Annotated in this window: 111 protein-coding genes and 5 tRNA genes (2 of these 116 running past the window's edge); 58 read left to right on the top strand and 58 right to left on the bottom strand. The window is 62.1% G+C overall.

Going from position 1 to position 112992, the window contains the following annotated elements; genetic code table 11:
* From NCT03_RS07515 to NCT03_RS07485, 7 genes are all read left to right on the top strand, one after another.
* Positions 1-297, top strand: the 3' end of a protein-coding gene (locus tag NCT03_RS07515; protein WP_502800357.1) for a protein adenylyltransferase SelO. The gene continues 1314 nt to the left of window position 1, outside the view; the window shows 297 of its 1611 coding nt (coding positions 1315-1611); its start codon lies beyond the left edge, outside the window; its stop codon occupies positions 295-297.
* 62 nt (positions 298-359) lie between these two features.
* Positions 360-791, top strand: a complete 432-nt coding sequence (msrB, locus tag NCT03_RS07510; protein ID WP_250492373.1) for a peptide-methionine (R)-S-oxide reductase MsrB — start codon at positions 360-362, stop codon at positions 789-791.
* A 134-nt stretch (positions 792-925) separates the two neighbouring features.
* Positions 926-1462: a septation protein A gene (locus tag NCT03_RS07505; protein ID WP_244827912.1), complete on the top strand. Its 537-nt coding sequence runs from the start codon at positions 926-928 to the stop codon at positions 1460-1462.
* Positions 1459-1773: a BolA family protein gene (locus NCT03_RS07500; protein ID WP_244827913.1), complete on the top strand. Its 315-nt coding sequence runs from the start codon at positions 1459-1461 to the stop codon at positions 1771-1773. The genes NCT03_RS07505 and NCT03_RS07500 overlap by 4 nt, the downstream gene beginning before the upstream one ends.
* Positions 1774-1911: 138 nt before the next feature.
* Positions 1912-2694, top strand: a complete 783-nt coding sequence (locus tag NCT03_RS07495) for a peptidylprolyl isomerase (protein WP_244827914.1) — start codon at positions 1912-1914, stop codon at positions 2692-2694.
* A gap of 170 nt (positions 2695-2864) precedes the next feature.
* On the top strand, positions 2865-3698 hold the full coding sequence (gene tcmP, locus NCT03_RS07490; protein WP_250492372.1) for a three-Cys-motif partner protein TcmP: 834 nt from the start codon (positions 2865-2867) through the stop codon (positions 3696-3698).
* A 44-nt stretch (positions 3699-3742) separates the two neighbouring features.
* The gene (locus NCT03_RS07485) at positions 3743-4480 is read left to right on the top strand and encodes a DUF5131 family protein (RefSeq protein WP_250492371.1); all 738 of its coding nucleotides are present in this window, start codon (positions 3743-3745) and stop codon (positions 4478-4480) included.
* Positions 4481-4676: 196 nt separating this feature from the next.
* Here NCT03_RS07485 and purL read toward each other — a convergent pair whose 3' ends face one another.
* Both purL and NCT03_RS07475 read right to left on the bottom strand, forming a co-directional pair.
* Positions 4677-8714 carry a phosphoribosylformylglycinamidine synthase gene (purL, locus tag NCT03_RS07480; RefSeq protein ID WP_250492370.1) on the bottom strand — a complete coding sequence of 1346 codons (4038 nt, stop codon included), beginning with the start codon at positions 8712-8714 and terminating at the stop codon, positions 4677-4679.
* A gap of 287 nt (positions 8715-9001) precedes the next feature.
* Positions 9002-9142: a hypothetical protein gene (locus tag NCT03_RS07475; protein WP_244827916.1), complete on the bottom strand. Its 141-nt coding sequence runs from the start codon at positions 9140-9142 to the stop codon at positions 9002-9004.
* On the opposite strand from NCT03_RS07475, the gene NCT03_RS07470 reads away from it, so the two are divergent.
* The 3 genes from NCT03_RS07470 (at position 9141) to pgi (ending at position 14007) form a co-directional block, all read left to right on the top strand.
* Entirely contained in the window at positions 9141-10430 is a 1290-nt protein-coding gene (locus NCT03_RS07470; protein ID WP_250492369.1) for an FAD-dependent oxidoreductase, read from the top strand. The genes NCT03_RS07475 and NCT03_RS07470 overlap by 2 nt on opposite strands.
* A 191-nt stretch (positions 10431-10621) precedes the next feature.
* A complete protein-coding gene (locus NCT03_RS07465; RefSeq protein WP_250492368.1) occupies positions 10622-12190 on the top strand; it encodes an NAD(P)H-hydrate dehydratase in 1569 nt (522 codons plus the stop codon).
* 194 nt (positions 12191-12384) lie between these two features.
* Positions 12385-14007, top strand: coding sequence for a glucose-6-phosphate isomerase (pgi, locus tag NCT03_RS07460; RefSeq protein ID WP_250492367.1), 1623 nt, complete (start codon positions 12385-12387; stop codon positions 14005-14007).
* A 56-nt stretch (positions 14008-14063) separates the two neighbouring features.
* Here the strand turns inward: pgi and NCT03_RS07455 are convergent, their stop codons facing one another.
* Positions 14064-14765: an ABC transporter ATP-binding protein gene (locus NCT03_RS07455; RefSeq protein WP_244827920.1), complete on the bottom strand. Its 702-nt coding sequence runs from the start codon at positions 14763-14765 to the stop codon at positions 14064-14066.
* On the opposite strand from NCT03_RS07455, the gene NCT03_RS07450 reads away from it, so the two are divergent.
* Together NCT03_RS07450 and NCT03_RS07445 are read left to right on the top strand one after the other, a co-directional pair.
* Positions 14764-15423, top strand: coding sequence for an arylesterase (locus tag NCT03_RS07450; protein ID WP_250492366.1), 660 nt, complete (start codon positions 14764-14766; stop codon positions 15421-15423). The genes NCT03_RS07455 and NCT03_RS07450 overlap by 2 nt on opposite strands.
* A gap of 126 nt (positions 15424-15549) precedes the next feature.
* Complete coding sequence (locus NCT03_RS07445) at positions 15550-15891, top strand: hypothetical protein (RefSeq protein WP_244827921.1); 342 nt, start codon at positions 15550-15552, stop codon at positions 15889-15891.
* 94 nt (positions 15892-15985) lie between these two features.
* Here the strand turns inward: NCT03_RS07445 and NCT03_RS07440 are convergent, their stop codons facing one another.
* From NCT03_RS07440 to tig, 8 genes are all read right to left on the bottom strand, one after another.
* The gene (locus NCT03_RS07440; RefSeq protein ID WP_244827922.1) at positions 15986-17911 is read right to left on the bottom strand and encodes a SurA N-terminal domain-containing protein; all 1926 of its coding nucleotides are present in this window, start codon (positions 17909-17911) and stop codon (positions 15986-15988) included.
* 314 nt (positions 17912-18225) lie between these two features.
* Positions 18226-18302: transfer RNA gene (locus NCT03_RS07435), tRNA-Asp, on the bottom strand.
* A 39-nt stretch (positions 18303-18341) separates the two neighbouring features.
* Positions 18342-18417: transfer RNA gene (locus NCT03_RS07430), tRNA-Val, on the bottom strand.
* An 84-nt stretch (positions 18418-18501) separates the two neighbouring features.
* The gene (locus NCT03_RS07425) at positions 18502-18795 is read right to left on the bottom strand and encodes an HU family DNA-binding protein (protein ID WP_502800360.1); all 294 of its coding nucleotides are present in this window, start codon (positions 18793-18795) and stop codon (positions 18502-18504) included.
* A gap of 240 nt (positions 18796-19035) precedes the next feature.
* Entirely contained in the window at positions 19036-21456 is a 2421-nt protein-coding gene (gene lon, locus NCT03_RS07420; RefSeq protein WP_244827924.1) for an endopeptidase La, read from the bottom strand.
* 186 nt (positions 21457-21642) lie between these two features.
* Positions 21643-22914, bottom strand: a complete 1272-nt coding sequence (gene clpX / locus NCT03_RS07415) for an ATP-dependent Clp protease ATP-binding subunit ClpX (protein ID WP_244827925.1) — start codon at positions 22912-22914, stop codon at positions 21643-21645.
* Positions 22915-23094: 180 nt separating this feature from the next.
* Positions 23095-23748 carry an ATP-dependent Clp endopeptidase proteolytic subunit ClpP gene (clpP, locus tag NCT03_RS07410; protein ID WP_244827926.1) on the bottom strand — a complete coding sequence of 218 codons (654 nt, stop codon included), beginning with the start codon at positions 23746-23748 and terminating at the stop codon, positions 23095-23097.
* A gap of 139 nt (positions 23749-23887) precedes the next feature.
* Entirely contained in the window at positions 23888-25234 is a 1347-nt protein-coding gene (gene tig / locus NCT03_RS07405; RefSeq protein ID WP_250492365.1) for a trigger factor, read from the bottom strand.
* A gap of 557 nt (positions 25235-25791) precedes the next feature.
* On the opposite strand from tig, the gene NCT03_RS07400 reads away from it, so the two are divergent.
* On the top strand, positions 25792-26946 hold the full coding sequence (locus tag NCT03_RS07400) for a glycerate kinase (RefSeq protein WP_244827928.1): 1155 nt from the start codon (positions 25792-25794) through the stop codon (positions 26944-26946).
* A 66-nt stretch (positions 26947-27012) separates the two neighbouring features.
* Here the strand turns inward: NCT03_RS07400 and NCT03_RS07395 are convergent.
* Both NCT03_RS07395 and NCT03_RS07390 read right to left on the bottom strand, forming a co-directional pair.
* Positions 27013-27099 (bottom strand) — tRNA-Leu (locus NCT03_RS07395).
* A 379-nt stretch (positions 27100-27478) separates the two neighbouring features.
* Positions 27479-27865: a hypothetical protein gene (locus NCT03_RS07390; RefSeq protein ID WP_250464820.1), complete on the bottom strand. Its 387-nt coding sequence runs from the start codon at positions 27863-27865 to the stop codon at positions 27479-27481.
* 238 nt (positions 27866-28103) lie between these two features.
* Between NCT03_RS07390 and NCT03_RS07385 the strand changes: the two genes are divergently transcribed.
* The gene (locus NCT03_RS07385) at positions 28104-28934 is read left to right on the top strand and encodes a squalene/phytoene synthase family protein (RefSeq protein WP_250492364.1); all 831 of its coding nucleotides are present in this window, start codon (positions 28104-28106) and stop codon (positions 28932-28934) included.
* A gap of 269 nt (positions 28935-29203) precedes the next feature.
* Here the strand turns inward: NCT03_RS07385 and NCT03_RS07380 are convergent, their stop codons facing one another.
* Positions 29204-30193: a DUF1501 domain-containing protein gene (locus NCT03_RS07380; protein ID WP_250492363.1), complete on the bottom strand. Its 990-nt coding sequence runs from the start codon at positions 30191-30193 to the stop codon at positions 29204-29206.
* 12 nt (positions 30194-30205) lie between these two features.
* Positions 30206-30565: a hypothetical protein gene (locus NCT03_RS07375; protein ID WP_250492362.1), complete on the bottom strand. Its 360-nt coding sequence runs from the start codon at positions 30563-30565 to the stop codon at positions 30206-30208.
* Positions 30566-30834: 269 nt separating this feature from the next.
* On the opposite strand from NCT03_RS07375, the gene ompR reads away from it, so the two are divergent.
* From ompR to NCT03_RS07355, 4 genes are all read left to right on the top strand, one after another.
* A complete protein-coding gene (ompR, locus tag NCT03_RS07370) occupies positions 30835-31560 on the top strand; it encodes an osmolarity response regulator transcription factor OmpR (RefSeq protein WP_008349770.1) in 726 nt (241 codons plus the stop codon).
* 66 nt (positions 31561-31626) lie between these two features.
* Positions 31627-32991, top strand: a complete 1365-nt coding sequence (locus tag NCT03_RS07365) for an ATP-binding protein (protein ID WP_244827933.1) — start codon at positions 31627-31629, stop codon at positions 32989-32991.
* 193 nt (positions 32992-33184) lie between these two features.
* Entirely contained in the window at positions 33185-33733 is a 549-nt protein-coding gene (locus NCT03_RS07360) for a peroxiredoxin (protein WP_244827934.1), read from the top strand.
* Positions 33734-33840: 107 nt separating this feature from the next.
* Entirely contained in the window at positions 33841-34365 is a 525-nt protein-coding gene (locus tag NCT03_RS07355) for a carboxymuconolactone decarboxylase family protein (protein WP_250492361.1), read from the top strand.
* Positions 34366-34398: 33 nt separating this feature from the next.
* Here NCT03_RS07355 and ispF read toward each other — a convergent pair whose 3' ends face one another.
* Positions 34399-34890, bottom strand: a complete 492-nt coding sequence (gene ispF / locus NCT03_RS07350; protein ID WP_244827936.1) for a 2-C-methyl-D-erythritol 2,4-cyclodiphosphate synthase — start codon at positions 34888-34890, stop codon at positions 34399-34401.
* Between the two features lie 38 nt (positions 34891-34928).
* On the bottom strand, positions 34929-35588 hold the full coding sequence (gene ispD / locus NCT03_RS07345) for a 2-C-methyl-D-erythritol 4-phosphate cytidylyltransferase (RefSeq protein WP_250492360.1): 660 nt from the start codon (positions 35586-35588) through the stop codon (positions 34929-34931).
* A 238-nt stretch (positions 35589-35826) separates the two neighbouring features.
* On the opposite strand from ispD, the gene mfd reads away from it, so the two are divergent.
* From mfd to NCT03_RS07330, 3 genes are all read left to right on the top strand, one after another.
* Entirely contained in the window at positions 35827-39303 is a 3477-nt protein-coding gene (mfd, locus tag NCT03_RS07340; RefSeq protein ID WP_244827937.1) for a transcription-repair coupling factor, read from the top strand.
* A 201-nt stretch (positions 39304-39504) separates the two neighbouring features.
* Entirely contained in the window at positions 39505-40725 is a 1221-nt protein-coding gene (gene argE / locus NCT03_RS07335; RefSeq protein WP_244827938.1) for an acetylornithine deacetylase, read from the top strand.
* Positions 40726-40754: 29 nt separating this feature from the next.
* Complete coding sequence (locus tag NCT03_RS07330) at positions 40755-41756, top strand: threonine/serine dehydratase family protein (RefSeq protein WP_250492359.1); 1002 nt, start codon at positions 40755-40757, stop codon at positions 41754-41756.
* Positions 41757-41929: 173 nt separating this feature from the next.
* Here the strand turns inward: NCT03_RS07330 and NCT03_RS07325 are convergent, their stop codons facing one another.
* The 4 genes from NCT03_RS07325 to NCT03_RS07310 all read right to left on the bottom strand — a co-directional run bounded on the left by NCT03_RS07325 (position 41930) and on the right by NCT03_RS07310 (position 46093).
* On the bottom strand, positions 41930-42748 hold the full coding sequence (locus NCT03_RS07325; RefSeq protein ID WP_244828036.1) for an ABC transporter permease subunit: 819 nt from the start codon (positions 42746-42748) through the stop codon (positions 41930-41932).
* Entirely contained in the window at positions 42748-43656 is a 909-nt protein-coding gene (locus NCT03_RS07320; RefSeq protein ID WP_250464810.1) for an ABC transporter permease subunit, read from the bottom strand. Before NCT03_RS07320 ends, NCT03_RS07325 begins: the two co-directional genes overlap by 1 nt.
* On the bottom strand, positions 43653-44828 hold the full coding sequence (locus NCT03_RS07315) for an ABC transporter ATP-binding protein (protein WP_244827941.1): 1176 nt from the start codon (positions 44826-44828) through the stop codon (positions 43653-43655). Before NCT03_RS07315 ends, NCT03_RS07320 begins: the two co-directional genes overlap by 4 nt.
* A 131-nt stretch (positions 44829-44959) precedes the next feature.
* Positions 44960-46093: a polyamine ABC transporter substrate-binding protein gene (locus NCT03_RS07310; RefSeq protein WP_250464805.1), complete on the bottom strand. Its 1134-nt coding sequence runs from the start codon at positions 46091-46093 to the stop codon at positions 44960-44962.
* 561 nt (positions 46094-46654) lie between these two features.
* On the opposite strand from NCT03_RS07310, the gene NCT03_RS07305 reads away from it, so the two are divergent.
* From NCT03_RS07305 to NCT03_RS07295, 3 genes are all read left to right on the top strand, one after another.
* The gene (locus tag NCT03_RS07305; RefSeq protein ID WP_250492358.1) at positions 46655-47986 is read left to right on the top strand and encodes an Nramp family divalent metal transporter; all 1332 of its coding nucleotides are present in this window, start codon (positions 46655-46657) and stop codon (positions 47984-47986) included.
* A gap of 166 nt (positions 47987-48152) precedes the next feature.
* Positions 48153-49451, top strand: a complete 1299-nt coding sequence (locus NCT03_RS07300) for a phospholipase A (RefSeq protein ID WP_370652115.1) — start codon at positions 48153-48155, stop codon at positions 49449-49451.
* Between the two features lie 57 nt (positions 49452-49508).
* Entirely contained in the window at positions 49509-49709 is a 201-nt protein-coding gene (locus tag NCT03_RS07295; RefSeq protein WP_244825197.1) for a DUF1289 domain-containing protein, read from the top strand.
* Positions 49710-49899: 190 nt separating this feature from the next.
* On the opposite strand, the gene NCT03_RS07290 is transcribed toward NCT03_RS07295, so the two are convergent.
* The 4 genes from NCT03_RS07290 to NCT03_RS07275 form a co-directional block, all read right to left on the bottom strand.
* Positions 49900-51492, bottom strand: coding sequence for an ABC-F family ATPase (locus NCT03_RS07290; protein WP_250464797.1), 1593 nt, complete (start codon positions 51490-51492; stop codon positions 49900-49902).
* Between the two features lie 189 nt (positions 51493-51681).
* Entirely contained in the window at positions 51682-53127 is a 1446-nt protein-coding gene (thrC, locus tag NCT03_RS07285; RefSeq protein ID WP_244825199.1) for a threonine synthase, read from the bottom strand.
* A 15-nt stretch (positions 53128-53142) separates the two neighbouring features.
* A complete protein-coding gene (locus tag NCT03_RS07280; RefSeq protein ID WP_250492357.1) occupies positions 53143-54459 on the bottom strand; it encodes a homoserine dehydrogenase in 1317 nt (438 codons plus the stop codon).
* 24 nt (positions 54460-54483) lie between these two features.
* On the bottom strand, positions 54484-55722 hold the full coding sequence (locus tag NCT03_RS07275) for a pyridoxal phosphate-dependent aminotransferase (RefSeq protein WP_244825201.1): 1239 nt from the start codon (positions 55720-55722) through the stop codon (positions 54484-54486).
* A gap of 512 nt (positions 55723-56234) precedes the next feature.
* Between NCT03_RS07275 and NCT03_RS07270 the strand changes: the two genes are divergently transcribed.
* The 12 genes from NCT03_RS07270 to NCT03_RS07215 all read left to right on the top strand — a co-directional run bounded on the left by NCT03_RS07270 (position 56235) and on the right by NCT03_RS07215 (position 69884).
* Positions 56235-56609 (top strand): Mth938-like domain-containing protein, encoded by a 375-nt coding sequence (locus NCT03_RS07270; RefSeq protein WP_244825202.1) that lies wholly within the window; start codon positions 56235-56237, stop codon positions 56607-56609.
* Between the two features lie 302 nt (positions 56610-56911).
* On the top strand, positions 56912-58585 hold the full coding sequence (locus NCT03_RS07265; protein ID WP_250492356.1) for a glycosyltransferase family 39 protein: 1674 nt from the start codon (positions 56912-56914) through the stop codon (positions 58583-58585).
* A gap of 178 nt (positions 58586-58763) precedes the next feature.
* The gene (locus NCT03_RS07260) at positions 58764-59135 is read left to right on the top strand and encodes an SMR family transporter (protein WP_244825204.1); all 372 of its coding nucleotides are present in this window, start codon (positions 58764-58766) and stop codon (positions 59133-59135) included.
* 75 nt (positions 59136-59210) lie between these two features.
* Positions 59211-60371, top strand: a complete 1161-nt coding sequence (locus NCT03_RS07255; RefSeq protein ID WP_250492355.1) for a DegT/DnrJ/EryC1/StrS family aminotransferase — start codon at positions 59211-59213, stop codon at positions 60369-60371.
* Between the two features lie 19 nt (positions 60372-60390).
* The gene (locus NCT03_RS07250; protein WP_250492354.1) at positions 60391-61425 is read left to right on the top strand and encodes a glycosyltransferase; all 1035 of its coding nucleotides are present in this window, start codon (positions 60391-60393) and stop codon (positions 61423-61425) included.
* Complete coding sequence (locus NCT03_RS07245; protein ID WP_250492353.1) at positions 61422-62408, top strand: formyltransferase; 987 nt, start codon at positions 61422-61424, stop codon at positions 62406-62408. The genes NCT03_RS07250 and NCT03_RS07245 overlap by 4 nt, the downstream gene beginning before the upstream one ends.
* A complete protein-coding gene (locus NCT03_RS07240) occupies positions 62405-63451 on the top strand; it encodes a bifunctional UDP-4-keto-pentose/UDP-xylose synthase (RefSeq protein ID WP_244825208.1) in 1047 nt (348 codons plus the stop codon). Before NCT03_RS07245 ends, NCT03_RS07240 begins: the two co-directional genes overlap by 4 nt.
* A gap of 10 nt (positions 63452-63461) precedes the next feature.
* Entirely contained in the window at positions 63462-64358 is an 897-nt protein-coding gene (locus tag NCT03_RS07235) for a polysaccharide deacetylase family protein (RefSeq protein ID WP_250492352.1), read from the top strand.
* A gap of 95 nt (positions 64359-64453) precedes the next feature.
* Positions 64454-64915 carry a peroxiredoxin gene (locus NCT03_RS07230; protein ID WP_244825211.1) on the top strand — a complete coding sequence of 154 codons (462 nt, stop codon included), beginning with the start codon at positions 64454-64456 and terminating at the stop codon, positions 64913-64915.
* A gap of 413 nt (positions 64916-65328) precedes the next feature.
* Positions 65329-67212, top strand: a complete 1884-nt coding sequence (locus NCT03_RS07225; protein WP_250492351.1) for a PhoH family protein — start codon at positions 65329-65331, stop codon at positions 67210-67212.
* A gap of 193 nt (positions 67213-67405) precedes the next feature.
* Positions 67406-68770, top strand: a complete 1365-nt coding sequence (locus NCT03_RS07220; RefSeq protein WP_250492350.1) for an NlpC/P60 family protein — start codon at positions 67406-67408, stop codon at positions 68768-68770.
* A 307-nt stretch (positions 68771-69077) separates the two neighbouring features.
* The gene (locus tag NCT03_RS07215) at positions 69078-69884 is read left to right on the top strand and encodes an SDR family oxidoreductase (RefSeq protein ID WP_244825216.1); all 807 of its coding nucleotides are present in this window, start codon (positions 69078-69080) and stop codon (positions 69882-69884) included.
* Between the two features lie 82 nt (positions 69885-69966).
* On the opposite strand, the gene NCT03_RS07210 is transcribed toward NCT03_RS07215, so the two are convergent.
* From NCT03_RS07210 to NCT03_RS07175, 8 genes are all read right to left on the bottom strand, one after another.
* The gene (locus NCT03_RS07210; protein WP_244825217.1) at positions 69967-70977 is read right to left on the bottom strand and encodes an inorganic phosphate transporter; all 1011 of its coding nucleotides are present in this window, start codon (positions 70975-70977) and stop codon (positions 69967-69969) included.
* Positions 70978-71078: 101 nt separating this feature from the next.
* Complete coding sequence (locus NCT03_RS07205) at positions 71079-71705, bottom strand: DUF47 domain-containing protein (protein ID WP_244825219.1); 627 nt, start codon at positions 71703-71705, stop codon at positions 71079-71081.
* A 153-nt stretch (positions 71706-71858) separates the two neighbouring features.
* Entirely contained in the window at positions 71859-73244 is a 1386-nt protein-coding gene (locus tag NCT03_RS07200) for a replicative DNA helicase (protein WP_244825221.1), read from the bottom strand.
* 132 nt (positions 73245-73376) lie between these two features.
* A complete protein-coding gene (gene rplI / locus NCT03_RS07195) occupies positions 73377-73832 on the bottom strand; it encodes a 50S ribosomal protein L9 (protein WP_244825222.1) in 456 nt (151 codons plus the stop codon).
* A gap of 28 nt (positions 73833-73860) precedes the next feature.
* Positions 73861-74136 carry a 30S ribosomal protein S18 gene (gene rpsR / locus NCT03_RS07190; protein ID WP_060857153.1) on the bottom strand — a complete coding sequence of 92 codons (276 nt, stop codon included), beginning with the start codon at positions 74134-74136 and terminating at the stop codon, positions 73861-73863.
* 2 nt (positions 74137-74138) lie between these two features.
* A complete protein-coding gene (gene priB / locus NCT03_RS07185) occupies positions 74139-74438 on the bottom strand; it encodes a primosomal replication protein N (RefSeq protein ID WP_244825224.1) in 300 nt (99 codons plus the stop codon).
* Between the two features lie 32 nt (positions 74439-74470).
* Complete coding sequence (gene rpsF, locus NCT03_RS07180; protein WP_061117413.1) at positions 74471-74842, bottom strand: 30S ribosomal protein S6; 372 nt, start codon at positions 74840-74842, stop codon at positions 74471-74473.
* Between the two features lie 205 nt (positions 74843-75047).
* A complete protein-coding gene (locus tag NCT03_RS07175; RefSeq protein WP_244825225.1) occupies positions 75048-76001 on the bottom strand; it encodes a LysR family transcriptional regulator in 954 nt (317 codons plus the stop codon).
* 162 nt (positions 76002-76163) lie between these two features.
* Here NCT03_RS07175 and gcl point away from each other — a divergent pair, with 162 nt between their 5' ends.
* From gcl to lysM, 4 genes are all read left to right on the top strand, one after another.
* Positions 76164-77945: a glyoxylate carboligase gene (gene gcl, locus NCT03_RS07170; protein ID WP_244825227.1), complete on the top strand. Its 1782-nt coding sequence runs from the start codon at positions 76164-76166 to the stop codon at positions 77943-77945.
* Between the two features lie 36 nt (positions 77946-77981).
* A complete protein-coding gene (gene hyi / locus NCT03_RS07165) occupies positions 77982-78782 on the top strand; it encodes a hydroxypyruvate isomerase (protein WP_244825229.1) in 801 nt (266 codons plus the stop codon).
* Positions 78783-78811: 29 nt separating this feature from the next.
* A complete protein-coding gene (locus NCT03_RS07160; RefSeq protein ID WP_250492349.1) occupies positions 78812-79720 on the top strand; it encodes a 2-hydroxy-3-oxopropionate reductase in 909 nt (302 codons plus the stop codon).
* A gap of 275 nt (positions 79721-79995) precedes the next feature.
* A complete protein-coding gene (gene lysM / locus NCT03_RS07155) occupies positions 79996-80484 on the top strand; it encodes a peptidoglycan-binding protein LysM (RefSeq protein WP_250464772.1) in 489 nt (162 codons plus the stop codon).
* A 45-nt stretch (positions 80485-80529) separates the two neighbouring features.
* On the opposite strand, the gene NCT03_RS07150 is transcribed toward lysM, so the two are convergent.
* The 6 genes from NCT03_RS07150 to NCT03_RS07125 all read right to left on the bottom strand — a co-directional run bounded on the left by NCT03_RS07150 (position 80530) and on the right by NCT03_RS07125 (position 86610).
* Positions 80530-81537, bottom strand: a complete 1008-nt coding sequence (locus NCT03_RS07150; RefSeq protein ID WP_250492348.1) for an asparaginase — start codon at positions 81535-81537, stop codon at positions 80530-80532.
* A 40-nt stretch (positions 81538-81577) separates the two neighbouring features.
* Positions 81578-82504, bottom strand: a complete 927-nt coding sequence (locus tag NCT03_RS07145; protein ID WP_244825235.1) for a CysB family HTH-type transcriptional regulator — start codon at positions 82502-82504, stop codon at positions 81578-81580.
* Between the two features lie 12 nt (positions 82505-82516).
* The gene (locus tag NCT03_RS07140; protein WP_244825237.1) at positions 82517-83611 is read right to left on the bottom strand and encodes a sulfate/molybdate ABC transporter ATP-binding protein; all 1095 of its coding nucleotides are present in this window, start codon (positions 83609-83611) and stop codon (positions 82517-82519) included.
* A gap of 20 nt (positions 83612-83631) precedes the next feature.
* Complete coding sequence (gene cysW, locus NCT03_RS07135; RefSeq protein WP_244825238.1) at positions 83632-84534, bottom strand: sulfate ABC transporter permease subunit CysW; 903 nt, start codon at positions 84532-84534, stop codon at positions 83632-83634.
* Positions 84531-85436, bottom strand: a complete 906-nt coding sequence (cysT, locus tag NCT03_RS07130) for a sulfate ABC transporter permease subunit CysT (protein WP_244825239.1) — start codon at positions 85434-85436, stop codon at positions 84531-84533. Before cysT ends, cysW begins: the two co-directional genes overlap by 4 nt.
* A 139-nt stretch (positions 85437-85575) precedes the next feature.
* Positions 85576-86610: a sulfate ABC transporter substrate-binding protein gene (locus NCT03_RS07125; RefSeq protein ID WP_244825240.1), complete on the bottom strand. Its 1035-nt coding sequence runs from the start codon at positions 86608-86610 to the stop codon at positions 85576-85578.
* Positions 86611-86879: 269 nt separating this feature from the next.
* Here NCT03_RS07125 and lexA point away from each other — a divergent pair, with 269 nt between their 5' ends.
* The 3 genes from lexA to NCT03_RS07110 all read left to right on the top strand — a co-directional run bounded on the left by lexA (position 86880) and on the right by NCT03_RS07110 (position 88820).
* The gene (gene lexA, locus NCT03_RS07120) at positions 86880-87557 is read left to right on the top strand and encodes a transcriptional repressor LexA (protein ID WP_250464764.1); all 678 of its coding nucleotides are present in this window, start codon (positions 86880-86882) and stop codon (positions 87555-87557) included.
* Positions 87558-87717: 160 nt separating this feature from the next.
* Positions 87718-88044 (top strand): hypothetical protein, encoded by a 327-nt coding sequence (locus tag NCT03_RS07115; protein WP_244825242.1) that lies wholly within the window; start codon positions 87718-87720, stop codon positions 88042-88044.
* Between the two features lie 158 nt (positions 88045-88202).
* Positions 88203-88820, top strand: coding sequence for a DUF2939 domain-containing protein (locus tag NCT03_RS07110; RefSeq protein ID WP_250492347.1), 618 nt, complete (start codon positions 88203-88205; stop codon positions 88818-88820).
* 159 nt (positions 88821-88979) lie between these two features.
* On the opposite strand, the gene NCT03_RS07105 is transcribed toward NCT03_RS07110, so the two are convergent.
* Complete coding sequence (locus NCT03_RS07105; protein WP_250464890.1) at positions 88980-89489, bottom strand: universal stress protein; 510 nt, start codon at positions 89487-89489, stop codon at positions 88980-88982.
* A gap of 304 nt (positions 89490-89793) precedes the next feature.
* Here NCT03_RS07105 and nodI point away from each other — a divergent pair, with 304 nt between their 5' ends.
* Positions 89794-90744, top strand: a complete 951-nt coding sequence (gene nodI / locus NCT03_RS07100) for a nodulation factor ABC transporter ATP-binding protein NodI (RefSeq protein ID WP_250492346.1) — start codon at positions 89794-89796, stop codon at positions 90742-90744.
* 85 nt (positions 90745-90829) lie between these two features.
* The gene (locus NCT03_RS07095; RefSeq protein WP_250492402.1) at positions 90830-91606 is read left to right on the top strand and encodes an ABC transporter permease; all 777 of its coding nucleotides are present in this window, start codon (positions 90830-90832) and stop codon (positions 91604-91606) included.
* A 45-nt stretch (positions 91607-91651) separates the two neighbouring features.
* On the opposite strand, the gene gnd is transcribed toward NCT03_RS07095, so the two are convergent.
* The 3 genes from gnd to NCT03_RS07080 form a co-directional block, all read right to left on the bottom strand.
* The gene (gene gnd, locus NCT03_RS07090; RefSeq protein WP_250492401.1) at positions 91652-92716 is read right to left on the bottom strand and encodes a phosphogluconate dehydrogenase (NAD(+)-dependent, decarboxylating); all 1065 of its coding nucleotides are present in this window, start codon (positions 92714-92716) and stop codon (positions 91652-91654) included.
* The gene (gene tkt, locus NCT03_RS07085; RefSeq protein ID WP_250464756.1) at positions 92638-94734 is read right to left on the bottom strand and encodes a transketolase; all 2097 of its coding nucleotides are present in this window, start codon (positions 94732-94734) and stop codon (positions 92638-92640) included. Before tkt ends, gnd begins: the two co-directional genes overlap by 79 nt.
* A 375-nt stretch (positions 94735-95109) precedes the next feature.
* Positions 95110-96162: an NADP(H)-dependent aldo-keto reductase gene (locus NCT03_RS07080; RefSeq protein WP_250492345.1), complete on the bottom strand. Its 1053-nt coding sequence runs from the start codon at positions 96160-96162 to the stop codon at positions 95110-95112.
* A gap of 203 nt (positions 96163-96365) precedes the next feature.
* Between NCT03_RS07080 and NCT03_RS07075 the strand changes: the two genes are divergently transcribed.
* The 5 genes from NCT03_RS07075 (at position 96366) to NCT03_RS07055 (ending at position 99596) form a co-directional block, all read left to right on the top strand.
* Positions 96366-97802: a DHA2 family efflux MFS transporter permease subunit gene (locus NCT03_RS07075; protein ID WP_250492344.1), complete on the top strand. Its 1437-nt coding sequence runs from the start codon at positions 96366-96368 to the stop codon at positions 97800-97802.
* Between the two features lie 124 nt (positions 97803-97926).
* On the top strand, positions 97927-98124 hold the full coding sequence (locus tag NCT03_RS07070) for a hypothetical protein (RefSeq protein WP_244825252.1): 198 nt from the start codon (positions 97927-97929) through the stop codon (positions 98122-98124).
* A gap of 201 nt (positions 98125-98325) precedes the next feature.
* Complete coding sequence (locus tag NCT03_RS07065; protein WP_250492343.1) at positions 98326-98712, top strand: hypothetical protein; 387 nt, start codon at positions 98326-98328, stop codon at positions 98710-98712.
* A gap of 4 nt (positions 98713-98716) precedes the next feature.
* Complete coding sequence (locus NCT03_RS07060) at positions 98717-99052, top strand: hypothetical protein (RefSeq protein WP_250492342.1); 336 nt, start codon at positions 98717-98719, stop codon at positions 99050-99052.
* A gap of 70 nt (positions 99053-99122) precedes the next feature.
* A complete protein-coding gene (locus NCT03_RS07055; protein WP_244825258.1) occupies positions 99123-99596 on the top strand; it encodes a lytic transglycosylase domain-containing protein in 474 nt (157 codons plus the stop codon).
* Positions 99597-99630: 34 nt separating this feature from the next.
* Here NCT03_RS07055 and NCT03_RS07050 read toward each other — a convergent pair whose 3' ends face one another.
* The 5 genes from NCT03_RS07050 to NCT03_RS07030 form a co-directional block, all read right to left on the bottom strand.
* A complete protein-coding gene (locus tag NCT03_RS07050) occupies positions 99631-99990 on the bottom strand; it encodes a hypothetical protein (RefSeq protein ID WP_250492341.1) in 360 nt (119 codons plus the stop codon).
* A gap of 132 nt (positions 99991-100122) precedes the next feature.
* On the bottom strand, positions 100123-100860 hold the full coding sequence (locus tag NCT03_RS07045; protein WP_250492340.1) for an SDR family oxidoreductase: 738 nt from the start codon (positions 100858-100860) through the stop codon (positions 100123-100125).
* 150 nt (positions 100861-101010) lie between these two features.
* Positions 101011-101214, bottom strand: coding sequence for a hypothetical protein (locus tag NCT03_RS07040; RefSeq protein WP_244825263.1), 204 nt, complete (start codon positions 101212-101214; stop codon positions 101011-101013).
* A 53-nt stretch (positions 101215-101267) separates the two neighbouring features.
* A complete protein-coding gene (locus tag NCT03_RS07035) occupies positions 101268-101660 on the bottom strand; it encodes a DUF5594 family protein (RefSeq protein WP_250492339.1) in 393 nt (130 codons plus the stop codon).
* A 39-nt stretch (positions 101661-101699) separates the two neighbouring features.
* Positions 101700-102002, bottom strand: a complete 303-nt coding sequence (locus NCT03_RS07030; RefSeq protein ID WP_250492338.1) for a hypothetical protein — start codon at positions 102000-102002, stop codon at positions 101700-101702.
* Between the two features lie 183 nt (positions 102003-102185).
* Between NCT03_RS07030 and dusA the strand changes: the two genes are divergently transcribed.
* The 4 genes from dusA (at position 102186) to NCT03_RS07010 (ending at position 104307) form a co-directional block, all read left to right on the top strand.
* Complete coding sequence (gene dusA / locus NCT03_RS07025) at positions 102186-103190, top strand: tRNA dihydrouridine(20/20a) synthase DusA (RefSeq protein WP_250492337.1); 1005 nt, start codon at positions 102186-102188, stop codon at positions 103188-103190.
* Positions 103191-103307: 117 nt separating this feature from the next.
* A tRNA-His gene (locus tag NCT03_RS07020) sits at positions 103308-103383 on the top strand.
* A 144-nt stretch (positions 103384-103527) separates the two neighbouring features.
* Positions 103528-103767, top strand: coding sequence for a hypothetical protein (locus tag NCT03_RS07015; protein ID WP_250492336.1), 240 nt, complete (start codon positions 103528-103530; stop codon positions 103765-103767).
* Positions 103768-103881: 114 nt separating this feature from the next.
* On the top strand, positions 103882-104307 hold the full coding sequence (locus tag NCT03_RS07010) for a hypothetical protein (protein WP_250492335.1): 426 nt from the start codon (positions 103882-103884) through the stop codon (positions 104305-104307).
* Between the two features lie 23 nt (positions 104308-104330).
* On the opposite strand, the gene NCT03_RS07005 is transcribed toward NCT03_RS07010, so the two are convergent.
* The 6 genes from NCT03_RS07005 to NCT03_RS06980 all read right to left on the bottom strand — a co-directional run bounded on the left by NCT03_RS07005 (position 104331) and on the right by NCT03_RS06980 (position 107720).
* Positions 104331-105443: an enoyl-CoA hydratase/isomerase family protein gene (locus NCT03_RS07005; protein ID WP_250492334.1), complete on the bottom strand. Its 1113-nt coding sequence runs from the start codon at positions 105441-105443 to the stop codon at positions 104331-104333.
* Positions 105444-105534: 91 nt separating this feature from the next.
* Positions 105535-106179 (bottom strand): TetR/AcrR family transcriptional regulator, encoded by a 645-nt coding sequence (locus NCT03_RS07000; protein ID WP_250492333.1) that lies wholly within the window; start codon positions 106177-106179, stop codon positions 105535-105537.
* A 79-nt stretch (positions 106180-106258) separates the two neighbouring features.
* A complete protein-coding gene (locus NCT03_RS06995) occupies positions 106259-106441 on the bottom strand; it encodes a hypothetical protein (RefSeq protein WP_244825271.1) in 183 nt (60 codons plus the stop codon).
* 175 nt (positions 106442-106616) lie between these two features.
* Positions 106617-106901, bottom strand: a complete 285-nt coding sequence (locus tag NCT03_RS06990) for a DUF1488 family protein (RefSeq protein ID WP_244825272.1) — start codon at positions 106899-106901, stop codon at positions 106617-106619.
* A gap of 175 nt (positions 106902-107076) precedes the next feature.
* Complete coding sequence (locus NCT03_RS06985) at positions 107077-107430, bottom strand: hypothetical protein (RefSeq protein ID WP_244825273.1); 354 nt, start codon at positions 107428-107430, stop codon at positions 107077-107079.
* The gene (locus NCT03_RS06980) at positions 107430-107720 is read right to left on the bottom strand and encodes a hypothetical protein (protein WP_244825274.1); all 291 of its coding nucleotides are present in this window, start codon (positions 107718-107720) and stop codon (positions 107430-107432) included. Before NCT03_RS06980 ends, NCT03_RS06985 begins: the two co-directional genes overlap by 1 nt.
* 270 nt (positions 107721-107990) lie before the next feature.
* Between NCT03_RS06980 and NCT03_RS06975 the strand changes: the two genes are divergently transcribed.
* The gene (locus tag NCT03_RS06975; RefSeq protein ID WP_244825275.1) at positions 107991-108341 is read left to right on the top strand and encodes a hypothetical protein; all 351 of its coding nucleotides are present in this window, start codon (positions 107991-107993) and stop codon (positions 108339-108341) included.
* 15 nt (positions 108342-108356) lie between these two features.
* Here NCT03_RS06975 and NCT03_RS06970 read toward each other — a convergent pair whose 3' ends face one another.
* From NCT03_RS06970 to NCT03_RS06960, 3 genes are all read right to left on the bottom strand, one after another.
* Positions 108357-108695 (bottom strand): DMT family transporter, encoded by a 339-nt coding sequence (locus NCT03_RS06970; protein WP_244825276.1) that lies wholly within the window; start codon positions 108693-108695, stop codon positions 108357-108359.
* A gap of 45 nt (positions 108696-108740) precedes the next feature.
* Positions 108741-109238, bottom strand: coding sequence for a heme-degrading domain-containing protein (locus tag NCT03_RS06965; RefSeq protein WP_250464730.1), 498 nt, complete (start codon positions 109236-109238; stop codon positions 108741-108743).
* A 215-nt stretch (positions 109239-109453) separates the two neighbouring features.
* Positions 109454-109530: transfer RNA gene (locus tag NCT03_RS06960), tRNA-Met, on the bottom strand.
* A 203-nt stretch (positions 109531-109733) separates the two neighbouring features.
* Here NCT03_RS06960 and NCT03_RS06955 point away from each other — a divergent pair.
* The 3 genes from NCT03_RS06955 to NCT03_RS06945 all read left to right on the top strand — a co-directional run bounded on the left by NCT03_RS06955 (position 109734) and on the right by NCT03_RS06945 (position 110997).
* Positions 109734-110105 (top strand): DUF2946 domain-containing protein, encoded by a 372-nt coding sequence (locus NCT03_RS06955; protein WP_250492332.1) that lies wholly within the window; start codon positions 109734-109736, stop codon positions 110103-110105.
* 81 nt (positions 110106-110186) lie between these two features.
* Positions 110187-110549 carry a copper homeostasis periplasmic binding protein CopC gene (gene copC, locus NCT03_RS06950; RefSeq protein WP_244825279.1) on the top strand — a complete coding sequence of 121 codons (363 nt, stop codon included), beginning with the start codon at positions 110187-110189 and terminating at the stop codon, positions 110547-110549.
* A gap of 7 nt (positions 110550-110556) precedes the next feature.
* A complete protein-coding gene (locus tag NCT03_RS06945) occupies positions 110557-110997 on the top strand; it encodes a copper chaperone PCu(A)C (RefSeq protein WP_250492331.1) in 441 nt (146 codons plus the stop codon).
* A gap of 73 nt (positions 110998-111070) precedes the next feature.
* Here NCT03_RS06945 and NCT03_RS06940 read toward each other — a convergent pair whose 3' ends face one another.
* Positions 111071-112992: the 3' portion of a penicillin-binding protein 1A gene (locus tag NCT03_RS06940; protein ID WP_250492330.1), read on the bottom strand. 631 nt of this gene lie beyond the right edge of the window; 1922 of the gene's 2553 nt are visible here — the last part of the coding sequence; the start codon falls outside the window, past its right edge; it ends in the stop codon at positions 111071-111073.

The following is a 112992-nucleotide window of genomic DNA, read 5'->3' as shown; positions in this document are numbered from 1 at the left end:
TTTCTCGACCGCGCCGCTTTCGACGCGTGGGCGGTGCAGTATCGCGAACGTCTCGCGCACGAAACGCGCGACGATACGGATCGCGCGGCCGCGATGAATCGCGTGAATCCGAAGTACGTGCTGCGTAATCACCTGGCCGAACAGGCGATTCGCCAGGCGAGCGAAAAGGATTACACCGAAGTGGCGCGGCTTCTCGACGTGCTGCGCCGTCCCTACGACGAACAACCCGAATACGAAGCCTACGCCGGCCTGCCACCCGACTGGGCGAGCGATCTGGAAGTGAGTTGTTCTTCTTAGGATCGCCCCAAAATAGCTGGCCTGATCCGTTTTTCCGACTTTCGGCCGATAAAAGGAATGATATGAGCAGAGACGACACCACCGACAACACTGGCGCCACGGCGTATCCGCTGCAAAAGGACGATGCGGCGTATCGCAGCGAACTCAACGACATGCAGTATCAGGTCACGCGCCACGCGGCGACCGAGCGCCCGTTCTCCGGCGATTACTGGGACCACTTCGAGCGCGGCGTGTATGACTGCGTGTGTTGCGGCACGCCGCTTTTCGAATCCGCGACCAAGTTCGACGCGGGCTGTGGCTGGCCCAGCTACTTCAAGCCGATCAACGGCGAAGTGATCGAAGAGAAGACCGACCGCTCGCACGGCATGCTGCGCATCGAAGTGCAGTGCAAGAACTGCGGCGCGCACCTCGGCCACGTCTTCGAAGACGGCCCGGCGCCCACCGGTTTGCGGTATTGCATCAACTCGGCTGCGCTACAATTCGAATCCAAGTAAGCGCGGGCGGGTTGTGGCGGGCTAATCAATAAGCCCGTGCATAATTTTCTGCCGCATGGAACGCCCGCTTCTCGAGAGCGGGCGTTCGTTTCGCGCGCCGCAGCCTGCTCGCTGCCCACCTCATCGCCACGCCAATGAAATTTCTGTTCGATCTGTTTCCGATCATCCTGTTTTTTGTCGCATTCAAGATCTGGGGCATCTATACGGCAACTGCCGTGGCCATCGCGGCGACGCTCGTGCAGATTGCGTGGGTGGCGTTCCGCCATCGCAAGGTCGATCCAATGCTGTGGGTGAGTCTCGGCGTGGTCGTGGTGTTCGGCGGCGCGACGCTCGTGCTGCACAACGACACCTTCATCAAATGGAAGCCCACCGCGCTTTACTGGCTCTTCGCCGTGGCGCTGATCGTCGCGCAACTCGGCTTCAAAAAGAATCTCATCGAAGCGATGATGGGCAAGCAGATCGTCCTGCCGCATCGCGTGTGGGGACAATTGAACGTGGCTTGGGCGGTGTTTTTCGCGCTGCTCGGTATCGTCAATCTCGTGGTGGCGTTTCACTTCACCACCGACCAATGGGTCAACTTCAAGCTCTTCGGCGCGACGGGATGTCTCGTGGCGTTTATCGTCGCGCAAAGCTTCTGGCTCGCCAAATACATGAAGGAGGATGGTCAATGAACGCTTCCTTCGATTTTCCGAACGCGAGCGCGGCCGACAAGATCGCGCATCTCGAAGCGCGCCTCGAAGCGGCGCTCGAACCGCAAACCGTGCATATCGAAGACGACAGCGCGGCGCATGCCGGGCATGCCGGCGCAGCTTCGGGCAGTCATTACACGGTCACGGTCATCGCCGAATGCTTCGCGGGCCGCGCGCGCGTGGCGCGGCATCGACTGGTGTATGATGCGCTGGCCGCGGAAATGCAGCATGGCGTGCACGCACTGGCCATCCGGGCTTATACGCCGCAAGAGTTCGCAGAACAATTCGAATAGACTCCGCGCGGGCTTTGGCGCCTGATTGCCGCGCTTTTGCCTCGCCTCTCCCGCGTGTCGAATCACTCAGCTTCTTCCAGATCAACCTCTCAATCAAGCGCCTTTCGAGGTCGCTCGTTGCTCAGTTAGGAACCTCCGATGACTTTGAAAAAAACCCGCGTCTGGGTCTTGCTGGCTGCGTTCGCCGCGGCTCCCGCGTTTGCGCAGAACATCGCCGTCGTCAATGGCACGCCGATTCCCACGTCGCGCGCCGATGCGCTCGTGAAGCAACTCGTCCAGCAGGGTCAGCAGGATTCGCCGCAATTGCAACAGGCGGTGCGCGAGGAACTCATCAACCGCGAAATCCTGATGCAGGAAGCGTCGCGCGAAGGCCTGCCCATGCGTCCCGACGTGAAGGCGCAGATCGCGGTCGCGCAACAGACGGTCGTGCTGCGCGCGATGATCGAAGACTTCGTCAAGAAGAACACGCCGACCGACGCCGAGATCCAGGCGCGCTACGAGCAACTCGTGAAGCAGACGGGCGGTGGCAAGGAACTGCATCTGCATCACATCCTGGTAGAAAGCGAAGCGCAGGCGAAGGACTTGATCGCGAAGATCAAGGGCGGCGCGAGCTTCGAGGATTTGGCGAAGCAATACTCGAAGGATCCGGGATCGGGCAAGAACGGCGGCGATCTGGACTGGTCCGCGCCGCAAGCCTACGTGCCGGAATTCGGCGCCGCCGCCGAGAAGCTCAAGAAGGGTGAAGTAACGCCGCAGCCGGTGAAGACGCAATTCGGCTGGCACATCATCCGTCTGGACGATACCCGCGACGTCGCCCCGCCGCCGCTGGAACAAGTGAAGGCGCAGATCGCGCAGCAGATTCAGCAGGAGAAGCTGCAGGCGTTCGAGGAAGGGTTGCGGAAGAAGGCAGTGGTGAAATAAGCGCGCTGTTGGCTGCAGGGTTTTTCGCGTAGCGCCTCCGATCTTGCGATCGGGGGCGTTTTTGCTTTAAGCGCACCAACAGCCCCCTGATTTAAGAGCTTTCGAGTTCCATTCGAAGCTAAAACTTCACATGATCGATGCCTTATTCGTCAGCGAGAGAGGATCAAATCATGAATGAGAAAGTGAGGGTCGACCCGGCCGATGGTCTGCCGGCGATGGTTGTCGGTAGCTGGGCTCAAGGCAAGCATGAAAAGCTGACTGACTACGTAGGCGCATCGTGGGGCGCGCGGGCGCGTTTTCCGGGGTCGTCATATATCGACCTTTTTTGCGGCCCGGGCCGAGTTGTCGAGCGAGAGCATGGCGCCTTCCGCGACGGCGGTGCGTTGGCAGCATGGAAGACATCGTGCGCTTATGGAAAAGCACCCTTCCACAACATTTTCATAGGCGACTTAAGCGCCGAGTCCGTGAAGGTATGCGAGCAACGCCTAACGAAACTTGGCGGCCAGGTCCGTCCTTACGTGGGTGCAGCCACTAAGACCGTTCACGAGATTGTTTCCGATCTGCCGCGGGGTCTTCATCTGGCTTTTCTCGATCCGTTTAACGCAAAGCATCTCGATTTCGAAATTATTCTGGCGCTCGCCGCACATCCGAACATCGACATACTCGTGCATTTCAGCGTGATGGACATCCAACGCAACATCGATCTTGAAGCTGCGAAAGATGGGACGCGACTTGAATGTATCGCGCCCGGATGGAGAGAAGCGATCGACTTAAGTCGGCTACCTCGTACCGCCTTTGTCGGCGCATTTCTTGACTACTGGCAAAGAATTGTCTTGAACAACACTCGAATGACTGCGGCGAGCACGAAGCCATTACTAGTCAACAGCAAAAACGGCCCACTGTATCGACTAATTCTGCTAAGTCGACATATTCATGCTCAGAAGCTTTGGAACGATGTAGGACGAGAGAATAAAGATCAGAGGGACTTGTTCGGGTCTTTCTAAACTCCTACACTCCGAGGCTAACAATTTTCAGATAGGGCAAGACGATGGCGACGAAAACCGGCATCGAATGGACTGAGATGACCTGGAATCCCGTCACGGGATGCGTGAAGATTAGCCAAGGTTGTAAACATTGCTATGCCGAAAGGATGGCGGCCAGGCTAAAGGCTATGGGTAGCGCACGCTATGAGAACGAGTTCGCCCCTACGTTGCATGAGGACCTTATCGGACTTCCGCTCAAATGGAAAAAACCTCGCACCGTTTTCGTTAATTCGATGAGTGATCTGTTTCAAGAGGCTGTGCCTCTCGACTTCATTCAGCGCGTGTTCGCGACAATGGTTGCCACTCCGCAGCATACCTATCAGGTGCTCACCAAACGCTCCGCGCGCTTGCTTGAGTTAGCGCCATCCCTCCCATGGCCGTCGAACGTCTGGATGGGCGTAAGCGTTGAGGATAACCGAGTTGTCCAGAGGATCACGCATTTGGCCGCAACCCCGGCACAGGTGAAATTCCTCTCATGCGAGCCATTGATTGGACCGCTCGAAGATCTGCCATTGAGAAAGATAGACTGGGTAATTGTCGGCGGTGAGTCGGGCCGTGGAGCAAGACCCATGCAAGAGGACTGGGTTCAATCCATTCGGCGTCAGTGCCGCACCCAGCATACGGCTTTCTTCTTTAAGCAATGGGGCGGAGTTCGAAAGGACATGACCGGAAGGCTTCTTAACGGACGCACCTACGATGCGATGCCCAATCGCAAGGTTGTCCCGATCGCAATCGCCCGTTAGCAGACAAAGTCAAGGCAATCCGCGCGGAGACGGACCCGCGACAAAGGGCAGCCGCGTGAGGGCGTGTGTTTGCCTGCCTTGCACAAACAGTGTGCCTGCACACGTCGGTCACGGTAGCTCGCCTATCTGCAATCGGCAAAGAAACACCCCGAAAAACCACTTCGGGGTGCTCTCATCCCATCGATACAACCCATCCTCACCCCATGAACCGCCGCGCGTTCTGAAACACGCGCAGCCACGGACTGCCGTCAGTGGTCCAGTCATCCGGTGTCCAGCTCATCTGCACATTGCGATGCACGCGCTCCATATGCGGCATCAAAACGGTGAAGCGGCCGTCGGGCGTCGTGACGGACGTGATGCCTTGCGGCGAGCCGTTCGGGTTGAACGGATACTGCTCCGTCGCGCGGCCGTGATGATCGACGAAACGCATGGCGACGAGTGCCTTCGCGGCATCGCCCTGTTGCGAGAAATCGGCGAAACCTTCACCGTGCGCGACCGCCACCGGAATGCGCGAGCCTTCCATGCCGCTAAAGAAGATCGACGGCGAACTCTCCACTTCCACGAGCGAGAAGCGCGCTTCGAACTGCTCAGACTTGTTGCGCGTGAACTTGGGCCACGCCTCGGCGCCGGGGATGATCGACGCCAGGTTCGACATCATCTGGCAGCCGTTGCAGATGCCGAGCGCGAAGGTATCGGCGCGGCTAAAGAAGGCGGCGAACATATCGGAAAGACGCGGGTTGAAGCGAATGGTCTTGGCCCAGCCTTCGCCCGCACCCAGCACGTCGCCATACGAGAAGCCGCCGCACGCCACCGCGCCCGCGAAGTCGGCGAGTGTTGCGCGGCCTTCGAGCAGATCGCTCATATGTACGTCATGCGCATCGAAGCCCGCGCGGTCGAATGCATACGCGGTTTCGAGATGCGAGTTCACGCCCTGCTCACGCAGGATCGCCACGCGCGGACGCGTGTTCGTCGCGATGAACGGCGCGGCGACGTCTTCCGCCGGATCGAAGGTCAACACGGGCGACAAGCCGGGATCGGCGGCATCGAGCAATGCGTCGTATTCGGCGTCGGCACAAGCGGGGTTGTCGCGCAGACGCGCGATGCGCCAGCTCACCTCGCTCCATGCGCGCTGCAACTCGGTACGCGGCGCATCGAAAATCTTCTTCGCGTCGCGATAGATCTCGACCGTGTCGCGCTCGTTCGGCTTGCCGATGACATGCGCGCACGCCGACAAACCATGCCCGCGCAACGCGCCGAGCACGGCATCGCGATCCGCCGCGCGCACTTGCACCACCGCGCCGAGTTCTTCCGTGAACAGCGCGCGGATCGTGCGGTCGTCGCGCCGGCCGCTCGTCTGCTTGGTCCAGTCTTTCGCGTCGCCGTAATCGGATTCGTGGTCGGCATCGAGTGTCAGCATGTCGACGTTGAGCGACACGCCCACGTGCCCCGCGAACGCCATCTCGCAGACCGTCGCCCACAGGCCGCCGTCCGAGCGGTCGTGATAGGCAAGCAGCTTGCCGTCGGCGTTGAGCGCCTGAATGGACGCGAAGAAGCGCTTGAGGTCTTCGGGATCGTTGACGTCGGGCACGGCATCGCCCACTTGCTGCGTCACTTGCGCGAGGATGCTGCCGCCCATGCGATTGCGCCCGCGCCCCAGATCGATGGCGATCAGCACCGTATCGGACTCCGCGACGAGTTGCGGCGTGAGTTGACGGCGCACGTCCTCGACCGGCGCGAACGCCGAGATGATGAGCGACACCGGCGACACCACTTCCCGTGAGCCGCCGCGTGCGTCCTGCCACTTGGTGCGCATCGACAGCGAATCCTTGCCGACCGGAATGCTGATGCCGAGCGCCGGGCACAGTTGCATGCCGATGGCCTTCACCGTGTCGTAGAGCGCCGCGTCTTCGCCCGCGCTGCCGCACGCGGCCATCCAGTTGGCGGAGAGCTTGAGCTTGCTCAACGATTCGATCGGCGCGGCAGCGATATTCGTCACTGCTTCGCCCACTGCCATGCGGCCGGATGCGGGTGCGTCGATGATGGCGAGCGGCGTGCGCTCGGCCATCGTCATGGCTTCGCCGCGATAGCCCGCGTAGTCCATGGTCGTGATGGCGCAATCGGCCACCGGCACTTGCCACGGGCCCACGAACTGGTCGCGCGCCGTCGTGCCGCCCACCGAACGGTCGCCGATGGTGATGAGAAACGACTTGCTCGCGACGGTCGGGTGCTTGAGCACATCGACGGCGACTTCCGAAAGCTGCAGGCCGGTGACATCGACCGGCGTGAAGCTCGGATGTTCGCGCGCAACGTCGCGATGCATTTTCGGCGGCTTGCCGAGCAGCACATCCATCGGCATGTCGACGGGTTCCTGACCTTCGTTTTCATCGTCGATGAGTTCGAGGTCGCGCTCGTCCGTCGCCACGCCAACCACTGCCACCGGGCAGCGTTCACGCTCGCACATTGCCTCGAAGGCCGGCAGATCGGCGGGCGCGATGGCCAGCACATAGCGCTCTTGCGCTTCGTTCGACCAAATTTCGCGCGGCGACAGTCCGCTTTCCTCGAGCTGTACCTTGCGCAGTTCGAAGCGCGCGCCCTTTCCCGCGCCATCGACGAGTTCGGGGAACGCATTCGAAATGCCGCCCGCGCCGACGTCGTGAATCGACAGAATGGGGTTGTGCTCGCCCAGTTGCCAGCACGAGTTGATGACTTCCTGCGCGCGGCGTTGAATTTCAGGATTGCCGCGCTGCACGGAATCGAAGTCCAGCTCGGCGGTGTTCGCGCCCGTGGCCATCGAACTCGCCGCGCCGCCGCCCATGCCGATGCGCATGCCCGGTCCGCCGATCTGGATCAGCAGCGTGCCCGCCGGCAGATCGTTCTTGTGCGTGTGCTGGTCCGAGATATTGCCGATGCCGCCCGCGATCATGATCGGCTTGTGATAGCCGCGCACGCGGCCCGCGACGTTCTGCTCGAAGGTGCGGAAATAGCCGCCCAGGTTCGGACGGCCGAATTCGTTGTTGAATGCCGCCGCGCCGATGGGCCCGTCGATCATGATCTGCAACGGCGACGCAATGCGATCCGGCCGGCCATACGCCTCATGCGTTTCCGACGGATTGCGCGAGACGAGCGGCGTGGCGGCATCGCGGGCGTTTTCCCACTTTTGACGCGCATCGGGCAAATCGAGGTTCGATACCGTGAAGCCCGCGAGACCGGCTTTCGGACGCGCGCCGCGACCGGTCGCGCCTTCGTCGCGGATTTCGCCGCCCGAGCCCGTTGCCGCGCCCGCGAACGGCGAGATCGCGGTCGGGTGGTTATGCGTTTCGACCTTCATCAGCGTGTGCGTCAACTCGACCTTGCGCTGATACTGCTCGCTCTCGCCGCGCGGAAACCAGCGCTCCGCGACGCCGCCCGCCATGATCGCCGAGTTGTCCGAGTACGCGACGATCGTGCCTTCGTGATTCAGCTTCTCGGTGTTGCGGATCATGGCGAAGAGCGACAGATCCTGCTTCTCGCCGTCGATGGTCCATTCGCCGTTGAAAATCTTGTGGCGGCAATGTTCGCTGTTGGCCTGCGCGAACATCATCAGTTCGACGTCGGTCGGATTGCGGTTGAGGTTTTTGAAGGCATCGACGAGATAAACGATCTCGTCTTCCGCGAGCGCGAGGCCCAGTTCCGCGTTGGCCGCTTCGAGCGCCGAACGCCCGGCGCCGATGATATCGACCGTCTGCAAGGGCTTGGCGGGCAGTTCGTCGAAGAGATGCAGCGCCTGATCGCGCGAGGCCGCGACGCTTTCGGTCATGCGGTCGTGCAACGCGTCGGCAACGGCGGCGCGCGCTTCGTCCGACAGGGTTTTCTTGCCGCCGAGCAGACCGCTCTTCAGGACGACCGTGTATTCGACGCCGCGCTCGATACGCCGCACTTGCGTGAGGCCGCAATGATGTGCGATGTCGGTTGCCTTGCTCGCCCAAGGCGACACCGTGCCGAAGCGCGGCACGACCAGAAACGTTTCGGCGTGGCCGCGTTCCTTGCCTTCTTCGAGCGGCGCACCGTAGTGCATCAGCGCGTGGATGCGGTTGCTGTCCTCATCGGAAAGCGGTTCGGCCGAATTCACGAAGTGCAGAAACTGGCCGCGCACGCCGACGATGTTCGCGTCGATGCGCGCGAGCGTCTCGAGGAGGCGGGTCTGACGGAAATCGGAGAGGGCCGAAGCGCCGGGGAAACACGAGAAGTGGGCCATTGTGACGGTGCGTCGATGACGTCTGTGTGCCGCTAGGTGCCGCGCTCGAAACGCCGGAAACGGCCACGAGCGTGGATGAGCGACGTGAGGCGAAAGGAAGACCGCGATTATACCCCGGATGCGTCTCAAATTCGGCCGGCCCGACCGGCGCCATTACCCGTCGCGCGTGCGCATCCCGCCGCGGACGTGACGCATGGCTTATCCTGAAATCGATCCTGCAGTGTACGCAGTGCAGAAACGTTCGCGACGGACATGCTGCGATCTGGCACCTATGGTCCCGGCGCGGCTCATTTGGCGCTATCATGGCGCGCTTTCTTCGGGTGTGGCGAGTCTGCCGCGCCCGCCGTCTCATCGTCGACATGCGCGGCGCGCCCGAGCTTGCGGCGCGGTGTGCGGCGCAAGTTCGCGCCTTCGGGCAAAAAAGTCATGGATGTCATCGTTATCGGCGGAGGAATCGCCGGCATCGCCACCGCTTACCAGTTGCATGCGGCCGGGCATCGCGTCTGCGTGGTCGAGCGCTACGCGACGGTCGCCCAAGGCGCCACTTATGGCCAGGGCGGCGCGCTTTTGCCCTCTCCGCTCGATGTCTGGTTCGGACCGACCTTCATGTCGTCGAACCGCGCGAAGCAAAACGGCATGGTCGTGAAGACCGGCTTTCATAGCGCCGTGCGCGATTTTTTGAAACAACTCGCCATGCTGCGCGAGCCGGACGCGTTCGCGGCGCAATATGCGTTGCTGGAACCGCTCGTCGCGTTGTCGCGCCGTACCGTCGCGGAAATCGAGAGCGCACTGCAACTCGAATTCGAACAGCGGCGCGGCATGCTGCACGTGTTTCGTCACGCGCGCGAGCTGGAGGAAGCGCAACCGGCCATCGATCTGTTGCGGCAGTTCAAGGTGCCGCATCGCGTGCTGACGCCTGAGGAATGCGTCGCGGCGGAGCATTCGGTGCCCGAATATCCCGAATTCGCGGGCGGCGTTTTGCTGCCCGAGGAGCGCACGGCCAATTGCCCGCTCTTCACCAAGCAACTGAAGCAGGTGCTCGAAGACGGCGGCGTGCAGTTTCGCATGAATCGCACGGTGACGGCGCTGCGTCTGGACGATAAGCGCGCGGCCGTCGAACTCGCCGATCCGGACGCAAGCCGCAACAAGCGCAACGAAAATGTCGAGTTGATCACGGCGGACGCCGTCGTGGTCGCGGCGGGAGCCGAGACGCCCGCGCTCGTCAGGAAGTCCACGCCGTGGCTCTATCCGCTGCGCATGCATACGCTCACCGCGCCGATTGCCTACGAAGAGCGGGCGCCGCATCTGACGGTCGTCGATTCGATGAAGCGCATCACGATGACACGTGTGAACCAGCGTCTGCGCGTGGCGGGTGCGGGCGTGTTCCAGAGCGCCTCCAAGGCCGACAAGCCGCTCGATGCGAGCCTCGCCCGTCGTGCCCTCGACGTGCTCGGTCAGGGCACGCACGACTGGATTCCGGGCGCGGGACGCGTCTCGGCCGCGCGTCCGTGGGAAGGCCTGCGCCTCTTTTCCGCCGATGGCCTGCCGGCAGTCGGCGCGACACGGCATCCGTGTGTGTTCGTGAACGCGGCACATGGTCCGGCGGGCTGGGGGCTCGCGTGCGGGTCGGCGAAGGTGGTGGCGGATCTCGTGTCCGATGTGACGTCCGAGGTTCCGGAACAGACGCTTGCGGCGTTGAGTATCGAGCGGTTTTGAAGGGTGAGTGTCCGTGCTCGCGTGGCGCGGTGCTCGTAGCTGCGTCGGCCTGGCATTCGGTTTGTGCGAGCCGCGCGCGTCTTTGAGCGACTCACGAAACTTGCGATCCTGGTCGAGCCGAATCGCCACATGCTTCAGGCACGAACGGTGCGAATCGGCGCAATGTTCGCTGCACGCCTATCATCGTCGACATGACCGATCCCCGACCGCCCTACTTCACGCCCCGCGACGATGCCCTCGCGCTCCTGACGCTTACGGAGTTGCGTTCGCTCGAAGCGCGCGCCGCTGCCGCGCTGCCGCCTCACACGCTGATGGCCCGCGCAGGCGCCGCCGCCGCACAGCTTCTGCTCGATACGCGCGACTTTCATACGAAGAAGCCCGTCTGGATCGTCGCCGGCCCCGGCAACAACGGCGGCGATGCGCTCGTGATGGCCGAGCGGCTTCACCGCGCGGGCGTAACGGTGCGCGTGTGCATGCCGGTCGAGGTCAAGCCCGACGACGCACGCTGGGCGCTCGAAGCGGCGCGTGCCGCAGGCGTGACGATCGACACCGCAGTCCCCGCATCGTTCGATGAATTCGGCTGGCTGATCGACGGCATGTTCGGCATCGGCCTGACACGGGTGCTGGACGGCGTGTTCGCCGGCATCGCGACACGTCTGTCGCAAAGCGCGCGCGATGCCGACAGCCGCGACCACGGCCGCGTGCTCGCGCTCGACGTCCCGAGCGGTCTCGACAGCGACACCGGCGCACCCGTCGCGGGCGGCGCAAGCGTGCGCGCGGACGAGACGATCACGTTCATCGGCGCGAAGCCGGGCCACTTCACGGCGGAAGGCCGCGATCTGTGCGGCACGCTGCATGTCGCAACGCTCGACATCGAGCCGCCCGCCGCGCCTTCCATCGTGCTCAACGTGCCGGCCCTTTTCGCGGCCCACATGCCGCCGCGCGACAACGCGACCAACAAAGGCACGTTCGGCACGCTTGCCGTGATCGGCGGCGATACCGGCATGTGCGGCGCGCCCATCCTCGCCGCGCGCATGGCGCTCTACGGCGGCGCGGGCAAGGTCAACGTGGCGTTTCTAGGCGAAGGTGCGCCGTCCTACGATCCACCGCATCCCGAACTGATGCTGCATCACGTCGACGACTTCGCGCTCGAAAAGATGGACGCAATTTCGATCGGCTGCGGCATGGGCAAGAGCGACCGCGCGAGAAAAGTGCTCGCCGATGTCCTGAAGCTCGACGCCGCCAAGCTGCTCGACGCCGATGCGCTCAATCTCGTCTCGAAGGACGACGCCCTCGCCGCAGAAGTCGCGGGACGCGGCGCCAAGGGCAATCCGTGCGTGCTCACGCCGCATCCGCTAGAAGCCGCGCGGCTCTTGCAAACCGATGCAAAGGCGGTTCAGGCGGACCGCATCGCGGCCGCGCGTCGGTTGGCAGCGCGTTACTCGGCGGTCATCGTGCTGAAAGGCTCGGGCACGGTCATCGCGTCGCCGGATGGCCGCGTCGCCATCAATCCGACCGGAAACGCAGGACTCGCCACCGGCGGCACCGGCGACGTGCTCGGCGGATTGATCGGAGCATTGCTCGCCCAAAAGTTGCCTGCGTATGAGGCGGCGCTGGCAGGCGTGTACTTCCACGGCCAGGCTGCCGAGCATCTGGCGAGCGAAGGCACCGGGCCTGCGGGACTGACGGCGGGCGAACTTGCGCCTGCCGTGCGCAGTCTCATCAATCGGCGCTTCTATCAACGGCAGCAGCGCGCCTGATTTGTCCGAGGCTTGCACGGCGCCGCGATGACGCCTTGCAAGCATTCGTTCATGCATCGTCGCTATACTGCCTCTTGCTTCTTACATTCGAGCATCCGCGGCACCGCTGGTCGCGTTCACGAACTGACTGACGCCTCCCGCCAAGCCGCCTTTGCACGAACGTTTCCTTTGTCACTCAGGACTATCGAACCGTTATGACGCTCAAATCGCTACCCGCCTGGTCGGCGCTCCAATCGCACTACGATGCCATCTCCGGCGAGCGCCTGCGCGACTGGTTCGCGCCGCAAAACGACACCGCGCCCACGCGCGCCGAGCGCTTCACGTTCGACGGCGGCGGTATCAGCATCGACTTCTCCAAGAACCGCATCACCGACGCCACGCTCAAGCTGCTCATTCAGCTCGCCGAAGAGGCGAAGGTGACCGAGCGCCGCGACGCCATGTTCGCGGGCGATATCGTCAATATCACGGAACATCGCGCGGTGCTGCATACGGCGCTACGCGCGCAAACCGACGACGCGCCCTTCGCCGAACAGGTCCGCGCCGAGCGCGCGAAAATGGCCGCGTTCGCCGACAAGGTCCGCGACGGCTCGTGGACCGGCTATACCGGCAAGCGTATCCGCCATGTGGTGAACATCGGTATCGGCGGCTCGGACCTCGGGCCGAAGATGGTCGTGCACGCGCTGCATCATCTGGCATCGAAAGAACTCGACACGCATTTCGTCTCAAATGTCGATGGCGCCGATCTCTGGAACGTGCTCCAGCAAGTCGATGCCGAAGAGACGCTCGCGATCATCGTCTCCAAGACCTTCACGACGCTCGAAACCATGACCAACGCGCACTCCATGCGCGATTGGTTCTTGAAGCAGGGCTGCCCGGAAAGCGAGCTTTCGAAGCACTTCGTCGGCGTCTCGGCGAACCCGGCGGAAGTGGTCAAGTTCGGCATCGCGAAAGAAAACGTCTTCGAGATGTGGGACTGGGTCGGCGGGCGCTATTCGCTGTGGTCGGCGGTGGGCCTGTCCATCGTGATCTCGGTCGGACCGGAGAATTTCGACGCGCTGCTGGAAGGCGCGTACGCGATGGATCAACACTTCCGCGAAGCGCCGCTCGACAAGAATCTGCCCGTGCTGATGGGCATGATCGGCATCTGGTATCGCAACTTCTTCGGCTCGCAGAGCGATCTGATCGCGCCTTATTCGCAGGCGCTGCACTATCTGCCTTCGTATCTTCAGCAACTGGAGATGGAAAGCAACGGCAAGTCGGCGACGCTGGCAGGCGGCATGGTCGATTACCCGACCGCTGCCGTGATCTGGGGCGAGCCCGGCACGAACGGCCAGCACGCGTTTTTCCAGATGCTGCATCAAGGGCCGACCATCATCCCGATCGATTTCATCGCCGTGCTCACGCCTGAGCATCCGCTCGTCGATCACCATGCGAAGCTGCTCGCCAACTGCTTCGCGCAAAGCGAAGCGCTGATGCTCGGCCGCACGCTCGAAGAGGCGAAGAAGGTCGCGGGCCCGGGCAAGGAAGAACTTGCCACGCATTTGAGCTTTCCGGGGAATCGGCCGACCACGACCATCATTCTCGATGCGCTCACGCCCGAGGCGCTCGGCGCGCTTATCGCGCTGTACGAACACAAGGTGCTCGTGCAGGGCGCGGTGTGGGACGTGAACTCGTTCGATCAGTGGGGCGTGGAACTCGGCAAGATTCTCGGCAAGGTGGTCGAGGCGGATATCACCGCCGCGAGCGCCGATCCGAAGAAGCACGATGCCTCAACCTCCGCGTTGATCGAGCGCGCACGCAAGGCCTTGAAGTATTGACGGCTGGTTGCGTCGTTAAAGCCCGCATCGGCCCGCATCGGCCGATGCGGGCTTTTTTATACGCTCAGGCCATTGACGAGCCGCCCTGCTTCGATCGTCACGGTAGCATCGCAACGTTCGGCGAGTTCGACGTCGTGCGTGACGAGCACGAGCGTCGCGCCGTTGCGTTCGTTCATCGCGAACATGAGATCGATGATGGCATAGCCCGTGGCGGCGTCGAGGCTGCCGGTGGGTTCATCGGCGAACAGCACCGCGGGATGCGTGACGAAGGCGCGCGCCAACGCCACGCGTTGCTGTTCGCCACCGGACAGCAGCTTGGGATAATGCGCCGTGCGTTGCGCGAGACCGACCTGATCGAGCAGCGAGCGCGCGCGTGCGGCAATCTGATCGTGCGGCAACTCCGCGCGCAGTTCGAGCGGCAGCATGACGTTCTCGAGCGCGGTGAGATGCGGCATCAACTGGAACGACTGGAACACGAAACCGACCGCGCCGCTTCTGAGCGCGGCGCGCTGGTCTTCATCGAGCGTGGAAAGCTCCTTGCCCAATAAACGAACCGAGCCCGCACTCGCGCTGTCCAAACCCGCGAGCAGGCCGAGCAGTGTCGACTTGCCCGAGCCCGATGCCCCGACGATCGCCACGCTGCTGCCCTTCGCGATGGACAGATCGATCTGATCGAGTATCGTGAGCTCGCCCGTTGCGTCCTTCACCCGCTTGCTTAAACCCCGAACTTCGATGACCGGCTCGATATTGTTTTGCATGGACACCCTGAAAAAGAACTGGAGCGCGCGTGCTTGCGTCGCCTTGACAATGCTTGCGACAAGTTCCGCGCTGCATGCACAAGACGCAGCGACGAACAAGCCTGCAATCGTCGTGCTCGGCGACAGCCTTTCCGCCGAATACGGCTTGCCTCGCGATACCGGCTGGGTCAATCTGCTGCGCCAAAGGCTTGCGAAAGAGCGTCTCGATTATAGCGTCGCCAATTCGAGCATCAGCGGCGACACCACGAGCGGCGGACGCGCGCGATTGACCGCCGTGCTCACGCGTATCAAGCCGGCGGTGGTAGTCGTGGAACTCGGCGCGAACGATGCCTTGCGCGGCGTGCCGCTTGCCACCACCGAGACGAATCTGCGTGGAATAGTCGAGGCATCGCAGGCGGCGCATGCGAAGGTTTTACTCATCGGCATGTACGTTCCGCCCAATTACGGCCCCGACTATTCGCAAAAGTTCCACGCCATCTATGAACGCATCGCCAAGGACAAGAACGTGGCGCTCGTCCCTTTCCTGCTTGCCGGGATCGAAAACAAGCCGACGATGTTCCAGTCGGACCAGATTCATCCGACGGTGCAGGCCCAGCCATTGCTATTAGAAAACGTCTGGCCAAGCTTGAAACCCTTGCTGGGCGCAAGTGCGTCGTAACAATGAAGACGCCAGCCGCGACAGCTTTTCCAACAAACGCGGAACACGGCCAAGATTCAGTTATCTGAGACTTTCGCGTAACTCTTATAACCCCGCTCGCAAGAGAGCGCTCTACAAGGAGGTCACGTGAAATACTTCCCTCTGGTTGCATTGACCATCGCGATTTCGGCATGCGCCGCTCAACCGCCCGCAGGCGTGCAGCAAGTCGGCATGAGCGACAAGCCGGTCAAGGCGGTCGCCGAATGCGTCTCGCATGCATGGGCTGACAAGACGCAACAGCAAGTCGTGTCGCAAGATACGCTTGCCAACGATCAGGCCGTCGATGTCTATGTGCCGGGTCAGCAGCCGCCGAATGGCGCGGCCGCCGTGGTGCGTCCGAAGTGGTCGGGTCCGGGCTCGTGGGTGGGTTTCCGCGCATCGGGTGCCGCTGGCAGCCAGGCGACGGGCGACATTCAGGCTTGCCTGTAAGGACACTGTTGCTGGTTACATCGGGCAGCATTGAAAAAGCCCCGCGTCCTTTCGGACACGGGGCTTTTTTGTGCGACTGACGTTTTACTGCTTCTTATTGATTGGCCGCGGGCACCGGCGCCTGACTCAGCTTGACCTTCGAGCGCGCCTTCAACGAGTCGATATACGCTTCCATCTCGGCTTGAGCATAGACCTGCGCGATCTGCTGCTGCGCGCCGGCGAGACGATCCGCGGCCACCGCGTTGGCTTTCTCGATACCGTTGACGCGATAGATCGCATAGCCGTCCGTGCCGAGATCGACGCCGACGTACGCGGGCAACTTCGAGGCATCCGCCTTGAAGATCGCGCTCAACGCGGCAGGCGGCAAGCCCTGCGCGTCGTTGCGCGAGACGATGATCGGTGACGTGAAGCCATCGGTCGACTTCGATTTCTGCAGATCGGCAAGCTTCGTCTGGCCTTCCTTGAGCGCCATCGCAGCTGCGTCTTGCGCGACGACCTTCGTGCGTACCGCGTCCTTCACGGCGTCGAACGCGGGAACGGTCGAAGCCTTGTAGTCGGTCACGCGCGCGGCGATCAGCGTGTTGTTGCCTGCATCGACGGCTTGGGTGTTGTTGTGATCTTTCACCGAGTCCGGCGAGAACACGGCCGCCAGAAACTTCGCATTGTTGAGCGGATTGTCCTGCGGTAATTGCGTGTTGGGCTTCGGACCGACCGTAGCGGTCTGAACCGTGAGCTTGTATTTGTCGGCCGCGGGCTGCAGCGACTTCGCCTGTTCGTAGACGGTGTCGGTGAAGCCTTGCGCTGCTTCTGCAAAGCCTTTGCTGCCCTGTTGCGCGGCGTAGTCCTTGGCGAGCGCTTCCTTCACTTCGTCGAACGACTGCGTAACCGACGGCTTGACGTCCGTTGCCTGAATGATGTGGTAACCGAAGTCCGACTCGACGATATCGCTCACTTCGCCCTTTTTCAGGTTGAACGCGGCGTCGTCGAAAGCCTTGCCGCCCGCGATCTGACCGCGCGCAAAGTAACCGAGGTCACCGCCCTTCGACGCCGAGCCCGGATCTTCCGAATTCTTCTCCGCTACTTGCGCGAACTGATCGGGATGCGCCTTCACTTGCGCGAGCAGTTGTTCGGCCTTCTGCTTCGCCTTCGCCTTGTCGGCCGCGCTGGCGTCCTTCGGCGCGTTCACGAGGATGTGACTCGCGCGCACCTGACCTTCCGTGCGGTAGCGCTGGATGTTGTCGTCGTAGAACTTCTTGAGATCGGCGTCGCTCGGCTTCGATGCCGCCGCGAGCGTGGACGGCGACAGCACGAGGTACTGAATGGTCGCGGTCTCGGGCGTCGCGAAGTCATTGCGATGCGCGTCGTAGTACGAATGCAGTTGCGCGTCGGTGGGTTGAACCTTCGCGGCGTAATCCGCCGCGCGCAGCGACATGCCCTGCACCGCGCGACGCTGCTCGGACAGCTCGGTCAGGCTCTGCGCGAGCGACTTCGAGGTGAACGAAGACTCCTGAATGCTTGCCGGGATCTGCTGATTTGCGATTGTGTAGCGCATGCGCTCGTCGTACTGCGCGGGCGTCATGCCCTGCATGGCGAGCATTTCCTTGTAACGCTCGATGTCGACGGAGCCATCGGGCTTGCGCAGCGACGCGACGATCGGATCGGACAGCAGCGCGCGACGCACGGCGTCGTCGGATGCGGTCAGATGCAGGCGTTGCGTCTCGTCCGACAGCGCGCGCTGTTGCACGAGACTGTCGACCATGGCGGCGCGCGCTTCGGGCGTGTCGAACATGCGGGCGTCGAACTGAGCGCCCAGCATGGAGCGCGCGCGATCCACTTGCTGGCGGAAGGCGTTATCGAATTCGGGGCGCGTGATCTTGTGACCGTTCACGCTGGCGACGTAAGCGCTTTCGTCGAAAAAGTTGCTGAAGCCCTGAATCCCGACAATGCCGAGACCCGGCACGATGATCAGGATCAGCAGGGCCATCATCAGGCGCTGGTGATTACGGAAGAAGTCGAGCATGCGTAGCGCTGCGTGGTTAGAACAAAACGCTCGATATTACAACAGCGCGAGGGGAAAAGGCGACAAGTCGGGGTGTAAGGCTTCCGGTGGGAGCCGCGTTTGGTGGTCCATCTATGTTCCAGGAAGCGGAAAATCCTTCGTACTCAAAGGCTTAACCGTTCATGCGGAAGATTCGGCGGCATTATCGCAATGCCTGCAAATTTGGCGATGCACGAGACGCGTCGACGCTGTAAATTGCTTCGGAATCTTAATCAAGAAGCGGAAAAGAGAAAGTCCCGCAAGCTTGTGACTCGCGGGACTCTTTCAGTCGATCCTGGCGGAGCGGACGGGACTCGAACCCGCGACCCCCGGCGTGACAGGCCGGTATTCTAACCAACTGAACTACCGCTCCTTGCTTGATGCTCAACCCGAACTGCTGTGAACCGGAAACTGGTGGGTGCTGAGAGGCTCGAACTCCCGACCTACGCCTTGTAAGGGCGCCGCTCTACCAACTGAGCTAAGCACCCGTTCCGCGGTTCAAGCGTTGCTGCTTTTTGCTACTCCGCGCTGACTAGCAGCTCATGTAAGAGTTGCCGTATCCAGCGAGTCCGCTAGTTTAGCGCATCCTTCAGCGCTTTGCCAGGCCGAAATTTCGGCACCTTGGCCGCCTTGATCTTGATGGCCGCGCCCGTGCGCGGATTGCGTCCCGTACGCGCCACGCGCTTGCCCACGGCAAAGGTTCCGAACCCCACGAGCGTCACCGTTCCGCCCTTCTTCAAGGTCGCGCTCACGCCGCCGATCACGGCTTCGAGTGCACGCCCCGCTGCCGCCTTGGAAAGATCGGCTTGCTCCGCGATATGGTCGATCAGGTCAGTCTTGTTCATTGTGATCCCCGAATCTGTAATGGCACGATGTGGTCGATGTCGTTTCGCATCGAAACGAGCAGCATCGATTTTTTCGATTCAATGCGCGGCCATTAAACGCAGCCGAAACGGGAGTGTCAACGGGGGTTGCGCCTGATTTCATCTGCTTTGGAAGCACTGCTCGAATTCGTCGACGCAAACAAAAAGACCCCGCAAGCGTGAACCTGCGGGGTCTTTTTTTACGACTTGGGCCGTAAGTGCGGCAGCGTCAATGAAGCGTGCTCAGTGCTTCACGAACTCGCCGACAGCCGGACCATCTTTCTTCGCTTCAGCGGCCACTGGCGGCTTGGCTTCTTCTTCCGGCAACGGTGCCGGCGCGCGTTCGAGCGCCAGTTCCAACACGCGATCGATCCAGCGAACCGGAATGATCTCGATGGCGTTCTTCACGTTGTCCGGAATGTCGGCCAGATCCTTGGTGTTTTCTTCAGGGATCAGCACGAGCTTGATGCCGCCGCGATGCGCCGCCAGCAGCTTCTCCTTCAACCCGCCGATAGGCAGCACTTCGCCGCGCAGCGTGATTTCGCCCGTCATCGCGACATCCGCGCGAACCGGAATACCGGTCAGCACCGAGACCAGCGCCGTCGTCATGGCGATACCGGCGGACGGACCGTCCTTCGGCGTCGCACCTTCGGGCACGTGAATGTGGATGTCCTTCTTCTCGAAGGCCTCGTCCGACACACCGAGACGACGCGAACGCGAACGCACCACCGAGCGCGCCGCTTCGACAGATTCCTTCATCACGTCGCCGAGCGAACCCGTGCGGATCACGCCACCCTTGCCGGGCATGACCGCCGCTTCGATCGTCAGCAAATCGCCGCCGACTTCCGTCCACGCAAGACCCGTCACCTGACCGATCTGGTTTTCCTTCGCGGCCAGACCGAAGTCGTACTTGCGCACGCCGAGGAAGGTGTCGATGTTCGTGCCATCGACCTTCACCGCGCCTTCGGCCTTCTTCAGCAACAGCATCTTCACGACCTTACGGCAGATCTTCGACACTTCACGTTCGAGCGAACGCACGCCCGCTTCACGCGTGTAGTAGCGAATGATGTCGCGGATGGCTTGTTCCGCCACTTCGATCTCGCCATCCTTCAGGCCGTTATTGCGCTTTTGCTTCGGCAACAGATAACGCTGCGCAATGCTGACCTTTTCGTCTTCCGTGTAACCCGAAAGGCGGATGACTTCCATCCGGTCGAGCAGCGGCGGCGGGATATTGAGCGAGTTCGACGTCGCGACGAACATCACGTCCGACAGGTCGAAGTCCACTTCGATGTAATGGTCCGCGAACGTATGGTTCTGTTCCGGGTCCAGCACTTCGAGCAACGCCGATGCAGGATCGCCGCGGAAATCCATCCCCATCTTGTCGACTTCGTCGAGCAAGAAGAGCGGATTGCGCACGCCGACCTTGGTCAGGCTTTGCAGAATCTTGCCGGGCATGGAACCGATATACGTGCGACGGTGCCCGCGAATCTCGGACTCGTCATGCACGCCGCCAAGCGCCATGCGCACGAATTTGCGATTGGTCGCGCGAGCGATGGACTGCCCAAGCGACGTCTTGCCGACGCCCGGAGGCCCGACGAGGCACAAAATCGGCGCCTTCACTTTCTCCACGCGCTGTTGAACCGCGAGATATTCGAGAATGCGTTCCTTGACCTTTTCCAGACCGAAGTGGTCTTCGTCGAGCACGCGCTCGGCATTGGTCAGGTCGTTGTTGACCTTGCTCTTCTTGCGCCACGGCAGACCAATAAGCGTGTCGATGTAATTGCGCACGACAGTGGCTTCCGCCGACATCGGCGACATGAGCTTGAGCTTCTTGAGCTCGGCGTCCGCCTTCTTCTTGGCTTCCTTCGGCATGCGCGCGGCCGTGATGCGCTTCTCGAGTTCTTCGAGATCCGCACCCTCTTCGCCTTCGCCCAATTCCTTCTGGATGGCCTTGACCTGTTCGTTCAGGTAATACTCGCGCTGGCTCTTCTCCATCTGGCGCTTCACGCGGCCACGGATACGCTTCTCGACCTGGAGGATGTCGATTTCAGCTTCGAGTTGCGCGAGCAAATGCTCGAGGCGTTCGATCACAGGGAACATCTCGAGGATGTGCTGCTTTTGATCGAGCTTGAGCGGCAAATGCGCGGCGATGGTGTCCGCGAGACGACCCGCTTCGTCGATGCCCGACAGCGACGTCAGGATCTCGGGCGGAATCTTCTTGTTGAGCTTCACGTACTGATCGAACTGCGACACGATCGCGCGACGCAGCGCTTCAGTCTCGGCGCTGTCGGCGTGGTCGGGTTCGAGCGGCATCACATCGCAGGAAAACTGCGTTTCCTGTTCTTCGATGGACAGCGTCTTTGCGCGCTGCAAGCCTTCGACGAGCACCTTCACGGTACCGTCCGGAAGCTTGAGCATTTGCAGGATGTTGGCGACACACCCTACTTCGTACATGTCCTTTTCGGTCGGCTCGTCCTTCGCCGCCGTTTTCTGGGCGACGAGCATGATGTGCTTGCCACCTTCCATCGCGGCTTCGAGCGCCTTGATCGACTTGGGCCGCCCGACGAAGAGCGGAATCACCATATGCGGGAAAACGACTACGTCGCGCAGCGGGAGCAGCGGTAACGTGATGCGTTCCTGCGGGAGGAGTTGGGTTCCTGACATTTCATTTCCCCATTAATGGAATCGGTTCGTTCGTAAGTAAGGCCGTTAAGAGCTATTGCAAGCCTTTATCGGAAGGGAAAAGTCGTTAGTCGACGACCTGGTCAGTAACGTCCACAATAAACCGAAAAAATAAACAAAGGCCGTTCACGTTGCCATGAACGGCCTTTCGCCGGGACACAGCCTGCTTCAGTTCGACCCTGCTACTTTCGGTGCGTCTTCATAGATGAGCAACGGCTTGCCGTCGCCGTCGATCGTGTTGTCGTCGACGATCACCTTCGAAACGCCCTTCATGGTCGGCAGCTCGTACATGACATCGAGCAACGCTTGTTCCAAGATCGAACGCAACCCGCGCGCACCCGTCTTGCGACGAATGGCTTTTTGCGCGATGGCCTGCAGTGCCGCCGGACGAATCTCCAGTTCCACGCGTTCCATGGCAAAGAGCTTGTGATATTGCTTCACCAGCGCATTTTTCGGCTCGATCAGAATCTTCACGAGCGCGGCTTCGTCGAGCTTGCCGAGCGTGGCCACAACCGGCAAACGGCCGATCAGTTCGGGAATAAGACCGAACTTGATCAGATCTTCCGGTTCCACATCCCGCAGTACTTCGCCGGCATCGCGATCCTGCTTGCTTTTCACGCTCGCGCCAAAGCCAATGCCGGTTTTTTCCGTACGATCGGTAATGACTTTCTCGAGCCCGTCGAACGCGCCGCCGCAAACGAACAGGATGTTGGTCGTGTCGACCTGAATGAAGTCCTGGTTCGGATGCTTGCGCCCGCCTTGCGGCGGCACCGAAGCCATCGTGCCTTCGACAAGTTTCAGCAGCGCCTGCTGGACGCCCTCGCCCGACACGTCGCGCGTGATGGACGGGTTATCCGACTTGCGGCTGATCTTGTCGATTTCGTCGATATAAACAATTCCGCGCTGCGCCTTGTCGACTTCGTAATTGCAGTTCTGCAGCAGCTTCTGGATGATGTTCTCGACGTCTTCACCGACATAACCGGCTTCGGTCAGCGTGGTGGCGTCGGCAATGACGAACGGCACGTTCAGCATGCGTGCAAGCGTCTGCGCGAGCAGCGTCTTGCCGGAGCCGGTCGGCCCGATCAGCAAGATGTTGCTCTTCGACAGCTCGATCTCGTCTTTCTTGTCGAGGTGCTTGAGACGCTTGTAGTGGTTGTACACGGCCACGGCGAGAATTTTCTTCGCGCGTTCCTGGCCGATGACGTACTGATTAAGGATGTCGCTGATTTCCTGCGGGCTCGGCAGGTCGGACTTGGTCAGCCCCGCCTCTTCTGCCGCGCCGGCCGCTTCGTCGCGAATGATCTCGTTGCACAAGTCGATGCATTCATCGCAGATGAACACGGACGGCCCAGCGATGAGCTTCTTCACCTCATGCTGGCTCTTGCCGCAAAACGAGCAATACAGCAGCTTTTCGCTGCTGGAACCTTTTTTGTCCGCCATAAATGTGTGAGCCTCCGGACACTCTTGTTACATGATACGCCCTTCGATCCGGCCACGCAGTTTCGCCTGTGTGGCCCGTCCGAAGCGCGTTTTGGCGCGTTTCGCGTGACGCCGCATGCGCCACTCGCAACAGCCGGCTTCGTGTTTCGTGGAAGCCGGCGCGGCGTCGTTCCGGACGCCTTAAGGACGCTTATGCAAAACCTGGTCAACGATGCCGTACGCTTGCGCGTCATCGCCCGACATGAAGTTGTCGCGGTCGGTGTCGCGTGCAATGCGCTCGACCGGCTGACCCGTGTGATGCGACAGCAATTGGTTCAGACGCTCCTTCAAGTACAGGATTTCCCGCGCTTGAATTTCGATGTCCGACGCCTGACCACGCGCGCCGCCCAGCGGCTGGTGAATCATCACGCGCGCATTCGGCAACGCGACGCGTTTGCCCTTTGCGCCCGACGCCAGCAGGAACGCGCCCATGCTTGCGGCGAGCCCCATGCAAAGCGTGGTGACGTCGGGTTTGACGAATTGCATCGTATCGTAGATTGCCATGCCGGCTGAAACCGAACCGCCCGGGCTATTGATGTAGAGGCTGATGTCCTTGTCCGGATTTTCGCTCTCGAGAAACAGCAACTGCGCGACGACAAGATTCGCCGACTGATCATTGACTTCGCCGACGAGAAACACCACGCGCTCTTTCAGGAGGCGCGAATAGATGTCATAGGCACGCTCGCCGCGGCCGCTGGTTTCCACGACCATCGGAACGAGGCCGAGCGCCTGGGCTTCGAAGTCCCGCGATGCGTGGGACGCCAGTGTGTCGAGCAATTCAGCGCGAAAGGTCATGCAATTTCCTTGTTCGGAATAGGGATACTGATCGACGAAGGAGCATCCGGTAGAACGGCATGCGTACGCACAAACTTTAATGCAAAAAAGGCGTGAGGGCCGTCAGTCCGACGACCCGCACGCCCCCGGGCTCTACGCGTCAGGCTTGCGCCGTTGCGCTGGCCAGTTCCTCGAAGCTGACTTCCTTGTCGGTCACCTTGGCCTTGCCGAGAACGAAATCGACGACGTTGCTTTCAACGACGTACGCTTCCATTTCGGAAAGGCGCTGCTGATTCGAATAATACCAGCGGACGACTTCCTTCGGGTCTTCGTAGCTCTTGGCGAATTCGTCCACTTCCGCGCGGATCTGCTCGGGCTTGGCCTGCAGTTCGTTGGCCTTCACCAGTTCTGCGAGCACGAGGCCCAGCTTCACGCGACGCTCGGCTTGTTCAGCGAACATTTCGGCGGGGATCGGTGCGTCGGCAGCGTTCGGCACGCCACGTTGTTGCAGATCCTGGCGCGCCATTTCGACGAGACGTTCCTGGTCCTGTTCGATCAGCGCCTTCGGCACGTCGAGTTCGGAAATCTTGAGCAACGCGTCCATGACCTGATTCTTCACGATCTGCTGCGTGCGGCGCTTTGCTTCGCGCTCGAGGTTGTCCTTGATCTCGCCGCGCATTTTCGTGAGATCGCCGTCTTCGATACCGAGCGACTTCGCGAATGCCGCGTCGATTTCCGGCAGATGCGGCCACTCGATCTTTTTCACGGTGACGGCGAACTGCGCGGTCTTGCCGGCGACGTCCTTGCCGTGATAGTCCTCGGGGAACGTAAGGTCGAACTCGCGCGTTTCGCCGACCTTCAGGCCGGTCGCTGCTTGTTCGAATTCCGGCAACATGCGGCCTTCGCCCAAGACGAACGCGAAGTCTTCCGCGCTGCCACCTTCGAACGGCACGCCGTCGAGCTTGCCGATGAAGTCCAGCGTGACGCGGTCGCCTTCCTTGGCCGCCGTGTCCGCGCCGCCGTCGCCATGCTCGCCGCCTTCGCCGCGCGCGTGGAAGTGCACGCGCTGCTTGCGAAGGATGTCGAGCGTACGGTCGACTTCGGCTTCGGAAATGGTCGTGACGGTGCGTTCGATTTCAGCGGTGGCGACGTCGCCGAGCTTCACTTCGGGATAGACCTCGAAGGTCGCGTCGAATGCGTAGTCTTCCGCAGCGGCTTCGACCTTCGGCGCAAAGCTCGGCTGGCCCGCGACGCGCAGGTTTTCGGTGCGCGTGACGTCGAAGAATTCCTTGCCGACCTTGTCGCTCAGCACTTCGGCTTCGACCTGACCGCCGTATTGCTGCGTGACCATCTTGAGCGGCACCTTGCCCGGGCGGAAGCCCGGCATGCGCACGGTCTTGGCCAACTGGCGGATGCGCGAGTCCACTTCCTTCTGCACGGTGTCTTTCGGCAGCGAGATGGTGACGCGGCGTTCGAGCTTGCCGAGGTTTTCAACTACGTTAGCCATGGCTTCAATCGTCCTAGAGTATTCGGGTGTTCGGTGTTCGGTTCTTCCGCGGTTCTGGTTGCGCGGGTCCGGATGAGTTCTGCATGAGCCGCGCCGGGTGCGATGTCGGGCTTCGAAAACGCGCCGCCATGTCGAGACAAGGGAGCGCATCTCGCGACCGCCAGATGTTCGCCAACGCCGAGTCAGCCGGCAGAGCCAAGTATTCTAGCAAACAAATCGCGCGGCCTCTGACCACGAAACCCGCTTGGCCCGTTTCGAGCGATTTGCACGGTTTTTCAGCGCAATTCCACTCGAAATACACATTTTGAGTCCATCGGCGCGACACTGCGATGGCGGTTATCGCACCTTCGCTATTTTGCTGCGGGCGGAGCGCTGATAAGCTTGCCGGCGCGTGATTCACGAGAAGCGAAAGGAGCGCGCATTGCGTTGCGCGCTCGATTACCTCAACGCATGAAGCGCATGCGCCATACGCATGGCGACGCGCGATGCAATGCGCATACATCGGGCTTCGCTTCGGCTTTTCAACGTCCACTCACACAGAAAATATTCGAGACACCATGCCTAACGTCACGTCTGCCACGTCTGCCCCTGTCGTCGTCATCGCGCCCGATTCGTTCAAGGGTTCGCTTTCCGCCGAGGGCGTTGCCAACGCCATTGCAGAGGGCATTTTGCGCGCGCGTCCGGATGCCGAAATACGCATTCATCCAATGGCCGATGGCGGCGAAGGCACGCTCGACGCCATGCTCTCCGCAGGCGGCGAACGACGTCTGCTCAACGTGCGCGGCGCGGCTTCGGCCCGGCGCGACGCGGCGACCGGATTGCTGGCGGATGGCGGCGCGATCATCGAGACGGCCGAAGTAGTCGGCATCACGGACCCGGACGGCATGGCGACGCCCGTCACGGAGCGCAGCACGCTTGGCATGGGCGAGGCGATTCGCGCCCTGCTCGATTCGGGCGCGCGCACGTTCTACGTTGCGCTGGGCGGCAGCAGCACGAACGACGGCGGCGCGGGTCTGCTCGTCGGGCTCGGCTTGAAGCTTTTCGATGCGAACGGGCGCGAACTCGAGCCGGTGCCGTCGGCGTTGGCGAAGATCGCGCGTATCGATGCGTCGGGGCTCGATCCGCGCGTGAAGGAAGCGGAGTTCATCGGCATGTCGGACGTCGATAATCCGCTCACCGGCGAGCACGGCGCGACCGCGATCTTCGGTCCGCAGAAGGGGGTGACGCCGGAGCAAGTGGCGACCATTGATGCCGCCCTCGCGCATTTCGCGGATCAACTCGAACCGGCGATGGGAATCGTCAAGCGCGACGAGCCGGGCGCGGGCGCGGCGGGTGGTCTGGGTTTCGCGCTGCATATGCTGGGCGCGCGCTTCGAAACCGGCGCCGAAGTGGTTGCGCGCGAGATCGGACTGGATGCGGCACTCGAGGGCGCTGACTGGCTGATCACCGGCGAAGGCCGGTCGGACGTGCAGACGCTGCACGGCAAGGCGCCGTTCATCGCCTGCAAGCACGCGCGGGACGCAGGCGTGCCGGCGACGCTTTTGTCGGGCGCGGTGGATTCGGCGGCGCTGCCGCGTCTGTCGGAGTTTTTCAGCGGATGCTTTTCGCCCGCGCCCGGCCCGATCACGCTCGATGTCGCGATTCGCGACGCCGCGCGCTTGCTGGCGAACGAAGCGGAGCAGTTGACGCGGTTGAGGTTTGGAGCGAAGTGAAGGGTCGGTGCTTGCGGAATGGCAAGCGCCAACAAAAAACCCCTTTCAGAAACAAAGGGGTTTGTTTGGTGCGAGGAGCGGGACTCGAACCCGCACACCATTGCTGGCGTCAGGACCTAAACCTGGTGCGTCTACCAATTTCGCCATCCTCGCAGCACGACTTCGAGCGGGGTTTCGTTTTGCCGCGCAACCTTGGTTGCGTGGCGCCGCAAAGCGCCCGGCGCTGTTTCGCCGTGTTCGACACCGGTCCAGTGTGTCGAGCCCGAGATTCTAACGCATTCGTCTGGTGATGTCTGGGAAAATCCGTGACAGCTTTCTGGGAGCGTGATTTCGGCTCAGGGAAGGCATTGAATCTTCAGGAATCCTCGACGTCGATTGTTGCCACGTTCGAGGATAGTCGCGTCTGTTGTGAGCCACCCGACAGCGAACGATTCACGGCTCACGCATCCGTTCACGGTTCAAAGCGTCTCCTCCGGCGCGGCTCGTCAAATTGCGACGCGCGATCGAGTGCAAGAAGCCGCAGCGTGCATCGTCAGACAGACACGCCGCCCAACTCCACCATGACCACTTCGCCTTTGGCCTGCGAGCGTCCGGCGAAATCGATACCCGATTGCCCCATCAGCTTCCTGATCTCGTCAGGCATCCTTTCGCTTGCTTGCGCTGCCGCAATCGGCCTGTCGATATGCGACAGAAACTGCCGCACGCTAGATGGCGGCAGGAACACGAAAACGTTCAGCGGATAAGACAGCTTTGCATCGCTGGCGCGGTTGGCCGTGATGTGCAGTCCCATGGTCGGCGAGACGTGCATCTGACGCGGACACACTCGAAAATCGAAGCCGAAATCGCTTGCCACGCTTCTCAGGAGAAACGGCAGGCATCTGTCTCCAAACTGCTTGTTCTCGGTCTTGCTGAGGGCCATGGCAGCCTCCGGTGCGCGCACGGTTCGTTCACGAGCGCCCAGTGTTGCGCGGCGCGAAAACGGCGTCGGTGGGTCGGCGCACATCCGCGTCGATCACCGTGCATCGGGAAGACGTTCGCCGCGCCTGGCAGCGGAGCCTTTCGCGGGCGGATAAAATAGACGTCGCGTCACGTTCATGCGTCAGAACAATCAAAGCCGGACGCCCCGCCCCACTTGGCCTACCCCACAAGCTCAGTTCGTGAATTTCGACGATTATTGCCAGAAAAAAGCCGCGCCCGAAGGCTCGGGCACTTACTACGCGCTCCGTCGCGCGCCCACGGCGCGTCAGCCGCTTTTAAGCGCGCTCTATGCGTTGCGGCGCGAACTCGAAGAGACCGTGAAGGAAACGAGCGACCCGACCATCGGGCGGACCAAGCACGCGTGGTGGCAAAACGAACTAGGCAAGCTCGATGCCGGTGAACCCACGCATCCCGTGACGAAAGCCTTGCTGGCGCACGCACCGTCCGCGGCGCAACCCGTGCTAGAAGATGCGGGCCGCGCGCTGATCGATGGCTTCGGCATGGATCTCGATCAGGCGCGCTATCTGGACTGGCCAGGACTGCGTCGCTATCTGGAGCAGACTGGCGGCGCGTTCGGAACGGCGGTCGCGCGTGCGACCGCGCGCGATCCGGCGCAGGCCGCGTCGTGGGCGCCGCCGCTCGGCTCGGCGCTCTTGCTGGCCGAGCGCGTGCAGGAGATCGGCGACGACGCGCGACATGGACGCATCTACGTTCCTATCGACGAACTGCAGCGCTTCGGCGTGACGGCGGCGGACATCATCAATCGCAAATACAGCGATAGCTTCACGGAACTGATGCGCTTCCAGACCGAACGCGCCCGACGTGCGCTTGAAGATGCGCTTGCCGCAATACCGCCGGCCGAGCGTTCATCGCAACGTGTTTTGCGCTCGCAGGCGGCGCTGTCGCTTGCGCTGCTCGACGAGATCGAGCGCGAGGGTTTTCAGGTGCTGCATCAGCGGATAGCGCTAACGCCAATTCGGAAGCTCTGGATTACCTGGCGGACGCGATAGGTGCGTGGACAGCGCCTTTCATTGCTGTTGATTCTTCGGCGCGTCGATTGGACGCGGGGCGCAACGGGCTGACGCCCTCACCGCGATTCGAAGGCGCTCGTGAATACCGCTTCCGCCATTCGTGTCTGCAAACGGCCAATGCACGCGAATAAACCGCAGCGCTTGCGCAGCAGGCCCAATGCGGCTAGCGATCGGGTCGAACGCGTGAGCGGCGGCTCTTCAATGGCGCGAGCCGGAAACGGAAGACCGCTAGAACGAAGCAATAACGTCTACGCACGAATCAATGGCAGCGCGTCCGAAGACGGCCCCAGGCTCGCCACCGAATCAAGCTCCGCGCACGCGCTCAGAACCGTCGCATAAACCCGCCTGAAGTCGATGCCGACGCTCACGCCGCCATCGACGTCCAAGTCATCCAAACGCGGCGCTGCCCCATACAGCCCGCCGCTTACGCTTCCACCCAACACAAACTGCGGTGCGGCCGCGCCATGATCGGTGCCTCGCGCATCGTTTTCACGAGCGGAGCGCCCGAAATCCGAATGACTCATCACGAGCGTGCCGCGCCAGTCGCCCGACGCGATCAACGCGCGTCGCAACGAAGCGAGCCCGTCCGCAAGCTGCGCCAACACACGCGCGTGCTTGGCCGCCTGATGCTCATGCGTATCGAACCCCGGCAGCGTAAGACGCACGAGCGCGACCTTGTCACGTTCAGCGCGCCCGACGATGAAACGCGACGCCGCATCGCATGAAGCGGCAAACGAAGCGCGTGCCTGCCCGATCCATTCGACCGCGCGGCTGGCATTTGCGAAAGGCCCCGCCTCCGCCGTGCCAACGACGCTCGCACGCGTTGCGTCCGAACGCGCAAGCCAGCCATCGCGGCGATATTCGGCGGCGCTCGAAGCCGTATCCCAGATTTCGCGGGAGCGAAAATGCGAGCGGCTGGAGCTCGCATACCCCACGCCCTGGACGATGGCGAATTCGCGCGCTTCCCAAGCCGGCATCAACGCGAGCAAGGAAGGATGCAGCCCGGTTTGCTCATTCAGATGCAAGACATGCTCGCGCGGGATCGCAAGCGTCGGCCTGAGCGCGCGATAGCGATCATCGTTAAGCGGGATGACCGTGTTGAGGCCGTCATTGCCGCCGCTGAGTTCGACGAGCACGAACGTCTTGATCGAACGTCGCGCACGCGCCGTGGCGAATCCGTCCGCGCTCGCGCCACCTGCAAGCGCGCCGGCAATCTGCATGAAGCGGCGTCGGTTCATCGCGGCTCGCGCTCAACGCTTGTAGAGATCGCGCACGGCCTCTTCGATATGTTGACGCAAGAGGCGCCGCTCATCGGCGGTCATGACGGTATGGCGCGGAGGACGCGCGGGCGGTGCCTGATCGACCTGCTGAACAGGCTGCATCGTGGCGGCTTTGGTGTCGCGGTCGGGAAAATTGCCGTTCTTGGACGAGCGCTGCTGCGCGCGAATCATACGGCCGTCGAAGCGATTCGGCCGGGTGTCGGACGTGGTGTCGAAAGCGGTTGAGGGACGCGCGAAGCCCGGCGTCTGGGCGAAAACATGGTGCGTGCTCAGGATGGCGCAGAGCGCGCTGGCGAGAAGCGTTAGCTTGAAGATGCGCTCGACGCGCACGGGTCCGCGTTGCCGCGCTCCCAACATGTTTTTCCCTTCGTTGCTCGACAACCGGACAGCCTCATTCTTTAGCGCACGTCTCAAAAGGCTTGGTCCGGCCAAATGACGCGCTGGTCTAATGGAGTATCTACCGAATGGCGGGCTTAGGTAAGGGAGTGTACGCATAGAACCTTTTGGGCGTGCCACAGTCGCCGTAAATTTTGTAACGGACTGTTACACTCGCTTTTGTTACAAACTCGACGATTGAACAAACGCGCTAAGATGCCGCCATGGAAACCAAGAACCCATCCAAAATTCTCGTCGTCGACGACGACCCGCGCCTGCGCGATTTGCTGCGCCGTTATCTGGGCGAGCAAGGCTTCAACGTGTATGTCGCGGAAAACGCGCCGTCGATGAACAAACTCTGGGTGCGCGAGCGCTTCGATCTGCTCGTGCTCGACCTCATGCTGCCCGGCGAAGACGGTCTTTCCATCTGCCGCCGCCTGCGCGGCAGCAACGACCGCACGCCGATCATCATGTTGACGGCCAAGGGCGAGGACGTGGACCGCATCGTCGGTCTGGAAATGGGCGCGGACGACTACTTGCCGAAGCCGTTCAATCCGCGCGAGCTCGTCGCGCGCATTCACGCGGTGCTGCGCCGCCAGACGCCGTCGGAGTTGCCGGGCGCGCCGTCCGAAACCACCGAGGTATTCGAGTTCGGTGAATTCGCGCTGAATCTCGCCACGCGCACGCTTACCAAGAACGGCCAGGAAATTCCGCTGACCACGGGCGAATTCTCGGTGCTGAAGGTGTTTGCACGGCATCCGCGTCAGCCGCTCTCGCGCGAAAAGCTGATGGAACTCGCGCGCGGCCGTGAATACGAAGTGTTCGACCGCAGTCTCGACGTACAGATTTCCCGCCTGCGCAAGCTGATCGAGCCGGACCCGAGCAGCCCGCGTTTCATCCAAACGGTGTGGGGCCTGGGCTACGTGTTCATTCCCGACGGCGCGGCCTGATGCCTCATGCTTTGACGCGAGTCCGCCACGCTTTTTTTCCTCCATCGAGCCGAACCCGATAGACCCATGCGCATCGACAGGCGGCTACTGGCGCTTGCGTTCGGCGGCCTGTTCTGGCGAACCTTCGCGCTGATCGCGCTGCTCATCGCGGTCAGTCTCACGGCATGGTTCCAGAGCTTTCGAGTGATCGAGCGGGAGCCGCGCGCGCAGCGCGTGGCGCTTCAGCTCGTCGCCGTGGTCAAGCTCACGCGCACGGCCCTGCTCTATTCCGATCCCGATCTTCGTCGCGCGCTCCTGCAGGACCTGGAGAGCAACGAAGGCGTGCGCGTGTATCCGCGCGAGACCACCGACAAATATCGCCTGCAGCCGGATGAATCGCTCAACCGTCTGATCGAGCGCGACGTGCGCGGACGCCTTGGCAACGACACGATCATCGCGCAATCCGTGAACGAGATTCCCGGCGTGTGGATCAGCTTCAAGATCGACGACGACGACTATTGGGTCGCGCTCGACCGCGATCAACTGGATACCGTCACCGGTCTGCAATGGGCCGGCTGGGGCGTTTTCGCGCTCGCGCTGTCGCTCTTCGGCGCGGCGTTTATCACGAGTCTCGTGAACCGGCCGTTCGCGCGACTGGCGCTCGCCGCGCGCAAGGTCGGTTCGGGACAATCGCCCGAGCCCTTGCCGGAGCGCGGCATGGGCGTCGCCGCGGAAACCAATCGAAGCTTCAACCAGATGGTGCAAGACCTCGAACAGCTCGAAGCGGACCGCGCGTTGATGCTCGCGGGCATTTCGCACGATCTGCGCACGCCGCTCGCGCGTTTGCGGCTCGAAACCGAAATGAGCCCTTCGGACGAAGCCACCAAGCTCGCGATGATCGACGACATCGAACAGATGGACATGATCATCGGGCGCTTCCTCGACTACGCGCGGCCGATGCAGCGCATGCCCGAGGCCGTCGATCTCTCGATGATCGCGAGCGAACTCGTCGCGCGCTTCCAGGCCGACGAAGGCGTCGTGATGCGCACCGACCTCGCGCCCGGCGCGGTGATCGAAGGCGACCCGACGGATGCGCGCCGCGTGGTCGGCAATCTGCTCGAAAACGCGCGCAAGTACGGGCGAAGCGAGCAGGACGACATCGCGCGGATCACCGTGCTTACGCGCGTCACGCACGGCAAGGTCGAACTCTCGGTGATGGACGAAGGCCGCGGCATCCCCGACGATCAGGTCGCGCTCATCACACGGCCCTTCTATCGTGTCGACGCCGCGCGCACGCAAGCGAACGGCACGGGTCTCGGCATGGCGATCGTGCAGCGGCTCGTCTCGCGTCAGCGCGGCACGTTGCGCCTGCGCAATCGCACGCCGCTTGCGGGCTTCGAAGTCACCATCGATTTCCCGGTGATGAAGGGCGCGCGTTTCGATGGCGTCTGACACTCCCGTGTTTCCCGGAAATTCGTCAAAAACTATTTGAAGTTATAGTCAAATACTATTGCTTCGATTTAGTGATACGCTTAATATGGATTTGTGCAGCGCGATGACATGACGATTGTTTTCATGTCCGCGTTACGAAGATTCAGTAGCCTCATTTTGCGTTTGTCCTTTCAACGAACACAGGAGTCACTGCATGAAGACCGTTGGCGATAAAGTCGAAGCATTCACCGTCACCGCTGCCAAGCCGGGTTTCAATCACCACGAAGAAAACGGCCAGTCGGCATTCGAAGAAATCACCGAGCAGTCGTTTCCGGGCAAGTGGAAAATCATCTACTTCTACCCGAAGGACTTCACGTTCGTCTGCCCGACTGAAATCGTCGAGTTCGGCAAGCTGGCGAAGGACTTCGAAGACCGCGACGCCATTTTGCTCGGCGGCAGCGTCGACAACGAGTTTGTCAAGCTCGCATGGCGTCGGGAGCACAAGGACCTGAACAAGCTGAACCACTACTCGTTCGGCGACGTGAAGGGCGAACTCATCGACCAGCTCGGCGTGCGCGACAAGGAAGCCGGCGTGGCGCTGCGCGCGACGTTCATCGTCGATCCCGACAACGTCATTCAGCACGTCTCGGTCAATAACCTGAACGTCGGACGCAATCCGGAAGAAGTGCTGCGTATTCTCGACGGCCTGCAAACGGACGAACTCTGCCCGTGCAATCGCGCGGTCGGCGGCTCGACGCTCTGATCGCACGAGCCTTTAAGCGCCTGAGGCAACGCCCGTAGCCCGCCCTCTTTCGAGCGCCCGCTTGGAAGCCGGCGGGCTTTATTGACGCCATCGAATAAGGAGAACGCATGGAATTCCTGTCATCGATCAAGGAGCTGGTGCCGGACTACGCGAAAGACATTCGCCTGAATGTCGACGGGACGATCGCCCGTTCGTCGCTGGAAGGCAACGACGCGGTCGGCGTCGCGCTCGCCGCCGCGTATGCCGCGAAGGCGACGAAGATCGTGAATATCATCCGCGAGTCGGGTGTCATGGCGCCGGAAGAAGTCAATGCCTCGCTCACGGCGTCCGCGCTGATGGGCATGAACAACGTCTGGTATCCGTACCTGGAGATGGCCGACAACGCCGATCTCAAGACGCAGCCGGCTGGACTGCGCATGAACGCGTATGCATCGCACGGCGGCGTCGACAAGCGGCGCTTCGAGATGTACGCGCTCGCGGCGTCGATCATCGGCAAGTGTCACTTCTGCGTGAAGTCGCACTACCAGAATCTCGTCACCGAAGGCATGTCGACGACCCAGTTGCGCGATGTCGGGCGCATCGCGGCCGTGATCAACGCGGTGGCGCTCGCCATCGAGGCCGAGGCGAAGTAAGCCCTTGACGCCACGCGCGCGTGGCGTTCGATTTCAACTATCGATCGACGTGCGCCGCAACAGCACCGCGGCCTGCGCCTCGATACCTTCCTTGCGGCCGAGATAGCCGAGCTTTTCGTTGGTCTTCGCTTTCACGTTGACACGATCGACGGCCAAGTCCAAGTCTTCCGCGATATTCGCGCGCATCGCCTCGATGTGCGGCGCGAGCTTCGGCGCCTGCGCGATGATCGTGCTGTCGATATTGGCGATGGCGAAACCCGCTTCCGACACGCGCTTGAACGCTTCGCGCAGCAGCACGCGGCTGTCGGCGCCGGCGAATTCCGTTGCGGTATCCGGAAAGTGCCGGCCGATATCGCCGAGCGATGCCGCGCCGAAGAGCGCGTCGGTGATGGCGTGCAGCAGCACGTCCGCGTCCGAATGGCCGAGCAGGCCGCGTTCGTAGGGAATCGTCACGCCGCCGATGATGAGCGGGCGGCCCTCGACGAGCTGATGTACGTCGTATCCCTGTCCGATTCTGAAATCCATCGATGCAACCTTGCTGTAGAAAGTGTGTGTCGGAGCCGTCAGGCCTTCGTGGCGAGCATCGCGCCCGCGAGCGCGAAGTCTTCCGGATAGGTCACCTTGAAGTTGCGCAGGCTGCCCTGAACTAATCGCGGCGAGTGGCCGAACCATTCGATTGCGCTCGCTTCGTCCGTGAGATCGTGACCGTCGTGACGCGCACGTTCGATCGCTTCGCGCAACATGCCGAGGCGGAACATCTGCGGCGTTTGCGCCTGCCAGAGCCCGTCGCGCGATTCCGTGCGGGCGACGCGCGGGTGGTCATCCGCTGCATCGGGCATGCTCGGTGCGACCCGTTTCAGCGTATCCGCGACCGGCAATGCGAGAATGCCGCCCACGGCGTCGTGACGCAGGGCGCCGACGAGCTTGCGAATCAGTTCCGGCGTGATGCCGGGACGCGCGGCGTCGTGGACGAGCACCCAGTCGTCGTCGCGTGCGCCGAAATCGGCCAGCGCGACGAGACCGTTATACACCGATGCCTGTCGTGAAGCCCCGCCACAGCGCTGCACCGCGAAGCGCAGGCCGGCAAAGCGGCGCGCATCGAAGTGATGATCGTCGGGAGCGAGTACGACGAGGGTCTGCGAGAATTCGGAACACGCGTCGAAGGCGGATAACGTGTAACCAAGCATCGGGCGGCCCGCGACGGTCTGATATTGCTTCGGCATGGGTGCGCCAGAGCGGCTGCCGTTGCCGGCGCACGGAATCAGCGCGAACAGGCGCGAGGTAGTGGCGGGTGAAATCGTTGGCGCAGTAGACGGCGCATTTGACGAATTTGCAGTCGTAGTCACGGGCAGATCACTGAGCCAGGTCAAAGTGGAGCCCGGATTTTATAATAGGTCTTTAGCGACCACGTCCGGCGCGTCCTCGAAGAGGGCGAAAGAGCCGACGGTTAATTGCATATATATGTCCTCGAAAGCCGTCAACGCGCAGTCCAGTTCTCCCATCCCGCTCGTGAAGGCGGGTCAGCGCTTTGTCTTCGACGGCGCGCCCGGTTCATCCGATGCCCTCGCCATCGCGCGTTATTACACGGCTAATCGCGAGTCCGTGCGGCTCTTGACGGTGCTCTGCGCAAGCGCGGTCGATGCGCAACGCCTCGCAACCGAAATCCCCTACTTCGCGCCGGATGCCCGCGTGCGTCTCTTGCCGGACTGGGAAACGCTGCCGTACGACACGTTCTCGCCGCATCAAGACCTCGTGTCCGAGCGTCTCGCGACGCTGCACGATCTCGGCGAAGGACGTTGCGACATCCTGCTCGTGCCGGCGACCACGGCGCTTTATCGCATGCCGCCCGCGTCGTTTCTCGCGGCTTACACGTTTTCATTTACGCAGGGCGAGCGCCTCGACGAAAGCAAGCTCAAGGCGCAGTTGACGCTCGCGGGTTACGAGCACGTGAGTCAGGTCGTGCGTCCCGGCGAATATTGCGTGCGCGGCTCGCTGATCGACCTTTATCCAATGGGCTCGCCGCTGCCGTATCGCCTCGACTTGTTCGACGATCAGGTCGATTCCATCCGCGCCTTCGATCCCGACACGCAACGCAGCCTGTATCCCGTGCGCGACGTGCGCCTCTTGCCGGGCCGCGAATTTCCGTTCGACGAAGCCGCGCGCACCGCGTTTCGCAGCCGCTGGCGCGAAGTGTTCGAGGGCGATCCGAGCCGCTCGCAGATTTACAAGGACATCGGCAGCGGCGTGCCGTCGGCGGGCATCGAATATTACTTGCCGCTCTTCTTTGACGACACCGCAACCCTCTTTCACTATCTGCCGGAGAACTCGCAACTCGCGTTCGTCGGCGACATGGACGCCGCGATCAAACGCTTCACGGCCGACACGAAGCAGCGCTACAACTTTCTTTCGCATGATCGCGAGCGGCCTTTGCTCGAACCGCGCCGCCTCTTTCTCAGCGACGACGACTTTTTCACGTTCGCCAAGCCATTCGCGCAACTGAAGTTCCCGGCGTCGCCCGAAGGCGGCTGGGCCGTGCCGCTGCCAGGGCTTGCTATCGACCGCCACGCGGACGAACCGTTGCTCGCGCTGCGCCATTATCTGGAGCAGACCGAAAACCGCGTGATGCTGGTCGCGGAATCGGCGGGACGGCGCGAAGCCATCCAGCAATTGCTCGTCGATAACGGCTTGCGCGGCGAACTGCGCGACACGTTCCAGGAATGGCTCGGCGCGGATGCCAAATTCACGCTCGGCATAGCGCCGCTCGCGAACGGTTTTTCGTTGCCGGAAGCGAAGCTGTCTATCGTCACCGAGACCGAGCTCTACGGGCCGCTCGCGCGCCGCGCAGGACGCCGCCGCCAGGAACAGGCGAGCAATGTCGATTCGATGGTGCGCGATCTCGCCGAATTGAAAATCGGCGATCCGGTGGTGCACGCGCAGCATGGCATCGGCCGATACATGGGTCTCGTGTCCATGGACCTCGGCGAAGGCGAAACCGAATTTCTGCACCTCGAATACCAGAACGACGCCAAGCTCTACGTGCCCGTCGCGCTGTTGCATGTGATCTCGCGCTATAGCGGCGCCGATCCCGAAAGCGCCCCGCTCCACACGCTCGGTTCGGGCCAATGGGAAAAAGCCAAACGCAAGGCCGCGCAGCAGATTCGCGATACCGCAGCCGAACTGCTCAACCTCTACGCCCGCCGCGCCGCGCGCGAAGGTTACGCGTTCAAGCTCGATCCACGCGACTACGTGAAGTTCGCCGAGAGCTTCGGCTTCGAGGAAACGCCCGACCAGGGCGCCGCGATTGCCGCGGTGATCGGCGACATGACGAGCGGCAAGCCGATGGATCGGCTCGTGTGCGGCGATGTCGGCTTCGGCAAGACGGAAGTGGCCTTGCGCGCGGCGTTCATCGCGGTGATGGCGGGCAAGCAAGTGGCGATTCTTTCCCCCACCACGCTGCTCGCCGAACAGCATACGCAGACCTTCACCGACCGCTTTTCCGACTGGCCCGTGCGGATTGCTGAACTGTCTCGCTTCAAGAGTTCGAAGGAAGTCACGCAGTCTATCGCGCAGATCAACGAAGGCAGTGTGGATATCGTCATCGGCACGCACAAGCTGTTGTCGTCGGATGTGAAGTTCAAGCGGCTCGGGCTCGTGATCATCGACGAGGAACATCGCTTCGGTGTGCGGCAGAAGGAAGCGCTCAAGGCGTTGCGTGCGGAAGTGGATGTACTCACGCTCACCGCGACGCCCATTCCACGCACGCTCGGCATGGCGCTCGAAGGCCTGCGCGACTTCTCCGTGATCGCGACCGCGCCGCAGAAGCGCCTTGCCATCAAGACCTTCGTGCGGCGCGAGGAAGACGGCGTCATTCGCGAAGCCATGCTGCGCGAGCTGAAACGCGGCGGGCAAGTCTACTTCCTGCATAACGAAGTGGAAACCATCGAGAATCGCCGTTCCATGCTCGAAGCACTCGTGCCCGAAGCGCGCATTGCCGTGGCGCACGGCCAGATGCACGAGCGCGAACTCGAACGCGTGATGCGCGATTTCGTCGGCCAGCGCGCGAACGTGCTGCTGTGCACGACCATCATCGAAACGGGTATCGACGTGCCGAGCGCGAACACCATCATCATGCATCGCTCGGACAAGTTCGGACTCGCGCAGCTGCACCAATTGCGCGGGCGTGTCGGGCGTTCGCACCATCAGGCTTATGCGTATCTGCTCGTGCACGACCCGCAGTCGCTGACCAAGCAGGCGCAGCGCCGGCTCGAAGCCATTCAGCAGATGGAGGAACTCGGCTCGGGCTTCTATCTGGCCATGCACGACCTCGAGATTCGCGGCACGGGCGAAGTGCTCGGCGACAAGCAATCGGGCGAGATTCACGAGATCGGTTTTCAGCTTTACACCGACATGCTCAACGACGCCGTGCGCGCACTGAAGGAAGGCCGCGAGCCGGATCTCAACGCGCCGCTCGCCGCCACGACCGAGATCAATCTGCACGCACCGGCCATCTTGCCCGCCGACTATTGCGCGGACGTACAAGAGCGTCTTTCGCTCTACAAGCGGCTTGCGAACTGCGAATCGAGCGATGCCATCGACGGCATTCTCGAAGAGCTCGTCGACCGCTTCGGCAAGTTGCCGCCGCAAGCGCATGCGCTCGTGGAGACGCATCGGTTGCGGCTTGCGGCGAAGCCGCTCGGTATCTCGAAGATCGACGCCAACGAGAGTTCCATCGGCTTGCAGTTCGTGCCGAATCCGCCTGTCGATGCCATGAAGATCATCGAGATGGTGCAGAAGAACAAGCACATCAAGCTCGCGGGACAGGACAAGTTGCGCATCGAAACGCGCAGCCCCGATCTCGCGGTGCGCATTGCCACGGTGAAGGAAACGTTGCGCGCGCTCGGCGCGCCGGTGCGGCAGTCGGCGGCCGTGGCGCGTTAGGTTCATCCGGCGTGTTGGTATCGACGGGAGGCACGGCGCGCGCATCGACCGGAAGAAGGATCAAGCGCCGCGCCCGACGCACCCCGTCATGCCGCTCTTTGAAAGGCAGTGGCGGGAGCCATGCCGCAGCGCATATATTGACCGGAAGGTCAGCAAGCGTGGTTTCGGCTATGATCGGCTTCTACCCCGCAGGAGCGAAAAATGTCCCAAATCGCCGCTGAGGCGCAACAAGCCACGACCTCCGCCACGCCTCAATCCTTGCCTTGGATCGAACGTCTCGTTTCCTTCGATACAGTCAGCCGCAATCCCAACCTCGGCCTCATCGAAACCGTGCGCGACGAACTGCGCAAGGCGGGTGTCGAAGCCAGCATCACGACCGATTCACGCGGCCAGTGGGCCAATCTCTTCGCCACGGTGCCCGCGCACGACGGTCAGACAAACGGCGGCATCGTGCTGTCGGGACACACCGACGTGGTGCCGGTCGACGGTCAAAATTGGAAAAGCGATCCTTTCAAGCCCGAAATCCGCGATGGTCTGCTCTACGGTCGCGGCACCTGCGACATGAAGGGGTTCATCGGCGCGGCGCTCACAATGCTGCCGAAGATGCAGGCGACAAAGCTCGCCAAGCCGATCCACTTCGCGCTTTCGTTCGATGAAGAAGTAGGCTGCGCGGGCGCGCCGCTCATGATCGCCGACTTGCAAAAGCGCGGCGTCAATCCGGATGGCTGTATCGTCGGCGAACCGACTTCCATGCGCCCGGTCATCGCGCACAAGGGCATCAACGCGTTCCGCTGCTGCGTGCGTGGCTTTGCGGCGCATTCGTCGCTTACGCCGAAGGGGCTGAATTCGATCGAGTACGCCGCGCGCCTCATCTGCTTCATTCGCGACGTCGCCGATGAATTCCGCGCCAAGGGCCCGTTCGACGAGTTCTACGACGTACCCTTCACCACCGCGCAGACGAGCACGATCAAGGGCGGCAACGCGCTCAACACCGTGCCCGCGGAATGCACTTTCGACTTCGAATTCCGCAACTTGCCGACCATCGACCCGGACCCTATCTTCAAGCGCATCGAAGCGTTCGCGCGCGACACGCTCTTGCCGAAAATGCAGAAGGAGCACGAGAACGCGGCCATCGAATTTTCGAAGATCGCCGCCGCGCCCGGACTCGACGCCACCGAGCAGGCCGCCATCACGCAACTCGTGCGCGCGCTCACCGAGAATCAGGAGAAGCGCAAGGTCGCTTACGGCACCGAAGCGGGACTTTTCGCGATTGCGGGCGTGCCGAGCATCGTGTGCGGACCGGGCAACATCGAACAGGCGCACAAGGCGAACGAATACGTGTCGCTCGACCAACTCGTCGCTTGCGAAGCGTTTCTCGGCAAATTCATCCATAGCATGTCGGTCGAAGCACAGGCGCGCTAGTCATCGACCGTCGTACGATCCATCGAGCCATGTCCACAGCAACGCATTCCGACCATACGATCGACGGCACGCCCATTCCGACCCTCGACGAGATCGCCGAGCAGCATATGGCGCTCACGCCCTGGGTAGCGCGCACGCCGATCTTCGAGCGGCACGATTTTCCGACGCTCGAAGGCACACCCGTCACGTTCAAGTTCGAGCTGCTGCAGGCAAGCGGCACGTTCAAGGCGCGTGGCGCGTTCTCGAACATCCTCGCGCTCACCGACAGCGAACGCGCGGCAGGCGTGACGTGCGTGTCGGCGGGCAATCATGCGGTCGCGGTGGCTTACGCGGCGCAGCGCATGGAAGTGGGCGCGAAGGTGGTCATCACGAAGAACGCCAGTCCGACGCGCATCGCGCTTTGCCGGCGCTTCGGCGCGGAAGTCGTGCTGGCGGAAAATGTGATCGAGGCCTTCGAGATCGTGCGGCGCATCGAGGCCGAGGAAGGACGCTTCTTCGTGCATCCGTTCAATGGTTATCGAACGGTGCTGGGCACGGCGACGCTCGGTTACGAGTGGACGTCGCAGGCGCCGGATCTCGATGCGGTCATCCTGCCAATCGGCGGTGGCGGGCTGTCCGCCGGCGTTTCGACCGCCATGCGTCTCGCCAACCCTTCGCTGCATGTCTATGGCGTGGAACCGGAAGGCGCGGATGCGATGAGCCGCAGCTTCGCCGCCAATCACACGATCAAGCTGAGTTCCCTGCACAGCATCGCCGATTCATTGATGGCGCCGCATACCGAACAATACAGCTATGAACTGTGCAGGCGACATATCGACGAGATCGTCACCGTATCGGACGACGCGTTGCGGCACGGCATGCGGCAGTTGTTCAACGAACTGAAGCTGGCTGTGGAACCGGCGTGCGCGGCGGCGACCGCTGCGCTGCTCGGACCGTTGCGCGAGCGGCTGCAAGGCAAGCGCGTGGGCGTGTTGCTGTGCGGAGCCAACACGGACCCGGCGACGTTCGCGACGCATTTGGCGAGTACATGAGTGCCATTGCAGGCGCTGCGTGGAACCGAAGCATCTGGCAATTGCTCGATGCTCACAGTGACATCGTAGGTAAAAGGCGGCTTGAAGCGGCGCTTGCCGTGTTCAGGCGAACACGCGGAAAAGCGCGGCTCTCGCGGTTCCTCGTCAACGAGAGCAGACTAACGCGCCTGCGTTCACAGCACCTCGGCCAGCCTTCTGCGCTCATTGCGTTGCATGAAGTAATTCGCGGCGATCACCCCGACCGTCACCAGCGCGATGAACAACGTCGCGAGCGCATTCATCTCCGGATTCAGCCCCAGCCGCACGCGCGAAAACACGACGAGTGGCAGCGTGGTCGATCCCGGTCCCGACAGAAACGCGGAAAGCACGAGATCGTCGATCGACAAGGTGAACGACAGCAGCCAACCCGCCACGAGCGCCTGCGATATCAGCGGCAGCGTGATCGCGAAGAACACGCGCAGCGGTGTCGCGCCGAGATCGAGCGCGGCCTCTTCCAGCGACGGATTCAGCTCCCGCACGCGTGACTCCACGATGATCGCCACATACGAGATGCACAGCATCACGTGGCCAATCCAGATGGTGAAGAGCCCGCGCCCCGCCGGCCAGCCGATCAGCTTGGCCATCTCCACGAAAAGCAGCAGCAACGAGATGCCCTGAATGACCTCGGGAATCACGAGCGGCGCGTTGATCATGCCCGTGTAGAGCGTGAAGCCGCGAAAGCGGCCCATGCGCGCGAGCACGAACCCCGCCCACGTGCCGATCACGACCGACGCGCACGCCGTCAGAAACGCGATGCGCAACGACAGCCATGCCGCCGCGATAAGCTCGTCGTCGTACCAGAGCGCCTTGTACCAGCGCAGCGAAAACTCCGTCCACACGGTGACGAGCTGCGACTCGTTGAACGAATAAACGATCAGACTGAGGATGGGGATATACAGAAACGCGAACCCGATTCCGAGCGCGGTGATCTGCAGCGGACGGCTCGGCTTGATCATCGTTTCTCCTCCAGTTGCTTCGCCTGGAAGTGCTGGAAAAGCGCCATCGGCACGAGCAGGAGGAGCACCATCGCGCAGGTGACTGAGGATGCCATCGGCCAGTCGGCGTTATCGAAGAACTCGTTCCACATGACGCGGCCGATCATCAAGGTATCCGCGCCGCCGAGCAACTCGGGAATGACGTATTCGCCCACCGCCGGAATGAACACGAGCAGACATCCGGCGATAATCCCGTTCTTCGACAGCGGCAAGGTAATCTGCAGGAACGCCTTCCAGGGCTTGGCGCCGAGATCGTAAGCGGCTTCGAGCAAGGTGAGATCCATCTTCACGAGATGCGCGTAAAGCGGCATGACGAGAAACGGCAAGTACGAATACACCATGCCGATATAAACCGCGACATTCGTGTGATAAAGCTCGATTGGCGAATGGATGAGGCCGATCGACATCAGGAAGTTGTTGAGCAAGCCGTTGTTCTTGAGAATGCCGATCCACGCGTAGACGCGTATCAGGAACGACGTCCAGAACGGCAGCATGACGGCCATCATCAGCAGATTGCGCGAGGCCGGATTCGCCCGCGCGATGTAATACGCCATCGGATAGCCGATCACGAGGCACAGCAAGGTCGAAACCGCCGCGACCAGCAGCGAATTCATGTAGGTCGCGAAGTACAGGCTGTCGGTGACGAGAAACGCGTAGTGCGAGAAATCGAGCGCGATATTCAGCACGCCCTCTTTCAACGCCACGATATCCGTGTACGGGGGAATGCCGAGCTGGCTGTCCGCGAAGCTGATCTTCACGACGAGCAGGAACGGCACGAAAAATAGCAGCAACAGCCACAGGAACGGCCCGGCGATGACCGCGGTGCGGCCGCTCACGCCCATGCGGTCGAGCAGTTTCATCATCATGCCGTCAGCACCACGCCCGCCGACGCGCTCCAGCGCACGTAGACTTCATCGTCGAAAGTGGGGGAATCGATTTCGCCGAGCGCGAGGCTCGATACGTTCGCGACCACCGTCTTGCCGCTTTCGAGCGTCACGTGATAGAGCGTGTAGCCGCCCATGTAAGCGATATTCGTCACATGCCCGCGGCCCCAGTTGAACGCGCCCTCGGGCGGCTTTCTCATGAGCGCGATACGTTCCGGGCGCACCGAGATGGTCACCGGCATGCCGAGCGGCCCGGTAATGCCGTGGTTCACATAGAGCCTGACCGGCAGTTCCGGCGACTCCACGAAGATATGGTCTGGCTCGTCCTCGACCACGTTGCCGTCGAAGAGATTGGTCGAACCGATGAACTGCGCCGAGAAGCGGCTGTTCGGATACTCGTAGACCTCGTGCGGCGTGCCGATCTGCACGATACGCCCTTCGCTCATCACGGCGAGGCGCCCGGCCATGGTCATCGCCTCTTCCTGATCGTGCGTGACCATGATGCAGGTGACGCCCACCTGATCGAGGATGTTGACGAGTTCCATCTGCGTGCGCTGGCGAATCTGCTTGTCGAGCGCGGACATGGGTTCGTCGAGCAAGAGCAGCTTGGGACGCTTGACGAGGCTGCGCGCGAGCGCCACGCGCTGCTGCTGGCCGCCCGACAACTGATGCGGCTTGCGCTTCGCATACTGGCCCATCTGCACGAGTTCGAGCGCGGCTTGCACGCGCTCCTTGAGTTCGCCACCGCGCACACCTTCCTGCTTCAAACCGAATGCGACGTTCGATTCCACGCTCATGTGCGGAAAGAGCGCGTAGGACTGAAACATCATGTTCACCGGCCGGCGATACGGCGGCATCTGCGCGAGGTCTTCGCCTTCGATCAGAATCTGCCCTTCGGTGACGGTCTCGAGCCCGGCGAGCATGCGCAACAGCGTGGACTTGCCGCAGCCGGAACTACCGAGCAGCGCAAACAGTTCGCCCTTCGCAACCGACAGGTCGACGCCCCTCACGGCCACCGTCTCGCCGAACTTTTTCACGACGCCGACGACCTGCACGAAGTTGTCGTCCGACACGAGTCCGGTGGACGGAAAATTGTCCGGCGCTTGTCTGCCGGAATTAGGCGCTGCCTTCAACGCGCTCGACTGCTCACTCATGATTGCCTGTTCGACTCCCGCAACTTGTCCTTCATCGATGACTTCGTCTGCCCGGCTACGCGACGATCACGAACAAAGCCCCCGGAGGTCCAGGGGCTTCGTCGGTTCAAAGCATAACCCGCTTTTGCTAACTAGCGGCCGGATTTGAGTTCGGTCCACAAGCGCGTCTGCAGACGCTGGATTTCGGGCGGCAACGGCTTGAGCAGGAACAGCGTCTTGATGACATCCTGCGGCGGATAGACAGCCGGATCGTTCGCCACGTCCTTGTCGACGTACTTGCGCGCTTCGAGGTTCGCGCTCGGGTAATACACCGCATTCGTGATCGCGGCATGCACCTGCGGCGTCTCGATGTAGTTGATCCACTCGTGCGCGGCGTCCTTGTTCTTCGCGTCCTTCGGAATGGCCATCACGTCGAACCACACCGGCGCGCCGCCCTTCGGAATGTAGTACTCGATCTTGTAAGCCTTCTTCGCGTCCACGGCGCGATGCTTGGCAATGACGACATCGCCCGACCAGCCGTAGGTGAAGCACACGTCGCCGCCCACCAGGTCGTTGATATAGCCCGACGAGTTGAATTGCGTGATGTACGGGCGAATCTTCTTGAGCATCGCGAGCGCCTCGCGATAATCGGCGGGATTCGTGCTCATCGGGTCCTTTCCGATGTAATGCAGCGCGGCGGCGAACATCTGGTCGGGCGCATCCAGCACGGACACGCCGCACGCCTTCAGCTTCGAAATGTTCTCGGGCTTGAAGAGAATGTCCCAGTTATTGAGTTCGACGTTCGCGCCGAGTATCTTCTTTACCTTGTCGACGTTATAGCCGAGGCCGGTCGTGCCGTACGCCCAGGGCACCGTGTACTTGTTGCCGGGGTCCGCGCCTTCCACGAGCTTCATCAGTTCGGGATCGAGATACTTGAGGTTCGGCAGCTTGGACTTGTCGAGCGGCGCGAAAATGTTTGCCGCGATCTGCTTGCCCGCGTAGTTGCTCGTCGGCACGACGATGTCATAGCCCGAATTGCCCGTCAGCAGTTTGGCCTGCAACGTGTCGTCGCTGTCGTAGTTGTCGTACTTCACCTTGACGCCGGTTTGCTTGGTGAAGTTGGGGATCGTGTCCTTGGCGATGTAATCCGACCAGTTGTACACGTTGAGCTGCGTGTCTTTCGCCGATGCCGTGAGGGACATCAGCGGCAACAGCGTCGCCGCGCACGCCAGCGCGCCCGCGAATTTGGCCAGCTTGGCCACGGGGGCCGCCAGTTTCTCGTTCATCTCGTTTCTCCCTTGTTCCGACTGTCGACGGCGTCGTGTCGGGCCCGGCTCTCAAGGAACGGCCCGCGAACCCATAAAAACCCGAAAACTACCATTAAACCGAAGCACGACAAAAATAATGTCCGGCTTGTCGCGCGAATCTCACGTGCGTCGAGGGCAGCCGCCTGGTCATAAGGCCTGCCCGTGCCACGGTTCATTGATCTGCTGTACCGAAAGTGCGCGCATTTTAGCGTCTAATGACGCCATGCGACACCTGATAAAACCACACTCGTCAAAGGGAACCACGCCGCGAAAGCATCGCGAAATGTCATTATCGATGGAAGGGACTTGAGGCATCCGGGTGCGACCGTCGCTCGTAAAGACAGAAGAGCGGCGCGACGGCACGGGTTGAGCCCAATTCCTTGCCTGACGAATAGCCAGCGGAACACTCGTTGCTAGCCAATTCGGATGTGCGTTGATTTTTCCCACGCATTCTCAACCGGCAACGCGTGCGCTCGTGCCGCGGCTTCAAAAGCCGTGACACACAGCGCTGTTGCAACGCTATTCAAGGCAACCGACCGCATGAACACCAATCCGTCCGCGCTTGCGCAGCTTTCGGCTACCGAGCCCGACGTACCGCCTCAATCCGGCAATCGTCAAGACCGGCCCCGCGCGCCGCGCGGCCGCTGGTACACGTTCGTCGGCGCGGGTTCGCTCGTCGCGGTCGGCTACATGGACCCGGGCAACTGGGCGACGGCGCTGGCGGGTGGCGCGCGTTACGGCTATCAGTTGCTCTTCGTCGTGCTGCTCGCGAGTCTCATGGGCATGCTGCTGCAATGGGTGGCGTCGCGCGTGGGCGTCGTCACCGGCCGCGATCTCGCGCAGTTGTGCCGCGAGCGCTATAGCCGCCGCACGACGCTCGTGCTGTGGCTCGCGTGCGAAATCGCCATCATCGCGTGCGACGTGGCCGAAGTCGTCGGCAGCGCGGTCGCCTTGCAGATGCTGTTCGGCGTCTCGCTGACCGCAGGCGTGTTGTTCTCGGCGGTCGGCACTTTCATCATGCTCGCGTTGCAAAGCCGTGGACAGCGGCCGCTCCAGCGTGCCATCACGGCGATGATCCTTTTCGTCGGCTTCTGTTTCGTCGTCGAACTGGCACTGGCGCATCCCGTCTGGAGCGATGCCGTGCGTGGCTTCGCGCCCCCGCGCGAGCTTCTGCGCGATGCCGGCATGCTCTGGCTCGCCGCCGGCGTGCTGGGCGCGACCGTCATGCCGCACAACCTTTATCTGCACTCGGCGCTGGTGAAGGAACACGCCCCTCACCACGACGACGCAACCATCGGCCGCGCGCTCAAGGGCGTGAATATCGATACGTTCGCATCGCTCGGGCTGGCGTTTATCGTCAATGCCTCGTTACTGGTGGTGGCCGCGTCGGTGTTTCATGCAAGCGGCCACTTCGATGTCGATGATCTCGCGGACGCGCATCGGCTCATCGCACCGCTCGTGGGAAGCCACTGGGCGGGCATTGCGTTCGCCGCCGCCCTGCTCGCGTGCGGCTTGAACGCGACGGTCACGGGCACGCTCGCCGGTCAGGCAGTGATGGAGGGCTTCCTGCATCTGGAGATGGCGCGCTGGGCGCGGGCGCTCTTGACGCGTTCGCTTGCCATCGGCCCAGCGCTTTTCGCCGTCGCGAGCTTCGGGCAGCACGGTTCGAATACACTGCTCGTCGCGACTCAGGTCGTGCTGAGTCTGCAATTACCGCTGGCAGTGATTCCGCTCGTGCGCTTCGCTTCCGATGCCGGTCTCATGGGACGCTGGCGCGTCGCCCGCGTGCCGCTTGCACTTGCCTGGGCTTGTGCAGGACTGATTCTTGCACTCAATGGCGCGCTGTTGTGGCAGATGGTGGGTTCGGTCTGAGCGAAAGGCGTTGGTATCGGCGTCGGCGCCTGGGCAATCCTCCCGCGGGCTCGAGCAAGAAATGCCTGCAAGCGTGATAGTGCGAGTGCCCAACCAATGACTCGGCACAGCGCGCCGCGTCAGCAGCCCTGCCGCACACCCCGACAACAAAACGCCAAACTACCCGATGCATCGTCCAAATTCGTTTGTTTTGCCGACACTCCTTCGTGCGGCTCATGCCCAAACCGGCGCTCGGCGCCGTCTGCGCGCCGCGACGTTCGCACTTGCCACGCTGAGTGCAGCGAGCACGGCGCATGCCACTGTCTCCGTGCTGCAACCGGCACGCGAAGCGGCGGCGTCGCAGCCGCTCGAAATCACGCTGCTTTATACCGATGACGGTAGCAAACCGCTTTCCATCGATGTGCCGAAGCAACTGACGGTGAATCTCACCAATGGCGATCTGCCGCCTGCGCCACTCACGCTCGCCCGCGATCCGAAGGTGCCGGACCATGTGCGCCTCGCGCCTGGGCAGTATCGCCGGGTGCGCTTTACGGCTGCGTGGCCCGAAAGCGCGCGCGGCACGATGAAGATCGATCCGGTCGGCTTCGATGCTTCACCCATGCTCGTCACGCTCAACCGCGGCAATACGCAGACGCAGGTGGTCGCCGCCGAGAAACGCGAAGCGCAGGCGACGACGCCCGCGCAAATGGCCACCGCCACCGCCGCCGCGAACACGACGGCCGTGCCGACGACGACCATCGACACCATGCTGTCCGGCCGCCTTTCGACCTTCGAGCCGATGTACTTCGCCGATGGCGAAAACGGCGACAATCTCGCCAAGTTCCAGTTCAGCTTCAAATACCGGCTGCATCTGCCGGACGACCCGCGCTCGCGCGGCTTCCTCGACAATCTCTACTTTGCGTACACGCAGACGACCATCTGGAACCTCTCCGCGCCGTCCGTCCCGTTTCGCGATACGAGCTATCAGCCGCAGCTTTTCTACTACGTGGAAGACACGGGCGTGAAGAGTCCGTTGTTCACGCGCATGGGCGTGGCGGCGGGTATCGGGCATGAATCGAACGGCAAGAGCGGCGATGAATCGCGCGCGATCAACATCATGTTCGTGCGGCCGACGTGGGATTTTGGCGACCTGAACGGCGAGCATCTGACCATCTCGCCAAAGATCTATTACTACTTGTCGAGAAGCGGGAATCACGACATCGCGGATTATCGCGGCTACACCGACTTCCTGGTCAAATACGGCAGCCCGGATGGCTGGCAGCTCGCGACGACCTTGCGCAAGGGCACGAAGCACTGGTATGGCAGCGTGGATTCGCAGCTCACCTACCCGCTGGCTAAGCTGATCGGCAGCGCATGGGGCGGTTATGTGTTTGCCAGCTACTTCAACGGTTACGGCGAAGATATCCTCGATTACAACCAGCGGCGTCACTGGATCGCGCGAATAGGCTACAGTATTGCCCGCTAATGTCTTTCAATGCGCGCGTCATGGCTTTGGTCATCGCGCGCGGCAATCAACGAATCCATGTCTTCGAATCTCCACGATCTTCCTGATAGTCCCTGCATCGGCGTGTGCTCCACGCTTTTCGACGACATCTGCAAAGGCTGCGGCCGCACGGCGGGTGAAGTGTCGAATTGGGTGTTTCTTTCCGATGCCGAGAAGCAGGCCGTGTGGGAGCGGATCAGGCGTGAAGGGACGGCGATGCGGTTCAGGAAGCCAACGTGAACCGGCTCGGCTAAAATGGTTTTGGCGGACCCGGACGAGCAGCATCCGCCTCAGTCATGGCGAAACCCGGGATGGGCTGCCGATGCGGGGTTGCTGGTTTCCCGACACAACAAAACCAGCGCCGTAACCAATGAAAAAGCCGCGCATCCGTCTGTATGCGCGGCTTTTGTTTGCAATGCCGACTGCGGCTTTACTGAATGCCCTGACTCGACAAGAAGTCCTCGTAATTCCCACCGAAGTCGCGCAATGTGCCATCCGTCTTCACTTCGATGATGCGGTTCGCCAGCCCGCTCACGAACTCGCGGTCATGCGACACGAAGATCAGCGTGCCTTCGAACTTGTCGAGTGCAATCTGCAGCGATTCGATGGACTCCATGTCCATGTGGTTGGTCGGCTCGTCCATGAGCAGCACGTTATGGCGGCCGAGCATGAGCTTGCCCCAGATCATGCGGCCCTTCTCGCCGCCCGACAGCACCTTGACGTTCTTCTTGATGTCGTCCGCGTTGAAGAGCAGGCGCCCGAGCGTGCCGCGCACCATCTGGTCGTCATCGCCTTCCTGACGATACTGGTCGACCCAGTCGGTTAGCGTCTCGTCCTTCGGAAACTCTTCGTAAGTGTCCTGCGGCATGTAGCCGACGTTCGCGTTCTCCGCCCACTTCACGCGGCCGCCGTCCAGGTCGAGCGCGCCCCTGAGCGACTTCAGAAGCGTGGTCTTGCCCGCGCCGTTTTCGCCGATGATGGCGATCCGCTCGCCCGGCTGCACGCTCAGGCTGAAGTTCTGAAAGATCGGGCGGTCGTACTTCTTCGTGATGCCCTCGGCCACCACCGCGATGTTGTGCAGCTTCTTCTCGAACTCGAAGCGGATAAACGGATTCTGCCGCGACGACGGCTTGAATTCCTCGATCTTGATCTTGTCGATCATCTTGAGACGGCTGGTCGCCTGACGCGCCTTCGACTTGTTCGCCGAGAAGCGGCGCACGAAGTCCTGCAGGTCGGCCACGCGTTCCTTCGCCTTCGCGTTCGCGTTCTGCTGACGCTCGCGCGCCTGCGTGCTCGCCAGCATGTAGTCGTCGTAGTTGCCCGGCCAGAGCTTGAGCGTGCCGTAATCCATGTCCGCCATGTGCGTGCAGACCTGGTTCAGGAAGTGTCGATCGTGCGAGATGATGATCATCGTCGAGTTGTACTGGTTGAGCACGTCTTCCAGCCAACGGATCGAGTTGATGTCCAGGTTGTTGGTCGGCTCGTCCAGCAACAGCACGTCCGGTTTCGAGAACAGCGCCTGCGCCAGCAGCACGCGCAGTTTCCAGCCTGGCGCAACGTTGCTCATCGGGCCATTGTGATCGGCGATATCGATGCCGATGCCAAGCAACAATTCGCCCGCGCGCGCTTCGGCCGTATAGCCGTCGTATTCGGCGAACTTCGCTTCGAGGTCGGCGGCGCGCATGTAGTCGTCGTCGGTGGCGTCGGGGTTCGCGTAGATCGCGTCGCGCTCGGTCATCGCGGCCCACATTTCGGTGTGACCCATCATGACCACATCGAGCACGCGCATGTCTTCATACGCGAACTGGTCCTGACGCAGCTTGCCCAGACGCACGTTCGGCTCGAGCATGACGTTGCCCGAACTCGGCTCCAGATCGCCACCCAGGATCTTCATGAAGGTCGACTTGCCGCAGCCGTTCGCGCCGATCAAGCCATAGCGGTTTCCCTCGCCGAACTTGACCGAGATGTTCTCGAAGAGGGGCTTGGGCCCGAATTGCATGGTGATATTGGCGGTAGACAGCACGGCGCGTCCTTTGAATGATGTACGGCGAAAAACCTATGATTTTAGCAGATTTTGGTGGCGATTCTGGCCGGGAGCGGCATGAGCCTTGGCATTCCGGCAGATTACGCGGATCAAAAAACATCGGGGCGCTGGCCGAACCGGCCGCGCCCCGCGCTCAACCGCTCTCGATCCGCGCGCGGCGGATGCGCTTCAAGTCCGTTCAGCGATAAACGCCTTCACCACGGCTGCATCCGCAGGAACGATATCGAACCTTTGTGGCAGTTTTTCAAGTCCCACGAACGCGACGGGACGCTCCGGCTCGCGGTTCAACGCCTCGCGGATGGTCTCGCCGAATTTGATCGGCTGCGCGGTCTCGAGCACGATCATCGGCACGCCGGGTTTGAGGTTCTCGCGAGCAACCTTCACGCCGTCGGCGGTGTGCGTGTCGATCATCGTGCCGTAACGCTCGAACACATCGCGAATGGTGTTCACGCGGTCGTCGTGATCGCTCTTGCCCGACACGAAGCCGAATTGCTTCACCCGCGCAAAGTCGCCGCTCGCCGCGAGATCGAAGCCGCCCTTCTCGTCGACGTCGCGGAACAGTTGTAGCACGCGCGCCGGGTCGCGGCCGAGCAGGTCGTACACAAAACGCTCGAAGTTCGACGCCTTCGAAATATCCATGCTCGGGCTGGTCGTGTGATACGTCTCGTCCGCGCCGCGCACGCGATAGATGCCCGTGCGGAAGAATTCGTCGAGCACGTCGTTTTCGTTGGTGGCGACCACGAGCTGATCGATTGGCAGACCCATCATGCGCGCGATATGCCCCGCGCAGACGTTGCCGAAGTTGCCCGACGGCACCGTGAACGACACGCGCTCGTCGTTGCTCTTCGTCGCGGCAAAATAGCCCTTGAAGTAGTACACGACTTGCGCGACCACGCGCGCCCAGTTGATCGAATTGACCGTGCCGATCTTGTGCTTCGCCTTGTAGGCGTGATCGTTCGATACGGCCTTCACGATGTCCTGGCAATGGTCGAAATTGCCTTCGACCGCGAGGTTGAAGATGTTCGGGTCTTGCAGCGAAAACATCTGCGCCGTCTGAAACGCACTCATCTTTTTATGCGGCGAGAGCATGAACACACGCACGCCGGTCTTGCCGCGCATGGCATATTCGGCGGCGCTGCCGGTATCGCCCGACGTTGCACCGAGAATGTTGAGCGTTTCGCCGTGCTTTTCCAATGCGTACTCGAAGAGATTGCCGAGTAGTTGCATTGCCATGTCTTTGAAGGCGAGCGTCGGACCATTCGACAGTTCCAGCAACGACAGCGGCGTGCCGTTCTCCATGCCCAGCGTCTTCAGCGGCGTGATCTGCGCGGCGCTTTCTTCGTGGCGCACGTTGCTGTAGACCTGCGCGACGTAAGTCTTGCGCGTAAGCGAACGCAGGTCGTCGGCGGGAATGTCATCGCTGAATTTCGACAGCACTTCGAAGGCGAGATCCGCATAGGACAGAGTGCGCCAGCGCGCGAGTTCATCGGCCGAAACGCGCGGATATTCCGCCGGCAGATACAGACCGCCGTCCTTCGCGAGACCGCCGAGCAAGATGTCCGAGAACGTGTGGCGCTCGTTCGAGCCGGCGCCGCGCGTCGAGATGTAGTTCATGTCGCGTTCCTGTGCTTAATTCAGCGTTGCCATGCGCAGTTTCGTCACCTTGGAGACGACCGTGGAAAGCGCTTCGATCTGGGCGATCGCCGCGTTCGCGTTCTTTTCCACCGTCTCGTGCGTGATGAGGATGATGTCCGTCTCGCCCTTGTGCTCGCCGCCGACGTCTTCCGATTCCTTCTGCAGCAACGCGTCGATGGAGATGCCCTTGTCCGCGAGAATGCGCGTGATGTTGGCAAGCACGCCCGTCACGTCGGCGACACGCAAACGCAAGTAATAGCCGCTCGTCACTTCGTCGATTGGCAGGATGGGCGTGTTCGCCAGACTGCCCGGCTGGAAGGCCAGATGCGGCACGCGATGCTCCGGGTCGGCCGTATGCAGACGCGTGACATCCACGAGATCGGCGACCACGGCCGACGCCGTCGGCTCCGCGCCCGCGCCCTTGCCGTAGTAGAGCGTCGTGCCGACCGCATCGCCATGCACGACGACCGCATTCATCGCGCCTTCGACGTTGGCGAGCAGACGCTTGGCCGGCACCAGCGTGGGGTGCGTGCGCAACTCGATGCCCTTCTCCGTGCGCCGCGCGATGCCGAGCAGCTTGATGCGATAGCCGAGATCCTCCGCGTAACGAATGTCGATGGCCGCGAGCTTGCTGATGCCTTCCACGTACGCGCGGTCGAACTGCACCGGCACGCCGAACGCGATCGCGCTCATGATCGTCACCTTGTGCGCGGCGTCGACGCCTTCGATGTCGAAAGTGGGATCGGCCTCCGCGTAACCCAGATCCTGCGCGCCCTTCAACGCGGTCGCGAAGTCCAGCCCGCGGTCACGCATCTCCGAAAGAATGTAGTTCGTCGTGCCGTTGATGATGCCCGCGATGTATTCGATACGGTTCGCGCTCAGGCCCTCGCGAAGCGCCTTGATGATTGGAATGCCGCCCGCCACCGCTGCTTCGAACGCAACCATCACGCCCTTCGCGTGCGCGGCTTCGAAAATCTCCGTGCCGTGCACCGCGAGCAGTGCCTTGTTCGCCGTGACCACGTGTTTGCCGTTGGCGATGGCGCGCAGCACCAATTCGCGCGCGAAGCCCGTGCCGCCGATCATTTCGCAAACGATGGATATCGCCGGGTCGTCGACGACGGCGAGGAAGTCGTCGGTGACCGCCACGTCGGCTGCCGCTTGCACCTTCGACGGTGTACGCACGGCAATGCGCGCGATCTCGATGCCTCGTCCCGCGCGGCGCCTGATTTCTTCCTGATTGCGGCGCAGCACCGTGAAGGTGCCGCTGCCCACCGTGCCGAAGCCCAACAGTCCTACTTTGATCGGTTCCATACAGCGTGAGTCTTCTAAGAAAAGTTAAGCGGAGTGACGTTTGCGATAGCCGTCGAGAAAGCGCGCGATGCGGTTGATCGAGTCGGCCAGATCGTCGAGGTTCGGCAGGAAGACCACGCGGAAGTGATCCGGCGTCGGCCAGTTGAAGCCCGTGCCTTGCACGAGCAGCACGCGTTCTTCGAGCAGCAGGTCGGTGATGAATTGCTGATCGTTTTCGATCGGGTACATCTTGGGATCGAGCTTCGGGAACATATACAGCGCGGCCTGCGGTTTCACGCACGTGACGCCCGGAATGGCCGTGAGCATGTCATAGGCGAGCTCGCGCTGTTTGAACAGCCGCCCGCCCGGCACGATCAGGTCGTTGATGCTCTGATAACCGCCGAGCGCCGTCTGGATGGCGTATTGGCCAGGCACGTTCGGGCACAAGCGCATGGACGCGAGAATGCCCAGACCTTCGAGATAGTCTTTCGCGCGACGGCGATTTTCCTCGATGAGGCCCGACACGGCCATCCAGCCCGCGCGATAACCGCACGAACGGTAACTCTTCGAGAGACTGTTGAATGTGACGGTAAGCACGTCCTCGGAAAGCGCGGCCATGGACGTGTGCGTCATGCCGTCGTAGACGATCTTGTCGTAGACCTCGTCCGCGAAAATGATCAGGCCGTGTTCGCGCGCAATGTCGATCAGTTCGAGCAGCAGTTCGTCCGAATACAGCGCGCCCGTCGGATTGTTCGGGTTGATGACGACGAGCGCCTTGGTGTTGGCGGTGATCTTCGAGCGGATGTCGTCGAGATCGGGCATCCAGCCATTGCCTTCGTCGCACATGTAGTGACGCGGCGTGCCGGCCGAAAGACTTACCGCGGCCGTCCAGAGCGGATAGTCGGGCGCGGGCAGCAACACCTCGTCGCCATCGTTCAGAAGCGCCTGCATGGCCATGACGATAAGTTCCGACGCGCCGTTGCCGATGAAAATGTCGTCGAGCGTCACGCCCGTCACGCCCTTTTGCTGCGTGTAATGCATGATCGCCTTGCGCGCGGCGAATACGCCCTTCGAATCCGAATAGCCCGACGAACCCGGCAGATTGCGGATCATGTCCTGAATGATCTCGTCCGGCGCTTCGAAACCGAACGGCGCCAGATTGCCGATATTGAGCTTGATGATGCGATGCCCTTCTTCTTCGAGACGCTTCGCGTGTTCGAGCACGGGCCCGCGAATGTCGTAGCAGACGTTTTGCAGCTTGTTGGATTTGAGAATCGGTTTCACGGGCGCGGCTCTTGTGTTTGGGCTGTCTGGTGGATTCGTTTTAAGGATTCGTTTTGGCGTTCTGTCGTTTCGGCGTTTCGATGCAGCAGGTGCTTCGGTCGATGCTCCGGCGGTTCGTGTCCGCTTCTGGAACGCGCACGCGAAGCGAGATGACACGAAGTGACGCGGGATGGCGACGAGCTGCGGCAGACTACGGCATGTTACTGGACTGCCGCCGCTTCTCGGGATTTTGAACCCTGGGCGAGGAACACCGCGCCGGATAGGGGCGCAGGCGTAACGGTACGGATTGCGTGTCGAAGGCGGCTTGTGGCGGCACGCGAGCGCAACGGGGGCCGCGCGAGCGGTCCGCGCGGCTGGAAAGTTATAATTTACTGATTATGGCCCGGTTCCGCAATGCACCAAACACTGGCGCGAAGCGCCTTTTGGTGCGTTTTCCGCCGCCTTCTCGCGCTTTTTTTCAGCCGCGTACGGCGGATGCCGGGTTTTACTCCTTTCCTTGCCGGACCATCGTTTTGAAACTTCATCAAGACTCCAGCGGCGCGCTCAACACCATCACGAGCTACGGAGACGACTTCGTCGCGATCAATCTCGAACGCCATGAGGGCAGCGTGATCGTCATGCCCGAGGCGCCCGTCGTCAAATGGCCGGTGGCATCGTTCGACGCGCTCGCGCCCGAGCATTTCGAGGAACTCGTGAAAGCCGCGCCCGAAGTGGTCATCTTCGGCAGCGGTTCCAGATTGCGCTTTCCGCATCCGCGGCTCACGGCAGCGTTGACCAAGCATCGTATTGGCGTGGAAACGATGGATATCGGCGCTGCCTGCCGCACCTACAACATATTGATGTCCGAAGGCCGGCGCGTGGCCGCCGCACTGCTGATCGAGGAATGAGCGGAAACTAAGGCTCGGCTAAGGATGCGCCGCAATACTTCGGCGACAGGCGCCTCTTTGGCGCACGCGCTGGCGTCGCGGCGCCCGGCGTGCGCCAATTTGACGAATCCGGCCTGGCAGTGCGATACACTCCCGCCCGGCGAACGTTGCGCCGAGCCTGAAAGGCGGTAACACAGCGTGCGCCACGGCCAGTCCGGCGCTCATGCGAGCCTGCACGCAAGCGACGGCTTCGCGCCCCGCGCGGCCGGTTGCGCCACTCATTCACAAGCGCCGCGCATGGCGGCATCGAACAGGTCGACTTCATGAACGATACGCCTTCGCGGCTACCGCTCACGCGTCTCTCACTCATTCTTCTCGTCGTCGCGCTGGCCGTCATCTGGTTCGGGCCGCTCGGGCTCAGGCATCTCGTGCCGAGCGACGAGGGCCGCTACGCCGAAATGGCGCGCGAAATGTTCGTCACCGGCGACTGGATCACCCCGCGCTACAACGGCTACAAATACTTCGAGAAACCGCCGCTGCAGACCTGGGCGAACGCGCTGACCTTTGCGTGGTTCGGCGTCGGCGAATGGCAGGCGCGGTTCTATACGGCGCTTTGCGGCTTCGCGGGCGTGCTGATGGTCGGCTACACGGGCGCGCGGGTCTTCAACGCAATGACGGGCTTCGCGGCCGCCGTGATTCTCGCGACCTGCCCGTACTGGAACCTGATGGGGCACTTCAACACGCTCGACATGGGCCTGTCGTTCTGGATGGGCCTCACGCTCTGCGCGCTTTTGCTCGCGCAACGCCCAGGGCTGGCCGTGCGCGAAGTGCGGCTCTGGATGTGGCTTTGCTGGGCGGCGATGGGCGCGGCCATGCTCTCCAAGGGGCTCGTCGGCGTGATCCTGCCGGGCGCGGTGCTGATCATCTACTCGCTCGTGGCGCGCGACTGGGCGCTCTGGAAGCGGCTTTATATCGGCAGCGGGCTGATCGTGTTCCTGATCGTCGTCGCGCCGTGGTTCGTGCTCGTGCAGATGAAGAACCCCGAGTTCTTCAATTTCTTCTTCATCGTGCAGCAGTTCAAGCGCTATCTGACGCCCGAGCAGAACCGTCCCGGACCGTTCTATTACTTCGTGCCGGTGCTCATCGTCGGCTTTCTGCCGTGGCTGTCGATCGCGTTCCAGAGCGTGCGCCACGGTCTCAAGACGCCGCGCCAGCCCAACGGATTCGCGCCCGTGACCATGCTGCTCGTCTGGTCCGCGTTCATTTTTCTGTTCTTCAGCGCCTCGCATTCGAAGCTGCTGTCCTATGTCTTGCCGATTGCACCGGCGCTCGCGCTCGTCTTCGGGCTTTATCTGCCGTCGCTGACGAAGCCGCGTTATCGCATGCATCTGATCGGCTATGCGGTGTTCCTGATCGCCGCGGCGTTCGGCGCGATCTTCATCGGCCGGGCGGGCAGCGCGAATACGCCCAATGCGCTGTATCGCGCGTTCCAGATATGGGTTTATGCGGGACTGGCGGTGGCGTTCGTCGTGACGCTCACGGCGCTCTGGCTCAATCGCCGGAACGTGCTTGCGGGCGCGGCAGGGCTGGGCGCGGCGTGGCTGCTGCTCGGCACCATCGCGGGAACGGGTCACGACGTTTTCGGCACCGACAGCTCGGGCGTCAAGCTCGTGCCGGCCGTGAAAGCCGCGATGGCGAAACTCCCGCCCGGCACGCCCTTTTACTCGATCGCCAAGCTCGATCACACCATGCCGTTCTATCTCGATCAGCCGATGATCATGGTGCAGGAAGCCGACGAACTCACCTTCGGCGTGCAGACGGAGCCGCGGAAGTGGGTGCCGAGCATCGACCAATGGGTCAAGCTTTGGGACTCGCAACCGTATGCGCTCGCGCTGATGCCGCCTGGCCGCTACGACGACCTCGCCGCCCGCCATGTGCCGATGCAGGTCATCGCCCGCGACGCGCGCCGAGTGATCGTCGAGAAACCGCAACCGTGATGGCGCACTCTGCCACCTTGCGCGGCATCACGTCTGACACAGTGCGTGCCACGCGCGCAAGCGGATTGCACGACCGTTCGGCCAACCCCGTTGTGGCGGCCCGGCTTTTTCCTTATCGTGTGAGACCAGCAAGACCGTCGGCACGATCAACCAGGCGCCAACCCGCGACTAATCCGCAATGAATCCGATTTCCTTCGCTTGTATCCTCATCGGCGTATTGTTGAACGCGTGCGCGCAGTTGCTGCTGAAGGCGGGCGTCAACGCCGTCGGACACTTCGAACTCACGGCGAGCAACATTCTGCCGGTCGGTTTCAGGATCGCGACGCAATGGCCGATCATCGGCGGCCTTGCCTGCTATGTGCTGAGCGTGGGCGTGTGGATCGTCGGCCTGTCGCGCGTGGATGTGTCGATCGCCTATCCGATGCTCTCGCTCGGCTATGTCGTCAACGCCTTCGCGGCATGGTATTTGTTCGGCGAGGTGCTGTCGCTGCAGCGGCTGATCGGCATCGGCATCATTCTGCTCGGCGTGGTCGTGCTGGCGCGCGGTTAGGCGCCGCGACCGGCGTTGAATTCACTCGTGCCGCCAATACATCAGATCAACTCCATTTTCTTAAGCAAATAGTCCATGACTCAGACATCGCGGCCGTTCCTGCCCTTCGTCAAGCCCGACATCGATGAAGAAACCATTCAGGGCGTCGCCGAAGTGCTGCGTTCCGGCTGGATCACGACGGGCCCGCAGAACCAGCAGTTCGAGGCGGAATTGTCGGCGTTCGTCGGCGGCAGGCCGGTGCGCGCGTTCAACTCGGGCACCTGCACGATGGAAATCGGCCTGCGAATTGCAGGCGTCGGCGCGGGCGACGAAGTCATCACGACGGCGATGACTTGGGTATCGACGGCGAACGTCATCATCGAAGTCGGCGCGACGCCGGTTCTGGTCGATATCGACCCGGCCACGCGCAACATGGACCTGAACTTGCTGGAACGCGCCATCACGCCGCGCACGAAAGCGATCATGCCGGTGTTTCTGGGCGGCCTGCCGGTGGATATCGACCGGCTTTACGCCATCGCGCGCGCCCACAAGCTGCGCGTGATCGAAGACGCGGCGCAGGCGTTCGGTTCGAGCTGGAACGGCAAGCGCATCGGCGCGTTCGGCGATCTCGTTTCGTTCAGCTTTCACGCGAACAAGAACGTGACGTCGATCGAAGGCGGCGCGCTCGTCTTGAACGACGAGGACGAAGCCGAACTCGCGCGGAAGTATCGCCTGCAGGGCATCACGCGCACGGGTTTCGACGGCATGGACTGCGACGTGCTCGGCGGCAAGTACAACCTGACGGATGTGGCGGCGCGCGTGGGTCTCGGGTCGCTGCGCAAGGTGGAAAGCATCACGCAACGGCGGCGCGAACTGGCGCAGCTTTACTTCGATGCGTTCGACGGCGGCGCGGCCGTGAAACTCGGTCTAGGCTTGCCGCCGCGCAACTTTATGGACAGTAACTGGCACATGTTTCAGGTCACGCTGCCGCTCGATCAACTGAATCTCACGCGCGCGCAGTTCATGGGCGAGCTGAAGGAGCGCGGCATCGGCACGGGCGTGCACTATCCGGCCCTGCATTTGTTCACGCTGTATCGCGAGCGCGGCTTCAAGGAAGGCATGTTCCCGCACGCGGAGCACTTCGGTGCATCCAACGTGACGTTGCCGCTTTTCCCGCAAATGAGCGCGGAGGACATTGCGCACGTGGTCACTTCCATCGACGAGATCTGTGCGCAGCACGCCAGACTGCATGCCTAACAAGGACACCCAGCGCAACATGAGTCATACGGATTTCACGGCGACGGCACCCGAGGTAACGGTCGTCATTCCGGTCTACAACGAGGAAGCCGGCCTCGCCGCCCTCTTTGAGCGCCTTTATCCGGCGCTCGATGCGCTCGACGCATCGTACGAGGTGATCTTCATCAACGACGGCAGCCGCGACAAGTCGGCCGCGCTGCTCGCGCAGCAGTTCCACGTGCGTCCGGACACCACGCGCGTGATCCTGCTCAACGGCAACTATGGTCAGCACATGGCGATTCTCGCGGGCTTCGAGCAATCGCGCGGCGAGATCGTCGTCACGCTCGACGCCGACTTGCAGAATCCGCCCGAGGAAATCGCCAAGCTCGTCGAAAAGATGCGTGAAGGCTACGATTACGTCGGCACCATTCGCGAACAACGGCAGGACAGCCTGTGGCGCAAGAAGGCATCGCTTGCCATGAACCGTCTGCGCGAGCGCATCACCAAGATTCGCATGACGGATCAGGGCTGCATGTTGCGCGCGTACAGCCGGCATATCATCGACACGATCAACCGCTGCGGCGAAATCAACACGTTCATTCCGGCGCTTGCCTACACCTTCGCGCAGAACCCGATCGAAGTGGGCGTGGCGCACGAAGAGCGCTTCGCGGGCGAATCCAAGTACTCGCTTTATAGCCTCATCCGGCTGAACTTCGACCTCGTGACGGGCTTTTCGGTCGTGCCGTTGCAATGGCTGTCGTTCATCGGCGTGATTCTTTCGGTCGGATCGGCGGGCCTGTTCCTGCTGCTGTTGATACGCCGCTTCATGTTCGGCGCGGAAGTTCAGGGCGTGTTCACGCTCTTCGCCATCACGTTTTTCATGCTCGGCGTGATCATCTTCGCGCTCGGCCTGCTCGGCGAATATATCGGCCGGATCTATCAGCAAGTGCGCGCGCGTCCGCGCTATCTCGTGCAGACCATCCTCGAGCAGCGCGACGGCCTGCCCACGGCCAGCCAGCCGCGCCAGCAAGTGATCCATCTGGCGGTCGCCGATCGCGAGGACGAAGGCCGATGAAGCCGCGCGCCGTCGTATTCGCTTATCACAACGTCGGCGTGCGCTGCCTGCAGGTGCTGCTCGCGCGCGGCGTCGACGTGCGGCTCGTCGTGACGCACGAGGACAGCGCAAGCGAGAACATCTGGTTCGGCAGCGTGGCGCAGGTCGCGGCGGATCATGGCATCGACGTGATCACGCCCGCCGATCCCAAAGCGCCCGACGTGCACGACGCAGTCGCCCGCGCCGCGCCGGAATTCATCTTCTCGTTCTACTACCGGCACATGCTGCCCGTGACGCTGCTCGCATTGGCCAGGCGCGGCGCGTACAACATGCACGGCTCGCTGTTGCCGAAATATCGCGGCCGCGTGCCGACCAACTGGGCGGTGCTCAACGGCGAAACCGAAAGTGGCGCGACGCTGCACGAAATGGCCGAAAAGCCCGACGCCGGCGCGATCCTCGCGCAGACGTCCGTGCCTATCCTGCCGGATGACACCGCCGCTCAGGTCTTCGACAAAACCGTGGTCGCCGCCGAGCAAACGCTCTGGCGCGTACTGCCCGCCCTGCTTGCCGGCGAAGCGCCGCGTCTGCCGAACGATCTCGCCGCCGGTAGCTACTACGGCGGGCGCAAACCGGAAGATGGCCGCATCGACTGGACGGCGAACGCGCAACGCGTCTACAACCTGATTCGCGCGGTGGCGCCGCCCTATCCCGGCGCGTTCACGGACATGGGCGGCGAGCGCTTCATCGTCGCGCGGGCGCGGCTCGTTCCTGAAACCGGTGCGCCCGGCGTTACGCGCGAGCGGCTCGCCGCGCTCAGGGATTTGCCCTGCGGCCTGACGCTGGCGGATAATGCGCTGTTTGGCGTCTGCGGCGATGGCCGCGTCGTCGCCGTGCACGAGTTGCGTCATCGGCCATTGAATGCCGAAGCGCAGCCCGTGGGCGAGGAGCGCACCGTCGAACCCGCCGAATTCGGCCGAATCATTCAATCCTCTCGTCATTCATGAAAAAAGTTCTCATCCTGGGTGTCAATGGCTTCATCGGCCATCACCTTTCCAAGCGCATCCTCGAAACGACCGACTGGGAAGTCTTCGGGATGGACATGCAAACCGATCGCCTGGGCGACCTCGCGAATCACGAGCGGATGCATTTCTTCGAAGGCGACATCACCATCAACAAGGAGTGGGTCGAGTATCACGTCAAGAAGTGCGACGTGATTCTGCCGCTCGTCGCCATTGCCACGCCCGCGACCTACGTGAAGCAGCCGCTGCGCGTGTTCGAACTGGACTTCGAGGCCAACCTGCCGATCGTGCGGTCGGCGGTCAAGTACGGCAAGCACCTCGTGTTTCCGTCGACCTCCGAGGTGTACGGCATGTGCGCCGACGAGCAGTTCGATCCGGAGAACTCCACGCTCTCCTACGGCCCCATCAACAAGCCGCGCTGGATCTACGCCTGCTCGAAGCAGTTGATGGACCGCGTGATCTGGGGTTACGGCATGGAAGGCCTCAACTTCACGCTGTTCCGCCCGTTCAACTGGATCGGCCCGGGCCTCGATTCCATCTACACCGCGAAGGAAGGTTCGTCGCGCGTGGTCACGCAGTTCCTGGGACACATCGTGCGCGGCGAGAACATCAGCCTCGTCGATGGCGGCGCGCAAAAGCGTGCGTTCACGGATATCGACGACGGCATCGGCGCGCTGATGAAGATCATCGAAAACAAGGACGGCATGGCGTCGGGCAAGATCTACAACATCGGCAATCCGGTCAACAACTTCTCGGTGCGCGAACTCGCGCACAAGATGCTCGCGCTCGCCGCCGAGTATCCCGAGTACGCGGAAACCGCGAAGAAGGTGCAGCTCGTCGAGACTTCGTCGGGCGCGTACTACGGCGCGGGCTATCAGGACGTGCAGAACCGCGTGCCGAAGATCGACAACACCATGCAGGAACTGGACTGGAAGCCGGAAGCGAGCATGGACGACGCGCTGCGAAAGATTTTCGAAGCGTATCGCACGCTCGTCGGCGAAGCTCGCGCGCTCGTCGAGCAGTCTTAAGGAACGGCGCGTGGCCCGTATCGTTCTCAAGATCGACGTCGACACCCTGCGCGGCACGCGCGAAGGCGTGCCCAATCTCGGCAGATTGCTCGACAAATACAGCGCCCGCGCGACGTTTCTGTTCAGCCTTGGGCCGGATCACACCGGCTGGGCGCTGCGCCGCGTGTTCCGGCCGGGATTTCTCAAGAAGGTGTCGCGCACGTCTGTCGTCGAGCATTACGGTGTGAAGACGCTGATGTACGGCGTACTGCTGCCGGGGCCGGATATCGGCCGTGAGGCGAAGGCCGAGATGCGCGCCATCCACGAAGCCGGGTTCGAATGCGGCATCCATACGTGGGATCACGTCTACTGGCAGGACAACGTGCGCGCGCGCGATCAGGCGTGGACCGTGTCGCAGATGCAGCAAAGCCATGCGCGCTTCATCGAGATTTTCGGCGCGCCGCCCGTCACGCATGGCGCGGCGGGCTGGCAGATGAACGGCTACGCGTTCGAACAGATCGACGCCTGGGGCATGCGCTACGCATCCGACGGGCGCGGCCATACGCCGTATATTCCAGTGCTCAATGGCCGCACGCTCGATCACATTCAGATGCCGACCACCCTGCCGACGCTCGACGAAATCCTCGGCGTCGATGGTGTCGACACGACCAACGTGGCCGCGCATCTCTTGCGCCACACGCAGAACAATCCGCGCGACCAGGTTTTCACGCTGCACGCCGAACTCGAAGGCCAGAAGCTCGCGCCGGTGTTCGAGCAACTGCTGGCGGGCTGGCGCGCGCAGGGACACAGCTTCGCCACGATGGGCGACTATCATGCGACGCTGGACCGCGCTTCCCTGCCCACGTACCCTGTCACGTGGGGCGAGATCCCTGGCCGCGCCGGCGAGTTGATCGTTCAGCCGGGCTGATCCGCTTCTGCTTGCTAATCCCTCTGCTTCAAATAAACAACATCTGACCAAGGTTGGGCTACGCGCCCGACCCTGGCCGACAAAGGAGAAACTTCGTGTCAGTCGCAGTCGATCAGCCCGTTCCCGACTTCACCGCACCCGCCACCGGCGGCGAGTTCACGCTCTCGAACCTGCGCGGCAAGAAAGTCGTGCTGTTCTTTTATCCCAAGGACAACACGCCCGGCTGCACGACGGAAAGCCTGCAATTTCGCGACCACTACGATCAATTCCAGGCCGCTGGCGCGGAAGTGGTCGGCATCTCGCGCGACAGCGTGAGATCGCACGACAACTTCAAGGCCAAACTCGAGCTGCCGTACACGCTGGTATCGGACGCCGACGAAGCCATCTGCTCGCTTTTCGATGTCATCAAAATGAAGAAGATGTATGGCAAGGAAGTACGCGGCGTCGAGCGTTCCACGTTTCTGCTCGACGCAAAAGGCGTGCTGCGCCGCGAGTTTCGAGGCATCAAGGTGCCGGGGCACGTCGAGGCCATCGTCGAGGCTGTACAAGCAATTTGAGGCGCGCTATATTGGTCCGCAATGAGCGCCTGTCCACCCCATGACCTTCTACCGAGCGAAAGCTGCCGTACGCCTTTAGGCGCAATCGGCAGGAGCCCGGGCTATGCGAGGCATCTACGGCGGTACAGCGCACCAGACTCGAAGTCAGCCGCTGGTTCCGGTAGTCGGGACGGCGGCTTTTTTATTGGCGTCGCGCGAATGCCACAGTCGGCCACGAAGTTTTCCGGACCTTCGCACAACACCAGTGGACGCACACTCAAGGAGCAGATCGAAACTTAGGCGAACCGGCGTTTTCGACAAACGAAGCGCGCCGCCGGACGCAGACTGCGAACCACGATTCGCTGCGAGGGCGAACGAGCAGAATGCGACAGGCGGCGCGCAATATACGACCCGATTCCTTTCGAGGGAACACCATGCCTTTGCCTACCGCCCCGGCCAAGCTCGGCCATCTCCTCCCGGCTGAGGAATACAAAGCCAAAGCCCGGCCGTCGAAGCAGAAAAAACAGACGTCGTCATCCGGCGACGAGGAAAACGGCGCGGTCCAGACCGTCGCCGCCGAGCGTCCCGCGGCGAATGCCGCGCATACGCTGCGTTCCATCGCGAGCGAGGTGCTGACCCAGATTCCGCTCGAAGCGCCGAGCGAAGCCGTCATGCCCGCCGCGCCCGCACCCGCCACGCGCGCACGCCGCACCAAACAGACCGCCGCGCTCCTGCAGCCGGCGCCGAACGCGCGTCAGGCAGCCGATGAAGCCGCGCCCGCAGCGCCTGTCGAACCCGCCGCGCGCGAAGCCCGTACCGGCCGCGCGGATGCACCCGTCGCGCCCGCGGCCACGACCGCCGCGCGCGCCGCGAAAGAGCCGGCCGCGCAGAACAAACGCCGTCAGCGCGGCGTGCAGGAAGCCGAATTGCACAAGCTTTTCGTGCTCGATACCAACGTGCTGATGCACGATCCGAGCTCGCTCTTCCGCTTCGAGGAGCACGACGTCTATCTGCCGATGATGACGCTCGAAGAACTCGACAATCACAAGAAGGGCATGTCGGAAGTCGCGCGCAATGCGCGTCAGGTGAGTCGCACGCTCGACGCGCTCGTCGCGCACGCGGGCGAGATGTCGGCGGGGCTGCCGCTCGCCGCGCAGGGTAATCGCGACGCGCTCGGACGGCTCTACTTCCAGACGACGCTCACCGATATCGAACCGGTCGAAGGCTTGCCTGTCGGCAAGGCGGACAACCAGATTCTCGGCGTCGTGCGCGCGTTGCAGAAAGAGCGCCCGGACCGGCAGGTCGTGCTGGTGTCGAAAGACATCAACATGCGTATCAAGGCGCACGCGCTCGGCCTGCCCGCCGAAGACTACTTCAACGATCAGGTTCTCGAAGACAAGGACCTGCTCTATTCGGGCGTACGCGCGCTGCCGCAGGACTTCTGGACCAAGCACGCCAAGGGCATGGAGAGCTGGCAGGACACGAAAACCGGCACCACGTATTACCGCGTGACCGGTCCGCTGTGTTCGTCGATGCTCGTCAACGAGTTCGTCTATCTGGAGCCGCAGAACGGCGAGCCGTCGTTCCATGCGGTGGTGCGCGAGTTGAACGGCAAGACGGCGCTCTTGCAGACGCTGCGCGACTACGGCCATCACAAGAACAACGTGTGGGGCATCACGGCGCGCAATCGCGAGCAGAACTTCGCGCTCAACTTGCTGATGAACCCGGAGGTCGATTTCGTCACCCTGCTCGGTCAGGCCGGCACCGGCAAGACGCTCATGGCGCTTGCCGCCGGCTTGGCGCAAGTGCTCGACGACAAGCGCTACAACGAGATCATCGTGACGCGCGCGACCGTGCCGGTGGGCGAGGACATCGGCTTTTTGCCGGGCACCGAGGAAGAGAAGATGCAGCCGTGGATGGGCGCATTCGACGACAACCTCGAAGTCCTGCAGAAAACCGACGATGCCGCCGGCGAATGGGGCCGCGCGGCGACGCAAGAACTGATTCGCTCGCGTCTCAAGGTGAAGAGCATGAACTTCATGCGCGGCCGGACGTTCGTGGATAAGTACGTGATCATCGACGAGGCGCAGAATCTTACGCCCAAGCAGATGAAGACGCTCGTCACGCGCGCGGGTCCGGGCACGAAGATCATTTGCCTGGGCAATATCGCGCAGATCGACACGCCTTATCTGACTGAAGGCAGTTCCGGCCTGACCTACGTGGTGGATCGCTTCAAGGGATGGACGCATAGCGGCCATGTGACGCTTGCGCGCGGTGAGCGCTCGCGTCTGGCGGATTACGCGTCGGATATTTTGTAAGCGCTTTTGACTTGACGAAACGGCCCGGTGAAGCGATTCGCCGGGCCGTTTCTATTCGTCCGATCGTTTCGCCACTGCAACACTTACGACGCAAACTTCATGTGATGTCTCAGGAAAACTTGTCGCATGTCCGTTCGGCGGTCTAGTATCGACAGACTGCCCTCTTCTGGCGAGATGCTGCTCGCCGTCTGCAATGCGTCGAATCTGGCTGCCGCTTCTTGTCTCCGTTCTGCTCGCCGCGTGTGGAAGCGTGCCGCAGGAGAGCGCGCGCAAGCCGGCGGCATCGTCGACAGCCGCGAATCGCACGTACAAGCCGCCTGCTGGTTTCCCGACTTTCGTCGACCATAGCGTCGGGCGCGAGGAAATCTCGATTCAGGCGATGGCGCTCGTGGGTGTGCCGTATCGATGGGGTGGAAATACGCCGGAAGCGGGCTTCGATTGCAGCGGGCTCGTACGCTACGTGGTGGATCGCGCGGCGTCGGTGAATCTGCCGCGAACGACCGCCGAGATGAGCGGGCGCGGTGAATCGATCGAGCCGGACGGCGTTGCGCCCGGCGATCTGATTTTCTTCAACACGACGGGGCGGGCGCATTCGCATGTCGGGATTTATGTCGGCAAGTTGCGGTTCGTGAATGCGCCATCGACGGGCGGGACGGTCCGGCTCGATTATTTGACCAATCCTTATTGGGCAAAGCGTTTCGACGGAATCAGGCGCGTTGCGCCGCCGAAGAGCGGGCCCGCGCCTTTCGATGCGCCGACGTACTTGGCGTCGCCTGCTGGATCTGACGTGCCGACGGCGGCGGGTGCGAGCGCTCAGGCTTCGGCCAATGGACGGTTATCTTCGACGCCTGCCGATTCATATGCTCGGGAAAGCGCGGCGGGGACGGGTAACGAGGCATATCAACCGGCTGTATCGGCATTGAATGCGGGGGAACGGCGAAGCACGGTGACCAATGCCGCACGATCCAACGCCGATGCGTTCGAGCCGCCGCCATCCAGTTTGAGTGCGGCGCAGCGGCAGGCGCTTGCGGCCGGCGCGACGGCCAGTTCCGCGCGATCGAATGCCGATGATTTCGAGCCGCTCCCATCGACCTTGACAGCGGCGCAGCGGCAGGCACTCGCGGCTACCCGTACTGCACAATCCAGTACCGATGCCTTCGAGCCGCCGCCACCTACTTTGAGCGCGGCGCAGCGTCAAGCGGTTGCGGCAGGTGCAACCACCGATACCGCACGATCCAGCGCCGACGCCTTCGAACCTCCGCCGCCCGCCTTGAGCGCCGCACAACGCCAAGCCCGCCTTGCCGGTGCAATCGCGCCATCCGCGGTGGCAGGCTCGGCAAACGCTTCCCCCGATCCTATCCAAGCCGCCGCTGACGCCTTCGAACCGCCGCCGCCTACATCGAACGCCGCACGCAAGCAAGCGCGTGCGGCGCAGGCAACGAGCGATCCCGCCGATCCGCCCGCGCACGTCATCCGCGCATCGACCGGCTCGCTTACCGCGCCGCGTTCGAACCAAGCTGACGATCCCATCGCGCGCTTCGCCACCGGCAGCAACTGAGACTCACACGAGATTCAAGGCGCGCGGCCGCGTCCCGAACACCGACTTTGAGGCCGGAATCTCTTCGTCGCGCTGTTCGCGTCTGCCGTTTCGTATCTGTCCGCGTTGCCCTATATCGCCGGAATTAGGCTCCATGGATAGAAATAGCGCTTCGGTTTCGGCACCGCCGCGCGGGGCTTAAGCGCATCCAATACATATCGAACCGAGCGAAACGCAACCCCATCGCCATCCACAGTCGTCGCCCCTCTCTGCTATCGTGACTGGATCCCGCCGCGACAGGCGGCGCAATCAGAAGGAGCCAATCACCATGGACTTGGGTCTTGCCGGGAAAGTCGTCCTGATCACGGGTGGCAGCAAGGGAATCGGTTTCGCATGCGCAAAAGCCTTTGCAAGCGAAGGCGCAAAAGTCGCGATCGTCTCGCGCGATGCCGCCAACCTCGCGCGCGCCCGCGAACAACTCGCGAAAGAAGGTCATCACGTGCATCTCGCCCGCGCCGATCTGCACGAAGCGCACAGCGCCGAAGATGTCGTCGAGGAAGCGAGCGCCGCGCTCGGCCCCATCGACATCCTGATCAACAGCGCCGGCGCCGCGCGCCGTTACGATCCCGACACGCTCGACGCTGCCGCGTATAAAGCCGCGATGGACGCGAAATACTTCTCCTACGTCTATCCGCAGCAAGTGGTGCTAAAGCGCATGGCCGAACGCTTGCGCGGCGACCCGAACATCGAGCCGGGCGCGATCGTGAATATTGTCGGCATGGGCGGGAAAATCGCGTCGGACATTCATATCGCGGGCGGCGCGGCCAATGCGGCGCTCATGCTCAATACCGTCGGCCTTGCGCATCACTATGCCAAGCTCGGCATTCGCATCAACGCGATCAATCCGGGATCGACGCTCACCGAACGCGTCGAGGAAGCCCTCGCGCTCGAAGCCGAACGGCAAGGCACGACACGCGACGCCGTGCTCGCCGAGAGCCAGTCGAAGGTGCCGCTAGGCCGCTACGCGAAACCCGAGGAAATTGCCGACGTCGCGCTGTTCCTGGCGAGCCGTCGCGCGAGTTATGTATCGGGCGCAATCATTCCGATGGACGGAGTGTCGTCGCCGATCATCTGAGAGCGACGCCGCCGAGCGCGGCAATCGATTTGCAACAGATGCAAAACGGCCCCGTCGTGAACGGGGCCGCTGAGGAAACCGACTACAAGATACGGTGGCCGATCCACCAACCGACCGCCGCGAGCACCGCGGATGCCGGAATAGTCAAGATCCACGCCCACACGATATTTCCCGCGACGCCCCAGCGCACCGCGCTGAATTTCTGCGTCGCGCCCACACCGACGATGGCGCCCGTGATCGTATGCGTGGTGGACACTGGAATGCCGAGGAACGATGCGACGAAGAGCGTGATTGCCCCGCCCGTTTCCGCGCAAAAACCACCGACGGGCTTGAGCTTGGTGATCTTCTGACCCATGGTGCGCACGATGCGCCAGCCGCCGAACAAAGTGCCAAGACCCATCGACAGGTAACACAAACCGATAACCCAGATAGGCGGCGCATCTGCCGCGGAAGAAGCGTAGCCAGTCGCGATCAGCAGCATCCAGATGATGCCGATGGTCTTCTGGGCGTCATTCCCACCGTGGCCGAGCGAATAGAGCCCGGCGGAAATGAGCTGCAAGCGCCGGAAGCGCCTATCTACCTTCGATGGTGGCGTGCGGAAATACAGCCACGACACGAGCAGCATGAAAAACGAGCCGAGCACGAAGCCGAGCAGCGGCGAAATGAAAATGAACGCGACAGTCTTCAGAAGACCGTCCATGTTGAGCGACCCCCAGCCCGACTTGGCGAGCGCCGCGCCGACGAGTCCGCCGATCAGCGCGTGCGACGAGCTAGACGGAATGCCGTAGTGCCATGTGACGATATTCCAGCCGATCGCGCCGACGAGCGCGCCGAAGATCACGTAGTGGTCGACGATATCGGGATCGATCGTTCCCTTGCCGACGGTCGCCGCGACCTTCAGGTGGAAGATGAAATACGCGATGACGTTGAACGCCGCCGCGAAAGCGACCGCTTGTTGCGGCTTGAGCACGCCGGTGGAGACCACCGTGGCGATGGAGTTGGCCGCGTCGTGGAAGCCGTTCATGAAGTCGAACGCGAGCGCGACTATGACGAGCAAGGCGACTGCCCAGATGGCGAGTTGAATCGAATGCATCGGTTGCTTTTGTTTTGACCAGCTGTGAAAAGCGCCGGTTTTGTCCTCTTGACCCGCCGCACGGAGCTTTGATCACGCGCTGGCGGGCATGGCCGGCGTGGTCAGGCGTTTTCCAGAACGATGCCTTCGATGATGTTCGCGACGTCTTCGCACTTGTCGGTGATCGTCTCGAGCAACTCGTAGATGGCCTTCAGCTTGATCAGCGTCTTGACGTCGTCTTCCTCGCGGAAAAGTTTCGACATGGCGGAGCGCAAGACGCGGTCGGCGTCGGATTCCAGGCGGTCGATTTCTTCGCAGATCTTCAGGATTTCGCTCGCGCGCTTCATGTCCGCGAGCAATTCGACCGCCTTCTGCACACGCAGGCACGTCGCCGTGCAGATGTGCGCGAGCTGGCTCGCCTCGGAAGTCACCGCGCGTACGTCGTAGAGCGAAATGGCCGTGGCGACGTCCTCCATCAAGTCGAGGATGTCGTCCATCGTCGTGATGAGCTTGTGGATTTCGTCGCGATCGAGCGGCGTGATGAAAGTCTTGTGCAGCAGATCGATGGTTTCGTGCGTGAGCTTGTCGGCGCGCTTTTCGGCCGTCTGGACGTTCTGCTTGTGGACCTCGGCTTCGTCGAGGTTATCGATCAGCAATTCGAGCTCGCGGCTTGCATCGATGATGCATTTCGCGTGCGCGTTGAATATCTCGAAGAATTTGCCCTCGGTGGGCATGAAACGACCGAACATGAAAATCCCGAAAAATGGGTCAGTGAGACAGACATCAAACCGACATATTGTACCTTTGCCCGGCAGCCCACGCACCGCGCGCGAAGCGCCGCGCGGCGCGTGTCGACACGAAGTCTTGACATCGAGCAGAAGGGATGCGCGCGGCTTCGGGCGTTATTCGCCGTAAAAACTCTGCGCGCCGGCAAAATTGTCGAACTTCGTGTATTGGCCGTGAAAAGTCAGCCGCACGGGCCCGATCGGTCCATTACGCTGCTTGCCGATGATGATTTCCGCCGTGCCCTTGTCCGGGCTGTCGGGGTTATAAACTTCGTCGCGGTAGATGAAGAGAATCACGTCCGCGTCCTGCTCGATAGCGCCGGATTCCCGCAAATCCGACATGATCGGACGCTTGTTGGGGCGCTGTTCCAGACCGCGATTCAACTGCGAAAGCGCGATCACCGGCACGTCGAGTTCTTTCGCGAGCCCCTTGAGCGAGCGCGAGATTTCCGAGATTTCGGTCGCGCGGTTTTCGCCGCCGCCGGAGCCGGACATCAGCTGCAAGTAATCGACGATGATGAGCCCGAGCTTGCCGCACTGCCGCGACAAGCGCCGCGCGCGCGAGCGCAGTTCCATGGGGTTCAGGCCGCCCGTTTCATCGATGAAAAGCTGCGCCTCGCTCATTTTCTGGACCGCGTGCGTAAGCTTCGGCCAGTCTTCGTCGGTGAGGCGGCCGGTACGCATTCTGTGTTGATCCAGCCGGCCGACCGAGCCGAGCATACGCATGGTCAGTTGCGTGCCGGGCATTTCCATCGAGAAAACGGCGACGGGCAGACCATACTCTACCGCCACGTATTCGCCGATGTTCATCGAGAACGCCGTCTTACCCATCGACGGACGTCCGGCCACGATGATCAATTCGCCGCCGTGCATGCCCGACGTCATCCGGTCGAGGTCGACGAAACCGGTTGGCGTGCCCGTGACATCGCTTGGATTGGCCGTGTGGTAAAGCGTGTCGATGCGCTCGACAACTTGCGTAAGCAGCGGTCCGATTTCCAGAAAGCCCTGCGTGCCGCGCGCCCCGTCCTCGGCGATGGAAAACACACGCGATTCCGCCTCGTCCAGAATCTGGCGCACTTCCTTGCCTTGCGGATTAAAGGCATCGGCGGAAATTTCATCGGCGACGGAGACCAGGCGGCGCAGCACCGCGCGATCGCGCACGATTTCCGCGTAACGGCGAATGTTCGCCGCGCTCGGCGTGTTCTGGGCAAGCGCATTCAGATACGCGAGCCCGCCCACTTCCTCGGCCTTGCCGGCCATGTTGAGCGCTTCGTAGACGGTGATGACGTCGGCGGGCCGCGTGGTCGAGATCAGCTTGCCAATGTGCTCGTAAATGATCCGATGGTCATAGCGATAAAAATCGCCTTGCGACATCACGTCGGCGATTCGGTCCCACGCCGCGTTGTCCAGCAGCAAACCGCCGATCACCGATTGCTCGGCTTCGATCGAGTGCGGCGGAACCTTCAGCGCGTCGAGTTGCGGGTCTTTGGACGGAGCGTTCATGGGGTGGAATTATCGATGAAATAGACGCAAGCGGACAATAAAAAAGGCAGGAACCTGAAACGGTTCCTGCCCTTCTTTTCTGCCGGACTCGGCTGGCTGGGCGTGAAGCCTTACCAGCGGTCCGCAGCGACCTTAGGCGTGCTCGCCCAGCACCGACACCGTGACGTCGACCAGCACGTCCGTATGCAGCGCCACTTGAACAGCGTGGTCGCCCACCAGCTTCAGCGGGCCTTGCGGCAGACGCACTTGCGCCTTTTCCACTTCTGCGAAGCCTTGAGCCTTGAGTGCTTCGGCGATGTCGGCGTTCGTGACCGAGCCGAACAGACGGCCGTCCACACCTGCCTTCTGCGAGATCTGAACCGTGAAGCCGTTCAGCTTTTCGCCTTGCTTTTGCGCGGAAGCCAGCTTTTCAGCGGCAACCTTTTCGAGATCGGCGCGGCGCACTTCGAATTCGGCGATTGCGTCTTTCGTTGCGCGGCGAGCCTTCTTGCCGGGGATCAGGAAGTTACGTGCGTAGCCGTCCTTGACCTTGACGATGTCGCCCAGGTTGCCCAGGTTGACGACTTTTTCCAAAAGAATGATTTGCATTTTGGCTTGTTCCTTATGCGTCGTCTGATTAGGCCTTGTGCAGGTCGGTGTACGGCAGGAGCGCGAGGAAACGCGCGCGCTTGATTGCCGTGTCGAGCTGGCGCTGATAGTGCGCCTTCGTGCCAGTCAGACGAGCCGGCGTGATCTTGCCGTTTTCGCCGACGAAGTCCTTCAGCGTTTCCGTGTCTTTGTAGTCGATGTACTCGACACCGGCTGCCGTGAAACGGCAGAACTTCTTGCGCTTGAAGAGCGGGTTTTGTTGCTGACGACGCTTGTCGAATTTCTTACCAGTCGGGCGGGGCATGTTCAGTCCTTTCCAATGTCCTGCAATTCTGTGATGTGAAACACCAGGGTTCGTGCGTTGCGGCTTTTTTTAGCCAGAAAGCCGGTGAAGCGTGTTTCCACGCCCATCTGACAGCTTTCCAGTCTGCCGCTCACCTCGCCGGCGGCTACGGCCGGCATTGTCAGTTCGACTTGACGGGCAATGCCCGCTTCGACGACTTCCGTTCGGTGATGCAACGTGCAGCTTGCGATTGGTACGCCGGCGGGCGTGTATCGCACCGGTTCGCGTTCCACGACGCTTGCTGTCAGTTGCAGCCTGTTCACTTAATTCCTGGTGGCTGACGAAAATCTTCGCCTTAAGCCTGCGCTTCGGACGGCTGCGAGGCCGCCTTCTTGGCTTCTTCGCGCTGCACTTCCTTCATCATCGGCGACGGGCCGGTTTCGGCCTTCTTCATCTTGACGATGAGGTGACGCAAAACGGCGTCGTTGAACTTGAATGCGTGCTCGAGTTCTTCGAGCGTAGCTTGATCGCATTCGATGTTCATGCAGACGTAGTGAGCCTTCGCGAGTTTCTCGATCATGTAGGCCAGTTGGCGACGGCCCCAGTCTTCGATACGGTGGATCTGGCCACCGTGCGAGGTGATCGTGCTCTTGTAGCGCTCGATCATGGCGGGCACTTGCTCGCTCTGATCGGGATGCACGATAAATACGATTTCGTAATGACGCATATTCACTCCTTGTACTGAACTTTTGGATTAAAGCCACCCGGGCGTCGGACCGGTGCGGCAAGTGAGAAGCCCAAGACTATAACGCGATGCCTTCCCCAAGGCAAGCCAAATCGGCGGTTTCCGAAAGACTTTGGCCATGATTTCAAGCAGTTACAACGTGGCCGCACAAAGCCGCACGAGCCGTACAAAGCCGCGCGAGCGACGCTCAAGCTGCGTGCGTCCCGGCGGGCAATGGTTCGCCAGGAAGCGCGAGCGGACGGCTCCAATAACCGTCCTGCGCGTAAATTTCCTTCAAATAATCAATAAAGTAGCGCACGCGCGCCGGAACGTAGCGCTGCTGCGGATAAACCGCGAGGATGTCGTAGTCGGGCAGCTCGAAGTCGTCCAGCACGGTTTCGAGTTCGCCCGACGCCAACTGACGCTGAATCTCCCAGGTCGAACGCCAGCCGAGCCCGAGCCCCTCCGACGCCCAGCGATGCAGCAACTCGCCGTCGTTGCAGTCGAGATTGCCGGTCACGCGCACTGTCACGAGCTTGCCGTTACGGCGAAAGTACCAGCCGCGGTTCTGTCCGCCTTGCAGATTGAACGCAAGACAGTTGTGATTCGGCAAGTCTTCGAGCGTCTTCGGCCGGCCGTGCTTCCTGAAATACGCGGGCGTGCCGCAAACCACGCGGCGGTTGCTCGCGAGCTTCACGGCGACGAAGTTCGGGTCCACCGCCCCGCCGATGCGGATCGACAAGTCATAACCTTCGCGCACCAAATCGACGACGCGGTCGGTCAGATTGAACGACATCTGCAATTCCGGTTTGTCGACGAGGAAAAGCGGCGCGTGCGGCGCGACATGCATGCGCCCAAACGCCGCCGGCGCCGACACGATCAGATGCCCGCCCACCGCGCGCCGGCCGGCCGCGAGTTCGTTCTCGGCCTGATCCCACTCCGCGAGCAGATTCTTGCAGCGGTCGAGAAACGCCGCGCCCTCTTCGCTCACGACGAGCCTGCGCGTCGAGCGATACATCAGTTTGACGCCTAGGCGCTTTTCGAGCGCGTCGATGCGCCGGCCCAGGATCACCGGCGACACGCCCTCTTCCAGTGCCGCCGCCGCAAGACTGCCGGCTTCGGCCACGCGCACGAAGGTTTCGATCTGCTTGAAGCGGTCCATCTCTTTGTCTCCGGCCTCATTCGATACTTTTTGTTTGGTAAAAAACGACTCCGGTTGATCTTATCAAACCTTTTGCACGCGCCTAAAGTGCATCGGAAGCCTGCTGCCATGCGCACGACCAAGACAGCAACCCCGAATAGAGACCCCTGGAAGGAGACAACCATGCCCAAGATGAGAGCCGTCGACGCAGCCGTCCTCGTGCTGGAGAAGGAAGGCATCGACACCGCGTTCGGTGTGCCCGGCGCCGCCATCAACCCGTTTTACTCGGCGCTCAGAAAAGCCGGCAGCATCAGCCATGTGCTGGCGCGCCACGTCGAGGGCGCCTCGCACATGGCCGAAGGTTATACGCGCGCGGCTCCCGGCAATATCGGCGTTTGTATCGGTACGTCGGGGCCGGCGGGCACGGACATGATCACGGGCCTCTACTCGGCTCAGGCGGATTCGATCCCCATTCTCGCGATCACGGGCCAGGCGCCGCGTGCGCGTCTGTACAAGGAAGACTTCCAGGCCGTCGATATCGAATCGATCGCCAAGCCCGTCACCAAGTGGGCCGTCACCGTGCGCGAACCGGCGCTCGTGCCGCGCGTGTTTCAGCAGGCGTTCCATCTGATGCGCTCGGGCCGTCCGGGTCCGGTCCTGGTCGACTTGCCGATCGACGTGCAGCTCGCCGAGATCGAGTTCGATATCGACACTTACGAGCCGCTGCCGATCTACAAGCCGAAAGCCACGCGCGCTCAAGTCGAAAAAGCGCTCTCGATGCTCAACGACGCCGAGAAGCCCTTGATCGTTTCCGGCGGCGGCGTGTTGAACGCAGCGGCGGAAGATCTGCTCGTCGAGTTCGCCGAAACGCTCGGCGTGCCAGTGATCCCGACTTTGATGTCGTGGGGCGCGATTCCCGACGATCATCCGCTGATGGCAGGCATGTGCGGTCTGCAGACGTCGCACCGCTACGGCAACGCGACCATGCTCGCGTCGGACTTCGTGCTTGGCATCGGCAATCGCTGGGCGAATCGCCATACGGGCAGCGTCGAGGTCTACACCAAGGGCCGTAAGTTCGTGCACGTGGATATCGAGCCGACGCAGATCGGCCGCGTGTTCGGACCGGACCTCGGCATCGTGTCGGATGCTAAGTTCGCGCTCGAACTCTTCGTCGAAGTGGCGAAGGAATGGAAAGCCGCGGGCAAGCTTGCGGACCGTTCGCAATGGGTCAAGGACTGCCAGCAACGCAAGAGCACGATGCTGCGCAAGACCCACTTCGACAACGTGCCGATGAAGCCGCAGCGCGTCTACGAAGAGATGAATCTCGCGTTCGATCGCGACACCTGCTTCGTCTCGACGATCGGTCTTTCGCAGATCGCGGGCGCGCAGTTCCTGCACGTGTTCAAGGCGCGTAACTGGATCAACTGCGGCCAGGCCGGCCCGCTCGGCTGGACGATTCCCGCCGCGCTCGGCGTGCGCGCCGCGGACCCGCAACGCAAGATCGTCGCGCTCTCGGGCGACTACGACTTCCAGTTCATGATCGAGGAACTCGCTGTCGGCGCGCAGTTCAAGCTGCCTTACGTGCACGTGGTCGTGAACAACTCGTATCTCGGTCTGATACGTCAGGCGCAGCGCGGCTTCGACATGGACTACTGCGTGCAGCTCGCGTTCGACAACATCAACGCGCCGGAGCTCGAAGGATACGGCGTGGATCACGTCGCGGTCGCCGAGGGTCTTGGCTGCAAGGCGCTGCGCGTGCACAAGCCCGAAGACATCGCGCCGGCGTTGAAACAGGCGCAGGCGCTCGCGGCGCAACATCAGGTGCCGGTCGTGGTCGAGATGATTCTCGAACGCGTGACCAACATCGCGATGGGCACCGAGATCGACGCGATCAACGAGTTCGAAGAGCTCGCCGAAACGCGCGCCGATGCGCCGACCGCCGTGACCGTGACGCCGCTCGACTGAGCGTCCTAGAACTGACCGACCATCAGGAATAAAGACATGCCGAAATTTGCCGCGAACCTGACCATGCTGTTCAACGAAGTCCCTTTCCTCGACCGCTTCGCGGCGGCGTCGAAGGCGGGCTTCAAGGCGGTCGAGTTCCTGTTTCCGTATGCGTACTCGACCGGCGATTTGCAAGCACGCATCGAGGAACACGACCTGCGGATCGTGCTGCACAACCTTCCCGCGGGCAACTGGGAAGCGGGCGAACGCGGCATCGCCTGCCTGCCGGATCGCGTGAGCGAGTTCCGTGAAGGCGTGCCCCGCGCAATCGAATACGCGAAGGCGCTGAAGGTGCCGCAAGTGAACTGCCTCGTTGGCATTCCGACGGCGGGGGTATCGAAGGAACAGGCGCGCACGACGATCATCGAGAACCTGCGCTTCGCCGCCGATGCATTGAAGAAGGAAGGCATCCGCCTGCTCGTCGAGCCGTGCAATGCCTACGATATTCCGGGCTTCGCGCTGAACCGTTCGTCCGAAGGGCTCGACGTGATCCGTGCGGTCGGCTCGGACAATCTGTTCCTGCAATACGACATCTATCACATGCAGCGCATGGAAGGCGAACTGGCCGCGACGATCAAGAAGAACCTGGCGTCGATCGCGCATATCCAGCTCGCCGACAATCCGGGGCGCAACGAACCGGGCACGGGCGAGATCAACTACGCGTTCCTGTTCGATCTGCTCGATTCGATCGGCTACGAAGGATGGATCGGCTGCGAATACAAGCCGCTTGCAAGCACCGAAGCGGGCCTTGGCTGGCTTCGCACGATCGCCGCCGCAAAGCCGCGCGCCGCCGCTTAAAACCCGAGACACAAGGAGAGCAAGAGAGTATGGCAACCATTGGATTCATCGGCCTTGGCATCATGGGCGCGCACATGGCGCGCAACCTCTTGAAGGGCCGTCACAAGCTCGTCGTGAACGGCAAGTTTCCGGTGCCCGACGACATCCGCGCACAGACGCAAGTCGCGGCCGATTCCACCGGCGTGGCGCAAGCGAGCGAGATCGTCATCACGATGGTGCCCGACACGCCCGATGTCGCCAACGTCCTCTTCGCCGATGACGGCGTGGCCAACGGCCTCACGAAGGGCAAGCTCGTGATCGACATGAGCTCGATCAACCCGCTCGATACGCAGGACTTCGCGAAGAAGATCAACGCGCTCGGCTGCGACTATCTCGATGCGCCCGTATCCGGCGGCGAAGTCGGCGCGCGCGAGGCATCGCTCACGATCATGGTGGGTGGCCCGCAGAAATCGTTCGATATCGCGAAGCCTCTGTTCGATCTCATGGGCAAAAACATCTCGCTCATCGGCGACAACGGCGCGGGTCAGACCTGCAAGGTGGCGAATCAGATCATCGTCGCGCTCAACATCGAAGCCGTCGCCGAGGCCTTGTTGTTTGCCTCGCGTTCGGGCGCCGATCCGGAACGCGTGCGCCGGGCATTAATGGGCGGGTTCGCCGCGTCGCGCATTCTCGAAGTGCACGGCGAGCGCATGACGAAGCGCACGTTCGACCCGGGCTTCCGTATCGAACTGCATCAGAAGGACTTGAATCTTGCGCTCGAAGGCGCGCGCAAGATGGGTCTCGCCCTGCCCCACACCGCGAGCGCGCAGCAGTTGTTCAGCGTGTGCGCGGCCAATGGCGGCAAAGCCTGGGATCACTCGGGACTCGTGCGGGCGCTTGAAATCATGTCGAACTTCCAGGTTGCTCAAGAACCGCAGAAGGCGAAAGCCGCGGCTTGAACGACCGGTACCGTGGGGCGTCCCGCGTATGGGCACGCGGGACAAATGCCGCTCTGGGCTGAGGGCGGCAAGTGGGGTCCGAGAGCGGCACCCGTCGGTCGAGCCGGGTAAGCCTTGGTCGGTCAGACGGTTTTCCGTCGGGTGTCCGCGTCGGATTGTTGGATCGCGCATGAACCAGCCATTGTCACAATCTCCGAACTATCCTTGAAGTGATGCGACTAACGAAGCCTTGCCCTGGCGCAAGCGCTCACCATCGACACTTAAGGAGTTCAGCAATGGGAATCCTCAGCTTTATCAAGGAAGCAGGCGAGAAGCTCTTTGGTGCAACCTCGCAAACCGCGCAGGCCGCGCCCGCGGCCGTGGATGTCGCGGAGCTCAATCTCAAGGCCGGCGAAGCCATCGCGACGTACATTCGTTCGCAAGGGCTCGAAGCGCAGGATCTGCAAGTGAAGTACGACGGCGCGTCGCACACGGTCACCGTATCGGGCGAAGCGGCGGATCAGGCCACGAAGGAGAAGATCCTCGTCGCGGCGGGCAACGTGCAGCACGTGGACAAGGTGGATGACCAACTGACCGTTCCATCGCCCGCTCCGGAGTCGCAATTTCATACGGTCGTGGCCGGCGACAATCTCTGGAAAATCGCGGAGAAGTATTACGGCAGCGGCGCGAAAAACGATGTCATTTTCGAAGCCAACAAGCCCATGCTCAAGAGCCCGGACAAGATCTATCCGGGACAGGTGCTACGCATTCCGGCTGCAAGCTGAAGCAACGAAAAACGCGAACTCCGGTTCGCGTTTTTCGTTTCAGTTTCAGTATGTCTCGAAGATGCGCTGCAGGCCGGGCGCATCGCTCACGCCTCTCGCGAGCGCCAGTTGCAACAGCACGCGCGCCTTGTACGGATTGAGCGTGCCCGCGCTGACGGTGCCGAGCGCATCGTCGGATGCGGCGCCGTTGCGCATCACATGGCCCGAGCCGACACGCGATGAACGCACCACCGCCACGCCTCGCCCAATGGCATCGGCGAAGGCTTGCGCGAGCGTCGAACTCATGGAGCCGTTGCCGGTACCCGCAAGCACGATGCCCTTCACGCCAGCGCCGACGAGCGCATCGACCGGAACACGCGATACGCCCGCATAACTCGCGACGATTTCGACCATCGGCCAGTCTTGCGGAACGGTGAATTCGCTCGCGAGCGTGTGCGGCCGCACGACCGTGCGTTGGAAGTCGACGCGTCCGTCCTGCACGAAACCGAGCGCGCCCGCTTCGGGCGAACGGAAGGCATCGACGGCATAGGTGCTCGTCTTCGTGACTTCGCGTGCGCTGTGGATCAAATTGTTGAACGCGATCAGTACGCCCTGCCCCGCCGCCTGCCTCGAAGCGGCGACCGTGAGCGCGTTGAGCAGATTCAACGGACCATCGGCGGACAGCGCACTGGAGGGCCGCATCGCCGCGGTCAGGACGACGGGCTTCGCGCTCTTCACCGTCAAATGCAGCAAGTAAGCGGTCTCTTCGAGCGTGTCCGTGCCGTGCGTGACGACCACGCCATCGATATCGTCTTGCGCGAGCAGTGCATCGATCCGCCGCGAAAGCGTCGTCCACAGCGCGGGCGTCATGTCCTTGCTGTCGATGCTCGCAATCTGTTCCGCGTGAATGCGCGCGACCGAGCCGAGCGCGGGCACGGCTTCGAGCAGCTTGTCGACGCCGACCACGCCTGCCTTGTAACCCGCTGTCCTGGATGCATCGCCAGCTTGTCCGGCGATGGTGCCGCCCGTCGCGAGAACGGCGAGGCGCGGCAAGGTATCGAGAGAAGTGTTCATGCCGGCGATTGTAAATCAGCCGGCATGAACCTGAACTCGCTCAAGCCGCTTCGCGCAGTTGCGCCGCGATCTGCGCTTCGTCGAGTTGCGGCGCGAACATCTCGATCAGCCGGTAAGCGTAAGCCCGCAAGAACGCGCCCTTGCGCAAGCCGACGCGCGTCGTGCTCGCCTCGAACAGATGCTGCGTATCGAGCGCGACGAGTTCGCTGTCGCGCTTCGGGTCATACGCCATCGCCGCGACGATGCCGATACCCATGCCAAGCTCGACATACGTCTTGATCACGTCGGCATCGATGGCGGTGAGGACGATATCGGGAATGGCACCCGCGCTCGCGAAGGCCTGGTCGATATGCGAGCGTCCCGTGAAATCCTGATCGTAAGTGACGACGGGATACTCGGCGATCTGTTCCAGCGTGATGTTCTCGAGTCCGACGAGCGGATGGCCCTTCGGCACGACGACCGTGTGATGCCACGAGTAGCACGGGAACGTGACGATGTCGGGATAGCGGTCGAGCGCTTCCGTCGAGATGCCGATATCCGCTTCGCCGTTGATGATCATCTGCGCGATCTGCTGCGGACTACCCTGACGCAGCGCGAGATGCACCTTCGGGAACACTTCCGTGAACTGGCGGATCACCTTCGGCAGCGCGTAACGCGCTTGCGTGTGCGTCGTCGCCACGACGAGATGGCCGTTGTCCTGATCAGCGAACTGGCGCGCGACGCGGCGCAGGTTTTCAGCGTCGAGCAACATGCGCTCGATCAGCTGATGCACCTGTTTGCCAGGCTCGGTGAGGCCGGTCAGACGCTTGCCGCGTCGGATGAAGATATCGACGCCGAGTTCGTCCTCGAGGTCCTTGATCTGCTTCGACACGCCAGACTGCGACGTATAGAGCACGTTCGCGACCTCGGTCAGATTCATGTTCTGACGCACTGCTTCGCGCACGAAGCGCAATTGCTGGAAGTTCATTTCAGCCTCTCTTTATGCCGTTGCTTTTGTTTGTTGTGCCCCGTTCGCATCGCCTGCCGGGAAGACGCGCAACGCGCGCGGCACGGCGGTCGCGCCGTCGCCTACGTCGAGTCGCAGCGTGCGCCACGACTCGCGGTCGAGTTCCGCTTCGAGAATGCGCCCCGAGTTGCCTTCGAGTTCCACGCGCACGGAGCCGCCGAGCGTCACCACGCGCCGCACGCCGACCACGATGCCGTCGCGATGCGTGCCATCGACGGGATAGATCGCCAGATCGTGCGGACGCACGTAGGCCAGCGCGCGGCCGCTGAAATGCGCGGGCACGGCAATGGCCTGCGTGGCGCCATCGGCGACGAAGCCGTTGGCATCGACATGACCTTGCAGGCGATTGGCCGCACCGAGGAACTCGTAGACGAACGAGGTCTGCGGATGGTCATACACGTCTTGCGGGCTGCCCACCTGCTCCACGCGCCCGTGATTCATCACGACGATGCGATCCGCCACTTCGAGCGCCTCTTCCTGGTCGTGCGTGACGAAGAGCGTCGAGATATGCAGATCGTCGTGCAGACGGCGCAGCCAGCTACGTAATTCCTTGCGCACCTTGGCGTCGAGCGCGCCGAAGGGTTCGTCGAGCAGCAGCACTTTAGGTTCGACGGCAAGCGCTCGCGCCAACGCGATACGTTGACGCTGACCGCCCGACAGTTCGGACGGAAAGCGCTCCGCGAGCCAGTCGAGTTGCACGAGCTTCAACAATTCATGCACCTTCTCGCGGATGACGGCCTCCGTTGGCCGCTCGCGGCGCGGCTTCACGCGCAAGCCGAAGGCGACGTTCTCGAACACGGTCATGTGGCGGAACAGCGCGTAATGCTGGAACACGAAGCCGACTTGCCGCTCACGCGCGCCCACTTCGGCAACGTCCTCGCCGTTGAGCACGACCTGACCGGCATCGGCATATTCGAGGCCGGCGATCACGCGCAAGAGCGTTGTCTTGCCGCAGCCGGAAGGTCCGAGCAGCGCGACGAGTTCGCCCGACGGAAAATCCAGCGTGACGTTGTCGAGCGCGGTGAAGGTGCCGAAGCGCTTCTGCAGATTGCGAACGATGATGCTCATGATTGATCCACGCCTTCCATTTATACGGTTGCCTTCACGTCGCTCAGCGTGGCCGTCATGCGGCGCTCCGCGAGCAGCTTCAGCCCGAGCGTGACGAGTGCGAGCAATGCAAGCAGCGACGCCACCGCGAAGGCGGCCGAGAAGTTGTATTCGTTGTAGAGAATCTCGACGTGCAGCGGCATGGTGTCGGTCTGGCCGCGAATGTGGCCCGAGACCACCGAGACCGCGCCGAACTCGCCCATCGCGCGCGCGTTACAGAGAATCACGCCGTAGAGCAGGCCCCACTTCACGTTGGGCAAGGTCACGCGCCGGAAGATCTGCCAGCCCGACGCGCCGAGCACGTGCGCGGCCTCTTCCTCGTCGTTGCCTTGCGCCTGCATCAACGGAATCAGTTCGCGCGCGACGAACGGGAACGTCACGAAGATGGTCGCGAGCACGATTCCCGGCACCGCGAAGATGATCTGCACATCGTGCGAAATCAGCCACGGTCCGAACCAGCCCTGCGCGCCGAACATGAGCACGTAGATGAGGCCGGAGATCACGGGCGACACCGAGAACGGCAAGTCGATGAGCGTCGTCAGAAGCGCCTTGCCGCGAAACTCGAACTTGGCGATGGCCCACGATGCCGCGAGCCCGAACACCACGTTGAGCGGCACGGCAATCGCGGCGGTCAAGAGCGTGAGCTTGATGGCCGACCACGCGTCCGGGTCCTTGAGCGAATCGAAGTAATAGTCGATGCCCTTCGCGAAGGCCTGCACGAACACGGCCACGAGCGGCACGACCAGAAACAGCGCGAGAAACACGAGCGCGATACCCGTGAGTATCCAGCGCACGGCGCGCGGTTCGGTGACGGGATTGAGCCGGTTGGTCTCGCCGCGCGCGGCGGTGTTCACGGGAAGCGCCTTGCTGTTTGGCGTGCTCATGCGTGACCTCCGCCCGGAGTTCCGGCATGCAGCGATGGCCCCGCGGCCACCACGGGCGCCGCGCCCGTCTTGCTCGTGCGGCGTTGCAGGAACCATTGCAGCGTGTTGATGAGAAGCAGCATGAGAAAGGACACGCACAGCATCACGACGGCGATGGCCGTCGCGCCGGCATAGTCGTACTGTTCGAGCTTGGTGATGATGAGCAGCGACGTGATCTCCGATTTCATCGGTACATTGCCCGCGATGAAGATGACCGAACCGTATTCGCCGAGCGCGCGCGCGAACGCAAGCGCGAAACCGGTCAGAAGCGCGGGAAAGAGCGCCGGCAACACGACGCGGCGAAACGTCAGCCAGCGCGTGGCGCCGAGACATGCGGCGGCTTCTTCCTGCTCGCGCTCGAAGTCTTCGAGCACCGGCTGCACCGTGCGCACGACGAACGGCAAGCCGATGAACGTCAGCGCCACGAGCACGCCGAGCGGCGTGAACGCCACCTTGATGCCGAGCGGCGCGAGATACTGCCCGATCCAGCCGTTGCTCGCGTACACGGCGGCAAGCGAAATGCCGGCAACGGAGGTCGGCAGCGCAAACGGCAGATCGACGATGGCATCGACGACACGCTTGAACGGGAACGTGTAGCGCACGAGCACCCATGCGACCAGGAAGCCGAAGATCGCGTTGATGACCGCCCCGCCGAGCGCCGCCGTGAAAGTGAGCCGATACGACGCCAGCACACGCGGCCCGGTGACGGCGCGAACGAACTGCGCCCAGTCGAGCGTCGCGGTCTTGGCGAAGGTCGCCGCAAGCGGAATCAGCACCACGAGGCTCAGGTAAGCCACCGTGATGCCGATCGTCAGCCCGAAGCCGGGTAACGCACTCGGCTTTCGGAAAGTGAACGTTGTCATCTTTGCTTCATCCTTGATCGTCCTGCCTTCGGCGCCCGGGGGACAAGCGCACTGTTTTTTTGTCTCGTCATGCGCGGCCGTCTTTGCGGCCGCTTTCATTGCGACTCGAGCGCCTCGCGGCGCCCGGTCTCTTGCCTGCTTACTGCGGCTGATAGATCGAATCGAACACGCCGCCGTCCGCGAAGTGCGTCTTTTGCGCTTTGGTCCAGCCACCGAAGGTGTCGTCGATGGTGTAGAGCTTGAGCTTGGGGAACTGCTTGGTCAGCTCGGCGGGCACCTTGTCCGAACGCGGACGATAGAAATTGCGCGCCGCGATCTGCTGGCCTTCGTCGCTGTACAGATACTTCAGATACGCTTCGGCCAGCTTGCGCGTGCCGTGCTTGTCGACGACCTTGTCCACCACCGCCACCGGCGGCTCGGCCAGAATGCTCACCGAAGGAACCACGATCTGGAACTTCTCCGGACCGAATTCCTTGAGCGACAGGAACGCCTCGTTTTCCCATGCGATCAGCACGTCGCCCTGACCGCGCTGCACGAAGCTGGTGGTCGCGCCGCGTGCGCCGGAATCGAGCACGCCTGCGTTCTTGTAGAGCTTGGTCACGAACTCCTTCGCGGTCTCTTCGTTGCCGCCGGGCTTGTGTTGCGCATACGCCCACGCCGCCAAATAGTTCCAGCGCGCGCCGCCCGAGGTCTTCGGGTTCGGCGTGACGATCGACACGCCCGGCTTGGTGAGATCGTCCCAGTCCTTGATGCCCTTCGGGTTGCCCTTGCGCACCAGAAACACAATGGTCGACGTGTACGGCGATGCATTGTCCGGCAGACGCTTCTGCCAGTCCGTGCCGACGATGCCCTTGGAGGCGAGTGCGTCGATGTCGTAAGCAAGCGCAAGCGTCACGACGTCTGCCTGAAGCCCGTCTAGAACCGCGCGCGCTTGGCCACCAGAACCGCCGTGAGATTGCTTGAAAGTGACCGTTTCGCCGGTGTCCGCCTTCCACTTCTTCGCAAAGGCCTGGTTGAAGTCCTGATACAACTCGCGCGTCGGATCGTACGAGACGTTCAGAAACGACGTGTCCGCGTGCGCGGTGGCCGAGATTCCGAAACTCGCCGCCGTGATCGCCAGCGCGGCAAAGAGTTGTTTCGCGCCGCCCTTCAATCCAGCCCTGATGCTATGCATTCCCCGTTCTCCGTCTTATCGAATTGACGGAATCAGTCTAAAGGCGAGCTTATATGATTAGAAATAATTGTTTCTCACTTTTTTAGATGCAAAAGTGCTAAAGCGGGTTATTTCGTGGTTTGAGAGGCAAGTAGAGACGGTTCGAGCGCGCTGCAGCCTTGTCAGCAAAGGATCTAGCGACGAACTTCAAGTAAAGCTTGAAAAGCGCTAAATACTGTATAAAAATACAGTCATCTGTCCATCCATACAGTGCGCCGAGGCTCCAGCAAGTGACCAAACCCTCAAAACTTACCGCGCGACAGCAGCAAGTGTTCGAGCTCATCCAGCGAGCCATCGACCGCACGGGCTTTCCGCCCACGCGTGCCGAAATTGCTGCCGAGCTTGGCTTCAGCTCCGCGAACTCCGCCGAGGAACATCTGCGGGCACTGGCGCGCAAGGGCGTGATCGAACTCGCGGCGGGTTCGTCGCGTGGCATCCGCCTGCTGGGAGGCTCCGCACGCATCGACCGTTCGGACGACCTTCCGCATCAGTTCACCTTGCCGCATCAGAGCATCATGCAGTTGTCGCTTCCGCTGGTCGGGCGCGTTGCGGCAGGCAGTCCCATCCTTGCGCAGGAGCATATTTCGCAACACTACGCGTGCGACCCTGCGTTCTTTTCGGGCAAGCCCGACTATCTGCTGAAGGTGCGCGGCTTGTCCATGCGCGACGCGGGCATTCTCGACGGCGACCTGCTTGCCGTACAGAAGCGCAATGAAGCGAAAGACGGGCAGATCGTGGTCGCGCGTATTGGCGACGACGTCACGGTGAAACGCTGGAAGCGCCGGCCAGATGGCGTGGAATTGGTCGCGGAGAATCCCGACTACGAAAACATCTTCGTGCGCTCCGGCAGCGGCGACTTCGCGCTGGAAGGAATCGCGGTCGGGCTCATCCGCTCCGGCGAGTTCTAACGCACGACTCAAGCGCGCGGCGCGTCAACATCGCCGCCCGCTTCGCCTCCTCGCCCTCGCGCGACGCGGCACGTTTCGAAAATTACAAGCATGACGGCCACCGCTCGCGGCGTGCCGCGGTGCGTCCTATCGTCTGTCGTCCGCCGTCTGGAGAGTCATCATGGAACGTTTCGCCCGTTTGCTGCCCTTTCGTCAGTTTGGCCGTCTGCGTCATTTGCGCTCGCTGATCTCATGCGCCGTGGCGCGACCTGAAGCGGCGCCCGATCTCTTCGACGAGATGCCCGCGTTGCCGTCGCGTCAACCCGCCTTCGCCCGTGTGTCGCTCAATAGCGCGGTGCATGCGGAATCGGAACAGCGCGCGCCGGTGCGGGTGTATCGCAGTGAGTCGCGGGTAATCATGGTCGGCAATATCGGCGAGGTGTCGCGCATGATCGACCGGTGTATCGACGAGGAACGCGCCGGCGTTAGCAGCGGCATTCTGGCCTGAGGGCGGTCGAGCGTTTGTCGAGTGAATCTGAGTTATGTGCAATGCAGGCAGTCCGCAATCTATCGGCTGCAAGGAATGAAGCTCGGGATATATCCGGCGTGAACATGGTCAATCGTTCTTTCATGTCACCCATGTCACGCCGGGGGTCGTTCCTTCGCATGTCCCGCACTACGCGTTATCTCGTCGTCACGCTCGTCATTCTCTTCATCGTTGCAGGGTTAAGCCTTGTCTATGCGTCGCCCTATATCGCACTGAAGCGCGTCAAGCACGCGGCCGATGCGCGCGATGCACAGACCGTCAACGAATACGTCGACTTCCCCGCACTGCGTGAAAGTCTCAAAGAGCAAGTCGGCGCACTGCTGACGCGGCGCGTCGATATCCAGAAGAGCGGCAATCCGCTCGCGATCATCGGTGCAATGATCGGCGCGGCGCTCGTAGGGCCGCTGGTGGATTCCTACGCTACGCCCGAAGGCGTCGCCGCGATTTTGAATGGCATTCCGCCGCGGGGAGATCCAGGCGAGCATCCACCCGCCGTCGTGCCACCGGTTCGAGACGGTCAGGCGGCGGCGAGTTCACCGCCGTCGGAAGCGGCATCGGGCATGGTTGCGACTCAAGAACCGCCGCGTCAACCACCGCAGACCACGGCCGGATATCGCAGCTTCGATACGTTCGTGGTGACCTACCAGCACGGTGCGGGCGATGCGCGGTACTCAGCGATCTTTCATCGGTACGGGTTGATAACGTGGAAGCTGGTCGCGGTTGATTTGAACGGGTGAGTTCGTTGTTGGACAACCATTAAAGTGCCGGTAAGCGCTTCATGGATTTCTTGCGGCGTTAAGCGTGCGCTGCCGTCATTCAAGGCTACGGCAACTGGCGCTGATAGCGCAAAACAGCACTGGCCCGACGCAGGCCAGCCTCATCGCGCAAACCTATCCTCAAACACTTACTTCGGCCCGGTCCGGCTTCGCCGCATAAGCCGCCTCATCTTCCGCTTCGGCCGACTCACCTGCCTGACAAACCGCAACCAATATGCTGCATGACACGCGATCGAGCAGCGGTGTGTTGCCCGCGCCCATCCACCAGCGCGCGAGACCGCTGCGGCATCGATGGCCGACCACGACCAGATCGACCTTGAGACTTTCCGCCAGCGTGGCGATTTCATCGATCGGATGCCCGAATGCAAAATGGCCCTGCGCCTGCAAGCCGCGTTCGCGCAGCCACTCCACGCCTTCTTGCAGGATGTCGCGTGCGGCATCCTCGAACCGTCCGCATGCCATGTCGGTCAGAAGACCGGCGCTTTGCGCAATGCTCGAACGCATATCCACCACCGCCAGCACGTGCGTCTCCGCGTTCAAGGCAAGCGCGAGATTCGCGCCCTGACGCAACGCCTTGCGGCCCTCTCTGGAGCCGTCGTAGCACAACAGGATTTTTCGATAGCCTGACATCATGATCTCCCTGCCGCGTAGCCGATGGTGTCGGCAAATCGAGTGCGGCGCATCTTCATCATGGTAGGTCGCCTCATGCGTGGCAACGATGGAAAACGCTTACACGGCAACAAGCGCTAGCGCACACCGTGCCAGAGGCGTGCGAGCCTTGCCGGACAAGCTTGCGGCGCCATTTGCCAAAACAACAGGAAGACGCGATGCACGCTTCGATCACAGGAACGATGCATGCGCTTGCATGCAAAGCGCCGCGCTGGTGCATTGGATTACACTAGCCGGCTGAGTTTTCTCCTCGCAGGACCGCCGCATGACCGACATAAATCACCGAACTGGCGCGAACTCGAACGCGGCGCCAGCGATCGAATTCAGCGAAGTCAGAAAACATTACGGCGAGCGAAGTGTCGTCGATGGCTTGTCGTTCGACGTTCAGCCCGGCGAGTGTTTCGGCCTGCTCGGCCCGAACGGCGCGGGCAAGACGACGACGCTCAAGATGCTGCTCGGCATTACATCGCCCGACAGCGGCACGATCCGTCTCGTCGGCGAACCCGTGCCAGCGCGCGCACGCTTCGCGCGGCAACGCGTGGGCGTCGTGCCGCAATTCGACAACCTCGATCCCGACTTCACCGTGCGCGAAAACCTGCTCGTCTTCGGCCGCTATTTCGGCTTGACAGGTGCGCGCATGGAAGCCATCGTGCCTTCGTTGCTCGAATTCGCGCGCCTCGAAAGCAAGGCCCAAGCGCGCGTCGGCGAACTGTCGGGCGGCATGCGGCGGCGGTTGACGCTGGCGCGCGCCCTCGTCAACGATCCCGACGTGCTCGTGATGGACGAACCCACCACCGGTCTCGATCCGCAAGCGCGCCATCTGATCTGGGAACGCCTGCGCTCGTTGCTTTCGCGCGGTAAAACCATTCTGCTCACGACGCACTTCATGGAAGAGGCCGAACGCCTGTGCGACCGGCTTTGCGTGATCGAGGAAGGCCGCAAGCTCGCGGAAGGAAGGCCGCGCGAGTTGATCGAATCGGTGATCGGTTCGGACGTCATCGAAATCTACGGACCCGATCCGCAGGCGCTGGCCGCCGAACTGGAACCGTTCGTCGCGCGCACGGAAATCAGCGGCGAAACGCTTTTCTGCTATGTCGACGACCCGCAGCCCGTGCATGCGCGCGTGAAGGGCCGGACGGACGTGCGCTATCTGCATCGTCCGGCGAATCTCGAAGATGTTTTTCTGCGCCTGACCGGGCGCGAGATGGTGGACTAATCAAGCGATGGACACTTTCGATCGATCGGGCGCAAGCATCGAGAAAACACGCGTGCGAGCCAAACACGCCGATACGCTCTCGCCCATGAGCAACGCGCTTCCCGCCAACGCGAGCAACTGGATGCCGGTATGGCGGCGCAATTATCTGGTGTGGAAGAAGCTCGCCATTGCATCGATGATCGGCAATCTCGCCGATCCGATGATCTATCTCTTCGGGCTAGGCCTCGGTCTCGGCTTGATGGTCGGCCATGTCGACGGCGTGTCGTACATCGCGTTTCTGGCGGCGGGCACGGTGGCGTCGAGCGTGATGATGTCCGCGAGTTTCGAGGCCATGTATTCCGGTTTCTCGCGCATGCACGTGCAGCGTACGTGGGAAGCGATCATGCATACGCCGCTCACGCTCGGCGATATCGTTCTCGGCGAAGTGATCTGGTCCGCGAGCAAATCGGTCTTGTCGGGCGTGGCGATCATGCTGGTGGCGGGCGCGCTCGGCTATGCGAGTTTTCCGTCGATGCTGCTCGCGCTGCCCATCATCGTGCTTACGGGACTCGCATTCGCGAGCACGGCGATGATCGTCACAGCCATTGCGCCGAGCTACGACTTCTTCATGTTCTATCAGACGCTTGCACTCACGCCCATGCTCTTGCTCTCCGGCGTGTTCTTTCCGGTCGCGCAATTGCCTGCTTTTGCGCAGCATGTGACGCAGGCGCTGCCGCTTTATCACGCGGTCGAGTTGATCCGCGCCGCCATGCTCGGCCGGCCCGTGCACGGACTCGCGTTGCATCTCGCGGTACTCGCGGCGTATTCGGTTGTGCCGTTCTTCCTGTGCGCGTGGCTGTTTCGCCGCCGCATGATGAAATAAAGGGCGATGAATCATCGCCCTTTATCCCGACAGACAACCACGGATTTACTTCACGCCGAACTCTTTGTGGCCGCCGAAGCCGAAGCGCATTGCCGAAAGCATGCGCTCGGGGAAGGCTTCGGCATCGCGCGACCGGAAGCGCGTATAAAGCGCCGCTGACAACACTTGCGCCGGCACCGCTTCCTCGATGGCCGCTTCGATCGTCCAGCGCCCTTCGCCACTATCGGCCACTTCGGTCGAGTAGCGTTCGAGCGAACCATCGCCCGCAAGCGCGCCCGCGGTCAGGTCGAGCAGCCACGACGACACCACGCTGCCACGCCGCCAGACTTCCGCGACATCGGCCAGATCGAGCGTGTAGCGCTCGTTTTCCGGCAATTCGGTCGATTCCTTGTGCTTCAGAATATGGAAGCCCTCGGCATACGCCTGCATCAATCCGTACTCGATGCCGTTGTGCACCATCTTCACGAAATGTCCCGAACCGACCGGTCCGCAATGCATGTAGCCGTTCTCCACACGCGCATCGCGTCCGTCGCGGCCGGGCGTCAAGGGAATGTCGCCGCGTCCCGGCGCAAGCGTCGCGAGAATCGGATCGATACGGTTCACCACCGCGTCATCGCCGCCGATCATCATGCAGTAACCGCGCTCCAAGCCCCAGATGCCGCCTGACGTCCCGACGTCGACGTAATGCAGGCCCTGCGCTTTCAGCTCGGCGGCGCGGCGGATATCGTCCTTGTAGAAGCTGTTGCCGCCGTCGATGATCACGTCGTCCGGGCTCAGAATCTGCCGGAGATCGTTAAGCGTGTCCTCCGTGATCTTGCCGGCGGGCAGCATGAGCCAGACGACGCGCGGCGTGGCAAGTTTTGCGACCAGATCGCCGAGATCCTTCGCGCCGGTCGCGCCTTCGCTCGCGAGTGCGTCGGTTGCTTGCGGACTGTGATCGTAGACGACGCATTGATGCCCGTCGCGCATCAGGCGGCGTCCGATGTTGCCGCCCATGCGCCCCAGTCCCACGATGCCAATCTGCATGTCCGTTACTCCTTGCCGTTGTGTTTGACGCGTTCGATTTGCTTTTTCGCTTCTTCGTAGACGCGTTCCGGCGTGAAGCCGAATTTGGCCTGAAGCGCCTTCAACGGTGCGGACGCACCGAACGTATGCATGGCGAGCACGGTGCCGAGCCGGCCGACGTAGCGGTCCCAGCCGAGCGTGCCGGCCTGTTCGACCGCAACGCGAGCATTCACCGCATTCGGCAACACCGATTCCTTGTAGGCTTCGTCCTGTTTCTCGAAGAGGTCCCACGAAGGCATCGATACGACGCGCGCCGCGATGCCTTCGGCCTTCAGCTTCTCGTAGACGCCCACGCACAGCGCGACTTCGCTGCCGGTGGCAAGCAACAGCACTTCGGGCGTCTTGCCGCCTTCGGTGTCGGCAAGCACGTAAGCGCCGCGCCGCACGCCTTCAGCCGACGCGTATTTCTTGCGATCGAAGGTCGGCAGCGGCTGACGCGTCAGCACGATGCACGACGGCTCCTTGTGATACGACAGCGCGACGCGCCATGCTTCGCCGACTTCGTTGGCATCGGCGGGACGCAGCGTGGTGAGGCCCGGCACGCCGCGCAACGAAGCGAGTTGCTCGATCGGCTGGTGCGTCGGTCCGTCCTCGCCCACGCCGATGGAATCGTGCGTGAACACGTAGACCACCGGCAGTTCCATGATCGCGGAGAGGCGGATCGGCGGCTTCATGTAGTCGCTGAAAATCAGGAACGTCGATGCATACGGCCGCATGTTGGACAGCGCGAGTCCATTGGCAACCGAGCCCATGCCGTGCTCGCGAATGCCGAAGTGCAGATTGCGGCCGTCGTAGCTCTTTGCCTCGAAACTGCCCGCGCCGTCGAACTTCAGATTCGTTTTCGTCGATGGCGACAAGTCCGCCGCGCCGCCGATCAGCCAGGGAATGGACTGCGCGATGGCGTTCAGCACCTTGCCCGACGACTCGCGCGTGGCGATTCCCTTTTCGTCCGGCTCGAAGGTCGGAATGCTCTTTTCCCAGCCTTCCGGCAGCTTCGCTTCGAGCATCAGCGTGAGTTGCTTCGCGAGATCCGGGTAGTCCTTGCCGTAGGAATCGAACTGCTTCTTCCAGGCTTCGTGCGCCGCCTTGCCGCGCGCGCCCATGCCATCGGCGAAATGTTGCACCACGCCGTCGGGCACGAGGAACTGCGCGTCTTCCGGCCAGCCGTACGCGCGCTTCGCCGCCTTGATCTCATCGGCGCCGAGCGGTTCGCCGTGCGCGGCCGCCGTGTCCTGCTTGTTGGGCGCGCCCCAGCCGATGATGCTCTTCACCACGATCAGGGTCGGCTTGTCGGTGGTCGCCTTCGCCTTGTTGATGGCCGCTTCGAGCGCGGCGGCGTCGTTGGCGTCGTCGACGTGCAGCGTGTTCCAGTTGTAGCCGTGAAAGCGCGCTTCGACGTCGTCGCTATACGCGAGGTCGGTGTGTCCTTCGATCGTGATGCGGTTGCTGTCGTAGATCCAGATGAGGTTCGACAGCTTCAGGTGCCCCGCGATCGATGCCGCTTCGTGCGAGATTCCTTCCATCATGTCGCCGTCGCCGCAAAGCGCGTAGACACGGTAATCGAATAGCGGCGAATCGCTTTTGTTGAAGTGCGCTTCTTTCCAGCGCGCGGCCATCGCCATGCCGACGCTGTTGCCGAGACCCTGACCGAGCGGTCCGGTCGTGGTTTCGACGCCGGTCGTCATGCGGTATTCCGGGTGGCCCGGCGTCTTGCTGTCGAGCTGACGAAAATTCTTGATATCGTCGATCGAGATGGCCGGCTTGCCGGTTGGCTTGCCGAACTCGTCGACTTCCTTCACGCCGGACAGATGCAGCAGCGAATAGAGCAGCATCGACGCGTGCCCGACCGACAGCACGAAGCGGTCGCGATTCGGCCAGAGCGGCGCGTCGGGATCGTAGCGAAGATGGTTCTGCCACAGATGGAACGCGACTGGCGCGAGCGCCATCGGCGTGCCGGGGTGACCCGAATTGGCTTTCTGCACGGCGTCCATCGACAGCGTGCGGATGGTATTGATCGTGAGCGTGTCAAGATCGGCGGAAGACTTCGGCGTTGCTTGAGACATGAGCGACGACTCCTTTGCTAAGGGCGCGCTGTGGCTGAGGGCGCCGCAGCGGGCAACCAGGACCATCGAGCAAGTGTAGTGCCTTACAGCCGGCACTGCATCGCAAGTGACACGTGGGGCGCGCCGTCGCCCTTATCTGGCGGTGATTCCGGGGCGCGGACAAGCGGCGGCGTTACGGCAGGGTACGGACGCAATGCATCCTTGAAGCTTTGCAAAAGTAAGGCAAGGGCTAAGTAAGCGAAGCGCGCATCGCCGATATTGCGTGCGCGCGAACGGTCAATCGTGACACATCCGCGCGCAGGCCATCAGGTTTCGCGCCAAGGCCTTGTTCGCAAACGGTTTAAGGCGCGGCAAAGGCGTGACCGGAAGGACGGTTCAAGGCGCCGGGTTCGGCTGACGTTCATGAAGCGCTTCGATCTCGGCGATGATTTCCTCGGAAAGTTCGACGTTCACACTGTCGATGTTTTCCTTCAGCTGTGCCATCGACGTCGCACCGATCAGCGTGCTCGTCGTGAACGGACGGCTGTTGACGAACGCCAGCGACAACTGCGCGGGCGTCAAACCGTGGCGCTTCGCCAGTTCGACATAGGAAGTGATGGCAGCGATTGCCTGCGGCTTGCTGTAGCGCTGAAAGCGCTCGAATAGCGTGATGCGCGCGCCGGCCGGGCGCGCACCGCCTTCGTATTTGCCCGAGAGCCAGCCGAAGGCCATCGGCGAATAAGCAAGCAGGCCCACGCCTTCCTTGTGCGTGAATTCGGAGAGCCCGAGTTCGTACACGCGGTTCACGAGACTGTACGGATTCTGAATGCTGACGACGCGCGGCAAGCCCGCCTTTTCCGACGCGCGCAAAAATTGCGCGACGCCCCACGGCGTTTCGTTGGACAGCCCGATATGACGAATCTTGCCGGCCTTGACGAGTTCGCCGAGCGCGGCGAGCGTTTCCTCGATCGGCACCGTGTATTCATCGTCGATATACGGATAGTTCGGGCGGCCGAAGGTCATCGTGCTGCGGTCGGGCCAATGCAACTGATACAAATCGATGTAATCCGTTTGCAGGCGCGCGAGGCTGCTGTCGACGGCTTCGACGATATTCTTGCGGTCGAACTGGTTGCCCGCGCCGCGGATGTGCCGCGGATTGTGCGGCTGGCGCGCGGGCCCGGCGATCTTGGTGGCAAGCACGATATCGGCGCGCTTGCCGCAGTTCCTCGCGAGCCACGTACCGATGTACTCCTCGGTGCGGCCTTGCGTTTCAGGGCGCGGCGGGACCGGATACATCTCGGCGGCATCGATCAGATTCACGCCTTGAGCGAGCGCGTAGTCGATCTGTTCATGCGCCTCGCTCTCGGTGTTCTGCTCGCCCCAGGTCATGGTGCCAAGCCCGATCAGACTCACGTCGACACTCGAATCTCCCAGCTTCCGATACTTCATTGCGTTCCCTCTTGTTGCCATTGTGTTGGCGTTGCGTTGGCGTCCTGTCGGCCTTTCGTCGGCGATGCAGTCGAACGGCGGGCCGCAACCGCAAAAATTACCATAGCCGTGCGAGATCTGCTGTCGTGGCTAAAATAGCGGGCCGCGTCACGGCTTTGCAGCGCATCCGAACCTACCCATTTTGCACAAGGAAGTCTCAGCCGATGCCCTCTCCCGCTGCTCAAACTGACAACGAACGCGCGCAGCGAGGCTCATCGCTCATCATTACGCTGGTCGCGGCCACGTTTTTCATGGAGAACCTCGACGGCACGATCATCGCGACCGCGCTGCCGCAGATGGCGCATTCGTTCAACGTGCATCCGGCCGAGATGAGTCTCGGCATCACCGCGTATCTGCTGACGCTCGCGGTGTTCATCCCGATTTCCGGCTGGGCCGCCGACCGCTTCGGTTTGCGCACGGTGTTCGGCAGCGCGATCGCCGTTTTCACGGCCGCTTCCGTGCTGTGCGCGACGACTTCGACCCTGCCCGCGTTCGCGGCGGCGCGCGTCTTGCAGGGCATCGGCGGCGCGATGATGGTGCCGGTCGGACGCCTGGCCGTGCTGCGCGCCACGCCGAAGAACGACCTCATGCGCGCCATCGCCATCATCACCTGGCCGGGGCTCGTCGCGCCGGTGATCGGACCGCCGCTCGGCGGCTTCATCACTACGTATTCGTCGTGGCGCTGGATCTTCTATCTCAATGTGCCGCTCGGCATCATCGGTTTCTTGCTCACGCTGCGCTTCATCGACAACGTGCGCGCGGATGCGAAGCGCCGCTTCGACCTCGTCGGCTTCGCGCTGTGCGGAATCGCCTGCACGACGCTGCTCTATGCGATGGAGCTGATCGGCCGCAACGAGACGTCGTGGCGCTACGCCGGGGTGCTCGTGATCGTCGGCGTGGTGGCGAGCGTCGCGTCGTGGTGGCATTTGCGGCGCGCGGCGCATCCGGTCGTCGATTTGTCGGCGCTCAAGGTAAGGACCTTTGCCGTGGCGATGGGCGGCGGGTCGCTGTTTCGCATCGCCATCAGCGCGGCGCCGTTTTTACTACCGCTGATGTTTCAGGTCGGCTTCGGGCTGAACGCCTTCGAATCCGGCCTGCTCACGCTCGCGGTGTTCGCGGGCAATCTTTCGATGAAGCTCATCACCACGCCCGTGATGCGGCGCTTCGGCTTCCGGCCGGTGCTGATCGTCAACGGCGTGATCGCCGCGCTTTCGCTTGCCGTGATGAGCTTGCTCACGGCATCGACGCCGACGTTCGTGATCGTCGCCGTGCTGTTCGCGAGCGGCTTGTCGCGCTCCTTGCAGTTCACGGCGCTCAATACGCTGAGTTTCGCGGATGTGCCGAAATCGCAGATGAGCGCGGCATCGGCGTTATCGAGCACGCTCTTTCAGATGACGATGGGCGTGGGCGTCGCGGTCGGCGCCATTGCTCTGCGCTTTGCCGAATGGCTGCATGGACACGACGCGCAGTCCATCGCGACGGAAGATTTCAGCGTGGCATTTCTGATCGTCGGGCTGGTGGGATTGATCGGCGTGGTGGATCTGTTCAGCCTCAAGCGCGATGCGGGAGCGCTCGTGTCGGGGCATAAGGGGAAGGTTTGACGGATTCGTCCTGTGTCGGGTTTCGGAGCAACACTGTCGAAATCAAGGCCGCGTTTTTGCGGTGATCTCCTGAGCGACCTTTGCCTGGCCTCAAGTTTCGCTCCGACGCGCCGTAATCCGCGTTATGAACACGCACAGTCTCGACTCCATCGCCGCTCTCAGCGAAGCCGTAGCCGTCATCCGTCACGCGCGCGGGCTGAAGAATCCGAACGACCTGCCCACCGGCACGCCTGAATGGAAAGCCGCGAGCGATGCCTTCGCCGACGACTTCGTGCGCGCACTCGACGGCGAACCGAGCGTGCGCGCCTGGTGGTGTTTCTGATCTTCCGATCGTCGATGCAAGCCGGCGCGTTGGACGCTGTTTCCCGCGCGAATCCGGCAATTCCTACGAGCCTCTTTTCCGAAATCCCGGCTTCCCGAGTCAAGTCTTTCTAAATCGCTCAACGTTTGCGCCTGGCTATCAAGACCACCGGCCCCCACGCCGAAAACTTGCATATCACCATGATCCTTTCGGGAGCCGCCTGTGAAGTGGGCCGTTTCTTTTCTATCTATCGTTGTTGTCAGTTTCTTGACCGGCTGCGCGCCGCTGCCGGCCGCCAATCCGGTCGCGCAGACCGATAAGCCGCCGGTCGCCACGGGCATCATCAGTTTCGAGATTCCCGCCGATGCCCTCGGCGCCCGCGATGCGCAACTCAGCGCAATTCTCACCAAAGCCGGCTCGCTTGCAGCCGCGCAGAAGCAGCCGACCACCATTCTCGTCACCGCGCTCGCGCAGGATTTGCCCTATATCAATCAGGCAATCTGGAAAGGCGTGCCGGCGAAACGCACCGTCCGGCTGAGCCTCGAGAACCGCACCGCCGGCGCGCGCGAGCCGTACAGCGTGTCGATCAAACCAACGCAAGGAGGCTGACATCATGCGACGCACTCTCTTGGTCATCGGCGGCTTGCTGGTTTTTGCGACCGCATCCGCCGGTCCGCTCGATGTCAGCGCGCCCGGCGTACAAACCTTGGCCGCGCTCATGCCCGGCTCGCCACGCGTGTATCCGCCGCTGCCGACGCTCGCCATGCTGCCGCCTTCGACCGGCGACGACGAACTTCCCGCCAAGCCATCCGCGAAAAAGAGCAGAAAGGCGCGCCCGGTCGCGGATTGCCGATGCGACGGTCCCGAACCGCGTCTCGTGGTATCGGGCGAATCGCGCAGTTATATGAAAGACATCGAACAGCGGCTGGACGCCGCGTTGATCCGCTGAACGCCAGCATGGGCGGACAACAAACGCCTATCGACCGCTTCGTACAAGACCAACACGGGAGCCACGATTCATGTTTCCACCAGCGATAGCCGCCACGCGGCTTGCCCTCGCCGCCTGCGCGGCGCTCGGATTGTCGCTTGCATCCGGCGCTGTGCACGCCGATGACTGTTTCGAACTGGCGGGCGCGTATCAGGGCGTCAATCCGCTCGTGCTGCGCGCGGTTGCCTGGCGCGAGTCGAAAGGCGACGCCAGCGCGATCAACCGCAACGCCAACGGTTCCATCGATGTCGGCCAGTTGCAGATCAATTCGATTCATTTTCCCGACCTGGCGCGCCAGGGCATTCCGCACCGCGCGCTCGCCGATCCGTGCGTGAACGTGTTCGTCGCGGCGTGGCTGCTCAAGCAAAAGATGGTCAAGTACGGCAACACGTGGCGCGCGATTGGCGCTTATCACTCGGAGTCGCCGAAACATCGCGATGCCTATGCACGAAGCATCCAGAGCATTCTCGTGAGCTGGGGCGAATTGCAGCCGGCGATGCCCTGAGGCTTCGGCATCGACGATTCAGCGCCTTAGCGCCTTAGCGTTTGAGCCAGTCGAGCCAGCCAAGCGCGATCGCCGCGTTGACGATCACACCGGCCGTGGCCGCGATTGCCGCGATCATCGTCCAGAAGGCCGAACGGCGCGATGCCTGCGCGGATTCGCGGGCGAGTTGCGCGGCGTCGTTGGCCGAATTGACGGATGCGAACATCGCGCGAAACTGCTCGTCCTGATGCGCGACCTCCTTGCCGCGCAACCACGCGCGTTTGGATGCGGCTTCGGGGTCGCTCGTGGCGGCTTCGTCGAGATCGGCGCGGACGGACGCTTCGCCCGCGGCGTCGTAGCGGCGAAAGCGTGCTTCGCGGGTGCTGCCGTGGTCTTCTTCGGGTAAATGGCTCATGTGACGCTGATTTTGATCGTGGCTTCGAGAACAGTCGATTCTGCCAGCGGTCCGAGGCGCGTCGTGTCCCGGTTCGCAGGCAGCACGACACGACCGCGCAACCACGCGCGGCCGTCGATCACCGCACCGGCTTCAAAGCTGACTCATCCCGCCATCGATCACCACTTCAGAGCCCACGATGAACCCCGCCTCCGCCGACGCCAGCAGCAGCACCGTCGCCGCCACTTCGCTCGACTTGCCGAAGCGCCCGAGCGGAATCTGGCTTTGCAGTTGCGCGGCGGCTTCATCGGCGAGGCCGAGCTTGTCGTGCAAAGGCGTCGCGATGGGACCCGGGCTCACCACGTTCACACGCACGCCGCGCGGCAGCAATTCCGCCGAGAGCGTCTTCGCAAGCGAGATGAGCGCTGCCTTGCTCGCGGCATAGATCGACGAAGCGGGCATGCCGATATGCGCGTTGATCGAACCGTTCAGCACGATGGATGCGCCTTCGTTCAGTAGCGGCACGAGCGCCTGAATCTGAAAATACGGACCCTTCACGTTGATCGCGAAGGTTTCGTCCCACGCTTTCTCGTCGATGTCGACGAACGGAGCGAACGTGGCGACGCCTGCATTGACGAACACAGCGTCGAGCCGGATGTGCGCGTCGCCGAGATGCCGCGCGAGTTCCTGCGCGGCGGCGATGGTGCCCGTGACATTGCGTATGGCGACGGCGTTAGCGCCGAGCGTCTCGCGCGCCTTGGCGAGAGAGACTTCATCGCGACCCGTGATGACGACGCGCGCGCCTTCCGCGGCGAATGCCTGCGCCGCCGCCAGACCAATGCCGCTGTTGCCGCCCGTAACCAGAACTGTCTTGCCTTCGAAGCGATTCATGACGTTCTCCTTTGAACGTTGATCAGTGTGAAGGCAGTATGGCGGGCTTTGCGAGCAATGCCGTGCGGGTAAATCGAGGAAAACGTGCGGAATTGTCGAACGAGTTTAGCGGCGCACGGCTGCGAACCGTGCGTATTGCCAATCCTAGCCTCAGCGATCGTTGCTCATGCCTTTTAGCTGATCGTTGCCGGCGTCGCGCGCGGCATCGGCGGTAGCGAAGTTTTCTTCCGATACGAGCGCGCGTCTCACTTCGCGCGCTTCGAAATCGACTAGCACGAGTACCCAGACGAATCCGCCCGCTTGCTCGGCCGTCTGCACGAACGCGCGGACGTTGCCTTCTTTTGACGATGTCATCCTGACCTCCTCCTTGGTGGAACCACGACACGCGCGGTGACGACGAACGTCGCTTAGGCTTCGAAATCCAGACCGCCAAGCAGCACGGAAGTCTCGGCCTGCGAGCGCGTGACCATATCGACATCGCGTGCGCCTTGCCAGGCCGCGAACTTGATGTCGAGTGCGTCCAGATAGCGCATAAAGCGCGCCTCCCCGTGCGGATGCATGAGACGCTCGATCTCCTCGTCGTCCCACGTGAGAAAGATGTTGAGCGGCAACGGATAACCACGCGCGCGCTCGTCGTCCGCATGCGGTGGGGTTTGAGCGCTGAGGTGCAATTTGGCAGGCTGGTGCGGATATTCGCCGGGAACGATATCGACGCGCACGCCGTGAAGCAGCGCCGCCACTCGCTCGGCGATACGTGGCATGAATTCGCTTTCGAAGCGAAGCGCCTGCTCCCGGTTCAACGCCCTTCTCCGTGTGCTTTCAATGCGTGCGGCGCGCCGTCAGACTGGCGGCAAATCCTCGAGGGATTTCTCGATCTGCCCGTCTTGCACGCGCGCTTCGATGCCGATATGGCCGTTCGCGTAGGGCAGCGAGCTGACTTTCGGACCGAGAAAAGTGCGACCGCCGAGGGTAAAGAGCGTGCGGACTTCCTTGCCGCTCTTGATGGCGTCCACGACCTCGTGCACTTCCACGATGGTGGTGGGCGCGGCCCAGTCGTTGGTCGCGGAATCGAAGCTGCCCCAGCGCACGTTGGTCACGCGATCGTTGACCCAGCGCACGCCGTCTATCGCCAAGGTAGTCATGGCTGCCTCCGTTGCCGTGTTCGGAATGGTGGTTTGATGATGCTAGCACGGGGGAGGTGTGGGGGTTGGCTGGTTCGAGTGTCTGTCGAGACGTGCCTTTCGACAGAGCGCTTCGCCGCACTGCGGTAAAATCACACCTTCGCCTTAAACCGATGCAGACCGCGCCACGGTCAGTCGCTCCACATGTCCGCCGTTCAAAAAATCAGCCCCCGCCGCGTGTCCGTCGCTCCGATGATGGACTGGACCGACAGGCATTGCCGCTCGTTGCATCGGCTCGTGTCGCGGCACGCTTACCTCTACACAGAGATGGTGACCACGGGCGCCCTGCTTTACGGCGATGTCGCGCGTCACCTTGCGTTCACGCCCGCCGAAGCGCCGGTTGCGTTGCAGCTCGGAGGCAGCGAGCCGGCCGATCTGGCAAAGAGCGCGAAGCTCGGCGAGCAGTGGGGCTATGACGAAATCAATCTGAATTGCGGCTGCCCGTCCGAGCGCGTGCAGCGGGGCGCGTTCGGTGCATGTCTGATGAAAGAGCCGCAACTGGTGGCGGACGGCGTGAAAGCCATGCGCGATGCCGTATCGATTCCCGTGACGGTCAAGCACCGCATCGGCGTCGATTCCGTCGAGGACTACGCGTTCGTGCGCGATTTTGTCGGCACCGTCGCCGATGCGGGTTGCGAAGTGTTCATCGTCCATGCGCGCAACGCTATCCTGAAAGGCCTGAGCCCGAAGGAGAACCGCGAGATTCCGCCGCTCAAATACGAATATGCGTATCAACTGAAGCGGGATTTTCCGCATCTGGAGATTTCGATCAACGGCGGCATCAAGACGCTCGACGAGGTCGAGGAACATCTGAAACACGTCGATGGCGTCATGTTGGGCCGTGAGGCTTATCACAACCCGTATGTGCTCGCGGGCGTCGATACACGCTTTTATGGCGCGACGACGGCGATTCCTTCACGCGAGGAAATCGAAGCCGGACTCATTGGCTATGCACGCAACGAACTTGCGCGCGGCACGTATCTCGGCGCGGTGACGCGTCACGCGCTTGGGCTGTATCGCGGCACTGCCGGTGCGCGTGGATGGCGGCGCGTGCTTTCCGATAGCCGGCGGCTGGCAACCGGCGATCTTGCGATTTTCGACGAAGCGCGTGCTCATTTGCGCGAAGGTGTGGAAGCTATCGAATCTTGAAGCCGTCTCGCGAACGAAGATGCGTGAAAGGGCTAGGCAAGCGCAATTTTAGTTCGTATAATCTCGCTTCTTGATTGCTGAGCAACTTCCAGCAAGATGGAATCAGGTAGTTCAGTGGTGGCTGTAGCTCAGTTGGTAGAGTCCAGGATTGTGATTCCTGTCGTCGTGGGTTCGAGTCCCATCAGCCACCCCACGGAATTAGAGCAAAAAGCCCGGTCAATTGACCGGGCTTTTTGCTTTTCCGAAAGACGAAATCTTCCGCGAATTTTCAGCCGACGCGCCTGTCTCATGAAAAACCGCGGCGCTCCCGTCGCGGCTTCGATCGTGGAGACTCGACATGAAAAAAACGACCCTCGCGCTTCTCCTCATCTGCTCGGCCGTAGTGGCGCAAGCCCAAACCGCGCGCCCCGACGACAACGCCTCGATGGTCAAGCCGCCGAGCGCACCCGGCTCGCCTTCCGCCGAGACCACGCGCCCGAACAATCCCGACAACATGCCGGTGAAGCGCCCCAACCCGCTGCCCAACAGCGACCGCATGCTGCATCACAGTCCGGCGAGCGACGCCATTGCAAAGTAAGCGCGTCCGCGTCGTATCTGCTTAGGCATCGCTTCGACACCGGCTCGCGCGCCCCTATAATGGCGCGTCACGACAACCAACGAGAGCCGCGGTTCGCCGCAAGCGGTCCTGCCAATGCATAAAGTCATTCTGCCGTTCGTTTCTGGTTTTCTTGCCGCACTCTTCTTTCGGGAATCGACGCTCGCGCTGCTGCATGCAGCAGGTCTCATCGATCAAGCCGGCTTTTCCATCACCCCTTTTCTGCCGCTCGGCATTCCAACTTTCATCGCGAATGCGTTATGGAGCGCGGTGTTCGGCGTGCTGCTCTCGTGGCTCTTGCGCGTCGCGCCGGAGAACCGCGCGCCGTGGATTGGCTCGCTCGTATTCGGCGGGATCGTGCTAACTGCGATCGGCGCATTCGTGATCGATCCCGCGCGCGGCATCTGGCCAAGCGGCAACATGCTGCCGCGACTCGCGCCCAACTTCATCGCCAACGCAATCTGGGGCTGGGGCGCGCTCGTCTTCATGCGCGCTTTCTCGGCCGGCAACGAGTCGCGTTGATCGCGCGTTCTCGCTAAGAACGCTCAGTCCTTGAGCAAACGCAGCGGATGCGTCGCCGGCGTCCAGGCGCTCTCGAACATACGTTCGACATCCTTGACGCCCACCTCCTCCGCCCGCGCGATCTTCCAGCTCGGCTGATTGTCCTTGTCGACGATACGGGCCCGAATGCCCTCGATCACATCGCCGCGTTCGAACGCCGTGCGCGTGAGATCGAGGTCGCGGCGCAAGGTCTCCGCCATCGACGAATACCGCGCGCGATCCACCTGCTGCAGCGAGACATCCACCGACAAAGGCGAACGTTCGCGCAGTTCCGCCGCCACGCGCTCGGCCCACTCGCGCGCGGCGCCATCCGTCTCACGCGCGAGCGATGCGAGAATCGCCGCGCCATTGCCCGTGGCGAAATGCTTGTCGATGAGCGTGCGTCCCTCGGCAAGCGCGCTGCGGTCGAGCGTCGGGCTCACCTTGTATTTCGTCGTCTCGTTTTCGACGAAGCGAACGATCGCCACGCCATCGAGAAAGCGCTGATGCCGTAGCGATTCGATCAAGCCCGGTAACGCGCCATCGTCGAGATAAGCGTCGGCCATGCGCGCATAGAGCGCGTCTGCCGCGCCCATGCTCGCGCCCGTCGCGGCCAGATAACGCCCGATCGCGCCAGGCGCGCGCGCGAGAAACCAGCTCACGCCGACATCGGGAAAGAGTCCAATACGCGTCTCGGGCATCGCCATCTTGGTCGACTGCGTGACGATTCGCAGCCCGCCCGTATGATGCGCGCCTTGCGAGATACCCATGCCGCCGCCCATCACGACGCCGTTCATCACCGCGATATACGGCTTCGGGAAGGTGAAGATCGCGTGGTTGAGCTTGTACTCGTCGGTGAAAAACGCGTCGATCGAATCGCGGTCGCCCGCCTGCGCCGACTCGTAGAGAAAGCGGATATCGCCGCCCGCGCAAAACGCCCGCACGTGCGGGCTATACACCACGACGGTGCGGATTGCCTGGTCGTGACGCCAGGCGCGCAAGGCCTCGCTGATCGCGCGCAACATCGGCGCGGACAGCGCATTCAGAGCCTTCGGGCGATCGAGTGCAATGAAGCCGATGCCGTTGGCGGAGTCGATACGGATATCTTCGGTGGTCATCGTGTTGGAGTGTCGGGTCGGTTCGTTCTGTCAGTCAGTTTGGCAGGCCAGATGCCAGCCAGTACTCAACCTGCGGTCAACCTGTTATTCACTACGCGAGCCACGCGTCGAGCGATAACTCGAGTATCTCGTCCGCAGCCATTGCCCGCGATACGCCGCACAGCGCCAGCGCGACGATGCCATGCAAAGTCGCCCACAACGCCTGAGCGCAATCGGCCGGCAGTGTCTCCGGCGGCAGGCGCTTGAGCCGCCCCGCGGCGCGTAGTTCGACGAAGGCATCGGTCATCGACGAAAGCGCAGCCATGCCGTCATCGGTGCCATGGGTTCCATCGCCGCGGCGGTCCGCGTCCATGAACATCAGCCGATACGTCTCGGGCTCGGCCAGGCCAAATTCGACATAGACGCGCGCCATTGCTCTAAGACGCGCGGCGGGATCGGCAATGCTCGCTTGCGGCGCAAATGCCGCGCGCAATGTCGCATGTCCTTCCACGCACAAAGCGTGCGCGATGTCCGCGCGGCTCCGAAAATGCAAGTACAAAGCGGCAGGCGAATAGTCGATTGCCTGCGCGAGCCGGCGCATCGAAAGTGCTGCGAAGCCTTCACGCTTCACGATAGCTCGCGATACGTCGAGTATGCGCCCGCGCAAGGCATCCCGCTGCTCTTGCCGCAGCTCACGCGCCTTGCCCGGTGGTGTCGATATGTGTCGCGGCAGATCCATGCGGGATATTGTCGACATCGCCTGTCGGCTAGTCAAACCCGAATTTGCATGACGCGAATGGTCACCGCGCAAGCAGCGCGGCTAGCCAGCAAAACGATCAGACGATCATCTTGCCGCTGTCGCTATCGCGAGGCGCGGCTCGATAAAGCGGCTCGTCGGATTCGCCCAGCAGCACGGAGGCGAAGACGATGCATAGACCCAGAAAAACGACACCTACGGCTGCCCAGATGAGCCATAGTGCGTTCGACTCGATGAGCGAGTGGAAAAAGGAGAGAAACATGACGACCCCGCGCGACTTTTTATAATGGTTGCTCGTTGTGGCTTGCACGATGAAGCGCAGATGCCAGAGCAAATGTCGTGCCGCACGAATCGCCATGCGTGCGGCCTGTAGCGAGATAGTACCCGCAAAGCGGAGATACGCAGTCGAATTAACGGAACGCTAGCGTGCGCCGCTTTCAGGCGAGCACGCGTCCTGGCGGAAAATGACCGCTCTTGAGAAGCACGGGCATGCCATTCGTGACTTCCAGATGCTCGCGCGCCACGGCTTCGATGCGCGCACGGCCTGCATCGAAAGCGCTGATCCAGCCGCGGCTGTCGTAAGTCTCGGCGCCGAAATGATCCTCCAGCGCTTCCACCGATATGGCGCACGGTACGCGTCGTCCGTCGACGAGCGCGGCGAATTCGATGGTGAGGTTGGAGTCGCAATAACCGGGCGCGTCCGGAAGGAAACGGATGTCCATGATGTTCTCGTGGCTCAGGCGCGGTTGCTGTCCGAAGAAACCGGCCCCGGAGTGTTACAGCACCGACGCAAAGTCGTTCAGGCATTCCCTGCAGGATTGGTTTCGAGCAAAGGACCGAGGCGCTTATGGTAACTGCGTCGATGCGGCGCGGTCCAGCGGCGCGCAGTGTAGAGCGTCAGGCTGCGAGCACGTCCTCGTTCACATCGACGACGAGCAGCGAGCTCGCCAGCGGATCGGCGTAATTAAAATCGAGCAGGCGGCTCATGTCGCGCACCCGCTCGCATACGCGCTCACGCGCCTCCTCTGACAGATGCGGATAGTCGCGCAGTACCTGCGGCTCGAACCGATAATGCACGCCCCAGGCAATGTTGCCCGGATGATTCGCCACCCCGCTCGTGCGCCAGCTTACGAACAACGCGGGCGTGGCTTCGAGGCCGATCTCCGCGATATCCGCGCCGCTCGGAAAGAGGTCGATCAGGCAGTTGGCGATGTCATAAAGCACCGCGTGCCGGAGATGAACGGGGCGCATCACGTCATCGGTTTCAACAAGCGGTCGATATACTCGCGCCCCGCCTGTTCGACGTGCGCAAGCGCGGCATCCTCGGTGGCGAAGCGCCGTTCCGGGCCGAGATCGACGAGCGCCTCGAAGCGATGCACATCGTCCGGACCGCCACGCGCCAGGCTCACCGAGCCGACATAGATCGGCTTGAGCGCCTGTCCGGCGTTGTCTTCGTTGCGATCGCCATCGTGCGCCTGCACGAGCCGGGCGGACGCGCTGATGTAATACCCTCGGTAAGGACCGGTCACTCTTTCGGCCATCGTGTTGACCTCCTTTTTATGTTGGCGACGAATCACACGTCATGCGGCAATTACAACCGGCGTTTGCTATCTATCAGGCGCGCGATCCGGAAAATAGTTCACGCGAAACTGTCTTTACCGCTTAACGCCGTTCGTTCGATGATTCGCAAGCCTCGCGCCCGGTTCGAGCCACCGTGCTTTTTTACGGCGCGTGTAGCGTATGGGACAATGCGTATCCCAAAAAGCCGCCGACATGTCCTGCGGCGAAGTCATTGCAATCACGAGGAAAAGATGAAGGAATTCGATCGGCGCTCACGCCGGCTCATCGCGCGCGCGGCGGCGCCTGGCATCGCCCTGATCGCGGTTTTTGCCATCGCCGGAACGAGCGGGTGTGCTTCGTCCAACGATGCATCGCTCATCAATCTTCCCGATGGCCAGACGGGCTACGCAGTGAACTGCAGCGGCGCCGATGCCGGATCGAGCTGGGCGAGTTGCTATGTGCTCGCGGGCAAGGCATGCGGCGCGACGGGTTACGACATCGTGTCGAAGGACAACGAGGAAGGCGGTCCGAGCGGCGGCGGCTTGAGCAACGTCGTGACGGCAAACGTCAAGAATCGCTCGATGATCGTACGCTGCAAGTAGCGGTGCCGCGCCGCGTCAATGCGCGCTCATCTTCGAAAACACGTTCAGCACGATGACGCCCGCGACGATCAGCCCCATGCCCAACATGGCGGGAATATCGGGCGTCTGCTTGAAGAAGAACGTGGCGACGAGCGTAATCAACACGATGCCCGCGCCCGACCACACGGCATAGACGAGGCCGACCGGCAAGGTCCGCAAGGTCAGCGACAGCAGATAAAACGACAACCCATAGCCGATCACGACGATGGTCGCGGGTAACGCGCGCGTGAAGCCATCGGAGGCGCGTAGCGCGGAGGTCGCGACGACTTCCGCGACGATCGCAATCGCAAGCAACACATAAGCGGTGGAACGCATCGGCTGGTTCGGTCTCCGTTGAGTCTTTGGAATGCGTGACGACGCTCAGACGCGGCCGAGCGACAATGCGGCGAAGTCATGGCCGAGCACCGCGCATAGCGCTTCGACCACCATCTGATGATCTTCGCGCTGCGGCAGCCCCGACACCGTCACGGAGCCGATCACGCCGACATTCGCGACGCGCAGCGGAAAGCCGCCGCCGTGCGCCGAGTAATCGGCGGCGTTGAGGCCGTACTTGTCGGCGAGCGTGGTGCCCGCCTGTTGTAGCGAGAGACCGAGCCCGTACGAACTGCGGCGAAAGTGTTCGACAGTCCTCGCCTTGCGTTCTGCCCAGCGCGCGTTGTCGGGCGTGGCGCCATCGAGCGAAGCGAAGAACATGCGCTGACCGAACGTACGCACATCGATGACCACGACCGCGCCGCGCGCCATTGCCATCTCGCGCAGTTGCGTGCCGGTTTGCCAGGCTTCATCGGCATGAAACTGCGGGAACACAAGCGCGCGTTCCTGATGCGCGATGATCTGCAGATCGTGAGGAATATCCATGATGGCGTGTGTCCTTTGAAAAGGTTCGATGTGCGTTAGCGCTGACGAGCTTTAGGGGATTTTGACACGAGGGATACGCAGGCGTTGCGCCGCGTCTGGTCATGAAGTGGAGGTATTGCGACTTGCCTTACTTCCAGTACTGCGCCCATACATGTATGCAACTGCGTGCTGGAAAAGCAAAAGCCCGGCTTTAACCGGGCTTTTGCTTGAATGCTTGGTTGCGGGGGTAGGATTTGAACCTACGACCTTCGGGTTATGAGCCCGACGAGCTGCCAGACTGCTCCACCCCGCGTCCGTCGAAGAAAAGATTATAAGTCATCACTTACTCAAGCGCAATGGTCTTCATGCGTTCTTCTTCGTAAGCTCATCTTCCACGCGGGCAGCAAAGCTTCATTGGTTTAGTCGAAAGGCCATCGCGGGACGCATGGCATAATCGATCGGTCATCGAGCATTGAAAAAAGATTCGGGCACGGCATGCATTACTTGCGTCGCGGCATGATCAGAAAGCTAAGCGGGTTCGCTGCGCTATGCGCGATCCTGCTGCTTTCGTTCGCGCCGCTCGTATCGCAAACGCTGGATGGCAAGCGCGTCGAAGCGCTCTTCTCGTCCATATGCGCGTCGAGCTCGAATGGCATCGCGCATACGGTCGATACCGCATCGCACGCGAACCATGACGCTTTTTCGCATCTGCAAGCGTGCGGATATTGCGACCTGCTTGCGCATGCGCCTACGCCGCCATCGATGCCGCATGGCTTCGCGGCATCGACTTTAGCCGACGACACTTTCGTCGCTAAGCAAAACAGCACCGCGCCGCATCGCATGCCGCCTGGCGTGGCGCTGCCTCGCGCGCCGCCTGCTCTCGCCTGATACGCGTTCCCCTCTTCCGACATGCCATACCTCGCGTTTGCACGCTTCGCGCGGCAAGCGTGAAAATCACAAGGATGCATCATGAGTACCCTATCCGCCTTGCGCGGCGCGCTGGCTTGCGCATTCTTCGCATCGGCGTCGTTTGCGTTCGCGCACGCGCTGCCGAAGCTGCAACAGCCTGGGCCCGGCGCGACCGTCAACGCGCCGCACGAAGTATCGATCGACTTCGGCGAAGCGCTCGAACCGACCTTCAGCAAACTGACCGTGACCAATGGTCAGGGCAAGCAGGTCAACACCGAAAAGTCCGTCGTCGATACGAAAGACAAAAAGCACATGAGCGTCGCACTTCACGACTTGCAGCCGGGCGTCTACAAAGTGCAATGGACAGCTGTCGCCGCCGATGGTCATCGCACGCAGGGCAACTATAACTTCACGGTCAAGTGAGAAAGCAATGAAGAAAATCGCTGTATTGTTCAGCGCGCTGACGTGCGCATCTTTCGCGACGCTGTCCCATGCCGCGCCGCTCGAAGCGCGCGATTGCTGGGTTCGCGCAATGCCGCCGAACCTGCCTTCGTCGGGCTACTTCACGCTGGCCAACAATGGCGACAAAGCCGTCACGCTCACGGGCGTCGATACCCCCGCGTTCGGCATGGCGATGATGCACAAGTCGGATACCAAAAGCGGCACCGCGACGATGGCCCCCGTCGATTCCGTCGATGTCCCCGCGCATGGCACGCTACAGTTTGCACCGAAGGGTTATCACGTGATGCTCGAACAGCCGGGCAAGCCACTCAAGATCGGCTCGACGATTCCGCTCACGTTCAGCTTCGCGGACAAGAGCACGCTCGATGTGAGTTGCGCGGTGAAGTCCGCGGCGACGGTCGGTAACTGAAGCACCGTCACCAATAGAAAACGCGCCGGGTTCGTTTAGAACCACGGCGCGTTTTTTTATCCCGCCTCATCCATCATGGCTTATTGAACATATCCATGATCTGCTTGCGCTCATCGGTGGTGACTTGCGGCGCGGGCGGCGCCTGCATGCCCGCCGGGCCGACGCCGCCCGTGGTGTTGGTATCGCCCGCTGTCGGATTGACGTTGTCCATGCCGATGCTCGCAACGAAGCCCGCACCCGGCGTGCGATCGGCATAGAACAGTTCGCCGTCCACGGTGGTCACGCCGTCGGGCCGCTGCATCTGTTCCTGCGGGATGCCGCGCAGCGCGCGTCCCATGAAGTCGACCCAGATCGGCAACGCAAGCTGCGCGCCGAACTCGCGGCTGCCCAGCGTCTTCGGCTGGTCATAGCCCATCCACGCCACCGCGACGAGCTGATGCTGATAGCCCGCGAACCAGCCGTCCTTGGCGTCGTTGGTCGTACCCGTCTTGCCTTGCAGGTCGCTGCGCTTGAGCACGTTGGTGCCCGAACCCGTGCCCGCCGTCGCCACCGTATGCAACAGGCTATTCATGACGTAAGCGTTGCGCGGTTCGAGCGTCTGCGGCGCGTTCTTGCTGGCCGTGAGCGGATCGGCGCGCGAAATGACGCTGCCGCGCGCATCGGCGACTTCGCCGATCAGATACGGGTTGATGCGATAGCCGCCATTCGCGAACACCGAGTACGCGCCGCTCAACTGCAACGGCGTGACGAGTCCCGCGCCCAGCGCGAGCGGCAGATACGGCGGCGTCTTGTCCTTGTCGAAGCCGAACTTCTGCGTGACGAAGTCCTGCGCGTAGCTCGTGCCGATATACGACAGGATACGAATCGACACCAGGTTCTTCGACTTCTGCAAGCCGGTGCGCATGGACATCGGGCCGTCGGGTTGATCGTCGTCCTTCGGTTCCCAGGCGTCGCCACCGGGCGATGCGGGCGGAAAGTACAGCGGCGCGTCGTTGATGATGGTCGCCGGTCCCAAGCCCTTGTCGAGCGCGGCCGAATAGATGAACGGCTTGAAGCTCGAACCCGGCTGACGCCACGCTTGCGTCACGTGGTTGAACTTGTTCTTGTTGAAGTCGAAGCCGCCGACGAGCGCGCGGATCGCGCCGTCCTGCGGCACCATCGAAACGAGCGCGCCTTCCACTTGCGGCAATTGCGTGATCTGCCACGTGTCCTTCGCGTCCTTCGCCAGCCGGATGATCGAACCCGGCTTGATGGCAAGCGCCTTTGATGCATTGTTGCGCAGCGCGGCCGCGACGAAACGCAGGCCCTCGCCGGAAATGGTGGCCGTATCGCCGCCGACGAATTGCGCGACCACTTGCTTCGCGTTCGCCACCGTCACCACGGCAGCGACGAGTTCGCCGTTGTCCGGATGATCGACGAGCGCATCCTCGATGGCTTCGGCGCGATCGTCCGCGTTGCCCGGCAGAGCGATGCTGCCTTCCGGCCCGCGATAACCGTGACGCCGCTCGTAATCCATGATGCCCTTGCGCACGGCGCGATAGGCCGCGTCCTGATCGGCGGAATCGATGGTCGTCGTGACCGTCAGGCCGCGCGTGTACGCTTCTTCCTTGTACTGCGCGTACATCATCTGCCGCACCATTTCCGCGACGTACTCCGCATGCACGCCGTATTCGGTGCCACCCGACTTCGTGCGAAGTTCTTCGGCGACCGCCTGATCGTATTGCTCGCGCGAGATGAAGTGCAGATCGAACATGCGCTTCAGAATGTACTGCTGACGTACCTTCGCGCGCTTCGGATTGACCACCGGGTTATATGCCGACGGCGCCTTCGGCAAACCGGCGAGCATGGCGGCTTCGGCAAGCGTGATGTCCTTCAGGTCCTTGCCGAAATACACGCGCGCCGCGGCGGAAAAACCATAGGCGCGTTCGCCGAGATAGATCTGATTCATATACAACTCGAGAATCTGGTCTTTCGTCAACGCGCGCTCGATTTTGT

This window comes from Caballeronia sp. GAWG1-1 (assembly GCF_023631465.1).
Taxonomy (GTDB): domain Bacteria; phylum Pseudomonadota; class Gammaproteobacteria; order Burkholderiales; family Burkholderiaceae; genus Caballeronia.
Note: the sequence above shows the minus strand (reverse complement) of the source record. Positions and strands in the feature narration are given on the sequence as shown.

What these genes read in the sequence shown, in the direction of transcription:
- msrB (WP_250492373.1), top strand. Translation starts at nt 360, where the DNA reads ATGAGCAGAGACGACACCACCGACAACACTGGCGCCACGGCGTATCCG.
- NCT03_RS07505 (WP_244827912.1), top strand. Translation starts at nt 926, where the DNA reads ATGAAATTTCTGTTCGATCTGTTTCCGATCATCCTGTTTTTTGTCGCA.
- NCT03_RS07500 (WP_244827913.1), top strand. Translation starts at nt 1,459, where the DNA reads ATGAACGCTTCCTTCGATTTTCCGAACGCGAGCGCGGCCGACAAGATC.
- NCT03_RS07495 (WP_244827914.1), top strand. Translation starts at nt 1,912, where the DNA reads ATGACTTTGAAAAAAACCCGCGTCTGGGTCTTGCTGGCTGCGTTCGCC.
- tcmP (WP_250492372.1), top strand. Translation starts at nt 2,865, where the DNA reads ATGAATGAGAAAGTGAGGGTCGACCCGGCCGATGGTCTGCCGGCGATG.
- NCT03_RS07485 (WP_250492371.1), top strand. Translation starts at nt 3,743, where the DNA reads ATGGCGACGAAAACCGGCATCGAATGGACTGAGATGACCTGGAATCCC.
- purL (WP_250492370.1), bottom strand. Translation starts at nt 8,714, where the DNA reads ATGGCCCACTTCTCGTGTTTCCCCGGCGCTTCGGCCCTCTCCGATTTC.
- NCT03_RS07470 (WP_250492369.1), top strand. Translation starts at nt 9,141, where the DNA reads ATGGATGTCATCGTTATCGGCGGAGGAATCGCCGGCATCGCCACCGCT.
- NCT03_RS07475 (WP_244827916.1), bottom strand. Translation starts at nt 9,142, where the DNA reads ATGACTTTTTTGCCCGAAGGCGCGAACTTGCGCCGCACACCGCGCCGC.
- NCT03_RS07465 (WP_250492368.1), top strand. Translation starts at nt 10,622, where the DNA reads ATGACCGATCCCCGACCGCCCTACTTCACGCCCCGCGACGATGCCCTC.
- pgi (WP_250492367.1), top strand. Translation starts at nt 12,385, where the DNA reads ATGACGCTCAAATCGCTACCCGCCTGGTCGGCGCTCCAATCGCACTAC.
- NCT03_RS07450 (WP_250492366.1), top strand. Translation starts at nt 14,764, where the DNA reads ATGGACACCCTGAAAAAGAACTGGAGCGCGCGTGCTTGCGTCGCCTTG.
- NCT03_RS07455 (WP_244827920.1), bottom strand. Translation starts at nt 14,765, where the DNA reads ATGCAAAACAATATCGAGCCGGTCATCGAAGTTCGGGGTTTAAGCAAG.
- NCT03_RS07440 (WP_244827922.1), bottom strand. Translation starts at nt 17,911, where the DNA reads ATGCTCGACTTCTTCCGTAATCACCAGCGCCTGATGATGGCCCTGCTG.
- lon (WP_244827924.1), bottom strand. Translation starts at nt 21,456, where the DNA reads ATGTCAGGAACCCAACTCCTCCCGCAGGAACGCATCACGTTACCGCTG.
- clpX (WP_244827925.1), bottom strand. Translation starts at nt 22,914, where the DNA reads ATGGCGGACAAAAAAGGTTCCAGCAGCGAAAAGCTGCTGTATTGCTCG.
- clpP (WP_244827926.1), bottom strand. Translation starts at nt 23,748, where the DNA reads ATGACCTTTCGCGCTGAATTGCTCGACACACTGGCGTCCCACGCATCG.
- tig (WP_250492365.1), bottom strand. Translation starts at nt 25,234, where the DNA reads ATGGCTAACGTAGTTGAAAACCTCGGCAAGCTCGAACGCCGCGTCACC.
- NCT03_RS07400 (WP_244827928.1), top strand. Translation starts at nt 25,792, where the DNA reads ATGCCTAACGTCACGTCTGCCACGTCTGCCCCTGTCGTCGTCATCGCG.
- NCT03_RS07390 (WP_250464820.1), bottom strand. Translation starts at nt 27,865, where the DNA reads ATGGCCCTCAGCAAGACCGAGAACAAGCAGTTTGGAGACAGATGCCTG.
- NCT03_RS07380 (WP_250492363.1), bottom strand. Translation starts at nt 30,193, where the DNA reads ATGAACCGACGCCGCTTCATGCAGATTGCCGGCGCGCTTGCAGGTGGC.
- ompR (WP_008349770.1), top strand. Translation starts at nt 30,835, where the DNA reads ATGGAAACCAAGAACCCATCCAAAATTCTCGTCGTCGACGACGACCCG.
- NCT03_RS07365 (WP_244827933.1), top strand. Translation starts at nt 31,627, where the DNA reads ATGCGCATCGACAGGCGGCTACTGGCGCTTGCGTTCGGCGGCCTGTTC.
- NCT03_RS07360 (WP_244827934.1), top strand. Translation starts at nt 33,185, where the DNA reads ATGAAGACCGTTGGCGATAAAGTCGAAGCATTCACCGTCACCGCTGCC.
- NCT03_RS07355 (WP_250492361.1), top strand. Translation starts at nt 33,841, where the DNA reads ATGGAATTCCTGTCATCGATCAAGGAGCTGGTGCCGGACTACGCGAAA.
- ispF (WP_244827936.1), bottom strand. Translation starts at nt 34,890, where the DNA reads ATGGATTTCAGAATCGGACAGGGATACGACGTACATCAGCTCGTCGAG.
- ispD (WP_250492360.1), bottom strand. Translation starts at nt 35,588, where the DNA reads ATGCCGAAGCAATATCAGACCGTCGCGGGCCGCCCGATGCTTGGTTAC.
- mfd (WP_244827937.1), top strand. Translation starts at nt 35,827, where the DNA reads ATGTCCTCGAAAGCCGTCAACGCGCAGTCCAGTTCTCCCATCCCGCTC.
- argE (WP_244827938.1), top strand. Translation starts at nt 39,505, where the DNA reads ATGTCCCAAATCGCCGCTGAGGCGCAACAAGCCACGACCTCCGCCACG.
- NCT03_RS07330 (WP_250492359.1), top strand. Translation starts at nt 40,755, where the DNA reads ATGTCCACAGCAACGCATTCCGACCATACGATCGACGGCACGCCCATT.
- NCT03_RS07320 (WP_250464810.1), bottom strand. Translation starts at nt 43,656, where the DNA reads ATGATGATGAAACTGCTCGACCGCATGGGCGTGAGCGGCCGCACCGCG.
- NCT03_RS07315 (WP_244827941.1), bottom strand. Translation starts at nt 44,828, where the DNA reads ATGAGTGAGCAGTCGAGCGCGTTGAAGGCAGCGCCTAATTCCGGCAGA.
- NCT03_RS07310 (WP_250464805.1), bottom strand. Translation starts at nt 46,093, where the DNA reads ATGAACGAGAAACTGGCGGCCCCCGTGGCCAAGCTGGCCAAATTCGCG.
- NCT03_RS07305 (WP_250492358.1), top strand. Translation starts at nt 46,655, where the DNA reads ATGAACACCAATCCGTCCGCGCTTGCGCAGCTTTCGGCTACCGAGCCC.
- NCT03_RS07300 (WP_370652115.1), top strand. Translation starts at nt 48,153, where the DNA reads ATGCATCGTCCAAATTCGTTTGTTTTGCCGACACTCCTTCGTGCGGCT.
- NCT03_RS07295 (WP_244825197.1), top strand. Translation starts at nt 49,509, where the DNA reads ATGTCTTCGAATCTCCACGATCTTCCTGATAGTCCCTGCATCGGCGTG.
- thrC (WP_244825199.1), bottom strand. Translation starts at nt 53,127, where the DNA reads ATGAACTACATCTCGACGCGCGGCGCCGGCTCGAACGAGCGCCACACG.
- NCT03_RS07280 (WP_250492357.1), bottom strand. Translation starts at nt 54,459, where the DNA reads ATGGAACCGATCAAAGTAGGACTGTTGGGCTTCGGCACGGTGGGCAGC.
- NCT03_RS07265 (WP_250492356.1), top strand. Translation starts at nt 56,912, where the DNA reads ATGAACGATACGCCTTCGCGGCTACCGCTCACGCGTCTCTCACTCATT.
- NCT03_RS07260 (WP_244825204.1), top strand. Translation starts at nt 58,764, where the DNA reads ATGAATCCGATTTCCTTCGCTTGTATCCTCATCGGCGTATTGTTGAAC.
- NCT03_RS07255 (WP_250492355.1), top strand. Translation starts at nt 59,211, where the DNA reads ATGACTCAGACATCGCGGCCGTTCCTGCCCTTCGTCAAGCCCGACATC.
- NCT03_RS07250 (WP_250492354.1), top strand. Translation starts at nt 60,391, where the DNA reads ATGAGTCATACGGATTTCACGGCGACGGCACCCGAGGTAACGGTCGTC.
- NCT03_RS07245 (WP_250492353.1), top strand. Translation starts at nt 61,422, where the DNA reads ATGAAGCCGCGCGCCGTCGTATTCGCTTATCACAACGTCGGCGTGCGC.
- NCT03_RS07240 (WP_244825208.1), top strand. Translation starts at nt 62,405, where the DNA reads ATGAAAAAAGTTCTCATCCTGGGTGTCAATGGCTTCATCGGCCATCAC.
- NCT03_RS07225 (WP_250492351.1), top strand. Translation starts at nt 65,329, where the DNA reads ATGCCTTTGCCTACCGCCCCGGCCAAGCTCGGCCATCTCCTCCCGGCT.
- NCT03_RS07220 (WP_250492350.1), top strand. Translation starts at nt 67,406, where the DNA reads ATGCGTCGAATCTGGCTGCCGCTTCTTGTCTCCGTTCTGCTCGCCGCG.
- NCT03_RS07215 (WP_244825216.1), top strand. Translation starts at nt 69,078, where the DNA reads ATGGACTTGGGTCTTGCCGGGAAAGTCGTCCTGATCACGGGTGGCAGC.
- NCT03_RS07210 (WP_244825217.1), bottom strand. Translation starts at nt 70,977, where the DNA reads ATGCATTCGATTCAACTCGCCATCTGGGCAGTCGCCTTGCTCGTCATA.
- NCT03_RS07205 (WP_244825219.1), bottom strand. Translation starts at nt 71,705, where the DNA reads ATGTTCGGTCGTTTCATGCCCACCGAGGGCAAATTCTTCGAGATATTC.
- NCT03_RS07200 (WP_244825221.1), bottom strand. Translation starts at nt 73,244, where the DNA reads ATGAACGCTCCGTCCAAAGACCCGCAACTCGACGCGCTGAAGGTTCCG.
- rplI (WP_244825222.1), bottom strand. Translation starts at nt 73,832, where the DNA reads ATGCAAATCATTCTTTTGGAAAAAGTCGTCAACCTGGGCAACCTGGGC.
- rpsR (WP_060857153.1), bottom strand. Translation starts at nt 74,136, where the DNA reads ATGCCCCGCCCGACTGGTAAGAAATTCGACAAGCGTCGTCAGCAACAA.
- rpsF (WP_061117413.1), bottom strand. Translation starts at nt 74,842, where the DNA reads ATGCGTCATTACGAAATCGTATTTATCGTGCATCCCGATCAGAGCGAG.
- NCT03_RS07175 (WP_244825225.1), bottom strand. Translation starts at nt 76,001, where the DNA reads ATGGACCGCTTCAAGCAGATCGAAACCTTCGTGCGCGTGGCCGAAGCC.
- gcl (WP_244825227.1), top strand. Translation starts at nt 76,164, where the DNA reads ATGCCCAAGATGAGAGCCGTCGACGCAGCCGTCCTCGTGCTGGAGAAG.
- hyi (WP_244825229.1), top strand. Translation starts at nt 77,982, where the DNA reads ATGCCGAAATTTGCCGCGAACCTGACCATGCTGTTCAACGAAGTCCCT.
- NCT03_RS07160 (WP_250492349.1), top strand. Translation starts at nt 78,812, where the DNA reads ATGGCAACCATTGGATTCATCGGCCTTGGCATCATGGGCGCGCACATG.
- lysM (WP_250464772.1), top strand. Translation starts at nt 79,996, where the DNA reads ATGGGAATCCTCAGCTTTATCAAGGAAGCAGGCGAGAAGCTCTTTGGT.
- NCT03_RS07150 (WP_250492348.1), bottom strand. Translation starts at nt 81,537, where the DNA reads ATGAACACTTCTCTCGATACCTTGCCGCGCCTCGCCGTTCTCGCGACG.
- NCT03_RS07145 (WP_244825235.1), bottom strand. Translation starts at nt 82,504, where the DNA reads ATGAACTTCCAGCAATTGCGCTTCGTGCGCGAAGCAGTGCGTCAGAAC.
- NCT03_RS07140 (WP_244825237.1), bottom strand. Translation starts at nt 83,611, where the DNA reads ATGAGCATCATCGTTCGCAATCTGCAGAAGCGCTTCGGCACCTTCACC.
- cysW (WP_244825238.1), bottom strand. Translation starts at nt 84,534, where the DNA reads ATGAGCACGCCAAACAGCAAGGCGCTTCCCGTGAACACCGCCGCGCGC.
- cysT (WP_244825239.1), bottom strand. Translation starts at nt 85,436, where the DNA reads ATGACAACGTTCACTTTCCGAAAGCCGAGTGCGTTACCCGGCTTCGGG.
- NCT03_RS07125 (WP_244825240.1), bottom strand. Translation starts at nt 86,610, where the DNA reads ATGCATAGCATCAGGGCTGGATTGAAGGGCGGCGCGAAACAACTCTTT.
- NCT03_RS07115 (WP_244825242.1), top strand. Translation starts at nt 87,718, where the DNA reads ATGGAACGTTTCGCCCGTTTGCTGCCCTTTCGTCAGTTTGGCCGTCTG.
- NCT03_RS07110 (WP_250492347.1), top strand. Translation starts at nt 88,203, where the DNA reads ATGTCCCGCACTACGCGTTATCTCGTCGTCACGCTCGTCATTCTCTTC.
- NCT03_RS07105 (WP_250464890.1), bottom strand. Translation starts at nt 89,489, where the DNA reads ATGTCAGGCTATCGAAAAATCCTGTTGTGCTACGACGGCTCCAGAGAG.
- nodI (WP_250492346.1), top strand. Translation starts at nt 89,794, where the DNA reads ATGACCGACATAAATCACCGAACTGGCGCGAACTCGAACGCGGCGCCA.
- NCT03_RS07095 (WP_250492402.1), top strand. Translation starts at nt 90,830, where the DNA reads ATGAGCAACGCGCTTCCCGCCAACGCGAGCAACTGGATGCCGGTATGG.
- tkt (WP_250464756.1), bottom strand. Translation starts at nt 94,734, where the DNA reads ATGTCTCAAGCAACGCCGAAGTCTTCCGCCGATCTTGACACGCTCACG.
- NCT03_RS07080 (WP_250492345.1), bottom strand. Translation starts at nt 96,162, where the DNA reads ATGAAGTATCGGAAGCTGGGAGATTCGAGTGTCGACGTGAGTCTGATC.
- NCT03_RS07075 (WP_250492344.1), top strand. Translation starts at nt 96,366, where the DNA reads ATGCCCTCTCCCGCTGCTCAAACTGACAACGAACGCGCGCAGCGAGGC.
- NCT03_RS07070 (WP_244825252.1), top strand. Translation starts at nt 97,927, where the DNA reads ATGAACACGCACAGTCTCGACTCCATCGCCGCTCTCAGCGAAGCCGTA.
- NCT03_RS07060 (WP_250492342.1), top strand. Translation starts at nt 98,717, where the DNA reads ATGCGACGCACTCTCTTGGTCATCGGCGGCTTGCTGGTTTTTGCGACC.
- NCT03_RS07055 (WP_244825258.1), top strand. Translation starts at nt 99,123, where the DNA reads ATGTTTCCACCAGCGATAGCCGCCACGCGGCTTGCCCTCGCCGCCTGC.
- NCT03_RS07050 (WP_250492341.1), bottom strand. Translation starts at nt 99,990, where the DNA reads ATGAGCCATTTACCCGAAGAAGACCACGGCAGCACCCGCGAAGCACGC.
- NCT03_RS07045 (WP_250492340.1), bottom strand. Translation starts at nt 100,860, where the DNA reads ATGAATCGCTTCGAAGGCAAGACAGTTCTGGTTACGGGCGGCAACAGC.
- NCT03_RS07040 (WP_244825263.1), bottom strand. Translation starts at nt 101,214, where the DNA reads ATGACATCGTCAAAAGAAGGCAACGTCCGCGCGTTCGTGCAGACGGCC.
- NCT03_RS07030 (WP_250492338.1), bottom strand. Translation starts at nt 102,002, where the DNA reads ATGACTACCTTGGCGATAGACGGCGTGCGCTGGGTCAACGATCGCGTG.
- dusA (WP_250492337.1), top strand. Translation starts at nt 102,186, where the DNA reads ATGTCCGCCGTTCAAAAAATCAGCCCCCGCCGCGTGTCCGTCGCTCCG.
- NCT03_RS07015 (WP_250492336.1), top strand. Translation starts at nt 103,528, where the DNA reads ATGAAAAAAACGACCCTCGCGCTTCTCCTCATCTGCTCGGCCGTAGTG.
- NCT03_RS07010 (WP_250492335.1), top strand. Translation starts at nt 103,882, where the DNA reads ATGCATAAAGTCATTCTGCCGTTCGTTTCTGGTTTTCTTGCCGCACTC.
- NCT03_RS07005 (WP_250492334.1), bottom strand. Translation starts at nt 105,443, where the DNA reads ATGACCACCGAAGATATCCGTATCGACTCCGCCAACGGCATCGGCTTC.
- NCT03_RS07000 (WP_250492333.1), bottom strand. Translation starts at nt 106,179, where the DNA reads ATGTCGACAATATCCCGCATGGATCTGCCGCGACACATATCGACACCA.
- NCT03_RS06995 (WP_244825271.1), bottom strand. Translation starts at nt 106,441, where the DNA reads ATGTTTCTCTCCTTTTTCCACTCGCTCATCGAGTCGAACGCACTATGG.
- NCT03_RS06990 (WP_244825272.1), bottom strand. Translation starts at nt 106,901, where the DNA reads ATGGACATCCGTTTCCTTCCGGACGCGCCCGGTTATTGCGACTCCAAC.
- NCT03_RS06985 (WP_244825273.1), bottom strand. Translation starts at nt 107,430, where the DNA reads ATGCGCCCCGTTCATCTCCGGCACGCGGTGCTTTATGACATCGCCAAC.
- NCT03_RS06980 (WP_244825274.1), bottom strand. Translation starts at nt 107,720, where the DNA reads ATGGCCGAAAGAGTGACCGGTCCTTACCGAGGGTATTACATCAGCGCG.
- NCT03_RS06975 (WP_244825275.1), top strand. Translation starts at nt 107,991, where the DNA reads ATGAAGGAATTCGATCGGCGCTCACGCCGGCTCATCGCGCGCGCGGCG.
- NCT03_RS06970 (WP_244825276.1), bottom strand. Translation starts at nt 108,695, where the DNA reads ATGCGTTCCACCGCTTATGTGTTGCTTGCGATTGCGATCGTCGCGGAA.
- NCT03_RS06965 (WP_250464730.1), bottom strand. Translation starts at nt 109,238, where the DNA reads ATGGATATTCCTCACGATCTGCAGATCATCGCGCATCAGGAACGCGCG.
- NCT03_RS06955 (WP_250492332.1), top strand. Translation starts at nt 109,734, where the DNA reads ATGATCAGAAAGCTAAGCGGGTTCGCTGCGCTATGCGCGATCCTGCTG.
- copC (WP_244825279.1), top strand. Translation starts at nt 110,187, where the DNA reads ATGAGTACCCTATCCGCCTTGCGCGGCGCGCTGGCTTGCGCATTCTTC.
- NCT03_RS06945 (WP_250492331.1), top strand. Translation starts at nt 110,557, where the DNA reads ATGAAGAAAATCGCTGTATTGTTCAGCGCGCTGACGTGCGCATCTTTC.